This is a genomic window from Pseudomonas marginalis, from assembly GCF_008692035.1.
Taxonomy (GTDB): Bacteria; Pseudomonadota; Gammaproteobacteria; order Pseudomonadales; family Pseudomonadaceae; genus Aquipseudomonas; species Aquipseudomonas marginalis.
On the sequence record NZ_VTFG01000001.1, the window covers coordinates 1,206,075 to 1,321,417 of the forward strand.

General features: G+C 63.0%; 100 protein-coding genes and 1 pseudogene (2 of these 101 cut by a window edge). 42 read left to right on the plus strand and 59 right to left on the minus strand.

Annotation, left to right across the window (positions count from 1 at the left end; genetic code table 11):
• The 4 genes from FX984_RS05175 to FX984_RS05190 form a co-directional block, all read left to right on the plus strand.
• Positions 1–44: the end of a 3-hydroxybutyrate dehydrogenase gene (locus tag FX984_RS05175; RefSeq protein WP_092356753.1), read on the plus strand. It extends 730 nt beyond the left edge of the window; only the last 44 of its 774 coding nucleotides appear in the window; its start codon lies beyond the left edge, outside the window; it ends in the stop codon at positions 42–44.
• A 61-nt stretch (positions 45–105) separates the two neighbouring features.
• Positions 106–2,064 (plus strand): acetoacetate--CoA ligase, encoded by a 1,959-nt coding sequence (locus FX984_RS05180; RefSeq protein WP_146477999.1) that lies wholly within the window; start codon positions 106–108, stop codon positions 2,062–2,064.
• A 134-nt stretch (positions 2,065–2,198) separates the two neighbouring features.
• The gene (locus FX984_RS05185; RefSeq protein WP_027608626.1) at positions 2,199–4,706 is read left to right on the plus strand and encodes a PAS domain-containing hybrid sensor histidine kinase/response regulator; all 2,508 of its coding nucleotides are present in this window, start codon (positions 2,199–2,201) and stop codon (positions 4,704–4,706) included.
• A gap of 31 nt (positions 4,707–4,737) precedes the next feature.
• On the plus strand, positions 4,738–5,013 hold the full coding sequence (locus FX984_RS05190) for a peptidylprolyl isomerase (RefSeq protein WP_010564624.1): 276 nt from the start codon (positions 4,738–4,740) through the stop codon (positions 5,011–5,013).
• A gap of 81 nt (positions 5,014–5,094) precedes the next feature.
• On the opposite strand, the gene FX984_RS05195 is transcribed toward FX984_RS05190, so the two are convergent.
• The 8 genes from FX984_RS05195 to FX984_RS05230 form a co-directional block, all read right to left on the minus strand.
• A complete protein-coding gene (locus tag FX984_RS05195) occupies positions 5,095–6,006 on the minus strand; it encodes a sugar kinase (RefSeq protein WP_108572844.1) in 912 nt (303 codons plus the stop codon).
• 10 nt (positions 6,007–6,016) lie between these two features.
• Positions 6,017–7,225 (minus strand): amino acid deaminase, encoded by a 1,209-nt coding sequence (locus tag FX984_RS05200; RefSeq protein WP_027608628.1) that lies wholly within the window; start codon positions 7,223–7,225, stop codon positions 6,017–6,019.
• Positions 7,226–7,234: 9 nt separating this feature from the next.
• Positions 7,235–7,999 (minus strand): IclR family transcriptional regulator, encoded by a 765-nt coding sequence (locus FX984_RS05205; protein WP_027608629.1) that lies wholly within the window; start codon positions 7,997–7,999, stop codon positions 7,235–7,237.
• Between the two features lie 169 nt (positions 8,000–8,168).
• Positions 8,169–8,558, minus strand: coding sequence for a RidA family protein (locus tag FX984_RS05210; protein WP_012723821.1), 390 nt, complete (start codon positions 8,556–8,558; stop codon positions 8,169–8,171).
• Between the two features lie 16 nt (positions 8,559–8,574).
• Positions 8,575–9,357 (minus strand): amino acid ABC transporter ATP-binding protein, encoded by a 783-nt coding sequence (locus FX984_RS05215; RefSeq protein ID WP_027608630.1) that lies wholly within the window; start codon positions 9,355–9,357, stop codon positions 8,575–8,577.
• Positions 9,354–10,016 (minus strand): amino acid ABC transporter permease, encoded by a 663-nt coding sequence (locus tag FX984_RS05220; RefSeq protein ID WP_146477998.1) that lies wholly within the window; start codon positions 10,014–10,016, stop codon positions 9,354–9,356. The genes FX984_RS05215 and FX984_RS05220 overlap by 4 nt, the downstream gene beginning before the upstream one ends.
• Positions 10,017–10,027: 11 nt before the next feature.
• The gene (locus tag FX984_RS05225; RefSeq protein WP_027608632.1) at positions 10,028–10,690 is read right to left on the minus strand and encodes an amino acid ABC transporter permease; all 663 of its coding nucleotides are present in this window, start codon (positions 10,688–10,690) and stop codon (positions 10,028–10,030) included.
• 52 nt (positions 10,691–10,742) lie between these two features.
• Complete coding sequence (locus tag FX984_RS05230; protein ID WP_027608633.1) at positions 10,743–11,591, minus strand: transporter substrate-binding protein; 849 nt, start codon at positions 11,589–11,591, stop codon at positions 10,743–10,745.
• A gap of 332 nt (positions 11,592–11,923) precedes the next feature.
• Here FX984_RS05230 and FX984_RS05235 point away from each other — a divergent pair, with 332 nt between their 5' ends.
• Both FX984_RS05235 and FX984_RS32935 read left to right on the plus strand, forming a co-directional pair.
• The gene (locus FX984_RS05235) at positions 11,924–12,172 is read left to right on the plus strand and encodes a hypothetical protein (protein ID WP_098479288.1); all 249 of its coding nucleotides are present in this window, start codon (positions 11,924–11,926) and stop codon (positions 12,170–12,172) included.
• Positions 12,173–12,247: 75 nt separating this feature from the next.
• A pseudogene (locus FX984_RS32935) lies at positions 12,248–12,538 on the plus strand (thioredoxin family protein); the annotation flags it as partial.
• 19 nt (positions 12,539–12,557) lie between these two features.
• Here the strand turns inward: FX984_RS32935 and FX984_RS05245 are convergent.
• From FX984_RS05245 to rpiB, 3 genes are all read right to left on the minus strand, one after another.
• Positions 12,558–14,126 carry a TerC family protein gene (locus tag FX984_RS05245; RefSeq protein ID WP_146477997.1) on the minus strand — a complete coding sequence of 523 codons (1,569 nt, stop codon included), beginning with the start codon at positions 14,124–14,126 and terminating at the stop codon, positions 12,558–12,560.
• Between the two features lie 554 nt (positions 14,127–14,680).
• The gene (locus FX984_RS05250) at positions 14,681–15,661 is read right to left on the minus strand and encodes a sugar-binding transcriptional regulator (RefSeq protein ID WP_027608636.1); all 981 of its coding nucleotides are present in this window, start codon (positions 15,659–15,661) and stop codon (positions 14,681–14,683) included.
• A 63-nt stretch (positions 15,662–15,724) separates the two neighbouring features.
• The gene (gene rpiB / locus FX984_RS05255; RefSeq protein ID WP_016969738.1) at positions 15,725–16,186 is read right to left on the minus strand and encodes a ribose 5-phosphate isomerase B; all 462 of its coding nucleotides are present in this window, start codon (positions 16,184–16,186) and stop codon (positions 15,725–15,727) included.
• 283 nt (positions 16,187–16,469) lie between these two features.
• Here rpiB and FX984_RS05260 point away from each other — a divergent pair, with 283 nt between their 5' ends.
• The 7 genes from FX984_RS05260 to dhaL all read left to right on the plus strand — a co-directional run bounded on the left by FX984_RS05260 (position 16,470) and on the right by dhaL (position 23,704).
• Complete coding sequence (locus tag FX984_RS05260) at positions 16,470–17,957, plus strand: sugar ABC transporter ATP-binding protein (RefSeq protein WP_065941970.1); 1,488 nt, start codon at positions 16,470–16,472, stop codon at positions 17,955–17,957.
• Positions 17,954–18,931, plus strand: a complete 978-nt coding sequence (locus FX984_RS05265; RefSeq protein WP_027608638.1) for an ABC transporter permease — start codon at positions 17,954–17,956, stop codon at positions 18,929–18,931. Before FX984_RS05260 ends, FX984_RS05265 begins: the two co-directional genes overlap by 4 nt.
• 36 nt (positions 18,932–18,967) lie before the next feature.
• Positions 18,968–19,975 carry a substrate-binding domain-containing protein gene (locus FX984_RS05270; protein ID WP_074847011.1) on the plus strand — a complete coding sequence of 336 codons (1,008 nt, stop codon included), beginning with the start codon at positions 18,968–18,970 and terminating at the stop codon, positions 19,973–19,975.
• 89 nt (positions 19,976–20,064) lie between these two features.
• The gene (locus FX984_RS05275) at positions 20,065–20,820 is read left to right on the plus strand and encodes an SDR family oxidoreductase (RefSeq protein WP_027608640.1); all 756 of its coding nucleotides are present in this window, start codon (positions 20,065–20,067) and stop codon (positions 20,818–20,820) included.
• A gap of 27 nt (positions 20,821–20,847) precedes the next feature.
• Entirely contained in the window at positions 20,848–21,963 is a 1,116-nt protein-coding gene (locus tag FX984_RS05280; RefSeq protein WP_027608641.1) for an MDR/zinc-dependent alcohol dehydrogenase-like family protein, read from the plus strand.
• An 88-nt stretch (positions 21,964–22,051) separates the two neighbouring features.
• A complete protein-coding gene (locus tag FX984_RS05285; protein WP_098479287.1) occupies positions 22,052–23,053 on the plus strand; it encodes a dihydroxyacetone kinase subunit DhaK in 1,002 nt (333 codons plus the stop codon).
• 3 nt (positions 23,054–23,056) lie between these two features.
• The gene (gene dhaL / locus FX984_RS05290; RefSeq protein ID WP_065927173.1) at positions 23,057–23,704 is read left to right on the plus strand and encodes a dihydroxyacetone kinase subunit DhaL; all 648 of its coding nucleotides are present in this window, start codon (positions 23,057–23,059) and stop codon (positions 23,702–23,704) included.
• Here dhaL and FX984_RS05295 read toward each other — a convergent pair.
• Positions 23,661–24,557: a LysR substrate-binding domain-containing protein gene (locus tag FX984_RS05295; RefSeq protein WP_027608644.1), complete on the minus strand. Its 897-nt coding sequence runs from the start codon at positions 24,555–24,557 to the stop codon at positions 23,661–23,663. The two genes, dhaL and FX984_RS05295, sit on opposite strands and share 44 nt — an antisense overlap.
• A gap of 150 nt (positions 24,558–24,707) precedes the next feature.
• On the opposite strand from FX984_RS05295, the gene FX984_RS05300 reads away from it, so the two are divergent.
• Complete coding sequence (locus FX984_RS05300; protein WP_098479283.1) at positions 24,708–26,216, plus strand: MFS transporter; 1,509 nt, start codon at positions 24,708–24,710, stop codon at positions 26,214–26,216.
• 483 nt (positions 26,217–26,699) lie between these two features.
• On the opposite strand, the gene sohB is transcribed toward FX984_RS05300, so the two are convergent.
• Complete coding sequence (gene sohB, locus FX984_RS05305; protein WP_027608646.1) at positions 26,700–27,725, minus strand: protease SohB; 1,026 nt, start codon at positions 27,723–27,725, stop codon at positions 26,700–26,702.
• Between the two features lie 195 nt (positions 27,726–27,920).
• Between sohB and FX984_RS05310 the strand changes: the two genes are divergently transcribed.
• The gene (locus FX984_RS05310; protein WP_092356735.1) at positions 27,921–28,631 is read left to right on the plus strand and encodes a histidine phosphatase family protein; all 711 of its coding nucleotides are present in this window, start codon (positions 27,921–27,923) and stop codon (positions 28,629–28,631) included.
• A 56-nt stretch (positions 28,632–28,687) separates the two neighbouring features.
• Complete coding sequence (locus FX984_RS05315; RefSeq protein WP_005788868.1) at positions 28,688–29,002, plus strand: SCP2 sterol-binding domain-containing protein; 315 nt, start codon at positions 28,688–28,690, stop codon at positions 29,000–29,002.
• Between the two features lie 67 nt (positions 29,003–29,069).
• On the opposite strand, the gene FX984_RS05320 is transcribed toward FX984_RS05315, so the two are convergent.
• Positions 29,070–31,745, minus strand: a complete 2,676-nt coding sequence (locus FX984_RS05320; RefSeq protein WP_146477996.1) for an MGH1-like glycoside hydrolase domain-containing protein — start codon at positions 31,743–31,745, stop codon at positions 29,070–29,072.
• Positions 31,746–31,814: 69 nt separating this feature from the next.
• Entirely contained in the window at positions 31,815–33,224 is a 1,410-nt protein-coding gene (locus FX984_RS05325; protein WP_146477995.1) for an OprD family outer membrane porin, read from the minus strand.
• 288 nt (positions 33,225–33,512) lie between these two features.
• Between FX984_RS05325 and hglS the strand changes: the two genes are divergently transcribed.
• Positions 33,513–34,889: a 2-oxoadipate dioxygenase/decarboxylase HglS gene (gene hglS, locus FX984_RS05330; protein ID WP_146477994.1), complete on the plus strand. Its 1,377-nt coding sequence runs from the start codon at positions 33,513–33,515 to the stop codon at positions 34,887–34,889.
• A gap of 158 nt (positions 34,890–35,047) precedes the next feature.
• Here hglS and FX984_RS05335 read toward each other — a convergent pair whose 3' ends face one another.
• A complete protein-coding gene (locus FX984_RS05335; protein ID WP_027608652.1) occupies positions 35,048–35,272 on the minus strand; it encodes a DUF465 domain-containing protein in 225 nt (74 codons plus the stop codon).
• A gap of 175 nt (positions 35,273–35,447) precedes the next feature.
• Between FX984_RS05335 and tkt the strand changes: the two genes are divergently transcribed.
• Complete coding sequence (gene tkt / locus FX984_RS05340) at positions 35,448–37,505, plus strand: transketolase (RefSeq protein WP_092356723.1); 2,058 nt, start codon at positions 35,448–35,450, stop codon at positions 37,503–37,505.
• 119 nt (positions 37,506–37,624) lie between these two features.
• On the opposite strand, the gene uvrA is transcribed toward tkt, so the two are convergent.
• The 7 genes from uvrA to FX984_RS05375 all read right to left on the minus strand — a co-directional run bounded on the left by uvrA (position 37,625) and on the right by FX984_RS05375 (position 48,686).
• Positions 37,625–40,144 carry an excinuclease ABC subunit UvrA gene (gene uvrA, locus FX984_RS05345; RefSeq protein ID WP_146477993.1) on the minus strand — a complete coding sequence of 840 codons (2,520 nt, stop codon included), beginning with the start codon at positions 40,142–40,144 and terminating at the stop codon, positions 37,625–37,627.
• Positions 40,141–41,853: an ATP-binding protein gene (locus tag FX984_RS05350; RefSeq protein WP_027608655.1), complete on the minus strand. Its 1,713-nt coding sequence runs from the start codon at positions 41,851–41,853 to the stop codon at positions 40,141–40,143. The genes uvrA and FX984_RS05350 overlap by 4 nt, the downstream gene beginning before the upstream one ends.
• Positions 41,854–41,962: 109 nt before the next feature.
• On the minus strand, positions 41,963–45,055 hold the full coding sequence (locus FX984_RS05355) for an error-prone DNA polymerase (protein WP_222435072.1): 3,093 nt from the start codon (positions 45,053–45,055) through the stop codon (positions 41,963–41,965).
• Positions 45,031–46,446: a Y-family DNA polymerase gene (locus FX984_RS05360; protein WP_098479277.1), complete on the minus strand. Its 1,416-nt coding sequence runs from the start codon at positions 46,444–46,446 to the stop codon at positions 45,031–45,033. The genes FX984_RS05355 and FX984_RS05360 overlap by 25 nt, the downstream gene beginning before the upstream one ends.
• A gap of 7 nt (positions 46,447–46,453) precedes the next feature.
• Entirely contained in the window at positions 46,454–47,068 is a 615-nt protein-coding gene (gene imuA / locus FX984_RS05365) for a translesion DNA synthesis-associated protein ImuA (RefSeq protein ID WP_027608658.1), read from the minus strand.
• Positions 47,068–47,685, minus strand: a complete 618-nt coding sequence (gene lexA, locus FX984_RS05370) for a transcriptional repressor LexA (protein ID WP_098479276.1) — start codon at positions 47,683–47,685, stop codon at positions 47,068–47,070. Before lexA ends, imuA begins: the two co-directional genes overlap by 1 nt.
• Before the next feature lie 92 nt (positions 47,686–47,777).
• Complete coding sequence (locus tag FX984_RS05375; protein ID WP_027608660.1) at positions 47,778–48,686, minus strand: LysR family transcriptional regulator; 909 nt, start codon at positions 48,684–48,686, stop codon at positions 47,778–47,780.
• 204 nt (positions 48,687–48,890) lie between these two features.
• Between FX984_RS05375 and FX984_RS05380 the strand changes: the two genes are divergently transcribed.
• Both FX984_RS05380 and FX984_RS05385 read left to right on the plus strand, forming a co-directional pair.
• The gene (locus tag FX984_RS05380) at positions 48,891–49,289 is read left to right on the plus strand and encodes a helix-turn-helix domain-containing protein (protein ID WP_027608661.1); all 399 of its coding nucleotides are present in this window, start codon (positions 48,891–48,893) and stop codon (positions 49,287–49,289) included.
• A gap of 58 nt (positions 49,290–49,347) precedes the next feature.
• A complete protein-coding gene (locus FX984_RS05385; RefSeq protein ID WP_146477991.1) occupies positions 49,348–52,110 on the plus strand; it encodes an ATP-binding protein in 2,763 nt (920 codons plus the stop codon).
• On the opposite strand, the gene FX984_RS05390 is transcribed toward FX984_RS05385, so the two are convergent.
• A complete protein-coding gene (locus FX984_RS05390; protein ID WP_146477990.1) occupies positions 52,057–53,580 on the minus strand; it encodes an ATP-binding protein in 1,524 nt (507 codons plus the stop codon). The genes FX984_RS05385 and FX984_RS05390 overlap by 54 nt on opposite strands.
• A 95-nt stretch (positions 53,581–53,675) precedes the next feature.
• Entirely contained in the window at positions 53,676–54,626 is a 951-nt protein-coding gene (locus FX984_RS05395; RefSeq protein WP_027608664.1) for a GlxA family transcriptional regulator, read from the minus strand.
• A gap of 181 nt (positions 54,627–54,807) precedes the next feature.
• Here FX984_RS05395 and FX984_RS05400 point away from each other — a divergent pair, with 181 nt between their 5' ends.
• On the plus strand, positions 54,808–55,530 hold the full coding sequence (locus tag FX984_RS05400) for a pirin family protein (protein ID WP_027608665.1): 723 nt from the start codon (positions 54,808–54,810) through the stop codon (positions 55,528–55,530).
• 145 nt (positions 55,531–55,675) lie between these two features.
• Positions 55,676–56,140 (plus strand): phage infection protein, encoded by a 465-nt coding sequence (locus FX984_RS05405; protein WP_081744503.1) that lies wholly within the window; start codon positions 55,676–55,678, stop codon positions 56,138–56,140.
• Between the two features lie 62 nt (positions 56,141–56,202).
• On the opposite strand, the gene FX984_RS05410 is transcribed toward FX984_RS05405, so the two are convergent.
• Positions 56,203–57,207, minus strand: coding sequence for a quinone oxidoreductase family protein (locus FX984_RS05410; RefSeq protein ID WP_027608666.1), 1,005 nt, complete (start codon positions 57,205–57,207; stop codon positions 56,203–56,205).
• Positions 57,208–57,308: 101 nt separating this feature from the next.
• Here FX984_RS05410 and FX984_RS05415 point away from each other — a divergent pair, with 101 nt between their 5' ends.
• From FX984_RS05415 to FX984_RS05435, 5 genes are all read left to right on the plus strand, one after another.
• Complete coding sequence (locus FX984_RS05415) at positions 57,309–58,172, plus strand: LysR family transcriptional regulator (RefSeq protein ID WP_027608667.1); 864 nt, start codon at positions 57,309–57,311, stop codon at positions 58,170–58,172.
• A 320-nt stretch (positions 58,173–58,492) separates the two neighbouring features.
• Positions 58,493–59,221 (plus strand): winged helix-turn-helix domain-containing protein, encoded by a 729-nt coding sequence (locus tag FX984_RS05420; protein WP_027608668.1) that lies wholly within the window; start codon positions 58,493–58,495, stop codon positions 59,219–59,221.
• Complete coding sequence (locus FX984_RS05425; protein ID WP_146477989.1) at positions 59,214–59,918, plus strand: YuxH family protein; 705 nt, start codon at positions 59,214–59,216, stop codon at positions 59,916–59,918. The genes FX984_RS05420 and FX984_RS05425 overlap by 8 nt, the downstream gene beginning before the upstream one ends.
• A gap of 31 nt (positions 59,919–59,949) precedes the next feature.
• Positions 59,950–60,597, plus strand: coding sequence for a winged helix-turn-helix domain-containing protein (locus FX984_RS05430; protein ID WP_065925171.1), 648 nt, complete (start codon positions 59,950–59,952; stop codon positions 60,595–60,597).
• A gap of 242 nt (positions 60,598–60,839) precedes the next feature.
• Positions 60,840–62,231: an undecaprenyl-phosphate glucose phosphotransferase gene (locus tag FX984_RS05435; protein WP_027608671.1), complete on the plus strand. Its 1,392-nt coding sequence runs from the start codon at positions 60,840–60,842 to the stop codon at positions 62,229–62,231.
• Positions 62,232–62,438: 207 nt separating this feature from the next.
• Here FX984_RS05435 and FX984_RS05440 read toward each other — a convergent pair whose 3' ends face one another.
• The 18 genes from FX984_RS05440 to FX984_RS05525 form a co-directional block, all read right to left on the minus strand.
• Complete coding sequence (locus FX984_RS05440) at positions 62,439–64,514, minus strand: YjbH domain-containing protein (RefSeq protein ID WP_098479268.1); 2,076 nt, start codon at positions 64,512–64,514, stop codon at positions 62,439–62,441.
• Positions 64,511–65,278 (minus strand): capsule biosynthesis GfcC family protein, encoded by a 768-nt coding sequence (locus FX984_RS05445; protein WP_146477987.1) that lies wholly within the window; start codon positions 65,276–65,278, stop codon positions 64,511–64,513. Before FX984_RS05445 ends, FX984_RS05440 begins: the two co-directional genes overlap by 4 nt.
• Positions 65,275–65,928 carry a YjbF family lipoprotein gene (locus FX984_RS05450; protein ID WP_223841601.1) on the minus strand — a complete coding sequence of 218 codons (654 nt, stop codon included), beginning with the start codon at positions 65,926–65,928 and terminating at the stop codon, positions 65,275–65,277. Before FX984_RS05450 ends, FX984_RS05445 begins: the two co-directional genes overlap by 4 nt.
• Before the next feature lie 12 nt (positions 65,929–65,940).
• On the minus strand, positions 65,941–67,053 hold the full coding sequence (locus FX984_RS05455; protein ID WP_027608675.1) for a polysaccharide biosynthesis/export family protein: 1,113 nt from the start codon (positions 67,051–67,053) through the stop codon (positions 65,941–65,943).
• A gap of 87 nt (positions 67,054–67,140) precedes the next feature.
• Positions 67,141–67,380 carry a hypothetical protein gene (locus FX984_RS05460; RefSeq protein WP_027608676.1) on the minus strand — a complete coding sequence of 80 codons (240 nt, stop codon included), beginning with the start codon at positions 67,378–67,380 and terminating at the stop codon, positions 67,141–67,143.
• 178 nt (positions 67,381–67,558) lie between these two features.
• Positions 67,559–68,968, minus strand: coding sequence for a mannose-1-phosphate guanylyltransferase/mannose-6-phosphate isomerase (locus tag FX984_RS05465; RefSeq protein WP_146477985.1), 1,410 nt, complete (start codon positions 68,966–68,968; stop codon positions 67,559–67,561).
• A gap of 23 nt (positions 68,969–68,991) precedes the next feature.
• Complete coding sequence (locus FX984_RS05470; protein ID WP_027608678.1) at positions 68,992–69,450, minus strand: GDP-mannose mannosyl hydrolase; 459 nt, start codon at positions 69,448–69,450, stop codon at positions 68,992–68,994.
• 5 nt (positions 69,451–69,455) lie between these two features.
• Positions 69,456–70,664, minus strand: coding sequence for a glycosyltransferase WbuB (locus tag FX984_RS05475; protein ID WP_027608679.1), 1,209 nt, complete (start codon positions 70,662–70,664; stop codon positions 69,456–69,458).
• Positions 70,664–71,641: a GDP-L-fucose synthase gene (fcl, locus tag FX984_RS05480; protein WP_065925164.1), complete on the minus strand. Its 978-nt coding sequence runs from the start codon at positions 71,639–71,641 to the stop codon at positions 70,664–70,666. Before fcl ends, FX984_RS05475 begins: the two co-directional genes overlap by 1 nt.
• A 2-nt stretch (positions 71,642–71,643) precedes the next feature.
• Positions 71,644–72,765: a GDP-mannose 4,6-dehydratase gene (gmd, locus tag FX984_RS05485; protein WP_027608681.1), complete on the minus strand. Its 1,122-nt coding sequence runs from the start codon at positions 72,763–72,765 to the stop codon at positions 71,644–71,646.
• Positions 72,766–72,834: 69 nt separating this feature from the next.
• Positions 72,835–73,770: a glycosyltransferase family 2 protein gene (locus tag FX984_RS05490; RefSeq protein WP_027608682.1), complete on the minus strand. Its 936-nt coding sequence runs from the start codon at positions 73,768–73,770 to the stop codon at positions 72,835–72,837.
• Position 73,771: 1 nt separating this feature from the next.
• Positions 73,772–74,731: a nitroreductase family protein gene (locus tag FX984_RS05495; RefSeq protein WP_159440249.1), complete on the minus strand. Its 960-nt coding sequence runs from the start codon at positions 74,729–74,731 to the stop codon at positions 73,772–73,774.
• 14 nt (positions 74,732–74,745) lie between these two features.
• Positions 74,746–75,297: an LbetaH domain-containing protein gene (locus tag FX984_RS05500; RefSeq protein ID WP_027608684.1), complete on the minus strand. Its 552-nt coding sequence runs from the start codon at positions 75,295–75,297 to the stop codon at positions 74,746–74,748.
• Complete coding sequence (locus tag FX984_RS05505; protein WP_146477983.1) at positions 75,294–76,457, minus strand: polysaccharide pyruvyl transferase family protein; 1,164 nt, start codon at positions 76,455–76,457, stop codon at positions 75,294–75,296. Before FX984_RS05505 ends, FX984_RS05500 begins: the two co-directional genes overlap by 4 nt.
• Positions 76,454–77,629, minus strand: a complete 1,176-nt coding sequence (locus FX984_RS05510) for an O-antigen ligase family protein (protein ID WP_092356699.1) — start codon at positions 77,627–77,629, stop codon at positions 76,454–76,456. The genes FX984_RS05505 and FX984_RS05510 overlap by 4 nt, the downstream gene beginning before the upstream one ends.
• Positions 77,626–78,939, minus strand: a complete 1,314-nt coding sequence (locus FX984_RS05515; RefSeq protein WP_027608687.1) for a lipopolysaccharide biosynthesis protein — start codon at positions 78,937–78,939, stop codon at positions 77,626–77,628. The genes FX984_RS05510 and FX984_RS05515 overlap by 4 nt, the downstream gene beginning before the upstream one ends.
• A 5-nt stretch (positions 78,940–78,944) precedes the next feature.
• Positions 78,945–81,164, minus strand: a complete 2,220-nt coding sequence (locus tag FX984_RS05520; RefSeq protein ID WP_108572799.1) for a polysaccharide biosynthesis tyrosine autokinase — start codon at positions 81,162–81,164, stop codon at positions 78,945–78,947.
• Positions 81,165–81,205: 41 nt separating this feature from the next.
• Entirely contained in the window at positions 81,206–81,646 is a 441-nt protein-coding gene (locus FX984_RS05525; protein WP_027608688.1) for a low molecular weight protein-tyrosine-phosphatase, read from the minus strand.
• 230 nt (positions 81,647–81,876) lie between these two features.
• Here FX984_RS05525 and FX984_RS32665 point away from each other — a divergent pair, with 230 nt between their 5' ends.
• Together FX984_RS32665 and FX984_RS05535 are read left to right on the plus strand one after the other, a co-directional pair.
• The gene (locus FX984_RS32665) at positions 81,877–82,185 is read left to right on the plus strand and encodes a phosphomannomutase (RefSeq protein WP_223841602.1); all 309 of its coding nucleotides are present in this window, start codon (positions 81,877–81,879) and stop codon (positions 82,183–82,185) included.
• Positions 82,182–82,514: a hypothetical protein gene (locus tag FX984_RS05535; protein ID WP_027608690.1), complete on the plus strand. Its 333-nt coding sequence runs from the start codon at positions 82,182–82,184 to the stop codon at positions 82,512–82,514. Before FX984_RS32665 ends, FX984_RS05535 begins: the two co-directional genes overlap by 4 nt.
• Here the strand turns inward: FX984_RS05535 and FX984_RS05540 are convergent.
• Complete coding sequence (locus FX984_RS05540) at positions 82,466–83,086, minus strand: phosphatase PAP2 family protein (protein ID WP_430713019.1); 621 nt, start codon at positions 83,084–83,086, stop codon at positions 82,466–82,468. The genes FX984_RS05535 and FX984_RS05540 overlap by 49 nt on opposite strands.
• Positions 83,087–83,344: 258 nt before the next feature.
• Between FX984_RS05540 and FX984_RS05545 the strand changes: the two genes are divergently transcribed.
• A complete protein-coding gene (locus FX984_RS05545; RefSeq protein WP_098479260.1) occupies positions 83,345–84,427 on the plus strand; it encodes an LLM class flavin-dependent oxidoreductase in 1,083 nt (360 codons plus the stop codon).
• Positions 84,428–84,500: 73 nt separating this feature from the next.
• Here FX984_RS05545 and FX984_RS05550 read toward each other — a convergent pair whose 3' ends face one another.
• Together FX984_RS05550 and FX984_RS05560 are read right to left on the minus strand one after the other, a co-directional pair.
• Entirely contained in the window at positions 84,501–85,295 is a 795-nt protein-coding gene (locus FX984_RS05550) for a class II aldolase/adducin family protein (RefSeq protein WP_027608693.1), read from the minus strand.
• Positions 85,296–86,030: 735 nt separating this feature from the next.
• Positions 86,031–86,936, minus strand: coding sequence for a LysR family transcriptional regulator (locus FX984_RS05560; RefSeq protein WP_027608694.1), 906 nt, complete (start codon positions 86,934–86,936; stop codon positions 86,031–86,033).
• 216 nt (positions 86,937–87,152) lie between these two features.
• Here FX984_RS05560 and FX984_RS05565 point away from each other — a divergent pair, with 216 nt between their 5' ends.
• Together FX984_RS05565 and FX984_RS05570 are read left to right on the plus strand one after the other, a co-directional pair.
• A complete protein-coding gene (locus FX984_RS05565; protein ID WP_027608695.1) occupies positions 87,153–87,764 on the plus strand; it encodes a cysteine dioxygenase family protein in 612 nt (203 codons plus the stop codon).
• Positions 87,761–89,344 carry a rhodanese-related sulfurtransferase gene (locus tag FX984_RS05570; protein ID WP_098479259.1) on the plus strand — a complete coding sequence of 528 codons (1,584 nt, stop codon included), beginning with the start codon at positions 87,761–87,763 and terminating at the stop codon, positions 89,342–89,344. The genes FX984_RS05565 and FX984_RS05570 overlap by 4 nt, the downstream gene beginning before the upstream one ends.
• A 68-nt stretch (positions 89,345–89,412) precedes the next feature.
• Here the strand turns inward: FX984_RS05570 and FX984_RS32390 are convergent, their stop codons facing one another.
• Positions 89,413–89,574: a hypothetical protein gene (locus FX984_RS32390; RefSeq protein WP_155954390.1), complete on the minus strand. Its 162-nt coding sequence runs from the start codon at positions 89,572–89,574 to the stop codon at positions 89,413–89,415.
• Positions 89,575–89,970: 396 nt separating this feature from the next.
• On the opposite strand from FX984_RS32390, the gene FX984_RS05575 reads away from it, so the two are divergent.
• The 6 genes from FX984_RS05575 to FX984_RS05615 all read left to right on the plus strand — a co-directional run bounded on the left by FX984_RS05575 (position 89,971) and on the right by FX984_RS05615 (position 98,359).
• Positions 89,971–90,945: an ABC transporter substrate-binding protein gene (locus FX984_RS05575; RefSeq protein WP_146477979.1), complete on the plus strand. Its 975-nt coding sequence runs from the start codon at positions 89,971–89,973 to the stop codon at positions 90,943–90,945.
• Positions 90,946–90,956: 11 nt separating this feature from the next.
• A complete protein-coding gene (locus FX984_RS05580) occupies positions 90,957–92,321 on the plus strand; it encodes an LLM class flavin-dependent oxidoreductase (RefSeq protein ID WP_146477977.1) in 1,365 nt (454 codons plus the stop codon).
• On the plus strand, positions 92,318–93,001 hold the full coding sequence (locus FX984_RS05585; RefSeq protein ID WP_092356671.1) for a peroxiredoxin-like family protein: 684 nt from the start codon (positions 92,318–92,320) through the stop codon (positions 92,999–93,001). The genes FX984_RS05580 and FX984_RS05585 overlap by 4 nt, the downstream gene beginning before the upstream one ends.
• 39 nt (positions 93,002–93,040) lie before the next feature.
• Positions 93,041–94,210 (plus strand): acyl-CoA dehydrogenase family protein, encoded by a 1,170-nt coding sequence (locus FX984_RS05590; protein WP_092356668.1) that lies wholly within the window; start codon positions 93,041–93,043, stop codon positions 94,208–94,210.
• Entirely contained in the window at positions 94,207–95,151 is a 945-nt protein-coding gene (locus FX984_RS05595; protein WP_027608701.1) for a D-isomer specific 2-hydroxyacid dehydrogenase family protein, read from the plus strand. The genes FX984_RS05590 and FX984_RS05595 overlap by 4 nt, the downstream gene beginning before the upstream one ends.
• Before the next feature lie 1,087 nt (positions 95,152–96,238).
• Positions 96,239–98,359 (plus strand): TonB-dependent receptor, encoded by a 2,121-nt coding sequence (locus FX984_RS05615; RefSeq protein ID WP_115488257.1) that lies wholly within the window; start codon positions 96,239–96,241, stop codon positions 98,357–98,359.
• Between the two features lie 5 nt (positions 98,360–98,364).
• Here FX984_RS05615 and FX984_RS05620 read toward each other — a convergent pair whose 3' ends face one another.
• From FX984_RS05620 to FX984_RS05640, 5 genes are read right to left on the minus strand one after another with little or no spacing between them, the layout of a single operon-like run.
• Positions 98,365–99,135, minus strand: a complete 771-nt coding sequence (locus FX984_RS05620; protein ID WP_027607141.1) for an energy transducer TonB — start codon at positions 99,133–99,135, stop codon at positions 98,365–98,367.
• A complete protein-coding gene (gene tolR / locus FX984_RS05625; protein ID WP_027607142.1) occupies positions 99,132–99,578 on the minus strand; it encodes a protein TolR in 447 nt (148 codons plus the stop codon). Before tolR ends, FX984_RS05620 begins: the two co-directional genes overlap by 4 nt.
• 14 nt (positions 99,579–99,592) lie before the next feature.
• Positions 99,593–100,285, minus strand: a complete 693-nt coding sequence (gene tolQ / locus FX984_RS05630) for a protein TolQ (RefSeq protein ID WP_092357273.1) — start codon at positions 100,283–100,285, stop codon at positions 99,593–99,595.
• A gap of 47 nt (positions 100,286–100,332) precedes the next feature.
• Positions 100,333–102,198 (minus strand): phytase, encoded by a 1,866-nt coding sequence (locus tag FX984_RS05635; protein ID WP_146478362.1) that lies wholly within the window; start codon positions 102,196–102,198, stop codon positions 100,333–100,335.
• 46 nt (positions 102,199–102,244) lie between these two features.
• Positions 102,245–104,758: a TonB-dependent receptor gene (locus FX984_RS05640; protein WP_146478363.1), complete on the minus strand. Its 2,514-nt coding sequence runs from the start codon at positions 104,756–104,758 to the stop codon at positions 102,245–102,247.
• Between the two features lie 451 nt (positions 104,759–105,209).
• On the opposite strand from FX984_RS05640, the gene FX984_RS05645 reads away from it, so the two are divergent.
• On the plus strand, positions 105,210–106,124 hold the full coding sequence (locus FX984_RS05645; protein ID WP_065941920.1) for a GGDEF domain-containing protein: 915 nt from the start codon (positions 105,210–105,212) through the stop codon (positions 106,122–106,124).
• Position 106,125: 1 nt separating this feature from the next.
• On the plus strand, positions 106,126–107,163 hold the full coding sequence (locus FX984_RS05650) for an AraC family transcriptional regulator (RefSeq protein WP_027607147.1): 1,038 nt from the start codon (positions 106,126–106,128) through the stop codon (positions 107,161–107,163).
• On the opposite strand, the gene FX984_RS05655 is transcribed toward FX984_RS05650, so the two are convergent.
• From FX984_RS05655 to FX984_RS05675, 5 genes are all read right to left on the minus strand, one after another.
• Positions 107,150–108,031, minus strand: coding sequence for a LysR family transcriptional regulator (locus FX984_RS05655; protein WP_146478364.1), 882 nt, complete (start codon positions 108,029–108,031; stop codon positions 107,150–107,152). The two genes, FX984_RS05650 and FX984_RS05655, sit on opposite strands and share 14 nt — an antisense overlap.
• A 216-nt stretch (positions 108,032–108,247) precedes the next feature.
• On the minus strand, positions 108,248–108,865 hold the full coding sequence (ycaC, locus tag FX984_RS05660) for an isochorismate family cysteine hydrolase YcaC (protein ID WP_027607149.1): 618 nt from the start codon (positions 108,863–108,865) through the stop codon (positions 108,248–108,250).
• 27 nt (positions 108,866–108,892) lie between these two features.
• Complete coding sequence (locus FX984_RS05665; protein ID WP_027607150.1) at positions 108,893–110,731, minus strand: amidohydrolase; 1,839 nt, start codon at positions 110,729–110,731, stop codon at positions 108,893–108,895.
• Positions 110,728–111,318 (minus strand): antibiotic biosynthesis monooxygenase, encoded by a 591-nt coding sequence (locus FX984_RS05670; RefSeq protein WP_146478365.1) that lies wholly within the window; start codon positions 111,316–111,318, stop codon positions 110,728–110,730. Before FX984_RS05670 ends, FX984_RS05665 begins: the two co-directional genes overlap by 4 nt.
• 106 nt (positions 111,319–111,424) lie before the next feature.
• Positions 111,425–112,012, minus strand: a complete 588-nt coding sequence (locus tag FX984_RS05675; protein WP_027607152.1) for an NUDIX domain-containing protein — start codon at positions 112,010–112,012, stop codon at positions 111,425–111,427.
• Positions 112,013–112,176: 164 nt separating this feature from the next.
• Between FX984_RS05675 and FX984_RS05680 the strand changes: the two genes are divergently transcribed.
• Entirely contained in the window at positions 112,177–113,103 is a 927-nt protein-coding gene (locus tag FX984_RS05680; protein WP_027607153.1) for an alpha/beta hydrolase, read from the plus strand.
• A gap of 195 nt (positions 113,104–113,298) precedes the next feature.
• On the opposite strand, the gene FX984_RS05685 is transcribed toward FX984_RS05680, so the two are convergent.
• The gene (locus FX984_RS05685) at positions 113,299–114,456 is read right to left on the minus strand and encodes an alpha-hydroxy acid oxidase (RefSeq protein ID WP_146478366.1); all 1,158 of its coding nucleotides are present in this window, start codon (positions 114,454–114,456) and stop codon (positions 113,299–113,301) included.
• 121 nt (positions 114,457–114,577) lie between these two features.
• Here FX984_RS05685 and FX984_RS05690 point away from each other — a divergent pair, with 121 nt between their 5' ends.
• Positions 114,578–115,343, plus strand: partial view of a DeoR/GlpR family DNA-binding transcription regulator gene (locus FX984_RS05690; RefSeq protein ID WP_146478367.1) — the 5' portion only. Its footprint extends 20 nt past the window's final position; the window shows 766 of its 786 coding nt (coding positions 1–766); its start codon is at positions 114,578–114,580; its stop codon lies off the right edge, out of view.

Below are 115,343 nucleotides of genomic sequence, written 5' to 3' on the forward strand. Positions count from 1 at the left end.
GGGGGGCGGCGTGGAACATTGATGGCGGCTGGCTGGCCCAATAAGGCCAGACACATTAGAACTCTATAGTTTGGAAAACCTGCATAAGAACAAGAGACCGTGCTGATGTCCGAAATCCTCTGGCAACCTTCCCCCGAACGCATCCGCACCACGCGGATGGACCAGTTCCGACGCTTTATCAATGATCGCCACGGCGTGCAGCTCAGCGACTACCCGGCCCTGCACCAGTGGAGCATCGACCGGCGCCCGGATTTCTGGCAGGCGATCGTGGCATTCTTCGAGGTGCAGTTTCGCAGCCCGCCCAGCGCAGTGCTGATCGAAGACGTCGAGATGCCCAGCGCCCAGTGGTTTCCCGGCGCGACCCTGAATTTTGCCGAACACCTGTTGCGCCGCCGCGACGATCACCCGGCGGTGGTCGCGATCAGCGAAGACGGCCAGCGTGAACAACTGACCTACGCCGAACTGGCCGCCCACGTCGCCGGCCTGCAGGACAGCCTGCGGGCGGCCGGTGTCGGCCGCGGTGACCGGGTCGCCGCCTGCATGCCCAACACCTGGCAAACCCTGGTCGGCATGCTGGCCACCACCAGCCTCGGCGCGATCTGGTCATGCTCCTCGCCAGACTTCGGCACCCAAGGCGTCATCGACCGCTTCGGCCAGATCGAGCCCAAGGTGCTGATCACCTGCGCCGGCTACCGTTATGCCGGCAAAACCATCGATCAGAGCGCCAAGCTCAATGAAATCCTCGAACGCCTGCCGTCCCTGGAACAATTGATCATCGTCCCGTATGCACGGCCCCAGGCCTGCGTCGAGGACTATCAGACCCAGGCCCGCGTCGCCCTGTGGAACGACTTCTACCAACCCGGCGGCGAGCCTGTGTTCGTCGCAGTGCCGTTCGACCATCCGCTGTACATCCTCTACTCCAGCGGCACCACCGGCGTGCCCAAATGCATCATCCATGGCACCGGCGGCGTGCTGCTCACCCACCTCAAGGAACACGGCCTGCACGCGGATATCTCCCGCGAGGATTGCCTGTTCTACTACACCACCTGCGGCTGGATGATGTGGAACTGGCTGGTCTCGGTGCTGGCGATCGGGGCCACGGCGGTGCTGTATGACGGCTCGCCGTTTCACCCCGGCCCGGAACGCTTGATCGACCTGATCGACGCGGAAAAGATCAGCGTGTTCGGCACCAGCCCCAAGTTCCTCGCCACCCTGGAAAAGGCCGGGCTGCAACCGCGCCTGAGCCACGACCTGGGCAGCCTCAAGGGCCTGATTTCGACCGGCTCGCCCTTGTCGCCCCAGAGCTACGACTACGTGTACCGCGAGATCAAGGCCGAGTTGTGCCTGTCCTCGATGTCCGGCGGCACCGATATCGTCTCCTGCTTTGTGATCGGCAATCCGGTGTTGCCGGTGCGGCGCGGAGAAATGCAGTGCAAGAGCCTGGCCATGGCCATCGAGGTGTGGGACGACCAGGGCCAACCGTTGGTCGGGGAAAAAGGCGAGCTGGTGTGCACCCGGCACTTCCCGGCGATGCCCATCGGCTTGTGGAACGACCCGCACCAGAAGAAGCTGCGCGCCTCGTATTTCAGCCAGTTTCCCGGCGTGTGGGCCCAGGGCGACTACGCCGAGCAACGCCCCAACGGCAGCCTGCTGATTCACGGCCGCTCCGACGCAGTGCTCAACCCCGGCGGCGTGCGCATCGGCACCGCGGAGATTTATCGCCAGGTGGAAAAAGTCCCGCAGGTGCTGGAAAGCCTGGCCATCGGCCAACGCTGGCAGGACGATGTGCGGGTGGTGCTGTTTGTGCGCCTGGATGACGGCATCGAACTGGATGAGGCCCTGGCGCAGCAGATCCGCCAGGTGATCCGCGCCAACACCACGCCGCGCCATGTGCCGGCGAAGATCCTCGCCGTCAGCGATATCCCCCGCACCATCAGCGGCAAGATCGTCGAACTGGCGGTGCGCAACGTGGTGCACGGCGAGCCGGTGAAGAATACCGACGCACTGGCCAACCCGCAGGCCCTGGAGCAATTTCGCGACCGCCCCGAACTGGCGGAAAGATGAAAGGTTTCAGCCCTGCCGCACTCATTTGAAGACAAACCCTCAATGCATGCTATTTTTCGAGGGTAGTCACCCATCGGTGTCCCACGGGATAATGGGTGTTGTCATTTTTCAAAGCGTTACGCTCAGGGCTTTTTATGAAGGGAACAACCACCGGCAGCGAAGCCGCTGCATTGATTGCGCGGCTGGACTGGGCGCACAGCCCCCTCGGTGAGGCCAATGATTGGCCGCAAAGCCTGCGCACAGCCGTGGACATCGTCATCCACTCTCCGATGCCGATGCTCCTGCTGTGGGGCAGCGAACTCACCCAACTCTACAACGACGGCTTCGCCCTGCTGGCGGGCAATAAACACCCGGACGCCATGGGCCAGCCGGCGCACCAGACCTGGCCGGAACTCGAAAGCTTCACTGCGCCGATCTACGACGCCGTGCTGACCGGCCAGGTGCGCACCTTCAGCGAGCAGCGTTTTGTCCTGCAACGCAACAATCGCGACACCGAAATCTGGCTGGACCTGACCTACAGCCCGATCCGCGATGAAAGCGCCAATGTGGCCGGCATCCTGGTCACGGCCATCGAAACCAACGAACGGCGCAAGGCCCAGCACAACACCGAACAACGCCTGCAACTGGCCCTGGCCGCCACCGATGCGGTGGGCACCTGGGACTGGGACATTGGCGAAGACCGCTTTATCGCCGACGCGCACTTCGCCTACCTGCACGGGGTTGATCCAAGCGACGCCAGCCGGTTGCCGATCAGCGACTACCTGCAAGGCGTACATCCCGAAGACCGCGGCATGGTGGCGCGCAGCATCAAGCATTGCATCACCTACGGCACTGAATACGCCGAGGAATATCGCCTGCAACAGGCCGACGGCCAGGTGCGCTGGGTGTTCGCCCGGGGGCGTTGCTACAAGGATCATCAAGGCCGCCCCGCGCGCTTCCTCGGCGCGGCACTGGACCTCACCGAGCGCAAAAATACCGAGCAGGCCCTGCGCCAGAGCCAGACCGAACTGCAGTTGATCATCAACGCCATGCCGGTGCTGATCGGCTACGTCGACCACGAGCAGCGTTTTCGCCTGAACAACAGTGCCTACCTCGACTGGTACGGCCTGACGCCCCAGGAGCTGTACGGCAAGACCATCCGCGAAGTGCTCGGCGACGATGTGTACGCCGGGCGCGAGGACAAGATCGCCGCTGCGCTCAGGGGCAAGGCCTGCAGTTTCATGACCGTCACCCCCCATCGCGATGGCCGCCCGCGCCATGCGTTGATGAAATACCTGCCACGCTTCAGCAATGACGGCTCGGTGAACGGTTTCTACATCTTTGTCATCGATGAAACCGAACGCAAACTCACCGAAGAAGCCCTGCGCCACCTCAACGAGAACCTCGAGGAGCGCGTGGCCCAGCGCACCCAGGCGCTGGCCGAAGCCAACGAACGCCTGCAAAACGAGATGTTCGAGCGCGAGCGCGCCGAAGATGCCCTGCGCCATGCGCAGAAGATGGAAGCGGTGGGCCAGCTCACCGGCGGTATCGCCCACGACTTCAATAATATGCTCACCGGCATCATCGGCAGCCTGGACCTGATGCAGCGCTACATCGCCGCCGGGCGCAGCGACGAGATCGGCCGCTTTACCGACGCCGCCGTGTCCTCGGCCCATCGCGCGGCCGCCCTCACCCACCGTCTGCTGGCGTTTTCACGGCGCCAGTCGCTGGACCTTCGCCCGCTGGATCCGAACCAGTTGGTAGCGTCCCTGGAGGAGCTGTTCCAGCGCACCAAGGGCGCGCATATCACGCTCAAGGTGCAACTGGGCCGCGACATCTGGCCGGTCAACACCGACGCCAGCCAACTGGAAAACGCCCTGCTCAACCTGGTAATCAACGCACGCGACGCCATGCCCGATGGCGGCGAACTGCTGATCGAAACCGCCAACAGCTACCTGGACGGCACCGATATCACCACCCTCGAACCAGTCAGGGCCGGCGACTACGTGATGCTCGGCGTGTGTGACAACGGCAGCGGCATGGCACCGAAGATTCTCGCCAAGGCGTTCGACCCGTTCTTCACCACCAAGCCCATCGGCCAGGGCACCGGCCTGGGGCTGTCGATGATCTATGGGTTTGCCCAGCAGTCCGGTGGCCACGTGACCATCCAGAGCGAACCGGGCCAGGGCACCTGCGTGCGCCTGTATCTGCCGCGCCTGCACGGCACCTCCCTGGAAAGCAGCCAGCCCGCCCATCCGGGCGAAGTCCCGCTGGCCCTTGCCGGCGAAGCGGTGGTGGTGGTCGAGGATGACCCGGCGGTGCGCATGCTGGTGGTCAATGTGCTCGACGAGCTGGGTTATACCGCGCACCAGGCGGCGGATGCCCGTGCGGCGCTGCCGTTGCTGGAGTCGGACTTGCGCGTGGACCTGCTGGTGACAGACGTCGGCCTGCCCGGCATGAACGGCCGCCAACTGGCGGAGATCGCCCGCCAGCATCGGCCGGGGCTCAAGGTGCTGTTCATGACCGGCTACGCGGAGAAAGCCGCCGAACGCCAGGGCTTCCTGGAGGACGGCATGGACATGGTCGCCAAGCCGTTTTCCATCGACCTGCTGGCGACCAAAATCCGCAGCATGATCAGCGTCGATGATTCAGTTCAGGCATAATCGCGCGCCGTCGCACACCTGGTAGAGACCGATGAAAGCCCAAGCCCGCCATATCCTGGTGAAAACCAGCGAAGAAGCCGAACAGCTCAAGCAGCGCATTGCCAAGGGCGAAGCCTTTGATGTGCTGGCCAAGAAGTACTCCACGTGCCCGTCCGGCAAGCGCGGCGGCGACTTGGGTGAAGTGCGGCCGGGGCAGATGGTCGGGGTGATCGATGCGGTGATCTTCAAGAAACCGGTGAAGGTGGTGCACGGGCCGATCAAGAGCAAGTTCGGGTATCACCTGGTGCAGGTGTTTTACCGGGATTGAGGCTTTGGCTTAAGACCGCTATCGGGGGCAAGCCCCCTCCCACAGGGGTTTGCTCCCGATCCGCCGCAGGCGGCCATTCATCTACTCCCTGGGGATCAGCGCCCCCGGCACCTGGATAACCCGGCTCGCCAATCGATGCCCGGCCAAAGCAGCCTCCTGGGGCGAACCGCCCTTGAGCCGACTGGCCAGGTACGCCGCACTGAACGAATCCCCCGCCGCCGTAGTGTCCACCACCTTCTCCACCTTCAGCGCCGGCACGGCAAGGCGCTCACCGTCGCAACGGATCAAACACGCATCCGCACCGCGCTTGAGCACCACTTCCGCAATCGCCGGGTACGCCGCGAATACCTGTTCGCTGTCGGCATAACCAAACAACGCGCGTTCGTCATCCTCGGTCAGCAAGGCGATATCCACCTCGGCCAGTACGCTGCGATAAGCCTCGCGGGCAACGTCCACCGTGGCCCAGAGCCGTGGCCGGTAGTTGTTGTCAAACACCACTGCGCCGCCACGTCGGCGGGTTTCGATCAGCACTTCGAGCAGGCGCTGGCGCCCGACTTCACCCAGCACCGCCAGGGTAATGCCGCTGAAATACACCACGTTGTAGTCCGGCAATGCCGCCAGGATCGGCGCAGCCGCCGGCGTGGTAAAGCAGTCGCGCACGGCCGCTTCGTTGCGCCAGTAGAGGAATTTGCGCTCGCCGTTGGCATCGGTCTGGATGCAGTACAAGCCGGGCAAACGCCCGGGCAGGCGCTGGACCCGCTCCAGGCCCAAGCCTTCTTCGGCCCAGTGCGCACACATGGCGTCGCTGAAGCTGTCATCGCCCAAGGCGGTGACATAGTCCACCGTGCCGATATCCCCCAGCTCACGGCGCAGGTACACCGCCGCGTTCAGGGTGTCGCCGCCGAAGCTCTGTTGCAGGCTGCCGTCGGCGCGGTGTTGCAATTCGATCATGCATTCGCCGATCAGGGCGATGCGGGGGTGGGTGGTGGTCATGGCTTTACACTCAGAAACGGGTTTCCAGGGACTCGATCACCCGCAACTGCTCATCCACCAGGCAGCCGACCTGCCACTTGTCGAAGGTCAGGCAAGGGTGCGAGGTGCCGAAGGAAATGATGTCGCCGATGCGCAGCTCGACACCTGCCGCAACGGTCATGAAGGCGTGCTGGTCCATCACGGCGGTGACGGTGCAGGCGCTCACATCATCGCCTTCCGCCGGCAGGATCCCGGCGCGATAGCGTTTAAGCGGCACCGGTAAACCGGCGTCGTAGGCCACGTCGCGCTTGCCCAGGGCGATCACCGCAAAGCCCGGCTCAGGCAACGATTGCACATGGGCCCAGACTTCCAGGGCCGGGCGCAGGCCTTCCTGGAGGTCGCCGCGACGGTCGAGCACGCAGCATTGCGCCTCTTTGTAGATGCCATGGTCGTGGGCCACGTAGCTGCCGGGGCGCAATACGCTGAGGAAACGGCCGGCGGCGTTTTGGGTTTCGAAGGACTCGGCGATCAGGTCGTACCAGGCCGACCCAGACGCCGTGATAATGGGCTTGGGCAGGTCGAAGGCCCCATTGTTTTGCAGGTCCACGGCCAGGCGCACCAGGCTCGCGGCGAAGTCGCGGATGCCATTGATGGCGTGCTCGCCGTGGATCACCCCTTCGTAGCCTTCGATACCGGTGAGGGCCAGGGCCGGCTGGGCCTTGATCGCCTTGGCCAGGTCGCGCACTTCCTGCTCGCTGCGGCAACCGCAACGGCCGCCGACCACGCCGTATTCGATCATCACGTTCAGGCGCAGGCCACGGGCGGCGAAGAACAGGCCCAGGTCGGCGACGTTGTCCGGGTGGTCGACCATGCAGTGGAAGTCAAAATCCTTGTCGGCCAGCAGGTCGGCGATCAACGCCATGTTCGGTGCGCCCACCAACTGGTTGGCCATCAGCACCCGGCGCACGCCACCGGCATAGGCGGCGCGGGTCTGCACCGCGTTGGCCAGGGTAATGCCCCAGGCGCCCGCGGCAAGCTGGCGCTGGAACAATGCCGGCATCATGCTGGTCTTGCCGTGGGGCGCCAGTTCCGCGCCGCTGTTGCTGACGAAATCCTGCATCCAGCGAATGTTGTGTTCCAGGGCGTCGCGGTGCAGCACCAGGGCGGGCAGGCTGACGTCACGGACCAGGTGGGCACCGACGGCGGCGGCGCCCTTTTCAACGGCATTGATGGCTGACATGGAAAACTCCTATTCGTTGATGCGACGGGCCAGGTTGTTGGCGCTGTCGATCAACACCCGGCGATAGTCGTTGTAGTTTTTGCTCGCATCGGCCCGAGGGGCGACGATGCACAGCGTCGCAATGCTGACGCCCTGCGCGTCCCGGACCGGGGCGGCAAAGCAGTGGGTAAAGGTGTCGGCCACACTGTCGAAGGAAAAGAACCCATCGAGGGTGGCCTGGCGGATTTGCGCGAGGAAGGTCTCCAGCGGCAGGCGCTGGCCGTCCGGCAGGATAAAGTCGTCGTGGTCGATCAGTTCGATGATCTGCTGGTCGCTCAAGTGCCCCAGCAACAGGCGCCCGGAGGCGGTCCATGGGATCGGCGCGTCTTCACCGATGTCCGAGGAAATGCGGAAATGCCGCTCGCCTTCGCGCATCAGCGCCACCGTGTATTTGCGCCCGTTGAGCAGGCACATCTGCGCGGTTTCGTGGGTTTGGCTGACGATCTCCTGCAAGGCGTGGTCGGCCTCGCGGGTCAGGTCGAAATGACGCAAGTGGGCCTGGCCGAGGAAATACAACTGACGGCCGAGGTAGACGTGACCGTCCTTGCCCACGGTTTCGAGGATGCGCCGCTCCAACAAGGAGGCGACCAATTCGTAGACCGTGGATTTGGGGCTGCCGATGCCACTGGCAATATCATTCGGGCGCAGGGGCTGGCCGATTTCCTTGAGAAAATCGAGGATATCGAATGCACGGTCCAGGCCTTTGGCGCGGCGTTTGATGGTGTCTTCGGTCATGGCGATATCGGTCCGGTCGAAGTTGTTGGGTACGACACAATTCTCCTGTGGGAGGGGGCTTGCCCCCGATGAGGGAGTGTCAGCACATGCATTTGTGACTGACTCACCGCCATCGGGGGCAAGCCCCCTCCCACATTGGATTTGCAGTGGGCTTAAGGGTGAGGGCAATTTAGCCCTTTTTCTTGTAGGCCACGCAATCAATCTCGACCTTGCAGTCCACCATCATGTTGGCCTGCACACAGGCGCGCGCCGGCGCGTGTTCCGGGGTGAAGTATTCGCCGAAGACCTTGTTGAAACTCCAGAAGTCCCGCGGGTCTTCCAGCCACACGCCGACCCGCACCACGTCTTTCAACTCGTAGCCGGCTTCTTCGAGGATCGCCACCACGTTGCGCAGGGTCTGCCGGGTTTGCTCGATGATCCCGCCGGTGATGATTTCGCCGTCCACCGCAGGCACTTGGCCCGAGACGTACAGCCAACCGTCCGCTTCCACCGCGCGGGCGAAGGGACGCGGCTGGCCACCGCCGGCCGTACTGCCGGCTCCGTAACGAGTGATGCTCATAAAACGATGCTCCTGATTAAAAACGAATGTTCTTGAGAAATTCCGCCAGGCGCGGCGATTGCGGCCGCTCGAAGATGTCCTTCGACGAGCCCTGCTCTTCAATCCGGCCCTGGTTCATGAAGACGATCTTGTCCGAGACTTCATAGGCAAAGCGCATTTCGTGGGTGACCAGCAACATGGTCATGCCCTCTTCCGCCAGGCCCTTGATCACACTGAGCACCTCGCCCACCAGTTCCGGGTCGAGGGCCGACGTGACTTCGTCGAAGAGCATCAGGCTCGGGTTCATGGCAATGGCACGGGCTATCGCCACACGCTGTTGCTGGCCGCCGGACAGCTGGCCGGGGAAGTGATCGCGGCGCTGCAAAAGTCCTACACGGTCCAACCATTTTTCCGCGAGTGCCACCGCCTCGTCCTTAGGCATTTTCTTAACTTTCAACAGGCCGAGGGTGACGTTCTGCAATGCGCTCAGATGGGGAAACAGGTTGAACTGCTGGAACGCCATGCCGGTCATCGCCCGGTGCTGGGCGATCACGCGTTCGGGGTGACGCACGCGCTTGCCGCCGATGTCGCTGTAGCCGATGGACTCGCCATCCAGGGTGATCTGCCCGCCCTGGAATTCTTCCAGCAGGTTGACGCAACGCAGCAAGGTGGTCTTGCCCGAGCCGCTGGAGCCGATCAACGTCACCACGTTGCCGCGCGCCATGGACAGGTCGACGCCCTTGAGCACTTCGACCTCGCCGTATTGTTTACGCAGGCCGCGGATGTCCAGCAGCGGCTCGGTTGTTTGAGGTTGGTTCATGGCAAGGCCACCCGCTTTTCAATGTAGCGCCCGAATAACTCGATGGCGTAGTTGATGACAAAGAACAGAAACCCGGCGAACAGGTAGAACTCCAGGGTCATGAAGGTACGCGCGATCACTTGTTGGGTACTCAGCAGCAATTCGGCCACGCCGATCACCAAGAGCAAGGTCGAGGCCTTGACGATTTCCGTCGAGGAATTGACCCAGGTCGGCAGGATCTGCCGCAGCGCCTGGGGCAGCAGCACGTAGGCCAGGGACTGCTGGAACGTCAGGCCAATCGCCTTGCCCGCTTCCAGTTGCCCACGGGGAATGGCTTGCAGTGCACCGCGCACGATTTCCGAGACGTGGGAGCCGCAGAACAGCGTGAGCCCGACGGCGCCGGCCTGGAACGCGGTGATTTTCCAGCCAAGCGCCGGCAGCATGTAGAAACACGCCAACACCAGCACAAACACCGGCGTGCCACGGATCAGGTCGACATACAGGCGAAACGGTGCGCGCATCCAGAATTTGCCGTAGGTCAGGATCAACCCGGCGACGATACCGATCAGCGTGCCAAAGATAATCGCCAGCACCGACACCGCGACACTGGCCTGAAACCCCGCCCAGAGCGTATCCCGGGCGATCCACAACTCATGCAGCCAGCTGGGGGACTCGTACATGGACACCCTCCTTAACGACGGATCGCCAGACGCTGCTCCAGGTAACGGAGCAGCATGGCAATGAGGTAACAGGCCGCCACGTAGAGCGCGGTCGTGACCAGCCAGGTTTCAATCACCCGGTAGCTTTCGACGTTGATCTTGCGGGCGTAATAGGTCAGCTCGGGCACTGCGATGGCGGCGGCCAGCGAGGTGTCCTTGAACAGCGAGATAAAGTTGTTCGACAGCGCGGGCAGTACGTTGCGCAGCATCACCGGTACGGTGATATACGCACGGATCCGCCATTCGCCGAGGCCGATGGCCAGTCCGGCTTCGCGCAAGCCCTTGGGAATATTCAACAGCCCGGCGCGGAACACTTCGGTCAGGTAGGCACCGGCGTACAGCGACAGGGTGATGATGAACGACGGGATCTTGTCCAGGCGGATACCCAGGCTGGGCAACGCAAAGTAGATCAACAGGATCAGCACCAGGATCGGCGTATTGCGGATCACCGTCACATACACCGAGGCCAGGATTCGCAACGCACGGTGTCTGGACAGCATGGCAAACGCCATCAACAGGCCGATCACGCAACCGATGGCGATCGACAGCAATGCCAGTTGCAGGCCCAGGCCGAGCCCCGCCAGCAAGGTGTCGAAATCGCGCCACACGGCGGCAAAGTTCAACTGATAGTTCATGGTCAGCAGTACCTGATGGGGGCGCCGTTGGCGGCGCCCCGGTTTTCACGAATCACTTGAACTCGACGGGAAAGCCGATGGCAGGTTCCGGCAGGTCCACACCGAACCACTGCTTGAACGACGCCTTGTAGGTGGGGAATTCCACACCGGTCATGGCCTCATGCAGCGCGGTGTTGACGAAGTTCAGCCAGTCCTGGTCGCCACGCTTGACCGCGCACGCGTAGGTTTGCGGGCTCCAGGCGTAGGCCGGGCTGCGGTAGCGGCCGGGGTTCTGCACCATCAGGTACTTGACCGAGGACTGGTCGGTGGCGGCGGCATCGGCGCGACCGGAGTTCACCGCCTGGTACATCAGGTCGACGCTGTCGTACTGGTCGACCTTGGCCTTGGGCAGCGCCTGGTGCACCAGCTCTTCGGCATACACGTTCTGCAGCACCGCCACGGTGACGCCATCGCCCGCTGCCTGCAGGTCTTCGATTTCCTTGTACTTGCTGTTGTTCGGCAGCAGCAGGCCCACGCCTTCGCGGTAGTACGGCAGCGTGAACGCCACTTGCTGGGCACGGCTGGCGGTGACGGTGATGAACTGGCAGCTCATGTCGACCTTGTCGGTCAGCAGGTTGGGAATGCGTGCGTCGGACGACTGCACCACAAACTCGACCTTGCTCGGGTCGTTGAACAAGCCCTTGGCCACAATGCGGCCGATGTCGATATCAAACCCCTGCAACTTGCCATCCGCTCCCTGGAAGTGCCACGGCGCATTGGTACTGCCTGTACCCACGATCAGGTGCCCACGCTTGAGCACATCATCGAGCTTGCTGTCCGCCGCCTGCACGATGCCTGCGAGGGAAGCCGATGCGGCGAAGAGAAAAACACACGCTTTGAACACGGAAGGTCGGTGATGCATGACAAGCACTCCAGGAGTTGTGTATTCCGCTATACCGGAACTTAGTATGTAACAACGGAATAGACAGCAGAAAGTGTGCCACACGCCCTCAAAGAAAAACATGCCTGCAATAAAGGCTTGTTAAATCAGATAGATAAATATTTTGGGGAGACAAGGCGCTACGCCAGCATCTGCAATCTCTTTGCTACCCAGGGCCCCATATGGCGGTGACAGGTCCCGGCGGACGCACTGCAACAGCGTTACCGCGCACCGTTGCAGTGCGCGTGCAGCGTGGAAAAATCCCCACGCTGGACTAGCCTTGGCACATCCCTGCCGACAAGGACCCTGCCCTGATGAAGTTATGTCTTACCCTGGTGGTGCTCACCTTGCTGGCAGCCGGCAACGCGTCGGCCAGCAACGACCGCCGCGACTGCAAGGAAGAACTGCGCAGGCTCAAGGAAGCCTTCGACACCAACTACACCAGCCAGAACCACCACGACTACCGCCGGGCCAAGGCCTCCCGGGACAATGAGGAATACCGCAAGTGCGCAAACCAGGCGCGCAAGGCCCGGGAACGCGTGGAGCGTGAGGCAGACCTGTGAAGGTTGACAGTAGACGGTAACGGTCCCCGGGCTTAGCGTTGGCAAAAACCCTGCAAGGCCCAAAGGGAGATCATCATGGGGATTGCCACTGCGACCATTGCCACTACCGACGACTACCGGCGCGTGCTGAGCAGTTCGCGCCCGGTATTCATGCTGTTCATCTCAGCTCACTGCCCGGCCTGCGGGGTAGCCGGGCCGCTGTTTGAGCAGATTGCCGCCCAGTACCGATCAGTAGTGAGCCTGGTGCTCGATTGCGCGAAAACGCCGAGGCACCCGCAGGTTACAGGCACCCCGACGCTGCTGATCTTCCAGAACGGCACCTTGATGGAAACATTCAAGGGTTTCGGACCCGAGGAGCAGCAAGCGCAGTTTGTGGAGGACACCTTCAAGCGTTATGCACGCCGCAAGGCTGCAATAACACCTGCGTCACCCGCCGCTCCTCTACCGCCGCCACCGTCAGGCGCCAGCCCTCATGCTCCAGGCTATCACCCACCACCGGCAGGCGGTCGAGCAGGCTCATCACCAGGCCGGCCAGGGTCTGGTAATCCTCGGTCGCGACGGCCTTGAAGCCGGTACGCTGACGAATCTGGGTGAGATTCAGGGCGCCATTGGCACGGAAGCCCGCGCCCTCCTCGACAATATCCGGCCCTTCGATCTCACTGGCATCCGGCAACTCACCGGCAATGGATTCAAGAATGTCGGTCATGCTCAATACGCCCATGAAGTCACCGAATTCGTTGATCACGAAGGCGATATGGGTGGATTCCTGGCGCATCTGTTCCAGGGCGTTGAGGATCGAAAAGCTCTCCAGCAGGTTGATCGCCCGGCGTGCGAGGTGCTCCAGGTTCGGCTCGTTGCCGGCCAGGTATTCCTTGAGCAACTCCTTCTTGTGCACAAAGCCCAGCGGCTCATCCACCGCGCCATTGCTGATCAACGGCAGGCGCGAATAGGACGAATGCATCAGCTTCAGTCGAATCGTGTCGGGGTCGTCCGCCAGGTCGATAAAGTCGACGTTGGCTCGCGGCGTCATCAAGCTGCGAATCGGCCGCTCGGCCAGCTGCAGCACACCGCTGATCATTACCCGCTCGCGTCGGTCGAACAGCGGCCCCTGGGCGGCATCCGTCTCGCCCAGCAGGTCAGCCACCTCTTCCCCCACCTCCTCCACCGCCAGGCTGCGACCGCCGAGCAAGCGCATCACCGCATGGGCCGTGCGCTCACGCACCGGCAACACGCCTTGGGCCGACTTCTTGCGACGCGCGCGGGCAATCTGGTTGAACACCTCGATCAGGATCGAGAAACCAATCGCCGCGTACAGGTAGCCCTTGGGAATATGGAAACCCAGGCCTTCGGCGGTCAGGGCGAAACCGATCATCATCAGGAAGCCCAGGCACAGCATGATCACCGTCGGGTGGGCGTTGACGAAGCGTGTGAGCGGCTTGCTCGCGACGATCATCAGGCCGATGGAAATGATCACCGCGATCATCATCACCGCCAACTCATCCACCATGCCCACGGCCGTGATCACCGCATCCAGGGAGAACACCGCGTCGAGCACCACGATCTGCGCCACAATCGGCCAGAACATGGCGTATGCCACGTTGCCGGTGCGCTGGGCCACATGGCCTTCCAGGCGTTCATGCAATTCCATGGTGGCCTTGAACAACAGGAACACACCGCCGAACAGCATGATCAGGTCACGACCGGAGAAGCTCTTGTCGAACACCTCGAACAGCGGCTGGGTCAGGGTCACCAACCAGGAAATACTCGCCAGCAGGCCCAGGCGCATCAGCAACGCCAGGGACAAACCGATCAAGCGCGCACGGTCGCGCTGCTCCGGCGGCAGTTTGTCCGCCAGGATCGCAATAAACACCAGGTTGTCGATGCCCAGCACCAGTTCCAGCACAATCAAGGTCAACAGGCCGAGCCAGGCCGTTGGATCCGCTAACCATTCCATTTATATCAGTCTCTCTACAGGTTTCAGAATGCCGGGCACGACAAGGCGCGGTCGGTGGACCGGGACACGGCTGGCAGTCGGGATACGGGGTGTTTCAGCGGGAACAGCGGCGGCGGATGTCTTGGGGAAAGACGACTGGGAGGCTCCGAGAGGATGTTCATGCAGGTCCTGAAATAACAAAAGGACTTGAATCCTACAGGCGAAATACAAATTTCCTGCAACGCAAAACTATTACAAAACCTGTCTTCGAGCCCCACACAAAATCATGTGGGAAGGGGCTTGCCCCCGATGAGCATGAGTATCTACACAACTTTTAAGATATTGCCAAATCTCTGTGGTGAGCGGGCTTGCCCCGCGCTGGGCTGCGAAGCAGCCCCAAAACCAGCCTCTACAGAGTGCCTGATACACCGCGTTCTTCTTTACTGGGGCTGCTTCGCAGCCCAGCGCGGGCGGTGCGACGATTCGACAAGCCCGCTCACCACAACAGCCCTGTCTGCCGGGCGTCCGGCGTTGAGCCAACGTTGTGTAGATACCCATGCCCCGATGAGGGCGTGTCAGGTTTTACGGGTTGCATCGTCCAGCGCCAGGATGGTGTGGGCATTCGTCACCGTCGTCGCCAGGGTATTGATCACCCCCGACCGCAACGCCCCCAATGTTGCCGCCGCCTTGGTGTTCTCACTGGCAATCGCCACCACGTCCGGGATGCGGAACAACTCCTGCACCGTCAACCCGATCACTCGCCCCTGGATCGCGTTGACTGCCGGCTGGCCGTGGATGTCGATGAAGTCATAGCCCATCATGTCGCCCACGGTGCCGGACAAGCGTGCCTGGGCGATTTCCTGGGGCGAGAACCAGCCCATACGGACCATATTGCTGTTCTCGCTCATGTCGCCGATGCCGATCAGCGCCATGTCAGCCCGCCGCGCACGGTCGAGGGTGGAGCGCACCGTGTCATTGTTGATCAACACCCCGCGCAACTCCGGGTTGGCCACCAGGGCCGGGGCGTACAGGCTTTCACTCTCGCCGCCAAAGCGCAGGGCCAGGCGCCGGCAGATGTGATCGGGGTTCATGTATTCGCCGGCCTTGAGCGAACCGCCTATGGCGCAGACAAATGTGCAGTTGCGCGTCACCGGCAGGAACACGTTATCGGCCACGGCGCCGACGTTGCGGCCCATGCCCACGGCGACGATCATGCCGTCGCTCAAGGTCTTGTTCAGGTAGTTGGCCACCAGGCTGGCGACGGCCGAGCGTTGGGTATCGGGGTCGCTGTGGTCCACCGCGATCAACGCGCGATCCAGCTTGAAGCGCGCCACCAAGGCCTGTTCCAGCTCGTTGTTCATCGCCGGATGCTGCAAGACGCGCACCTCGACAATGCCCTCATCCCGCGCGCGCTTGAGCAATCGGCTGACTTTTGCCCGGGACAGGTCGAAGCGCTTGGCGATGGCTTCCTGAGTGACGTTCTCGAGGTAATAGAGCATCGCCACTTCGGTCATCTGATCAATATCGCTGGCCATGCGCTGGGTACTGTCACTCATGGGGACGGGCTTCCGTTTCGGCGTCAAAGGCGCATTCTCCCGACTCTTGCCCTGCTACGTCCACTATTGATGCCCATCGCGCTCGATCGCATTGATGCGCTCGACCTTGGCCCCGGAACGGGCCGCCTCGAACTCCGACTCCAGGAACGACTTGACGATGCTTTTCGCCAGTTCGGCGCCGATCACCCGCGCGCCGATAGAGAGGATCTGCGCATCGTTGCTCTTGCGCGCCCGCTCTGCCGAGTACGTGTCATGGGCCTGGGCCGCACGAATCCCGAGCACCTTGTTGGCCGAGATCGCCATGCCGATCCCCGTGCCGCACACCAGCACGCCCAGGCGCTGCTGCCCGGCGTTGATGGCGGTGGCCACGGCCAGGGCGATGTCCGGGTACAACACCGGCGCGGTGGAATGGGTGCCGAAGTCGGTCACCGGATAGCCCAGCGCCTCGATATGGCGCTTTAACAGCTCCTTGAGCTCAAAACCCGCTTCATCGCATCCGATAGCCACCGGGAAAGGTGTGTTCATGATGTCTGGCTCCGCTGCCGTGAGGGTGCTTACGACTGATCAATTGATCACTCAATGAAATTTCTCTCATTCATTTCGCAGGCGTTACCCCTCTTCTGTCAAGCGGGATTTAACTGACCTGTCAGTCAAAGCGCTCTAAAAAAGGGTAATTGGCGAAAAAGATCAGAATCGCAGCATTTACATGAAAGAGATTGACTGATCAGAATTTCATTTGATACACATATGATCACAGCGAAACATGACTGTGCGACCTAATAAGAATTCACAGCACGAGGACACGCCGATGGCCACGCCATTACTGCTCCAGGCTGAACACGTCGCCAAGGCTTACGCCGGGATCCCTGCCCTGCGTGACGGGCGCCTCTCTCTGCGGGCCGGCAGCGTCCACGCCCTGTGCGGCGGCAATGGCGCAGGCAAGTCGACTTTCCTGAGCATCCTGATGGGCATCACCCCGCGCGATGCCGGCAGCATTCTGCTCAACGGCACCGCCGTACAGTTCAATCGCCCCAGCGAAGCCCTCGCGGCGGGGATCGCGATGATCACCCAGGAACTGGAACCGATCCCCTACATGACCGTCGCCGAAAACATCTGGCTGGGCCGCGAACCGCGCCGCGCCGGCTGCATCGTCGACAACAAGGCCTTGAACCGCCGCACCCGCGAGCTGCTGGAAAGCCTGGAATTCGAGGTGGACGCCAGCAGCCCCATGCACCGACTGAGCGTGGCGCAGATCCAGCTGGTGGAAATCGCCAAGGCGTTCAGCCATGACTGCCAGGTGATGATCATGGACGAGCCAACGTCGGCCATTGGCGAGCGCGAAGCCGAAACCCTGTTCAAGGCGATTCGCCGCCTCACCGCGCGGGGCGCCGGCATCGTCTATGTATCGCACCGCTTGAGCGAACTGGCGCAGATCGCTGATGACTACAGCATCTTCCGCGACGGCGCCTTTGTGGAAAGCGGACGCATGGCCGATATCGACCGCGACCACCTGGTGCGCGGCATCGTTGGCCAGGAACTGACCCGCATCGACCACAAGGTCGGCCGCGAATGCGCCGCCGACACCTGCCTGCAAGTCGACAACCTCAGCCGCGCCGGCGAGTTCCACGACATCAGCCTGCAACTGCGCCAGGGTGAAATCCTCGGCATCTACGGCCTGATGGGCTCGGGGCGCAGTGAATTCCTCAACTGCATCTATGGCCTGACCGTGGCGGACTCCGGCAGCGTCACCCTGCAAGGCAAGCCCATGCCCGTCGGCCTGCCCAAGGCGACCATCAATGCCGGCATGTCGCTGGTCACCGAAGACCGCAAGGACAGCGGCCTGGTGCTGACCGGCAGCATTCTTTCCAACATTGCGCTGTCGGCCTACAAGCGCCTGTCGAGCTGGTCGCTGATCAACGCACGCAAGGAAACCCAACTGGCCCAGGACATGGTCAAGCGCCTGCAGATCAAAACCACCTCACTGGAACTGCCGGTGGCGTCCATGAGCGGCGGCAACCAACAGAAAGTGGTGCTTGCCAAATGCCTGTCGACCGAACCGGTGTGCCTGCTGTGCGATGAGCCGACCCGGGGTATCGATGAGGGCGCCAAGCAGGAGATCTACCACCTGCTGGATCAATTCGTGCGCGCCGGTGGCGCCGCCATCGTGGTGTCGTCGGAAGCCCCGGAACTGTTGCACCTGAGTGACCGCATCGCCGTCTTCAAGGGCGGCCGCCTGGTGACCATCAGCACCGACACCGCCCTTTCCCAGGAAGCCCTGTTGAGTCTTGCCTCATGAATGCCAAAACCATTGCCGCCCCTATCACCACCGCACCGCGCAACCGCCTGCGCCTGTCCCTCGACCGCTTTGGCCTGCCACTGGTGTTTATCCTGCTGTGCGTGGTGATGGCGTTTTCCAGCGAGTACTTCATGACCTGGCGCAACTGGATGGACATCCTGCGCCAGACCTCCATCAACGGCATCCTCGCGGTGGGCATGACCTACGTGATCCTGACCAAGGGCATCGACCTCTCCGTCGGCTCGATCCTGGCCTTTGCCGGATTGTGCAGCGCCATGGTCGCGACCCAGGGCTACGGGCTGCTGGCGGCGGTGAGCGCGGGGATGTTTGCCGGGGCGATGCTCGGCGTGGTCAACGGCTTTATGGTCGCCAACCTGTCGATCCCACCGTTCGTGGCCACCCTCGGCATGCTCAGCATTGCCCGTGGCATGACCTTCATCCTCAACGACGGCAGCCCGATCACCGACCTGCCCGACGCCTACCTGGCCCTGGGCATAGGCAAGATCGGCCCGATTGGCGTGCCGATCATCATCTTCGCGGTGGTCGCGCTGATCTTCTGGATGGTGCTGCGCTACACCACCTACGGCCGCTACGTGTACGCGGTGGGCGGCAATGAAAAAAGCGCGCGCACCTCCGGGATCGGCGTGCGCAAGGTGATGTTTTCGGTGTACGTGGTGTCCGGCCTGCTCGCCGGGTTGGCCGGCGTGGTGTTGTCGGCACGTACCACCTCCGCCCTGCCCCAGGCCGGGGTGTCCTATGAGCTGGACGCGATTGCCGCCGTGGTGATCGGCGGCACCAGCCTGTCGGGCGGCACCGGCAGCATTGTCGGCACGCTGTTCGGCGCGTTGTTGATCGGCGTGATCAACAACGGCCTGAACCTGCTCGGCGTGTCCTCCTATTACCAGCAGGTCGCCAAGGGCCTGATCATCGTGTTTGCAGTACTGATCGACGTGTGGCGCAAGAAAAAACGCTAGAGAACGACCACTACAACAATAACCGGAGTTCCCCCCATGAAACTTGGTACCACCCTGGCCGCCGCGGCGGCTCTCTCCCTGCTCGCCGGCAGTATCGCAATGGCCGCCGATGGCAAGACCTACAAGGTCGGCGCGGCCGTCTACGGCCTCAAGGGCCAGTTCATGCAGAACTGGGTCCGCGAGCTCAAGGAGCACCCGGCGGTCAAGGACGGCACCGTGCAGTTGACCGTGTTCGACGGCAACTACGACGCCCTGACCCAGAACAACCAGATCGAAAACATGGTGACCCAGCGCTACGACGCGATCCTGTTCGTGCCGATCGACACCAAGGCCGGCGTCGGCACGGTCAAGCAAGCCATGAGCAACGACGTGGTGGTTATCGCCTCCAACACCAAGGTCGCCGACGCCTCGGTGCCCTACGTCGGTAACGATGATGTGGAAGGCGGCCGCCTGCAGGCCCAGGCCATGGTCGACAAGCTCAACGGCAAGGGCAACGTGGTGATCATCCAGGGCCCGATTGGCCAGTCGGCGCAGATCGACCGCGAGAAAGGCGAGCTGGAAGTGCTGGGCAAGCACCCTGGCATCAAGATCATCGAGAAGAAGACCGCCAACTGGGACCGCGCCCAGGCCCTGGCGCTGACCGAAGACTGGTTGAACGCCCACCCCAAAGGCATCAACGGCGTGATCGCGCAGAACGACGACATGGCCCTCGGCGCCGTACAGGCCCTCAAATCCCACGGCCTGACCTCCAAGGATGTGCCCGTCACGTCCATCGACGGCATGCCGGACGCGATCCAGGCGGCGAAGAAAGACGAAGTCACCACCTTCCTCCAGGACGCCCAGGCCCAGTCCCAGGGCGCACTGGACGTGGCGTTACGCGCACTGGCCGGCAAGGACTACAAACCGCAGTCGGTGATCTGGGAGCGCTATGCCAAGGACCTGAAATGGGGCGATGGCACGGCCAAGACCTACATCCTGCCGTGGGTGCCCGTGACTAACGCCAACGCCGATGCACTGTACAAACAAGTCAGTGGCGGTAAGTAGTTATTGGCTTGAAATACAGGCAAGTGTGGGAGGGGGCAAGCCCCCTCCCACATGAGATCTTCACTGTTTTCGAAAATGGAGTCATGTAAATGTCTGGATTCTGGAACCAAGCCTTCGACCTCAACGGCCGTTGCGCGGTGATCACCGGCGGCGCCGCCGGTATCGGCCTGGCCTGCGCCAGCCTGCTGGTGGAGCGTGGCGCCCGCGTAGCGTTGCTCGACCGCGACCCGGCGGTGGTTGAAGTGGCAGCAAGCCTGGGTGCCGGGCATCTGGGCATTGCCGTCGACCTCAGCCGGATCAACCAGGTGCAACACACCATCGACCAGGTCTTCGCACACTTCCAACGCCTGGACTACCTGATCAACAGCGCCGGCGTGGCCCTGCTGGACAAGGCCGTCGATGTCAGCGAAAGCGCCTGGGACACCACCCTCGACATCAACCTCAAGGCCAGCTTTTTCGTGGCCCAGGCCTGCGCGCGGCACATGCTCGCCCAGGGCAGCGGGCGCATCGTCAACCTCGCGTCCCAGGCCGCGGTGATCGGCCTCGACCGCCACGTCGCCTACTGCGCCAGCAAGGCGGCCATCGTCGGCATGACCAAGGTGCTGGCCATGGAATGGGCGCCGCACATCAACGTCAACGCCATCTCCCCCACCATCGTCGAGACCGCGCTGGGCAAGAAGGCCTGGGCCGGTGAAGTCGGCGAACGGGCCAAATTGCAGATCCCGGCGGGCCGCTTTGCCCAGCCGGAGGAAATCGCCGGGCTGGCGTTGTACCTGCTCAGCGATGCCGCGCAGATGATCACCGGCGCCAACCTGGTGATCGACGGCGGCTACAGCATTCAGTAATTCATTTATCTGTCGTGAGGTTTTGTCATGTCCACTGTCACCGAACGCACACCCGAACAACTCTCGCCGGTCATCCCGAAAACCATGCAGGCCGTGGTCTGCCATGGCCCGGAAGACTATCGCCTGGAAACCGTCGACGTGCCCACGCCCGGCCCCGATGAGATCCTCACCAAGGTCGAGTTGTGCGGCATATGCATGGGCGACATCAAGACCTATCGCGGCGCGCCGTCGTTCTGGGGCGATGCCGAGCAACCACGCTACGTCAAGCCGCCAATGATCCCCGGCCATGAGTTCGTGTGTCGCGTGGTGGCCCTGGGCCCAGGCGCGGAAAAGCGCGGCGTGAAGGTCGGTGACCGGGTGATCTCGGAGCAGATCGTGCCGTGCTGGGGCTGTCGCTTCTGCAACCACGGCCAGTACTGGATGTGCCAGAAACACGACCTCTATGGTTTCCAGAACAATGTGCAGGGTGCCATGGCCCAGTACATGATCTTCACCAAGGAAGGCATCATTCACAAAGTGCCGGAATCCATCGCCCCCGACGAAGCGATCCTGATCGAACCCCTGGCCTGCTCACTGCATGCGGCGGAACGCGCCAACGTCGACCATGACGACGTCGTGGTGGTGGCCGGCGCCGGCACCCTGGGCCTGGGCATCATCGGCGCCGTGCGCCTGCGCAACCCGAAAAAACTCATCGTGCTCGACATGAAACCCGAACGCGCCGCCCTCGCCCTGCGCATGGGCGCCGACGAAGTGTGGAACCCGGCCGAAGTGGACGTACTGGCCAACATCCGCGCGATCACCGACGGCTATGGCTGCGACATCTATATCGAGGCCACCGGGCACCACAAGGCGGTGAACCAGGGCCTGGCGATGCTGCGCAAGCTGGGGCGCTTCGTGGAGTTCAGCGTGTTCAACGACGAGGCCACGGTGGACTGGTCGATCATCGGCGACCGCAAGGAGCTGGACATCCTCGGTTCGCACCTGGGGCCGTACATGTACCCGCGGGCCATCGACTTTATCGGCAACCGCAAGATCGATATGCGCGATGTAGTCACCCACAAGTTCGCCCTGGCGGATTTCAAGGAAGCGTTTGCGGTGATGGAACGTGGCGACAAGTCGCTCAAGGTTGTACTAGAGCCCTAAGCACCCGACAGGTCCAAATGTGGGAGGCGGCAAGCCCTCCCCCCCACGGTTGGATAGCGGTGAACCCATAAAAACAGGAACCCGCGTTATGAATCGAGTCATCAACGATCCGGACCACGTGGTCGAGGACATGCTGCGCGGCATCCTGGTCGCGCACCCCGAACTGCGCCAGTACGAAAGCAACCCACGGGTGATCGTCAAGGCCAGGCCTTCCGGGCCAGGGCGTGTCGGCATTGTCACGGGGGGCGGCTCCGGCCATGAGCCGGCCTTTCTCGGCTATGTCGGCCCCGGCCTGGTCGACGCGGTGGCCGTCGGTGAGATTTTCTCCTCGCCCACCGCCAAGAGCTTTTTCGACGCCTTCCGCGCCGCCGACCATGGCGCCGGCGTGGCCTGCCTGTACGGCAACTATGCCGGTGACAATATGAACGTGAAGCTGGCGATGAAAATGGCCGCCAGCAAAGACATGCGCATCCGCACCGTGGTCGCCAACGACGACGTGGCCTCCGCGCCCAAGGCCGAGATCGCCAAGCGTCGCGGCGTGGCCGGGGAAATCTTCATGTGGAAGATCGGCGGTGCCGCTGCCGCCCAGCACTACGACCTCGACGGCGTGATTCGCGTCGCGCAGAAAACCGTCGACCACTGCCGCTCGATTGGCATCGGCCTCACGCCCTGCACCATTGCCGCCGTGGGCAAGCCCAACTTCCAGATCCCCGACGGCCAGATGGAACTGGGCATCGGCCATCACGGCGAACCGGGCATTGAGGTCATCCCCATTGAGTCCGCCGCCGCCATGGCCGAGCGCATGCTCGCGCCGATCCTCGCCGACCGCGACTTCAGCCAGGATGACAGCGTAGTGGTGCTGGTCTCCGGTCTTGGCGCCACGCCGGTGATGGAGCTGTATATTTTCTACGCCGAGGTGGAACGCCAACTCAACGCCAAGGGCCTGAAGATTCACCGCTGCTACGTCGGCAACTACTTCACCTCCCTGGAAATGATGGGCGTGACCCTGACCCTGCTCGGCCTCGACGCGGAGCTGAAAACCCTGATCGACCAACCCTGCCGCTCCATCGGCATGACCCAGGCGGACTGAACCATGAGCCAGCATTTTTCCAGCCACCACGGCAGCGCCATCGTCACCGACCTGGTCAGCGTGATCGTGGCCAACCGTGAATACCTCAGCGAAGTCGACGGCGCGATTGGCGACGGCGACCATGGCATCAACATGGCCAAGGGCTTCGCCCATTGCGGGCGCACGATCGAAGGTCGCCAACTGACCCTCGCCGAAGCCCTGGATGAGCTGACCCTGAGCCTGATGGAAGGCATCGGCGGCTCCATGGGGCCGTTGTATGGCAGCCTGTTTATCGGCATGGCCGACGAAGTGCGCGGCCGTGACGACATCGACGCAGCCACCTTCGCCCACCTGTTGCGCGGCGGCCTGACCTCGTTGCAGGACATCACCGAAGCGGGCGTGGGCGACAAGTGCCTGATGGACACATTGATCCCGGCGGTGGAAGCCTTCGAGCGCGCGCACGCCTCGGGGGCGTCTTTCAGTGATGCACTGGAGGCGATGAAAACCGCTGCCTCCCAGGGGCGCGACTCCACCAAGGACCTGGTGGCGAAGATCGGCCGCGCCAGTCGCCTGGGCGAGCGCTCACTGGGCGTGCTGGATGCAGGGGCGGTGTCGTGCTGCCTGATCCTTACGCGCCTGGCGGATTCGGTGCAGCCGCGCCTGAGTGCTTGACCTGCTGGATATACCGCGCCACCGCCGGCGCTTTCTCGAAGCGCCGGTGAATCAGCGACAGCCACGAGGATGCGTCGCAGCCCTGAATGCTGCGGTACACCACGCCCGGCAACTGCACATGCCCGACCATTGATGCGGGCACCACCGCCACGCCCTGCCCCATCGACACCAGCGCCACCACCGCGACCAGCCCGCCCGGCTGTGGCCCCAGGCGCGGGGCATAACCGCCTTGCGCGGCGACATGCAGGGTGCCGCTGATTTGCTCCGGCAGGATAAATGTCTCGTTTTGCAGGTGTTCGCAGCCAATGGCCGCGAGCCCCAGCAGCCAGGAATCCTGGGGCAGCGCCAGGACAAAACCTTCGCCGTCCAGACGCACCGCCTCTACTCCCTCGGGCAAGGTCATCGGCGAGCGGATGTAGCCGATGTCATAGCGCCCGTCCGCCACCGCACTCGGCAGCGTGGCCATGGCGCATTCGCGCACCGTCACGCTGACGTCGGGAAATGCCTGGCCGAACGCACGCATCTGCCGCTGCAACAGCCCGGCGTACAGCGCCGAAGCCACGTAACCCAATTCGATATGGCCGATCTCGCCACGCCCGGCACGCTGGGCATGGTGCTGGGCGAATTCAAACTGGCGCACGGTGGCTTCGGCCTCGACCAGCAAGGCGGCGCCGGCTTCGGTGAGGCTGACTTCGCGTTGCCGGCGGATAAACAAGCGCGTGCCCAGGCTGGTTTCCATGTCCTGGATCTGCCGGCTCAGGGTCGGTGGCGCAATGCCCAATTGCTCGGCGGCACGGGTGAAGTTGCGCTGCCGGGCCACGGCGAGGAAGTAGCGAAAATGGCGGATATCCATAACAGGATTAGCTCAAAGGTAATGAAGTGCTCCACAGTGGCTAACAATACCAGCAGTGGCCAGGGATAAGCTCGAAGCACCTCAACACTGGAGCGCCCTTGCGATGCCCACCAACTGCATTTCCCCTATTGCCCGTAAGGTAATCAAGCCATGAGTCGGGTCAGCCCACGCCTGACGTTGCTCACCGCGTCCGGTGTCTGCTCGCTGATCGTGCTCGACACCAATATCGTCGCCGTGACCCTGCCGAGCATCGCTCGCGACCTGGGGGCGAACTTTGCCGATATCGAATGGGTCGTCAGTGCCTACATGCTGGCGTTTGCCGCCTTGCTGCTGCCGGCCGGGAGCCTGGCCGATCGGTTCGGACGCAAGAAATCCCTGGTCTGGGGCCTGAGTATTTTTATCCTCGCCTCCCTTGGCTGCGGGGCGGCGCCGAGTGCGTTGTGGCTGGACATCGCCCGCGCGGTCAAGGGCGTCGGTGCAGCGTTATTGCTCACGTCAGCCCTGGCCTCCATTGGCCACACCTTCCACGATGAAGTCGAGCGGGCCAAGGCCTGGGCGTTCTGGGGCGCCTGCATGGGCGTGGCGATGACGGCCGCGCCGACCCTGGGCGGCTTGATCACCGAGTACCTGGGCTGGCGCTGGATTTTCTACCTCAACCTGCCCGTGGGCCTGGCGCTGATGAGCCTGGTGCTGCACGCGATTCCGGAATCCCGCGATAGCCAATCCGCCCGCCTCGACCCGTGGGGCAGCCTGGCCTTCAGCGCGAGCCTGTTGTGCCTGATCTGGGGCCTGATCGAGGCCAACCGTATCGGCTGGGATAACCCGCTGACCTATGCACGCCTGATCGGCGGTGCGGTGTTGCTGGGTGTATTTGTAGGGGTCGAACGTGTGCAGCAGCGGCCCATGGTGGACCTGCAACTGTTTCGCCACCCGCGTTTTATCGGCGCCTTGCTCGGGATGTTTGCCTACGCCGGCTGCGCCCAAGTGATGATGACGCTGCTGCCGTTCTATCTGCAGAACGGCCTGGGTTTCTCCGCGATTGCCTCGGGCCTGGGCATGCTGCCGTTCGCCCTGACCATGCTGGTCTGCCCCCGGATCGGCGCGCGGCTGGCGGGGCGCTTCGCACCGGCAACGATGATGGCGGCCGGGTTGACCCTGGTGGGCTGCGGCAACCTGCTAAGTGCCTGGGCGGTGAATATCGGCGGCTACCTGCCCTTCGCCCTGGCGATTGCCGTCACCGGTGCCGGTGCCGGTTTGCTCAATGGTGATACGCAAAAAAACATCATGGCCTGCGTGCCACGGGACCGTGCGGGGATGGCCTCGGGCATGAGCACCACCATGCGGTTCAGCGCGATCATGTTGGCGATTGGCGTGTATGGCGCACTGCTGAGCAGCCACAGCGAGCACGTGTTGCGCGCACGTATCGACACGCAATGGCAGGCGCAGGCGGCGGGGATTGCTTCACGGGTGGTGGCCGGGGATATGCCGGCGGCAATGGGCTTGTTGCCGGAGCCGGCACGGGCGATGGTGCAACCGCTGGCGCGGCAGGCGTTTGTGGATGGGTTCAGCGGGGTGTTGTGGGTGGCAGGGTTATTGGGATTGCTCGGAGCACTGGTGGTGGGGAGGCTGATGCGCAAGCCGATACCCACACCGAACTAAATGTGGGAGGGACGGTGCGACGATTCGACTTGCCCCCGATGAGCATAGGTATCTACAAAAATTTGTAGCAGCCAACGCTAACCACGATGCGAAGCGAGCCGCTCTTGATCTTGATCTCAGGCGCCCCGTTAAACCACGCTGGCCGGAATTCGATAGTGATTTGGGGGGTAAACCGGCAGGGATGCCGGTTTAGCCGCCCCGCGCCATGGATGGCGCGTGGCGGCGGCCCCCCACATCACTGTCGGATTACGGGCACACCGAGCCTAGGCGAGGTGCCGAGTGGTGGGGCGAAGCGTTTTGCTTACTTTTGCGCTTTTCAAAAGTGAGCCGCCGTAAGGGCGGAACCAACAGCAGCCGTTACCGCAGCAACGGATATGTACTCGGTCTGATCCAACATCCTGGTCGGCTGTCAGGCCGCCATCGGGGGCAAGTCGAATCGTCGCACCGTCCCTCCCACAGGTATTACCTATACCCCAAAGGGGCTTACCAGAAGCGTTGCTGGGTCAGGCGGCTCCACCAGGTCAGCAGCACCCGGTCTACCGAGCCGCTGGCCGCCAGGCCCACCCGTTCCTGCAGGCTTTTACGCTCGGCATAGTGCAGGTGGAACACTTCGGCGGTCTTGGCCTTGGTGGCCAGGTATTCGTCGCTGGTTTGCAGTTCGTCGACCAGTTGCTTATCCAGCGCGGCCACACCCAGCCACACCTCTCCGGTCGCTACGTCATCAATCGCCAGCTGTGGGCGATAACGCGAGACGAAGTTCTTGAACAGCTGATGGGTGATGTCCAGGTCTTCCTGGAACTTCTCGCGGCCTTTCTCGGTGTTTTCGCCAAACACCGTGAGGGTGCGCTTGTACTCGCCGGCGGTCAGCACTTCAAAGTCGATGTCGTGCTTTTTCAGCAGGCGGTTGACGTTGGGTAACTGCGCCACCACGCCAATGGAGCCGAGGATGGCAAACGGTGCGCTGATGATCTTCTCGCCGATGCACGCCATCATGTAGCCGCCGCTGGCCGCGACCTTGTCGATGCACACGGTCAACGGCACGCCCGCCTGGCGGATACGCGCCAGTTGCGACGACGCCAGGCCGTAACTGTGGACCATGCCGCCGCCGCTTTCCAGGCGCAGCACCACTTCGTCCTTGGGCGTGGCCAGGCTCAGCAGCGCGGTGATTTCATGGCGCAGGCTCTCGGTGGCCGAGGCCTTGATGTCACCGTCGAAATCCAGCACGAACACCCGTGGCTTGGCCTCGGGTTTCTTCTTGCCGTTCTTCTTTTCGGCTTTGCTTTCGGACTTGCGCAGGGCCTTGAGCTGCTCCTTGTCGAGCAGGCTCGACTCCAGGCGCTCACGCAGGCCCTTATAGAAGTCATTGAGCTTGCTGACCTGCAGTTGGCCGGCGGCTTTGCGACGCCCTTTGCTGCGCAGTGCCGCGAAGCTGATCAAGACCACCAGAATAGCGACCACCAGGGTGACGGTCTTCGCCAGAAAGCTCGCGTATTCAGCCAAAAAATCCATGTGTCTCCTTAACAATGCACGGCGCCAGGCGCGGATTGCCCAAGCATACCGACGGGATCGCCGGGCGGCCAGTGCTCAAACCGCCAGCAGGAACGCGCTCCAACGAGCTTTTAAAACAAGCGTATGTTTTTTCATTGACAGCACCCTGGCATCCTCATAACCTCGCCAGACTTTCAACGTACCGGGAAAACGGACGTGGGCAGCATCTATTTGATTCGACATGGCCAGGCCTCCTTCGGTGCAGACGACTATGACGTGCTGTCGCCCGTCGGCGTGGAACAAGCGCAAGTGCTCGGCCGCCACCTGGCGGATATGGGCCTGGTGTTCGACCGCTGCATCGCCGGCGACCTGCGTCGCCAGCAACACACGGCCACTGCCGCCTTCGATCAATACAGCACCCTCGGCCTGCCGGTACCTGCATTGGAAACCGACAGCGCCTTCAACGAATTCGATGCCGACGCGATCATCCGCGCCCTGCTCCCCGACCTGCTCGGCAGCGAACCCGACGCCCTGGACATCCTGCGCAACGCCGCGCAAAACCGCAGCGAGTTCCAACGCATCTTCGCCCTGATCATCGAGCGCTGGCTGGCCGGCACCTATGACCCGCCGGGACTGGAAAGCTGGCTGGGCTTCGTGGAGCGCGTCCAGGGTGGCCTGCAACGCATTCTGGAAGCGGCGGACAACACGCAGAAGATCGCGGTGTTCACCTCCGGCGGCACCATCACCGCCCTGCTCCACCTGATTACCCGGATGCCTGCCGCCCAGGCCTTCGAACTGAACTGGCAAATTGTTAACACCTCGCTCAACCAGCTGAAATTCCGCGGTCGCGAGGTGGCACTGGCTTCCTTCAACAGTCACACCCACTTGCAACTGTTGAAGGCGCCGCAACTCATCACCTTCCGATGAAGTGCGGCCAACCGTGACCCCAAGGTCACTGGACTCACCATAAAAGGATCGAAACCATGACTGACGTAGCTAAAGCCGTAGAAGCAATGAAAGCCAAATTCAACCCAAGCGCTGCCGAAGGCTTGGACCTGGTGTTCGGTTTCCGTATCGACGACACCAAGAACTTTTCCCTGGTGGTCAAAGACAAGACCTGCGAACTGCAGGAAGGCGAAAACCCGGACGCCCAAGTGACCCTGGTCATGGACAGCGAGACCCTTGAGGGCATCGTCGACGGTTCCACAGACGGCATGCAGGCCTTCATGGGCGGCAAGCTGCGCACCGAAGGCGACATGATGCTGGCCATGAAGCTGAGCGAACTGTTCCCTTCCTGATTCACGGGCAACCCTGAATCCCTGTGGGAGGGGGCTTGCTCCCGATGGCGGTTTGTCAGTCGCGTCATCAGTTGACTGATCCACCGCTATCGGGGGCGAGCCCCCTCCCACATTTGGGCTGTAGCAGCAACGCCACCAACGCACTCCATCCGGTCTGGTGCGAAGCCCCCAACCCCCGCCCCGTCTCGCCATGGAAATATTCATGGAACAACACCAGGTCACGACTGGCCGGGTCCGCCTCCAACTGCGCATACCCCGCCATCGACGGTCGTGAACCGTTTTCATCCCGCAGAAACAGGCGGGTCAAGCGCTGGCTGAGGCTGTCGGCCACGTCCTCCAGGGATGCCAGATACCCGCTGCCCGTGGGGTATTCCACCGAGAAGTTGTCCGCGTAGTAGCGGTGAAATTCGCGCAGCGATTCGATCAGCATGTAGTTCACCGGCATCCACAAGGGCCCGCGCCAGTTGGAATTGCCGCCGTACAGGCGCGAGTCGGATTCACCCGGCTGGTAACGGGCGCACAGGGTGTCGCCATTCATCTTCAGCGCCAATGGCTGCTCGGCAAACGCCTTGGACAGGGAACGCACGCCAAAGGCCGAGAGGAATTCGTCGTCATCGAGCATGCGCCGCAGCAAATCCTTGGTGCGCTCGCCACGCAACAGCGCCAGCAACAGGCGATTGCCCTGCCCCGGTTCGTTCCAGCGCGACACCAGTTTGGCCAGGTCCGGCCGGTGGTGCATGAACCCCAACAGCCGTTCACGCAACCCTTCCAGCCCCTCGTGTTCGCGCTGCTCCAGCACCAGCACGGCAAACAACGGCATCAGGCCGACAATGGAGCGCAGGCGCACCGGCTCGTTCTGGCCGTCGGGACGGTGCAGTACGTCGTAGAAGAACAGGTCCTGCTCGTCCCACAGGCCTTCGGCGCTGTCATCGACGCGGTTGATGGCGCCGGCGATGTACAGGAAGTGCTCGAAAAACTTCACCGCGATATCGACATACACGACATTGCGCTTGGCCAACTCCAGGCCGATACGCATCAAGTCCAGCGCATACGCCGCCACCCAGGCGGTGCCGTCGGCCTGATCGAGCTGATACCCCGGCGGCAACGCGGCCGAGCGGTCGAACAAGGCGATATTGTCCAGCCCCAGGAAGCCGCCCTGGAACAGGTTGCGACCCTCGGCGTCCTTGCGGTTGACCCACCAGGAAAAATTCAGCAGCAGCTTGTGGAAGATCCGCTCGAGGAAATCCAGGTCGCCCACACCGGTCAGCGCCTTGTCCTGCTGATACACGCGCCAGCTGGCCCAGGCATGCACCGGCGGGTTGGCGTCGTCGAAACGCCATTCATAGGCCGGCAGTTGGCCGTTGGGGTGCATGAAGCGGTCCTTCACCAGCAACAACAACTGTTGCTTGGCATACCCCGGATCGATCAGGGCAAACGCCACCGCCTGGAAGCCCTGGTCCCAGGAGGCGTACCACGGGTATTCCCAAGTGTCAGGCATGGACAGGATGTCGAAGTTGGACAGGTGCCGCCAATGGGTATTGCGGATATGCAGGCGCTCGGGCGGTGGCGCGGGCTGGGCGGGGTCGCCGTCGAGCCACTGGTTCACATCGAAATAGTAGAGCTGCTTGGACCACAGCAAGCCGGCCAGGGCCTGGCGCTGCACATTGCGCGCATCGTCATCGGCGATGCCTTGCTGCAAGGCGGCGTAGAAGTCATCGGCCTCCTGGCGCCGCTGTTCAAACAGTTTGCGCGCGTTGACCTCGGGCGCGTCCACGGGTGCAAGGCGCAGGTAAAGGCTTTGGCTTTGCAGGCCCGCCAGCTCAAGGATAAAGCGTGCGGCCACCTTGGTACCGGTGTCGCGGCGAATCGCAGCGTCCAGCCCTTCAACCACATAATCGTTGATCCCGTCCTTGAACGGCCCCGGCGCCGGTTGCCCGCCCAGTCGCGGGAAGTTGCTCTCGTTTTCACAGAACAGCCATTCCACGCCCGCCTGCCCCCAGGCGCTGAGACGCAGATCGGGCAGTGCATGATGACGGGCCAGCACGTGTTCGCCGTCCAGCCTCAACTGTGGCTTGGGCGCATCCGAGGTCCAGCTCCAGTCATTGCGCGCCCACAGCTGCGGCAGCACCTGCAGGCGCGTCGGCTGTTGCGAGCGGTTGTGCACGGTGACGCGCATGAAAATATCGTCAGGCTGGTGCTTGGCGTATTCGACGCTGACGTCGCAGTAGCGGTTGTCTTCGAACACACCGGTATCGAGGATCTCGTACTCGGCATCGGCCAGACCACGCCGGGCGTTCTCCGCAATCAGGTCGGCGTAGGGAAAGGCGGCATGGGGGTATTTGTAGAGCATGCGCATATAGGCATGACTGGGCACACCGTCGACGAAAAAGTACAACTCCTTGACGTCTTCACCGTGGTTGCCCTCGGCGTTATTCAGGCCGAACAGGCGCTCCTTGAGGATCGCGTCGCGCTCGTTCCACAGGGCCAGGCCCAGGCACCAGTGTTGCGCCTTGTCGCTGAACCCGGCCAGGCCATCCTCGCCCCAGCGGTAGGCGCGGCTGCGTGCATGTTCATGGGGGAAGTAAGCCCAGGCATCGCCGTCGGCGCTGTAGTCTTCGCGCACCGTGCCCCATTGGCGTTCGCTCAGGTAGGGGCCCCACTCGCGCCAACGCTCGGCATCCGGCGTCGCCAGGCGTTGGCCTTCGATCGTGTCCAGTATTCGGGTGTCGGGTGTGGCCGTCATCGGGTCCTCCATCGCCTACCAGGTGAGGAGCAGTGTAGAGCCCAATGACGCCCGGGTGCACATGAAGACTTAGAAGATGGCGTAGGTGTAGTTGAAGATCAGGCGGGTCTGGTCCTGGTCGGCGGTGCCGGTGTTTTTGCCGTGATAGGTGCCGGTACGCAAGGTGGTACCGAAGCCTTTCAGAGGACCGGCCTGCACCACGTAGTCCAGGCGGAAGTCGGTTTCGTTTTCTTTCTGGTCAGGGCCACCGGCGACCTTCGACTTGATATCCGTACCGTCCAGGTAGGCCACGGACGCTTTCAGGCCCGGCACGTAGGCCTTGAAATCATACGCGTACTGCCCGAAGTTGACCTGCTCGCCCGCCCGGGAGAACTGGCCCACCACTGCGTCGGTGAACAGGTAGAAGTCGCTGCCGCCGGCGCCTTGGGCGTGGGGATCGGCAAGGCTGCCCTGGTTGACCCACACAAAACCACCATCGTCACCCACGCCAATGTGGCCGAGCATCAGGCTGCTGCCGCCCAGTTGGTAGGTGAACGCGGCACTGTAGGTTTTGTTGTCCACTTCGTTGGCGTGCTTGGCGTAGCCGCCGTTGTTGTTGAACTGGTAGCCACTCTCGCCATTCTTGCCGTCGCTGCTGCTGTCGAAGTAACGCAGGTCGGTCTTGAACGACTGGTCGTTGCCCAGGGGCAGCACGTGGACCAGGCCGAGGTAGTTCTGTTTGTAGAAGTCCTGCAACTGGGCGTAGTAGTACTGCAACGTCAGGTTTTTTGCGATGGCGTTGTCGGACGAACCAAACGGCTTGTAGTCCACCCCACCGAACTTGAAGCTGTCGCTGTCGCGCGTACCGCCGGCCACGCTCAAGCCCGTGGAGTTGCTGGAGGCACGGCCTTCGGCGCGGTTCAGCTCGCCGCCGGTGAAGGTGACGTTGGGAATATCGTTGGAGGTGAGGATGCCGCCGTCAAAGGTTTGCGGCGCCACGCGGCTGTCGTTGGAGACCAGGATCGGCAACACCGGCGCCAGGCCACCACCGACATGCAACTCGGTCTGGGAAATGCGGAACTTCACGTTGCCGGCCGCGCGACCGAAGGAGTCGGCCGGCTCGGTGCCGTTGTTTTTGGTTGGGAAGAAGCTGTTGCCATTACCCGCCAGGCCCGGGCCCGCAGTGTGACCATCGCCACCGTCCAGGCGCAGGGCGCCGAAGGCCATCACGTCGAAACCCAGGCCAACGGTGCCTTGGGTGAAGCCGGATTTGTAGTCGAAACGCAGTGCGGTAGCAGCTTCGCGCAAGTCGTTATTGGTCCCCGAGCGGTTATCTGCGCTGTAGTACATGGTCCGCGAACTGACGGACGCATGGCTGTCTTCGAGAAAGCCGCTGTGGCCATTGCCCGTGCCCAGCGCGCCGAGCCCGAAGTCATCAGCGTAAGCCTGTTGTGCAAGAACGGCGGCGGTGATCGACAGCGCCAGTGTAGAAATTTTCATTAACTGCGGCCCCTGAATGTTTTTTTATCGTGTTTGGCGTGCAAACCCACTGTCGGCTCTGCAAACGTGACGATTCTTTCATGCCGGCCAGGGCGGACCTCGTGAAGCTTTCTTTAGAAAAGGGCCTGGAAAATGAAATTTCCCTGCCGCCGTTTTTTGTCATATTCACGTCATTTCATTCATTTGCAGAATGAAGTCCAGAGGATTCTTCGTTTGCACGCCCGCCCACAGCCCAACAAAATCCAGGTATCGGCCGCTCCCATCAGCATCGTGATCAGGAATTTTTCTATGCACAGCACCGCACATGTCAGCCCCGACGAGATCCGCAAGGGCTTTTCCAAGGCCATGTCCGACATGTACCGAGATGAAGTTCCGCTGTATGGCGCACTGATGGAGCTGGTCGCCGCCACCAACGCCCGCGTACTCGCCAGCGAACCGGACCTGGCGCAACAGCTGCAACGCACCGGTGAGATCCAGCGCCTGGACATGGAACGCCATGGCGCCATCCGTCTCGGCACCGCGGCGGAACTGGCGACCATCGGCCGCCTGTTCGCGGTGATGGGCATGCAGCCGGTGGGTTACTACGACCTGACCCCCGCCGGCGTGCCGGTGCATTCCACGGCGTTCCGCGCCGTGCACGAAAGCGCGCTGCAGACCAGCCCGTTTCGCGTGTTTACCTCATTGTTGCGCCTGGAGCTGATCGAAAACCCCGAGCTGCGCGGGTTTGCCGAAACCGCCCTGGCCAAGCGCTCGATCTTCACTCCCCGCGCCCTGGCGCTGATCGAACAAGCGGAGAAGGACGGTGGCCTCAACCCTGCGGATGCCGATGAGTTTGTGCGCCAGGCCCTGGAAACCTTCCGCTGGCACCACACCGCGACCGTGACCGCCGCGCAATACCAGCAACTCAGCGACCAGCACCGCCTGATCGCCGACGTGGTGGCCTTCAAGGGCCCGCACATCAACCACCTGACCCCGCGCACCCTGGACATCGACCAGGTCCAGGCCGCCATGCCCGGCAAGGGCATCACCCCCAAGGCCGTGATCGAAGGGCCGCCCCGCCGCCAGTGCCCGATCCTGCTGCGCCAGACCAGCTTCAAGGCCCTCGACGAACCCATCGCCTTCACCGATGCCCAGGGCAGCCACAGCGCGCGTTTCGGCGAAATCGAACAGCGTGGCGTGGCGCTGACGCCCAAGGGCCGCGCGCTGTACGACCAACTGCTGAATGCCGCGCGCGACGAACTGGGCGCCTTCCCCAACGAGGGCAATGCCGCGCGCTACATGCAGTTGATGGAGCAGCACTTCCAGGCCTTCCCGGATAACCACGGGCAGATGCGTGAGCAGGATCTGGCCTACTTCCGCTACTTCGCCACGGAGAAAGGCCTGGCGGCACGCGGCCAGGCCGATCAACCGCGCACACTGGAGGCACTGGTCGCCGCCGGCCATGTGGCTGTCGAACCCTTGGTGTATGAGGATTTCCTGCCAGTGAGTGCGGCGGGGATTTTCCAGTCGAACCTGGGGGATGGGGCGCAGAGTCACTACGCAGCCAATTCGAACCAGGCCGAATTCGAGAAGGCCCTGGGGCGCACGACTGTCGATGAATTGAAGGTGTATGGCGAGACGCAGCAGCGCTCCATAGATGAATGCACTCGGGCACTGCTGGTGTAGAAACGGAAAGTGCCCACCCGGCTCACCGGCGCAATCCTTGCGCCGCAACAGTCCCCAGAGCCGGGAGGGCGAGCGGGATCATAGGCAGGCGGCGCAGAGATGTCTTTCAGGCAATTCTGAAAAAATCTGCGCCCGCTATGGCAGGCGCAGTGTTGCGCTTAACCCAATCGCCCCACAATCTCGTCTTTGACCAACAGGCGTTTCTTCTTCAGCTTCTCCACCTCCTCATCGCTGGCCTTGGCCGATTCCGCCTTCAGCACCTCCCCATCGGCCGCATCGTATTGAGTGAACAGCGAGTCCAGGCGTTTGTCGTTCGCCCTGCGTTCGTGAACGGCTTCCTTGCTCAACCCCAAATCCTGATACAGGTCGTGTTTCACTGGCATGGCGTACCTCCGCAAGTTGATCAATGGCTTACCCCCTTGAAGCTAGCCCATTCCAGCCGGTCTTGTCATGTTCAGGGTCAATCCATCCCCGTTCGTCGCGGCGCGGGCAATGGGATCAAACCTTTGCCACACCCCGCCCTCCACTGTAAATCGCCACCCGAGGGAGAACGGTTTCATGACTCATGCTGCCACCGCTGTCGACACCCAATGCATCAACACCCTGCGCACCCTGGCCATGGACGCCGTGCAGAAGGCCAACTCCGGCCACCCCGGCACGCCCATGGGCCTGGCACCGGTGGGGTATACGCTGTGGAGCCGCTTCCTGCGTTACCATCCCGAGCATCCCGACTGGCCCAACCGTGACCGCTTTGTGTTGTCGGTGGGGCATGCGTCGATGCTGCTGTATTCGCTGCTGCACCTGGCCGGTGTGGTCGAGATCGATGCCCACGGCAAACGTTCGGGGCAACCGGCGATCAGCCTGGACGATATCAAGCAGTTCCGCCAGATGAGCTCCAAGACCCCCGGCCACCCCGAGTACCGCATGACCACCGGTGTGGAAACCACCACCGGGCCGCTGGGCCAGGGCTGCGCCAACAGCGTCGGCATGGCCATGGCCCAGCGCTGGCTGGGCAAGCGTTTCAACCGCGACGGCCAGGTGCTGTTCGACTACAACGTCTACACCCTGTGCGGCGACGGCGACATGATGGAGGGCATCAGCAGCGAAGCCGCGTCCATGGCCGGGCACCTGAAGCTGGATAACCTGTGCTGGATCTACGACAACAACACCATCAGCATTGAAGGCCACACCGAGCTGGCCTTCAGCGAAGACGTGATCAAGCGCTTCCAGGCCTATGGCTGGCACACCGTGCACGTCACCGATGCGAATGACTTGCAGGCCTTGAGCGAGGCGCTGAACACCTTCAAGGGCAACACCGGCGCGCCGACCCTGATCGTGGTCGACAGCGTGATCGGCTACGGTTCGCCACACAAACACAACACCGCCGCCGCCCATGGCGAGCCCTTGGGCGATGAAGAGATCCGCCTGACCAAGGCTGCGTATGGCTGGCCGCAGGATTCCAGCTTCCTGGTCCCCGACGAGGCCCGCACGGTGTTGCGTGACGCCCTGCTGGAGCGCAGCCAGCCGTTATATGACGCCTGGCAGCATAGCCTGGCGCAGCTGCAGCAGCACGAGCCGCAACTGGCCGAAGAGCTGCGCCGCATGCGTGCCGGCGAAATGCCGGAGCATTGGCAGGATGACCTGCCCGGTTTCGACCCCGACGCCAAGGGCGTGGCCAGCCGTGCCGCCGGTGGCGAAGTACTGAATGCCTTTGCCCGGCAGATCCCGTGGCTGCTCGGCGGCTCGGCGGACCTGTCGCCCTCGACCAAGACCAACCTCACCTTCGACGGTGCCGGGCGTTTCAGCGCCGACGACTACAGCGGGCGCAACCTGCACTTCGGCATCCGCGAACACGCCATGGGCGCGATTGCCAACGGCATGGCGTTGTCCTACCTGCGGCCGTACACCTCGACATTCCTGGTGTTCAGCGACTACATGAAGCCGCCGATCCGCCTGGCCGCGATCATGGAGCTGCCGGTGGTGTTCGTGTTTACCCATGACTCGATTGGCGTGGGCGAAGATGGGCCGACCCACCAGCCCATCGAACACCTGACCCAACTGCGCGCCACGCCGGGGTTGCTGACCCTGCGCCCCGGCGACGCGAATGAAACCCTGGAAGTGTGGAAGGTCGCGCTGGCGCAGACCCACCGGCCAAGTTGCGTGATACTGTCCCGCCAGCCACTGCCGACGCTGGATCGTACGAAATACGCGGCGGCATCGGGGGCGGCCAAGGGCGCCTATGTACTGGCGAGGGCGGATGATCCTCAGGTGATTCTGCTGGCGAGCGGCAGTGAAGTCAGCCTGGCGGTGGCTGCGTATGAGCAGTTGAAAAGCGCAGGGATTGCCGCGCAGGTGGTTTCAATGCCCAGCTGGGAACTGTTCGAAGACCAGGACCAGGCCTACCGCGACAGCGTGTTGCCGCCGGCAGTGAAGGCCCGGGTAGTGGTGGAACAGGCCGGGCCACTGGGCTGGGACCGCTATGTCGGCCAGACCGGCGCCAAGGTGGTGATGAACAGCTTCGGCGCGTCGGCGCCGTTGGCGAAGTTGCAGGAGCAGTTCGGGTTTACGGTTGAGAATGTGGTGAAGCAGGCCAGGGCACAGATCAACCTGACCTAACGCTGAGCAAAATGTGGGAGGGGGCTTGCCCCCGATGGCGGTGGCTCAGTCAAATTATTAGCGACTGACACTCCCTCATCGGGAGCAAGCCCCCTCCCACATTTGGACAACATCGCTAGTCAGAGCAGCTCTCGGGCCAGGAATGGCGCGGTGCGGCTGGTTTTGTTTTTGGCCACCTTCTGCGGCGTCCCACTGGCAACCACCTTGCCGCCCAGGTCCCCGGCTCCCGGTCCGATGTCGATCACCCAGTCACTCTGGGCCACCACGCGCATTTCATGTTCCACCACGACCACCGTATGCCCCCCATCCACCAGTTGATTGAGCTGACTGAGCAGGCGGTCGACATCCCGTGGATGCAGCCCGGTGGTGGGTTCGTCCAGCACATACAACGTCGCGCCACGGGCATTGCGTTGCAGCTCGGTGGCCAGTTTGATGCGTTGCGCTTCGCCGCCGGACAGTTCCGTCGCCGGCTGCCCAAGGCGCAGGTAACCCAGGCCGATATCCCGCAGCACGTGCAGTGAACGCAGTACCCCAGGTTGTTCGGCGAACACCTCCACCGCTTGTTCCACGGTCAGCCCCAGCACCTGGGCGATGCTCAGGCCTTGCCATTTGACGGCCAGGGTTTCAGGGTTGTAGCGCGCGCCGTGGCAGGTCGGGCACGGTGCGTAGACGCTGGGCATGAACAGCAATTCGACGCTGACAAAGCCCTCGCCTTCGCAGTTCGGGCAACGGCCCTTGGCGACGTTGAAGGAGAACTGCCCGGCGTCGTAATCGCGCTTCTTCGCCGCTGGCGTGGCGGCGAACAACTTGCGCACGTTGTCGAACAAACCGGTGTAGGTCGCCAGGTTGGAACGCGGGGTGCGGCCGATGGGTTTCTGGTCCACCTGCACCAGGCGACGGATGTGCTCCAGGCCGGCACTGATGCGCCCGCCGCTGATTTGCGGGGCGTCGTCTTCCAGGCTCGGCTCTTCGTCGTTTTCCACCCGGCTGCCGAGGCCGCTGCCCACCAGTTCCAGCAGCGCCTGGCTGACCAGGCTGGACTTGCCCGAGCCGGAAATACCGGTGACCGCCGTAAAGCAGCCCAACGGGACATCCACGCTCAGGTCCTTGAGGTTATTGCGCGTCACGCCTTCCAGGCTCAGCCAGCCGCTGGGTTCACGGCGCGCCGGGTTCCCAGGGCGCTTGTCGGCGAACAGATAGGCCCGGGTCTGCGACGCCTCAACGTCCGCCAGACCGGCCGGTGGCCCGCTGTACAGCACGTGCCCGCCATGCTCGCCGGCGGCCGGGCCCACATCGATCAACCAGTCGGCGCGGCGCATGGTTTCCAGATCATGTTCCACCACAAACAACGAATTGCCCGCCGCTTTCAAACGTTCGAGCGCGGAGAACAACGCTTCGCCATCCGCCGGGTGCAGGCCTGCCGAAGGTTCATCCAGCACATAGATCACCCCGAACAATTGCGAACCCAATTGCGTGGCCAAGCGCAGGCGCTGCAACTCCCCGGACGACAGGGTCGGCGTGCTGCGCTCCAGGGACAGATAGCCCAACCCCAATTCGATCAAGGTACTGACCCGCTCCAGCAGATCCTCGGCAATACGCTGGGCCGCCAGGCGTTTTTCCACCGACAGCTTCATCTTGTCCTGCCCCGCCGCCACCGGCCGCAACAACGCGGCCAATTGCGTCAATGACAGTTGCGACAACTCGCCAATGTCCACCCCGGCAAACTTCACCGACAGCGCCGCCCGGGTCAGCCGCTTGCCCTCGCACAACGGGCAGGCGCTGCCCTGCATGAACTGCGACACGCGCTTCTTCATCAGCGCGCTTTGGGTGTGGGTGAAGGTGTGCAAAATGTAGCGCCGCGCGCCGCTGAACGTGCCCTGGTAGCTTGGCTCCAGCTTGCGTTTCAGTGCATCGCGGGTTTGCGCCGGGGTGAAACCGGCATACACCGGTACGGTGGGGGTTTCTTCGGTGAACAGGATCCAGTCGCGCTGCTTTTTCGGCAGGTCGCGCCAGGGAACATCCACGTCATAGCCCAGGGTCACGAGAATGTCGCGCAGGTTCTGGCCCTGCCACGCCAGGGGCCAGGACGCCACCGCGCGCTGGCGGATGGTCAGGGACGGATCGGGCACCATCAGCGCCTCGGTCACTTCATACACACGGCCCAGGCCATGGCATTGCGGGCACGCGCCCTGGGGCAGGTTCGGCGAAAAGTCCTCGGCATACAGCATCGCCTGTCCCGGCGGGTAGCTGCCGGCACGCGAATACAGCATGCGGATCAGGCTCGACAGGGTGGTCACACTGCCCACTGAGGAACGCGCACTCGGCGTGCCGCGCTGCTGCTGCAACGCCACGGCGGGCGGCAGGCCTTCGATGCTGTCCACATCGGGCACGCCGACCTGATCGATCAGGCGCCGTGCATAGGGCGCCACCGATTCGAAATAGCGGCGCTGGGCCTCGGCATACACCGTGGAAAACGCCAGGGACGATTTGCCCGAACCGGAGACGCCGGTAAACACCACCAGGGCATCCCGGGGAATGTCCACGTCGACGTTCTTCAGGTTGTGTTCGCGGGCGCCGCGCACCTTTACGAATCCAAGGTGCTGGGCAGTGATCGGAGGCATGGTGCGTTGTGACGTCATGAACAACCTTGTCTGGCGGTGAGCACGCTGCGCAGCCGTTGCGTCAGGGCCTCGGGGCTGTAGGGTTTGCTCAGCAAGTGAATGTCAGCGCTGAGCAGGTGATTGCTGGAGAGGATGTCGCGGGTGTGCCCCGAGGTGAACAGCACCGCCACCGGCGGCGTCTGGACGCGGGCCCACTCGGCCAGGTCGGTGCTTTTGATACGGCCGGGCATCACCACATCGGTGAAGATCAGGTCGGGCCGCACGCCGTCCTGCAAGGCTTGCATCGCGCGGTCGCCGTCTTCGGCGGTCAACACCGTGTAGCCTGCCTGTTCGAGCAGGTCCACCACGGTCACCCGCACATCCTCGTTGTCCTCCACCACCAGGATGGTCTCCTGGCCCATGTCGTGGGACACGGGTTCTGGGTGAGTCTCCTGGACTTCTTCGCCCAGGCTGCGCGGAAAGTACATTTGCACCACGGTGCCCTTGCCCTCCTCGCTCCACACGTCCACATGCCCACCGCTCTGGCGGACAAAACCAAACACCATGCTCAAGCCAAGGCCGGTGCCGTGACCATCGCGCTTGGTGGTGAAAAACGGCTCGAACACCCGCGACAGGATCGCCGCCGGCATGCCCACGCCAATGTCGGTGACGGCCAGGCGCACATACTCGCCTGGCTTGATGCTTTTGCCACGGCAATCCTTGGGGTTGAGGATGATGTTTTCACCGGTGATGCGAATCACGCCTTCGCCTTTCATGGCGTCGCGGGCGTTGATCGCCAGGTTGAGCAGCGCATTTTCCAACTGGTTGCGATCGACGTTGATGCACCAGGAATCCTGGGGCAGCTGCACGTCGATATGGATGGTTTCACCCAACGCACGTTGCAGCAGTTCGCCCAGCCCGGCGTAGATGCGCTGCGGGTTGTACACGGCCGGTGACAACGGTTGGCGCCGGGCAAAGGCCAGCAGTTGCGAGGACAGTTTGGCGCCCCGCTCCACCGCGGCAATGGCCGCCGTGACCCGCCGCTGCACCTGGGCATTCTCCGGTTCATGGCGAGCCAGCAGGTGCAGGTTGCCGGCGATCACTTGCAACAGGTTATTGAAGTCATGGGCCACGCCACCGGTCAGGCCACCAATGGCTTCGAGCTTTTGCGACTGGCGCAGTTGGTCTTCGGCGGCGGAACGCGCCTGGACTTCGGCGGCCACCCGTTGCTCCAGGTTATGGGTCAGTTCCTGGCGCACGCGTTCGGAATGCACGTGGGCGGTGGTCTCCACCACAATCGCCAGCACGCCGGCCGGTTGCTGGTTATCTCCGGCGACAGGGCTGTAATAGAGGTCCAGCCACACCGTTTCCGGCTGGCCGTTGCGCAGCAGCACCAGGTCTTTGTTGTTGAACGACAAGGTGCCGCCGGCCAGGCAGGTGTCCACCACATGGCGGTTGAAGTCGGCGACTTCCGGCCAGCCCAGCTCCACCGGCGTGCCGAGCAAATAAGGATGGCGGCCACCGGCAAACACCGAATAGCTGTCGTTGTAGATCATGTACCCCGCCGGCCCCCAGAGCATCACCATGGGCACGGGGGATGCCAGCATCATCTGCACGGTACAGGCGAGGCTGGTGGACCAGCGATCAAGGGGTCCCAGGTCGGTGGTTGACCAGTCAAATGCGCGAATGCGCTGGGCCATTTCGCCGGCCCAACCTTCACAGCCGTGGGGGTCGGATAAGAATTGCATCGTTCGGCTCTGCGCAGAGAAAGGACGGTCGCAAAATTTGGAGCGTATCAAGGGGCGATGGTTTCATTTTCTATAAATTAGGGGCTAATCACCGCCAGCGCTACCCGCCTCAGTGAAAATCCCGGCTGCGCACCGTGATGCCGTCCAGCAGCGGCGTCAGGTCGGTCAGGCGCCCGGCGATCAGGTGCCGCACCTCGCCCACCGCCTCCCAACGCCCGTCCACCTTGAGCAACCGCGACCCCACCAGGGCCTGGCGCTGGTGTTCGGCCAGGTCGCGCCAGACCACCACGTTGAGGTTACCGAATTCATCTTCGAGGGTGACAAAGGTCACGCCACTGGCCGTGCCGGGGCGCTGGCGACCGGTGACCAGCCCGGCGACGCTGACAGTGCGCCCATGCTCCACCGCCTGCAGTTCATTCGAGCTGCGGCAACGCCGTTTACGCAGCTCGGCGCGCAGCAGCGCCAATGGGTGCGGGCCAAGGGTGGTGCCAAGCAGGGCGTAGTCGGCGTGCAGATCCTCACCCACCGTCGGTTTCGGCAGTTCCACCCGCGCCTCATCGGGGCTGGGCAGGCCGGCGAACAAGCCAAGCTGCTTATGCACCCCTGCCACGGCCCAGCGCGCCGTATGCCGGTTGCCGGCCAGGGCACGCAAGGCCCCGGCATCCGCCAACAATGCCTGGGTGCGCGCATCCAGCTCGGCGCGGGCGTCCAGATCGGCAATATCCCTGAACGCCCGGCGCTGACGTGCGGCTTCGATACGCCGCCCATCCTCTTCGCGAAACCCCGAGATCATGCGCAACCCCATGCGAATCGCCGGCTGCTGGCCATCGATGGGCTCCAGGCTGCAGTCCCAGTCGCTGGCCTGCACATCCACCGGGCGGATCTGCAAGCGATGGCGCCGCGCATCCTGCAGGATCTGGTCCGGGCTGTAGAACCCCATGGGCCAGCTGTTGATCAACGCACAGGCGAAGGCCGCCGGTTCATGGCACTTGAGCCAGCAACTGGCGTAGGTCAGCAAGGCAAAACTGGCGGCGTGGGACTCGGGGAAACCATAGCTGCCGAAGCCCTTGATCTGTTCGAAGATCTGCGCGGCAAAAGCCTCGGTGTAGCCGTTTTTCAACATGCCGGTGCGCAGGCGTGCTTGATGCGGCTCCAGGCCACCGTGGCGTTTCCAGGCGGCCATGGAACGGCGCAACTGGTCGGCCTCGCCGGGGCTGTAGTCGGCGGCGACCATGGCGATCTGCATCACCTGTTCCTGGAACAGCGGGATGCCCAGGGTGCGCTCCAACACGGTTTCCAACTCCGGCGACGGGTAAGTCGTGGGTTCTTCCTTGTTCCGTCGGCGCAGGTACGGATGCACCATGCCACCCTGGATCGGCCCGGGGCGCACAATGGCCACCTCGATCACCAGGTCGTAGAATGTTTGCGGCCGCAACCTGGGCAACATCGACATCTGCGCTCGCGACTCGATCTGGAACACGCCGATGGTGTCGGCCTTGCTGATCATCGCGTAGGTGGCCGGGTCTTCCTTGGGGATCGTCGCTAGCGACAGGTCACGGCCACGATGGCGGCGCAGCAGATCGAAACAGCGGCGGATCGCGCTGAGCATGCCCAGGGCGAGAATATCCACCTTGAGCAGGCCGACCGCATCGAGGTCATCCTTGTCCCACTGGATGATGGTGCGCTCGGCCATGGCGGCGTTTTCCACCGGCACCAGGGTATCCAGCGGGTATTCGGAAATCACGAAGCCCCCGGGGTGCTGGGACAGGTGCCGGGGAAAACCGATCAGTTGCTGGGTGAGCGTCAGCACACGGCGCAGGATCGGGCTGTCCGGGTCGAAGCCGCCTTCGCGCAGGCGTTCCAGGGGCGGCGCATCGTCACTCCAGCGCCCGCAGCATTCGGCCAGCGCGTTGATCTGGTCCGGCGGCAAGCCGAGGGCCTTGGCCACATCGCGCACTGCGCCGGCGGCGTGGTAACTGCTGACCACCGCCGTCAGCGCCGCGCGGGTACGGCCATAGCGCTGGAACACGTACTGCAGCACTTCTTCGCGACGTTCGTGCTCGAAGTCGACGTCGATGTCCGGCGGCTCGTTGCGCTCCTCTGACAGGAAGCGCTCGAACAACGTACTCGTCAGGCTCGGGTCGATCTCGGTGATGCCCAGGGCAAAACACACCGCCGAGTTGGCTGCCGAACCCCGGCCCTGGCACAGGATCGACCGGCTGCGGGCGAAGCGCACGATGTCGTGCACCGTGAGGAAGTAGCTTTCGTAACCCAGTTTGCTGATCAGTGTCAGCTCGTGATGGATCTGCTGCAACGTCTTGGCGTCGACCCCGTGGGGCCAGCGCCGGGCGATGCCTTCATCGGTGACGGCGCGCAACCAGGATTCGGCATCATGGCCCTCGGGCACCAGCTCGCGCGGGTAGTGATAGCGCAACTGGCCAAGATCGAAGTGGCAGCGCTGGGCGATGGCCAGGGTTTCGTCGAGCAGCGCCTGCGGGTACAGCGTGGCCAGGGCGTCGAGGCTGCGCAGATGCCGCTCGCCATTGGGGTGCAGGCGCGTGCCGGCGTCGGCCACCGGCACGTGATGACGGATCGCGGTCATGGTGTCTTGCAGGGCGCGGCGGCCACGGGCATGCATATGCACATCGCCGCAGGCCACCGCCGGAATCTGCAGGCTGGCGGCCAGGTGCAGGCGTTGCTCCAGATGCCGCGCATCGTCCTGGCCGCAGTGCAGGTGCACCGCCAGCCACAGGCGTTCGGCGAAGGTACGGCGCAGCCAGTGGATCGAGGCCTGGGTGTCGCTGTCTTCGGCGACCCACAGCGCCAGCAGGCCGGGCAACGGCTGCTCGAAGTCTTCCAGCAGCAGGCGGTAGCGACCTTTTTCAGCCCGGCGTCGGGCCACGGTGATCAAGCGGCACAGGTGCTGGTAGCCGCTGAGGTCCTGTACCAGCAGCACCAGTTTCGGGCCGTTTTCGATGCGCACTTCGCTGCCGATAATCAGCGGCAAGCCCACCGCCTTCGCCGCCTGCCAGGCCCGCACGATGCCCGATAAGGTGCATTCATCGGTGATCGCCAGGGCGCTGTAGCCCTGGCGCTTGGCCCGCTCGAACAACTCCAGGGCGCTGGAGGCACCGCGTTGGAAGCTGAAGTTGGACAGGCAGTGCAGCTCGGCATAACTCATGCGAACCAGCCCTGCAGCCACAGCCCATCGCTTTGCCCCACGCAGCGATAGGCCCAGCCTTGCTGGCCGGCGCGGGTCTGGATCAGGTAGTAGTCGCGGCGAATATCAGCACCGTCCCACCAGCCGGATTCGATGCGCTCCGGGCCCATGAGGATCTGCACGCCCTGCTCGGCCAGCAAGGTCGGTTCGTCAAGCAACCAGCCGGGACGCCGCACCTTGCCCAAGGTGGCGCACGGGCTTTTATCCGCCGCCATTTGCCAGGCGCATTCGGGGCGATGGTCGGCATGGAAGCGCAGGCCTTGCACCGCCTCATCCCCCAGGCGTGCACGCAGGCGTTCGCGCAATTGTTCCCACGGCAGGGTCTGTTGCGGGCGATCGTCGAACAGGTCCTGGCGTTGCGGCACGAACACCGGCAGGTCCTGGGCCACCAGGCGAAAACCACGCACCGGCGAGGTGACTTGCACGTGCTCCAGGCGCCCACGGGCCAGTTCGAACAGCATCGCCGGCTCACGCTCGGCGCTCAGCAGGCCGACCTTGATCACACTGTCCGGTGCATCGGCATGTTCCAGGTGCAGGTCGAAACGCTGCACGCCACTGTCACGGCCGCAGAGGAACGCCGAGAGGTCGCCGGTCAGACGGCGCAGGGGGAATAACAAGGCCTGGTGGGATTGCACATCGAAATTCAGCTCGATGCGCACATCGAACTGGTCCGGCGGCTGATAGAACGCCAGGGCCAACGGCCGTTGTCCGGTCAAGGCATCGAGGTGCTTGAGCAGGCTGGCGTCAAAGCGCCGCGCCAGGGTGTGCCGGGGCAACGCCTGCACTTGGGCCAGGGTACGCAGGCCCATGCGCGACAACGCGGTGGCCGCTTGCGGGTCGAGGCCGGCGCGGTCGATGGGCAGTGGCGCCAGGGCCTGGAGCAACGCATCCTCATCGGCCACGGCCAGGCCATCGTAGAGATTGGCCAGCACCCGCGCCGCCGCCGGGTTGGGGGCGGCGACGATACGGTGACGAAAGCCCAGCTCGCTCAGTTCCTGGCGCAGGCGTGCCTCGAACCGAGGCCAGGGCCCGAACAGGCCCAGGCTCGATTCGATCTCGAACAGCAAGGCACGCGGGTAATACACACTGACCTGGGAGCTGAAGCGGTAGGCCCAGGCGGCGAGGAACTGCTGCCAGCGCTCGATCTCCACGGGGTCGTATTCGGCACAGGCAAAGGTCTTGGCCAGGGCATGGGCGGCCGTCAGCGATTGCCCCGGGCGCAGGCCCAATGCGCGGGCGGCGTCATTGACAGTTTGCAGCACGCGCCGCTGCGGCGTGCCGGCCAGCAGCGCCAGGGGTTGGTCGGGCTCGGGGTGCAGGCGCTGCACCCCGTCCAGCGCCAATTGCGGGAAGACAATACACACCCAGCGCATGGCAACCTCAGTGCCCCGCCAGTGCAATCGGCGCCGGATGAGCCAAGCCACCCCGGCACTTGAGCACCCGCACCCGGGCAGGTTTGGCCTCGACGGCCAGGCGCAGGGCGGCGGGCGAAGGGTTGATCGCTTCACTCAAGGCGCGCCAGGCAAACGCCAGGGTCTGCCCGGTTTCCGCAGCCACCTGCAAGCGACGCAAGGCGCGGTCATCCGCCTTGTGCGGCCAGCACAGCACCGCGCCGCAACTGCCGGAGCGCAGGCATTGTTCCACCGCCCACAGCACATCCCGCGCCTCGGCCTGGACCACCGACAGCTGGCGCAAATCCACCCCGGCGTTCTGCCACGCGTGGGGGTACGGGGTGTAGGGCGGCGCCACCAGCACAATGCGCTCCCCCGCCGCCGATAACCGCGCCAGGGTCGGCAGCACCAGTTGCAGTTCGCCGATACCGTCCCTGGCCATCAGGATTTCGCTCAAGGCCGACTCCGGCCAGCCGCCCGTGGGCAGCACCGCATCCAGCGCCGCCAGCCCCGTAGGCTGCACGCTGGCCGGAGGCGCGACAGGCCGGCCTTTCCAGACGCGGCCGCCATTGAACAGCGTATCCAGTGCAACCACGGCGCCCATCAGCCTTGCCTCACCAGGCCGCAGAACACCCCTTCGATGGCCAGGTCCTGGTCGGGCCCGACCACAATGGGTTGATACGCAGGATTGCGCGGCAGCAGGCGAACACGCTCGCCACTGCGCTCGAAACGCTTGATGGTGACTTCACCGTCCAGGCGCGCCACCACAATCTGCCCGTTCACCGCTTCGGCACTGCGGCGCACGCCCACCAGATCGCCGTCGAGGATGCCGTCCTCGATCATCGAGTCGCCTTGCACCCGCAACAGATAATCCGGGGTTTTCGCGAAAGTGGCGGGGTCGAGTTGCAGGCGGCTGTGCACGTCGGCATCCGCGCCGATGGGCCGGCCGGCCGCCACTCGGCCGAGCACCGGGACATCCAGCCACTCCGGGCGCGGGGGCTGGTTGAGCAAACGAATGCCGCGCGCCTGGTTGGGGTTGACCTCGATGAAACCGGCTTCGGCCAGGGCCACGACGTGCTTGCGTGCGACGCTGCGGGAGGCAAAGCCGAACGCCTCGGCGATCTCGGCGAGGCTGGGGGGTTGGCCTTGCTGCGCGATACGGTCGCGGATGAAGGTCAGGATGGCGGTGCGGCGGGGGGTCAGGGTCGTCATGGAGTACATTTGTACTCCTCTGGGAAATTTCTTACAAGAGCCGGTAGTCGGGGTTGGGGGGTATGCAGATCAAACCGGGGGAGGCCCAGAAGCCGCCAAGCTCATCCCCCTCCCGCCATATGCTGCGCAATCCTGCCCCTCAACCACCGCTCCGCCGGGTCATTGTCATGCACACCACTCCACACCATCGACAACTCCGCCGCGTCGATCGCAAACGGCGGATCCTCTGCCCGCAGCGCCGTGCCCTCGGTCAACGCACACGCCGCATAGTCGGGCACCGTGGCAATAATCTGCGTACCAGCCAGCAGCGCCCGCAAGCCACTGAACTGCGGTACCGCCAGCACCACCCGCCGGGCACGGCCGATACGGGCCAGGTCCAGGTCGATATTGCCGCTCAAGTCCCCCGAGAACGACACCATCGCATGGGGCCGTGCGCAATAGTCGTCGAGGGTCAGCGGTTCGACGCCGTCATCCCCGCGCAGCACCTTGCAGGGAATGTCCCGCAGTTTCCTGCGCTTGGCATTCGCCGGCAGTTCAGTGGTGTAGCTCACGCCCACCGAGATCTCGCCACTGGCCAGCAATGCGGACATCAGCAGGTAATTGGCGCGGCGTACCACCACGATAATGCCCGGGGCTTCTTCGCGCAGTTGGCTGAGCAACGGCGGGAACAGGCCGAACTCGGCGTCGTCGGACAGGCCGATGCGGAACACCGCACAGCTGGTGGAAGGGTCGAAATCCTTGGCGCGGCTGACTGCGCCTGAAATGGTGTCCATGGCCGGTTGCAGCTCCTTGAGTATCGCCACGGCGCGTGGCGTGGGCTCCATGCCCCGGCCGTTGCGCAGCAACAACGGGTCGTCGAACAAATCTCGCAGCCGGCCCAATGCCGCACTCACCGCCGGTTGGCCCATGAAGAGCTTTTCGGCGACCCGGGTCAGGTTCTTCTCGAACATCAGCGCTTCGAAAATCACCAACAGGTTCATGTCGACGCGGCGCAGGTCATTGCGGTTCATGGCGGTATCCAAACGGTTAGCAGGCTCCCAGCTAAGCAGACAGGACACTGCCTGGATTGCATGCCTGTGCTGTCTTTTCCGCGACCGAACCTGGCGAAATTAACAACGATTAACTCGCCAGCCAGCCGGCGGGGCGCCAAAAATGAGCCGGTCTACACTGCATCCATTCACCGGGAACGCTCCCATCGACTGCGGATATCCGTCATGGCCCGACCTGCGTATTGTGCTCCTCGCTTATCCGCCACCGGCGGCCTGTGCCCCCGGCGCGAACGAATCGCCAAGCAATTGATCCTCGCCAACCTCGGTGAAAGCCTGGCGATTGCCGACCTGGCCCAGGCCTGCGCCCTGTCGCGCAGCCATTTTTCCCGCGCGTTCAAGTGCACCACCGGGCTGTCGCCCCAGGAATGGATACGCCAGCAACGCATCCAGCGGGCCAAGGAGTTGATCACCGGTTCCTCCTTGAGCCTCACGCAAATCAGCCTGGAGTGCGGCTTTTGCGACCAGGCGCATTTCTGCCATATGTTCACGCGCAGCGAGGGCGTCAACCCGATGACCTGGCGAAATCACCAACTGCGTCACAAGCCTCGGGAGATCGCTGCCTAGTGGTCGGCACGCACCTGGAATATGCTGGCCGCTTACTTTTCCCAGAGCATGGCCACCCATGAGTGACCCACGCGACCAGGCCGTGCATTTCGGTCCTTACCGTGTCCACCCGCGCCAGCGCCTGGTGCTGGAGGCTGGTCGCCCATTGCGCTTGGGACGGCGGGCCGTGGACATCCTGCTGATCCTGCTGGAGCAGGCCGGCACAGTGGTGAGCAAGCAGGAACTGATCGCCCGGGTCTGGCCCAAGAGCGTGGTGGAAGACGGCAACCTGCGGGTGCACATGGCGGCGCTGCGCAAGGCCCTGGGCGATGGCCAGGCCGGGCAGCGCTATATCGTTACGGTGGCCCAGCGCGGCTACAGTTTTGTGGCGCCACTGAGCATCGAGCCGATGAGCCTACCGACCGAAGGCGCCCCCCAACGCCCGAGCCACAACCTGCCGCTGCGACGCACGCGCATGCTTGGCCGCCAGGCCCTGATCGACAGCCTGGTACAGCAGCTGCCCGAGAAACGCTTTATCACCCTGACCGGCGCCGGCGGCATCGGCAAGACCACCGTTGCCTTGCGCGTGGCGGAATTGTTGATCGGACATTACCGCGACGGTATTCGCCTGCTGGACCTGGCGCCCCTCAGCGCGCCGTCGATGATCCTGCCCAATCTCGCCGCGCTCCTCGACCTCACCCACACCGAGCATGAACCGTTGCCCGTGTTTGCGCGCCGCCTGCAGGAGCACCAGTTGCTGCTGGTGATCGACAACTGCGAACACCTGCTGGACGACATCGCGCTGATCAGCGAGGCCCTGCTGCGCCACGCGCCCCAATTGCACATCCTCGCCACCAGCCGCGAGGCCTTGCGCGCCGAGGGCGAGTCGGTGCAGCGCCTGGAACCCCTGGCCTGCCCGCCCGCCACCGGTAACCGCGCCCAGGCCCTGGGTTATCCGGCCCTGCAACTGCTGATCGAGCGGGCCATGTCCCATCAGGACAGCTTCGAACTGAGCGAAGCCGAACTGCCCCTGGCCATTGATATCTGCCAACGCCTGGACGGCATCCCCCTGGCAATCGAGTTGGTGGCCGCGCAGATCGAGCGCTTCGGCTTGCCCGGCCTGCTGGTGCAGATGGAAGACAACTTCCGCCTGCTCACCCGTGGCCGACGCAGCGCCCTGCCCCGCCATCAAACCCTGCGTGCCACCCTGGACTGGAGCTTCGAATTGCTCACCGGCTGCGAGCAAATCTGCCTGCGTCGCCTGGCGGTGTTCCGAGGTGGTTTCAGCCTGGCCAGTGCGGCGGCGGTGATCGCCGGGCAACAGGTTGCACCGGCCGAGGTGCTGGGTTCGATCACCCAGCTGGTGGCGAAATCCCTGCTCACGGTGGAAGCCGGGGATGACGAGGTGGTCTACCGCCTGCTGGACATCACCCGCACCTATGCCCTGGAAAAACTCAGCGTTGCCAATGAACTCGACGCCACCCGTGAACACCACGCCAAGCGCTGCCTGGTGCTGATGAACCAGGCGCAGGACGATTGGGAACAGACCGCCACCCAAACCTGGATCGACCGCTATGCGCCGCTGCGCGAAGACATTCGTGCCGCCCTCGACTGGGGCCTGGGCGACCAGGGCGTGCACCTGCTGGGTATTCGTCTCACCGTCAGCGCCATGCCGTTGTGGCAGGAGCTGTCGCTGCTGCGCGAACACGGACTGTACGTGGGCAAGGCCCTGGCGCGGCTGGGGCAATCGAGCACGCCGAGCCCGCACTTGAACATGGCCTTGCAGTTGGCCTTCGGCAGTTTTTCCTACCACACCCAGGGCGGTACGCCGCAGACCATCGAAGCCTTTGCCCATGCACGGCGCCTGGCCGAAGCCGACAGCAACCTGGTTGGCCAACTGCGCGCGGTGTCGGGGCAAATGGCGGTCAGCCTGTGTGGCGGCAACTACCGCGAGGCCCTGGAACAAAGCCTGCATTTCGACCGGTTGGGGCCGCAGGCCGAACCGTTGCTGGCCCTCAGCGCCCAACGCCTGAGGGTGCTGGCGCAGCACTTCGCCGGCAATCAGGTACTGGCGCAGCAGAATGCCGAACAGGTGATCCAGCGCATGGCCCAGAGCGGCCATCTCAACCGGTTTACCCACGGCTTTGGCGTGCAGTACGACCAGAGCGTGGCCTCGTTGACCATCCTCGCGCGCATCCTGTGGCTGCGCGGTTTTCCCGAACGTGCGTGGCGCACCGCCAGCCAGGCGCTGGAGCTGGCGTTGCAGATCAACCACGGCACGTCGATTTGCTACACCCTGGCCCTGGCCGGGGTGGTCATCGCCCACTGCAACGGCGACACCCTCGCGGCCCGCGACCGCTTGGACCTCCTCCTGCAACAGGCGCAAAAGCATTCGGTGCAGTTGTTCCACACCTGGGCGCAATGCTACGAAGGCACGGCGCAGATCGCCGATATGCAGGGATTGGGGCTGGTCGCAGACATCCTGGTGACCTTCAACGCCCGTGCAGTGGATGAGGCCTTGTTCGAACGCGCCCGGAGCGGTGCGGCCGGCTGGTGCAGCCCGGAAATCCTGCGCGTGCGTGCCGAGGCCATGGCCGATCCCCACGGGGCTGAGGCGCTGCTGCTCGAAGCCCTGGAGTTGGCACACCAGCAAGGCGCGCTGGCCTGGGAGCTGCGCTGTGCGGACTCCTTGGCGCGGCGGTGGCAACAGCAGGGTCGTGTGCAGGCCGCCCGCGACCTGCTGGGTTCGGTCTACGCGCGATTCAGCGAAGGCTTCGCCACCCAGGACCTAGTCCGCGTACGCCGCCTGCTCGACGAGTTGCAGGACAAACGGCCGGCCTGAGAACGCTCCCAGGTAATGCCCATAGCCCTGCTGCAAACGCGCCACCTGCTGCGGGTTGCGCAGGAGTGCCAGGCCATAGCTGCGCGTGCTGTTGAGCAGACGATAGCGCGGATAACCCGGACCGGGTTCGAGGCTCAGCAGCGAGGTGCCGACCAGCCGCCCGAGCAGGTACGACAAATCGGCGTGTTCCAGCTCGGTGCCGGCCACCAGCTTACCCAGGGTGGGCAAGGTCACGGCCATCTTGAACAGGCTCAGTTGCAGGAACAGCCAGCGCTCCGGCAGGCTCAGGCGCTCGTAGGTCCAGTCCAGGGCGGCGGTCAGGGATTGGTGGCGCTCCACCGCTGTGCGGCGGCCCCGGGTCAGTACCTGCACTCCACTGTGCAACTGCGCCTGTAGACCGCGCACGCCCAGCGCATCCACTTGGGCCGCCGCCAGTTCAAGGGCCAGGGGAATACCGTCGAGGCGCCGGCAGATGTCCCGCAATGGCGCCAGGTCCTGTCGGCGCAACACAAAGCCCTGTTGGCCGGCACACGCCCGGGCGACGAACAGTTGCACGGCGGGGAACGCCATCGCCTGTTCAACACTGCCCAGCGCCGACGGCGCCGGCACGCCCAGCGGGGGCACGCGCAACACCCATTCGCCTGGGGCCTGCAACGCTTCGCGACTGCTGACCAGCACGCTGACCTGGGGCGCATTTTCGCGCAGCGCCCGTAAAAGATGTCGACAGGCACCGAGCAGCAGGTCGGCGCCGTCGAGTACCAGCAGCAATTGCCGGGAGACCAGCTGGCGGCACAACTGCGTGACACTGCCGCCGGGTTCCAGCTGCAGGATCGTGGCCAGGTGGCGCAGCATCATCAGCGGCGCCTCCACCGTGGCCAGGTCGACCCACCACACACCGTCGCGGTAGCGCGGCAACACGCGCTCGGCCAGGGCCAGGGCCAAGGTGCTCTTGCCCACGCCGGCGCACCCGGTGAGGGTCATCAGGCGCTGCCCGGACACCCGCCGCACCAGCACGCCCAGCAGTTCATCGCGACCGATCAGCGGGCTGAGCCGGGGGGCAAGGTTATGCCGGGGCAGCAGCGCGGCAGCCGCGACCCGCACGGGGGCGGCGAAGCAGTAACCGCGCTGGGGGTCGTTGATAATCAAGCGTTGCCCGTCAAGGGCACGGCGCAGTGCGGCGATGTGCACCCGCAGGTTGTTCTCTTCCACCACGCTGCACGGCCAGACCCGCTCGATCAGGGTGGCCTTGCTGATAAATTGCCCTGGCGACTCCAGCAGCACCGCCAGAATATCCAAAGCCCGCCCGCCCAACGGCACCGGCCAACCCGCCTTGCTCACCAGCCGCTGCTGCCGATGAAAGGCATAGTCACCGAAGCGCACCGTGCTATCCGCGTCAATCGCCTGAGGCATATTCATGTCTGCAATCGCGCTGAAACGCCCGATCTTGGGCTTCCGCGCATCCTTTTCCATGGGCTCGACCTTATCTTGCCAGCTACCTGTAACAGGGCAATGCTGGCACAGGGAGCGATACGGACAATCGGGTGCGCGAGACGGACATCCTGTCGTTAACTGAACTGCTGGCGATATTGGGTCGGGTTGAGGCCGAGTTTTTCACTGAATAGAAAGCGCATGTGCCGCACGCTGCCGAAGCCTGCGTGGAACGCCACGGTCTTGAGCGGCAGGTCGGTGGTTTCCAGCAGTTGCCGGGCGCGGTCGATGCGCGCGCCCTGCAGGAAGGCCATGGGCGTCATCTGCACGTCCTTGGCGAACAGCCGGGCAAAGTGGCGCGGGCTCATGCCGGCCAGTTCGGCCATGGACTCGATGGTGAAGGGCTGGTCCAGATGGGCGAGCACATGGTTCTGCACCCGGGTGATCGCGGTTTCCTGGGGCGCCACGGACGCGGTCATCGGGCTGAACTGGGCCTGGCCGCCCTGGCGCTTCATCACCACCAGCAGCACCTTGGCCACATCCACCGCCACTTGCTTGCCATGGTCCTGGGCGACGATCGACAGCGCCAGGTCGATACCGGCGGTGACCCCGCCCGAGGTAATCAACCGCCCGTCCTGCAGGTAGATGCGATCCGTCTCGACGATGGCCTTGGGGAAGGCCTTGATCAGGCGCTCGGTGTAGTGCCAGTGGGTGGTCACGCGGCGTTCGTCGAGCAGCCCGGCGTGGCCCAGCACAAAGGCGCCGGTGCAGATCGAGCCGAAGCGCCGCGCCCGTGGCGCCGCCGCCTTGAGCCAGGGCAGCAGCGCCGGATGGCATTCGTTATAGGCACCCGGGCCGCCGGGCACCAGCAGCAGGTCATAAGCCGCCTGGGCCTGGTCCAGCAGCAGGTCGGACTGGACCAGCACCCCATTGGAGGCGCGCAACGGACCGGGCTCGGTACCCAGGGTGAGGATCTGGTAATGCTCGGCCGCCGGCAGGTAGCGGTTGGCAATGGAAAACACTTCGAGCGGCCCGGCCATGTCAAGCAGGAGGAAGTCCGGGAACAGCGCCATGGCCACGGTTTTCATACGGGAAGCATCCATCGAGGGGAAGAAAGCGAAAGGCATTATGGCATGGCTTTTACTGTCAATCTCAGGGAGACAGTTATTCAAATTTCAGCTTCTTAATGAATTTTCAGGTTGCCAGTAACCTTCTTCTCAACGCAAGCGCCCTGCATCTCGCAGCCCGCGCTCACTTGAGGACAAGACCATGCTGACCCTTCGCAAAGCTTCCGAACGCGGCGCCGCCAATCACGGTTGGTTGAAGTCGTTCCACACCTTCTCGTTCGCCAACTATTGGAACCCCGATGAACAGGGTTTTTCCGACCTGCTGGTGATCAACGACGACCGCGTCGCGGCCGGCAAAGGCTTCGGCCAACACCCGCACCGCGACATGGAGATTTTCTCCTATGTGCTTGAAGGCGCCCTGGAACACAAGGACACCCTGGGCACCGGCTCGGTGATTCGCCCCGGCGATGTGCAACTGATGAGCGCCGGCAGCGGCGTGGCCCACAGCGAGTTCAACCACAGCCAGACCCGTGGCGTGCACTTCCTGCAAATCTGGATCGTACCCGCCGTGGCCGGCGCCGAGCCGCGCTATCAACAGGAGCACTTCAGCGCAGCGCAGAAACAAGGGCGCCTGCAACTGATCATCTCGCCGGACGGCAGCGACGGCTCCCTGACCGTGCGCCAGGACGCCCGGGTGTACGCCGGACTGTTCAACGGCGACGAAGCCGCGACCCTCGACCTGCCGCCGGATCGTCACGTGTACATCCATGTGGCTCGGGGCAGCGTGGACATCAACGGCCAGCGCTTGCAGGAAGGCGACGGTGCCCGAGTGCGCGATGAGCGGCAAATCCGCCTGAGCCAGGGCCAGGATGCCGAGGTGCTGGTGTTCGACCTGCGCCCCCAGGAACGGCCACAGATGCCGTGACCGGCTCGGCGTTGGCCCTTTGAAACGGGCCATCGCTGGCATCGATAGTCACCATCATCCCAATGAAGTTCTCTTAAAAAATGCAACGCGTAACATCAAACCCATACCAGGCAACACCCAACTAAAACACTCGGAGCACACCCTCATGAAACGCCAAATCTTGCTTAGCCTCGCTTTCTCGGTACTCGCTGCAAACGCATTTGCCCACCCTGTTGTTGCTGAAGGCGGCGCGGCTCGCCTGATCGAAAGCCGTGTTGCTGAAGGTGGCTCGGATCGCCTGCTGGAACGTCGTGTTGCCGAAGGTGGCTCGGATCGCTTGCTGGAACGTCGTGTTGCCGAAGGTGGTGCTGATCGCTTGCAGCAACGCGGTATTGTTGAAGGTGGCGCTGATCGCCTGCAAGGCAACCGCGTCGCCGAAGATGGCGCCGACCGCCTGCAAGGCAACCGCGTCGCCGAAGATGGTGCCGATCGCCTGCAAGGCAACCGCGTTGCCGAAGGTGGCGCTGATCGCTTGCAGGAACGTGGCCTGGCCGAAGGCGGTGCCGATCGTTTGCAGCAACGCGGTATTGTTGAAGGCGGTGCCGATCGCCTGCTGGACAACCACGCTTAATCCCGCACTGTTCGCGGGGCACCCCAAACCGGCCTGATCAGCCGGTTTTTTTTCGCCTTCGATTAATGCAGGTCGCGGTCCACCCACACCACAGCCTTGCCGATCTGTTGCCGCGCTTCGATGCGCTCATGTACCTGATGCAGCGTTTCCAGCGTGTAATGCCCTTCGATAGCCACCGTCAACGTACCTTCGAGCATCGCCGCAAATACCGCGTTGGCGCGCCGTTGTACGCTCGCGCCGTCAGCCATATGGTCGGCCAGCCGGGGGCGCGTCAAAAACAGCGAGCCCGCCTCCCCCAGTTCCATCGGGTCGAGGTCGGTCAACGAACCCGAGACATTGCCATAGTTCACGATCAGGCCGCGCGTGCGGCAGGCGCGGAAGCTGTCACGCAGGGTGCTTTTGCCGAGCGAATCGAAGACCACATCCACTCCCTGCCCGCACGTGGCCTCCAACACCCGCTCGGCAAATCGGCCGCCGTCATAGACCCAGGCCTGGTGGGCCCCGCGCTCGTGGGCAATGGCACAGCGTTCAGCGGTGCTGCCGGTGGCGAACACCGTAGCCCCTGAGCGCCTGGCCATCTGCACCAGCAACTGGCCGATGCTGCCGCACGCAGCGTGGACCAGGCAGGTACTGCCGGCCTGCAACCTGGCGACATCCTCGATCAAGTAGTGGGCGGTACAGCCTTGAAACATCGCCGCAGCCGCTTGATCGAAGGCGATGGCACCGGGAATCTGCGCCACCTTGGCCGCGGGCACCAGGGCGTACTCGGCGAAGGCGCCCCAGGCGATGCACCACGCCACCCGGTCGCCGACGGCCAAATGGCTGACGCCTGCGCCGACTTCCACCACCACGCCGGCGCCCTCCATACCCAAGGTGCAGGGCAGGCGCACCGGATAGGTCGACGACTGCGCATATTTGCCCTGCCGGGTATGGATATCCATGAAGTTGATCCCGGCGCACGCCACCTTGACCAGCACATGCCCGGCCAACACCTGGGGTTTGGGGACGTCATGGCGCAATTGGACGACTTCAGGGCCGCCGTAGGTTTGCAAGGTAATGGCTTTCATCGGGGACAACTCCGTGTGCACTGGGAAGCGGCCATGGTAAAAGGACGCTCTCAGTAGGAAAATTCCCCAAAGCTTCCCAACCTCCGTGCGGAAATAACCCGATGTTCGATTGGCAGGACCTGTATTACTTCACGGTATTGGCACGTAGCCAGTCGTTGTCGGCGGCCGCCCGCGAGTTGCAGGTGGAGCACGCCACCGTCGGGCGCCGCGTCGATGCGCTGGAAAAAGCCCTCGGCGTCAAACTGGTGGACCGCCTGCCGCGCAGCCGCCCGCTGACCGCGCAAGGCCTGGCATTGGCGGAGTTGGCGGCGGGCATGGACGACATGGCGACCCAGGTGATGCGCCTGTCGCGGGTCGCGTCGATCGAAATGGCCGGCACGGTGCGGGTCAGTTGCCCGCCGTCTATCGCCCACTATTGCATTGCGCCCCATATAGCGCGGCTGCGCGCCCAATACCCGCAGTTGAACCTGGTGCTGATGCCGTCGACCCAACTGGCCGCGCTGGACAAAGGTGAAGCGGATATTGCCCTGCGCACGGTGCGTCCCGATGAGGAAGCCCTGGTACGCAGGAAAGTCGGGGTGGTGCGCTTCGGGCTGTATGGCCCGCCGACGTTCCAGCAATTGCCGGCTGCGCAGTGGACTTTCATCGCCTACGACAGCAGCCGTGACCACCTGCCCCAGCAAGCCTGGATGCACCAACTGCGCGCCGGCCGTGAGATCGCGTTTGCCGCAAGCGACCTGGCCACCCAGCAAATGGCGGCCAGGGCCCAGGTCGGCGCGGTGGTGCTGCCGACCCTGGTGGGCGATCACGACCCGTTGCTGGTCAGGCTGCCCACTGCGGTCGAAGGCCCTTTGCGTGATATCTGGCTCACGGTGTACCCCGACATGCGCCGCTCGCCGTCCGTGAAGGTGGTCATGGAGTTTCTGGTGGCGTGCATCGAGGCCGAAGTGCAGTTGCGCCGTTGAGCCCATCCGAGGGGACGGCCGCCAACCTTCGGGGCGCTCTGCAGGCGTTTTTTTGCCTGAGAAGGTCAACGCTTAAACCTGCACCCGTCAAAAAAAATCGTTGGAACTAAAATACTTATCGAGCATTAAGAGTTTGCACTAGCATATGTGTAAGTCGGTACAACCTGCCGTGAAATATTCCCCTAATCCCCCCTGCGCTCGTAAAAACCAAGTGGTGAATGTTAAAATTTGTCACGTTTTAGCGGAATCAATTCGATTAGTATCTAAACGCTAGCAGCGATTGAACTGACGGCCTTGCATGCCGGAAAAGGGAGTAGGTGATGCATTTTTCCAACGTCCTCGCTATTGCACGGACTCAATCGAAATCAGAGGACTTTCGGGCGCTTTTAGTTCGCACTGTAGCGAATAATTTAAAAGTCGATACACGTTGCTACGGACAACTAATTGACACCCAGGAAAGCCACGTACATTACCGTGCCATCATTATAGAAATTGATACACCCTCCGCCAGCAATATGAGCCTGGACATAATAAAAAAAGCGCGAACTGAAAACCCCGACTGCACGATATTCGTCGTGATCACCTTTGCGTCGACCCTGAGCAAAACAAAATACTACCTGGCTGGCGCCGATTACTGCATCAAGGTAATCGAAACTTCACCCGAAAAAAAGTTGAACCTGTTTGATGCCTTTCTCAGTGAAAGCGCTCGACTCAATCAGTGCGACCTGATTCTCGACCAGGACCGCATGTGCCTGTATGGCGACGGGAAAAAGTTGGAAATATCCTTCGTCGAAATGAAAGTATTGGAAGCGCTTATTCAGAACCGACTGCTCAGTCATAATGAGATCGCCCGTGTCATGGGACTTAATACCAAGTACTACGACTCCCGCGCACTGGAAAAATCCATCAGCCGTTTGCGCAGTAAAATCAAGGCGCACTACGGTGAAAACATCATCCAAAATATTCGCGGTTATGGTTATAAACTCAGCCGGGGTCTTATTTGCGCCAGCCATTTCCAACCCACTAAGGAGGGGCCGAGCCGTGAATAGTGAAAAAACGCCCCCTGTACATACCCCGCACTTCAAGATCATCAGGCAAGCCATCGTTGATCGCGGTCATGCCTGGTGGGGGAGCGAAATCAGCGTAGCGGATGGCGTTGATCCCGCACAACTTGAAAGTGCCTGCACTGAGGCCTTGCGCCATATCCACCCACCGCGCAAAACGCTTAAGGCAGTCAGCCCGGCGACGAGTCATACGCTTCTGCGCATGGGTCAATCGGCCCTGATGAACGACGACATCCTCAAGGCGATCATTCAGGCCGCGCAGGCATTGGAATCCTACAAACAACCCTTCACCCTCAGTCTCGACAACCCACTGGACGCCCTGCCCGGTCCGGTAGAACGCCGGGCGATGGTGCGTCAGTTGTATAAGTTGAAAGACCATAGCGGTATCACGTTGGCCTACAACAACTACAGACTCGATACAAAGCCGGCAGACCTGCTGGTCGACCTCGAGCTCTACGACTATATAAAAATGCCCTTTCCGGATTCTGCCCTCAGGCTCAGCCTCAACACGCGTTCGGACCTGTACGACCGGCTTTACGATCACATGCTGGAACTGATCAGTGCCTGCAGGGTCTGCTTCATCGCCGATCAGGTCGAGTTTGCCGACAGCGCCATGCTGGCTAAAAACTTGCCGTTCGAATACTTTCAGGGCGGCTATTACTCCCCCGCTGACTGCCTTTAACAACTGCATCTTCCTGATATGGGTGGACCCTATGAGTTCTTTCAAGAAACACGCCTTCGCTCCAACACTTGCGTCTATCGCACTGCAGGACTTCACGCCCAACGCAGAGTTCTTCTATTACGATGTAAACGCCCCGGCAACCACAGACCCCGCCGATACAAATCCGGCGTTTTCCCAACCACAGATCACCCCGCATTTTAATACCTACATTATTACCCACACCCTTAACTTGCCCTCACAATCGTTTAACCCCAAGCGGCAAGAATCCAGAATGCCAACCGCCAAGGCCCCTGACAGCGCGCCGAATAACCATACGCGTACTCAAGAGATCAGCGCCGAACGAACGCCACTGTATCCACAGGATTTCTGGCTGCTCACCCAACATGATCGCGCACTGGTCAAGGGCGGCCTGCGCATTTCATTGACCACTATTGAATCGGCGCTGATTAAAAAGATGCTGCACCATGAAGAACGCGTGGTCAGCAAAGAAGAGTTGATCCGTAATATAGGTCGTGAACCCGATTTATATCGCGGATTGGAAATGTGCCTGAGTCGTTTGCAGGAAAAGTTCAAGCGGGTCAACGACGGTGAGCGCCTGTTTCGTGCGGTAAGAAACCGTGGTTATTGCCTGACGCAAAAAATCAAAAAGCCGCTCGAGCTTAGTCAGCCACGCCGTTAACAAAAACAAAAATAACCCAGACTTTTTAATTCACCCTGCCTATTAAAAACTCTTCTACCTGCCCTTTTATAACATCCACTTCGCCAGACCCTCCTGACCTTGTTATAAGTCGTCAGCCACTGCCCCCTGCCGTTCATTACTATCAATGGGCACGCGCCTGCGCGTGCCTGTCGTTTATAAAAGTTAACCGTTAACCCTTAACGCCTGCCACCACGTGCGCGGTCATCACCGGGAGCAGAACTATGCTTAATAACACTAGAATGCATCGCAACCTGACCCCCAGGGGTTTGACGTTCTGGGGGCAATGGACACTCGCATCGAGCTTAGTTGTTGCACTGTTATTTACGCTGGTTATCTTGAAGACTGGCCAACTGGAGTATTACTACCGCGTCCTGGCCGCCTTTACGATATTGGCCTCTCTCCCGGCGTATACCTTGTGCGATGTCTACAGCAAGAAAGATGATTATGCCGTGGGCCTTGGACGCTTGTTCATGGGCTGGCTGTTAACCATGGGTATATTGTTTGCCGTGGGCGTAGCCTGTAATGCCAGCGCACTGTTCCCTGTGGAAACCTTATTACTCTGGGCGGCGGTCAGTTACCCGTTATTGGCATTGTGTTACATACCGCTGCACAGCCTGTCCCGGTATTACCACCGCCAACTTCACGAACGCCAAAAATCATTGATCGTGGGCACTGGCAAGCTTGCGGTGGACCTGGCCAGGACCCTCTCACGGCAAAAACGCTCGCCCCTGGTGGGTCTGGTCGGCAGCCGTGCCGAGGCGACCGAGGATGCGCAAGCGCAGATCCTCGGCGAGCTGCCGCAACTGCCCCAATTGATCCGGCAACACGGCATCCGTCGGCTCTACATCACCCATTCATTGCAGGACGCCACCCACATTGAGGCGTTGTACCTCAACCTGCTGGAGATCAGCGTGGATGTGATCTGGGTGCCCGACCTCAATAACATGCTGCTGCTCAACCATTGCGTGGCCGAAGTGGATGGACTGCCGGCGATCTACCTCAACGAAAGCCCGCTGACCAGCCGCCCCACCGCGGCGCTGAGCAAGTCGCTGCTGGACAAGAGCCTGGCGGCTCTGGCAATCATCGTGCTGAGCCCGCTGCTGCTGCTGGTCGCCCTGCTGATCAAGCTGACGTCCCCCGGCCCGGTGATCTTCAAGCAGGACCGCCACGGCTGGAATGGCGAGGTGATCAAGGTGTGGAAATTCCGCTCCATGCGTGTGCATGACGACCATGAGGTACGCCAGGCCAGTCGCAACGATTCGCGCATTACGCCGGTCGGCCGGTTTATCCGGCGCACCTCCATCGACGAATTGCCGCAGCTGTTCAACGTGCTGCAAGGCCACATGGCACTGGTCGGCCCACGCCCCCATGCGATTGCACACAACGACTACTACTCGGGCAAAATCCGCGCCTACATGGCCCGCCATCGGATCAAACCCGGCATCACCGGCCTGGCCCAGGTCAATGGCTGCCGGGGCGAGACCGAGACCCTGGAAAAGATGCAACAGCGCGTCGACATCGACCTGCGCTACATCAACACCTGGTCGCTGTGGCTGGACATCAAGATTCTGCTGAAGACGCCGTTTACGCTGCTGTCCAAGGACATCTACTGATAGCCGACAATCAATACAGTTCAAATGTGGGAGGGGCTGCGCGGCAGCCCAAAAACCAGGCCCAGAGGAGTGCCTGATACACCGCATTCGTCTTCATCAGGGGCGCTTCGCACCCCAACGCGGGCGGTGCGACGCTTCGCCAAGCCCGCTCACCACAAAGGTCCCAGTTTGCTGCGCGACAGCGCTACGTCGAAGAGGTAGCGGGGTCTATTCAGTGATCTTGTCGATGTTCTTGTAGAACAGCTCACTGTCGCGCCCATCGGTCATCGAATGCAGTGAGTAGGCGCGGTTCAAGCGTGCGCCGCCATCGCGGGTCAGCGGTGCCCATACCAGGTTGGCGCGCCGCATCGTCGACAGGCTCATCAACTCATCGAACGGAATGGACAGGTACAGGCCTTTGTCGAAGCTGCCTTCGCCGTACTCTGCGCTGGATGCAGTGGTGCGGGTGATCCACGCGCCAATCCGCACACCATTGTTGAATTCCCGCGACAGGTCCAGGGTCGCGCCCCAGTCCCTGGCCAGGTAGCGCCCCACACTCAAGGCGCCCTGAATGTTGAAGGGCAGATCGGTATAGCCGGTGATATGCCCGGTGACGGTGCGGTAATCGCGCAAGCTGAAATCCTGCTCGAAACCGCGCTGGCGCACGTAGTTCAGGTCGGCTCCCAACGCCCAGCGCTGGCCCATGGGGCGGTACAGCACTTCACTGCCGACACCGGCGTACATCGACTCCAGCAAACCACCGTAGACCATGCCGTAGAGGTCCTGGTCCAACTGCTGCGCATGGTTGAGCTGGAAGGTCGGCAGGGTCACATCGGAGGTGGTCATGTACCGGCGCAGGTCGGTCCGCACCCGGGGCAAGCCACTGGGCGCATCGTAGGTAAACCCGTCGTAGTTGTTCAGCAGGTTGACGCTGAGCAGGCCGCTCCACCAGGTATTGCGGGTGAAACGATACTCGCCGTCGAGGTCGGCGGACACCTGGTAGAGCAAGCCATCCGGCCCGCCGACGTTCTGCTTGTAGCCCAGCCCCACACCATAGGTGAAGGGTTTGGGTGGCTGGGTGTACAGCACTGTCTGGCTGCGGTTGCTGGCGCGATTGACCTCGACCTGGCGATGCAGGTTCTGCAGGTCCTCGCGGTGGTTGACCACCTCGCGAAAGGTCTCGCGCGGCACGCTGGTTTCTTCGATCGGCATGGCGTAGCGCTCGCTCACCAGGGTGAACCAATCGATCTGGTCATTCACACTGTTATCCAGAATCCGACTGGCGCGGCCCACCGCCTTGGCGCTGTAGAAGTAGCGCTGCTGTTCGCCGTACACCAACAATTCCGGCCCGCGCTGGGTAATGCGCTGCACGTTGTAGCCGGCATTATCGTGCAGGCGCCGGGATACGGCGGCCCAATCCACCTGGTCCATCGGTGTGGTCGGGGCCCTGGCAGGCAGCTTGGGGGCCGGTGGGTCGTAGGTTTTTACCGGGGCTTTGCGGCTGACGAAATTGGTGTGCAGGGTGATGCCGAACATGGCGGTGTTGCCACGTTCCCAGGCGGCACTCACATCGATGGAGTCGGCCAGCTTGTAGACCAGGCCAAGGTTGATGGGCGAGTCCTGGCGCTGGTTGTTGTCGCGGGGTTCGTTCTGATAGTCGTTACCCTCGTACTCCAGCTTGAGGCTCAGCGGTGCCCAGGGCGTCTGATAGGCAATCCCGCCGAACAACGCGGGCCGGCCGCGAAAGTAGCCGTTGGAAAAACTGCCGGACCCTTCGGCGGTGGGCCGCTGGTTGAAACGATCATCCAAGGCGCCCAACGGGTTGCCGAAATCACCGCGACTGCCCAGGTACCCCCAGGCGATGCCGGCACTGAAATCCACGTCACCGTAGCGCTTGTTGGCCACCAGGTACTCGCTGGAAAACAACCCGGTGCCACCCAGGTCCATGAACCCCAGCGCCACCTCGGGCAGCCAGTGGTTTTCCTGATACAGGCGCACTTTGGCGTCGACGGCCTTGTCCTTATAGCTCTGGCCGCCGCTGAAGGACTCGGCGCCATAGGGGCGGTTGGTGATCGCGGTGTAGCGAAAGGTGCCCTCCAGCCAGTCCAGGGGTTGCGCCGAAAAACTGTAGCGGCTGTAGGGTTCGGTGCGGTTGGCATTCACGCTGAGTTCGCCGGCGGGCGCCATGCGGGCGGTGGGGGTTTGCAGCAGCCCGACGCCGCCGAAATCGCTTTGGGTGTAACGGGGATCGCCATGGGCGACGCCACAGGGCACCAGCAGCACGGCTGCAATACATAATTTCAAGGCGTGACCTCGGCCAGGGGTTGGGTGGCAAGAAACTCGGCCAGTTGCTGATTGAGCTCGGGGGTGAGCGGGTCCAGGTCGTCGCTGCGGATCGGTACCAGCAACGTGCTGCCCGGCGCGGGAGGCGTGCCCTCCTCGCGATTCCATGCCGCGATACCCAGGCGCTTGACATGGCCGTCGGGCTGGATCAGCCACAGGTAATCGCGGTCCGCTTCCGCCAGGGCCGGACAGGCGTGGAGGTAATCGAGGGGCCGCTGCATCGGCTGGAATGCCAACGTGCAGGCTGCGGCGACGGCCCCCACCACGCGCACGCTGTGCGGCCTCGGCGGATAGACCAGGCGGTCGCCCTCACTGACCAGCGGGTTCGGCGCAAAGCCGACTTCCACCGCCACCGGATCCAGCATCGCCCGTTGGCGGCCGGTCACCGGCAAGGCCTGCACCTGTTGATAGAGCCGAGCCGCCGCATGCGCGCGACCTTCGCGACCGGCCGCCAACGCCGCACGCTGCAGGGTTTGCAGGTCAAACAGCACACCGGCCTTGAGCCGTGCCTGCTGTGCCAGCAAGGGTTGGCGCAGCCAGGCCGCACCGAGCCAATAGCCCTGGGCATCCGGTTGCGACGCGGTGATCACATCCAGCAAGCGCGCCTCGGGCGCCAAGGGGATCGGCCCCGGATTGCGCACCTCGCCGCTGACGGTCATCGCCGCCAGGGTCACACTGGCGCCACTGCACAACAGCACCAGCGCGGCCAATTTTCGCAGCATCATGGGGCATCCTTGCGGGTCGGTTGCAGTTGGGTAATGGTGAGCGTCAGGTCGGGCGTCAGGTGCTGCTCGCTCTGCACGATAAAACCGTCGCCGGGGTCGACCCAGTAACGGTTACGCGCGTGAAAGCCGGCGGCCTCGATGTCTTCATCCACCCGCAGCAAGGCATAGGATTTGTCGAGAATCTCGACGCTCTCCAGCCCCTGGCGCGTCATGCGGCTGTTGACCGTAACGCCCAGGCGATAGCCGTCGACCACGTCGATCTGGCGCGTGCTGCGATAGCCGTCCGGGACACGATGCAACCCTTGCTGGAACGGTGACCGGCCTTGCCAGCGCGTGCCATCCAGGTCAGTGCCCAGGCCCACCGTGCGCACCACCAGACCGTCGCGCAGCAGCAGCACCTGTTTGCCGGATGCCACCCAGAACTGCAGGTCGTCACGCTGGCGGATCAGCGCCATTACCCCTGCGCCGGACACCGTGGTGACCTTGATCTGGGGGAACGGCACCGCATCCACCTGGGCCTGGCTCAACACCAGCGGCGGCGGCCCGCCGACGGCAGCCCTGAAGGTATCCAGCGAGGCCTGCATCAGCGGATTGCAGCCAGCCAACAGCCACGCCAACCCTGCGTACGTACCGATTTTCAAACTGTTCACGCAGGTACCACCCTATCGGCTGCTGGCTTCGCTCAGGTTGTTCTGGGTGGATGCACCAATGCCGATGATCGACGCGGACGGCACCAGTTGGCTGATAAAGCGGTTCCAGCGCGTGATATTCGCCGGGCCGACAAACACCACGTCCTGGGGCTGCACATCAAAACGCGTGGCCAGGGCCATGGCCGAGGGGGAGCCGGCTTGCAACTGGAACACCTTGGCCGGTTCCACATCGATGTTCTGCGCGCCGCGAATCACGTAGATGGCATCGGCGTTGGAGGTGTTCTGGTTGACCCCGCCCACTGAACCCAGCACGTCGGAGAGGTTCATGCTGCGGGTCTTGAAACTCAGCGCGCGGGGTTGCATCACCTCGCCCATCACGTAGATGCGCTTGCGGTCGTTGTAGGCCAGGTACAGCTGGTCGCCGTCCTTGAGGTAGATGTCATTCAGGCGCGACTGCTCAAGGTTGAGCGTGTCGAGGTCCAGGGTGTAGCGCTTGCCGCCACGGGTGAGGGTGAGGTTCGACAGGTCGGCGTTGATCGGGTCGATCCCGGCGGCGCCGAGGGCCTCGCTGACGTTCATGGCAATGGTGGTGAGGGGCACCGGCCCGGCCTTGAGCACCGCGCCGCTGATCACCACTTTCTGGCTGGCAAAGCGCAACACGCTGACATCCACCTGGGGGCTGTCGATGTACTGGCGCAGCTTGTCGGTGATCTCGCTGCGCAGCGCTTCAATGCTGCGACCCTTGGCAACCACCTCGCCGACGTAGGGATAAAACAGGTTGCCCTCGGGGCTGACCAGGCGACCGTTGGCATCGATCTGCTGCTGCGGGCCGGACGGCGCGGTAAGTTCAGGGTGATCCCACACCGTGATATACAGCGCGTCATTGGCGCCGATCAAATACGGCCCGGGTTTATAACTCAAGAGTTCTGCTGGAATGGAATAAGGCACATGACTTGCCGCGTCCATGGCCAATAACTTTGGGGTGATCGGAATTAAATCCACGCGACTGTTTTCAGGCCCGCCCTCTTCGGTCAGGGCGGCCGTGTCCATAGATTGACCCGGGGCAAACATGCAGCCTTGCAATAATGCAGCGGCCACGGCTGCAATAGAAAAAATACGCATCATAGTGCTAGAACACTCGCGATAGACGACAAGAAAAAAAGACCACTTGGGCGGGGATTCCAAGCGGTCTTAAAAGCGGAAGGTGTACGACTAGTTGCTGGTACCCGTAGTGCCGGTGGTGCCGGTAGTACCCGTGGTGGTGCCGCCATTGGAGCTGCCGCCGCTGTTGGAAACAGCGGCAACACCGGCAACCAGGGCAGTGCCGACCAACAACGTTTGCCCCACCGTAACGGTTCCGGCCACTGTGGTATCAAGCCCCAACGGCAACTCGTCGGCCATCGCCGAGGTACTCAAGACACTGAGTACCAGAATAGCCAGTGATTTTCTCATTTCAGACTCCTTATCATCAGTGAGCAGGCAAACCGATAGTGCCATTCAACTAAACAGCACACCAGACAGATAATATTCAGCCGACTTAGTTGAAAATAACGTTTTCCCGGCAAGCCCCGGCCTTCAATGCATTGCGCCCGGTAAAGTTATTAAAAACGTTATTAATTGTCGGAAAACCTCAGGCCCTGCCGTACTTGTCTTCGAAGCGCACAATATCGTCTTCGCCCAGATAAGAGCCCGACTGCACTTCGATCAACTCCAGCGGGATCACCCCCGGGTTTTCCAGGGCGTGCACCTGGCCGATGGGGATATAGGTCGACTGGTTTTCCGACACCAGGTAAGTCTGTTCGCCATTGGTCACCCGCGCCGTACCGCTGACCACGATCCAGTGCTCGGCGCGATGGTGGTGCATCTGCACCGACAACTTGGCCCCCGGTTTCACCGTGATGCGCTTGACCTGATAGCGCTGGCCGTTGTCCACCGAGTCGTACATGCCCCATGGCCGATACACCTCGCGGTGGTTGAGATGCTCATGGCGCCCGGCCTGCTTGAGCAGGTCGACGATGGCCTTGACCTGCTGCACCTGGTCCTTGTGGGCCACCAGCACCGCGTCCTTGGTCTCGACAATGATCAGGTCCTGCACCCCCACCGTGGCCACCAGCCGACTGTCGGCGTGGACGTAGGTGTCACGGGTGTCCAGGCTCAGCCCGTCGCCGCGTATCACATTGCCGCTGGCATCTTTTTCGCTGGCCTCCCACAACGCCGACCACGAGCCGATATCACTCCAGCCGGCCTGCAACGGCACCATCACCGCGTCATGGGTGGTTTCCATCACCGCGTAATCGATGGAATCGTCCGGGCACGCGGCAAAGGTCGCGGCATGCACGCGGGTGAAGGGTTGATCCTGGCTGCCGCCCTCCAGCGCCACGCGACAGGCCTCGAGGATCGCCGGCTGGAAGCGCTCCAGCTCCTCCAGGTACCGGCTGGCGCGGAACATGAACATGCCGCTGTTCCAGTAATACCCGCCGCTGGCCAGGTACGCCGCAGCGGTGGCGGCGTCCGGCTTCTCCACAAAGCGCTTGACCCGATAACCGCCCTCGCCCGCCGCCGCGCCTTGTTCGATATAGCCGTAGCCGGTATGGGCGCAGGTGGGCGTGATCCCGAAGGTCACCAGCTTGCCGTCGCGGGCCAGCGGCAGCGCTACTTCCAGGCTGGCATGAAACGCCGGGATGTCTTCGATCAAATGGTCCGCCGCCAGCACCAGCAGGATCGGGTCCTGGTGCTCGGCCAGCGCCTTGCACGCCGCCAGCGCGATGGCCGGCGCCGTGTTGCGCCCCACCGGTTCCAACAGGATGCTGGCCTGTTCCATGCCCAACTGGCGCAATTGCTCGGCCACCAGGAAGCGATGCTGCTCATTGCAGATCAACTGCGGCAGCGCGACGTTGGCGCCTTCCAGCCGCGTGATGGTCTGCTGCAGCATCGACAGGTGCGCGTCGGTCAGGCGCAGGAACTGCTTGGGGTTCAGCTGCCGCGAAAGCGGCCACAGGCGCGACCCCGAACCGCCTGCCATGATCACCGGTAACAACATGAGAGCGTCCTCGGGAGAGAGAGTCAGAAATAGGCGCGAGTGTGTTCATGCACCCGCGGGCTGATGCGCAGTTCGTCCTCGGACCACCAGCGGTAATGCTGGTGTTGCTCCGTGGGCGGTTGCAGGGTCTGGCCTTCGCCCAGGTCCAGGCAATAGCCGAGCACCACGTAATGGGTGTCCGGCCCGGCCCCGGCGTTGGCGAACACGCTGTCGTCGTAGAAGTGCTCGTACACCCCCATCAGCCGCGCCTCGGCGCGCTCGAACGGGTGTCCCAGTTCGTCGCGGGTGATGCGCCGGAAGGCGTTGTCGAGGTGTTCGTTTTTCTGGATACGCCCGCCGGGCACGAACCAGAAACCATAGGCCGGCCGATTGACGCGCAGGCCCAGCAGGACCTCGCCACGGGCGTTTCTCACCACCAGGTCGATCGCCACCAGCGGCGTCGATGCCACGACCGTATTGAAGGTCGGTAAATCAAGCCACATACCCATCAGACCTGTGCCATAAAGCGTTGCAGAATACGTTCCTTGTCGAGGAACTCCTTGGCGTAGTTCAGCGCCACCTCATTGCGCGCAGGCAATGCCAGTGCCCGCTCGATCCCGGTGTTCAGCGCGGCGACGGACTCCGGTTCAGCCAGCACCGCAATGCCCGGGTGTTCCTCGCAAAGGCGGCCGAGGGTGGTGCCGGGGTCGGCGGTGATGATGGCGTGGCCGCCCACCGCGAGGATATTGGTCAGCTTGGAAGGCAGCACCGCGTCCGCCACCCCGCGCTTCTGGATCACCAGGTGCACGTCGGCCGAGGCCAGCAGCACCGGCAGATCCTCGTAGGGCTGCAACGGCGCAAACAGCACGTTGCGCAGGCCATCGCGCTGTACACGCTCGAGCAAGCGGGCCTTGCCGGTGCCCTGGCCGACGATCAGGAACACCAGCTCCGGGCGATCGGCATAGGCCTGGGCAGCGTCGAGGATCAGTTCCAGGCCCTGCTTCTCGCCGATATTGCCGGAGTACAACAACACCCTTTGGCCCGGCGCCACACCCAGGCGCTGCAGCAGCCCGGGGCTGCGGGGCACCTGGCGAAAGCGGGCGGTCTCCGACCAATTGGGAAAGAACAGCAGGCGCTTGCCGTTCACGCCTTTGCCCCGGGCCTTGTCGAGCATGCCGCTGGAAATCGTCGAGACCCGGTCAAAGCGCCGCAACAGCCAGCGTTCAAGCCCAAACGCCAGGCGCCGCACAAGGGAGCCGCCACCGATGCCGAGGCCGAACATCGCGTCCACTTCGTAATCCTGGATATGCAGCACCGAGCGCGCGCCACTCAGCTTGGCCAACAACAGTGCCTGGGGCGCACAAAACAGCGTGGGCACCACCAGGATCACCAGGTCCGGTTTCCAGCGCCAGTGCCCCATGACCGCCAAAAACGAACTGGCGGAAAAGCTCATCAGGTGCAGCAGGCGCGTCAACGCCGTGGGCTGGCGTGGCACATACAGCGGGCAGCGAATCACCGTCACGCCGTCGTCCTGCTCGGTGCGAAAGCGCCACGGCGAATAGCCCTCGCCCACCTGCCACTGCGGGTAATACGGCGGCGCCGTCACCACTCGCACCTCATGGCCCTGGCCTGCCAGCCAGCGCGCCTGTTCACCGCTGTACTTGCCGATGCCGGTGAGCTCCGGGCTGTAGTTGATGCCGTACAGGAGGATCTTCATCAGTGGCCCCGAGGCTGTTCGAGGGCCGCGAGGTAAGCGTTGTAGGCGTCGCGCAGGCCCTCTTCCAGCGGCACATAGGCTTCCCAGCCGAGGGCATTGATCCGGCTCACATCCAGCAGCTTGCGCGGTGCTCCGTCGGGCTTGCTCGCGTCAAAGCGCAACTGCCCCTTGAAGCCGGTGACCCGCACCAGCGCCTGGGCCAGTTCGGCGATGGTGCAATCCACCCCGGTACCGACGTTCAAATGCGAACGCATCGGCTGGGTCTGCTCGCGGTAGCGTTCCTGGCTGAGCTCCATCACATGCACGCTGGCCGCCGCCATGTCATCCACATGCAGGAACTCGCGCCGTGGCTTGCCACTGCCCCAGATCACCACTTCCTCATCGCCGCGCTGGGTCGCCTCATGGAAGCGCCGCAGCAAGGCGGCGATCACATGGCTGTTCTGCGGGTGGTAGTTGTCGCCCGGCCCGTACAGGTTGGTGGGCATCACGCTGCGGTAATCGCGGCCATGCTGGCGGTTGTAGCTTTCGCACAGCTTGATCCCGGCGATCTTGGCCACCGCGTAGGGTTCGTTGGTGGGTTCCAGCGCGCCGTCGAGCAACACCGCTTCGATCATCGGTTGCGGGGCATGCACCGGGTAGATGCAGGACGAGCCCAGGAACAACAGCTTCTCCACGCCATGGCTGTGGGCGGCGTGGATCACGTTGGCCTGGATCATCAGGTTCTGGTAGATGAAATCGGCCGGGTACGTTGCGTTGGCGTGAATCCCGCCGACCTTGGCGGCCGCCAGGTACACCTGGTCCACACGGTGCCGGGCGAAGTACGCCTGCACCGCGGCCGGGTCGAGCAGGTCCAGTTCGTCACGACCGGCGGTGAGCAACTGTGTGTAGCCCAAGGCCCACAGGCGCCGCACGATGGCCGAGCCGACCATGCCGCGATGGCCGGCCACGAAGATCCGCGCATCAAAGTCACGTGCCATGCTCAGTTCTCCACGGCAATCGGTGCGTCATGCCCGTGCAGGCGCAACAAGGCGTGGCGCTGGGCGACCTTGAGGTCTTCGCGGACCATCTCCGCGCACATTTCCTGGGCGCTGATTTCCGGCACCCAGCCGAGCAGGCGCTTGGCCTTGGACGGGTCGCCCAACAGCGTCTCGACTTCCGCCGGGCGGAAGTAACGCGGGTCGACGCGCACAATCACATCGCCCACCAGGATGCCCGGCGCCAGGTCGCCGTCGATCCGCTCGACCACCGCCACCTCTTCCACGCCCTCGCCGACAAAGCGCAGATGCAGCCCCAGTTCCGCCGCCGACCAGCGAATAAAGTCGCGCACCGAATACTGCACACCGGTGGCGATGACAAAGTCCTCGGGGTGTTCCTGTTGCAGCATCATCCACTGCATGCGCACGTAGTCCTTGGCATGGCCCCAGTCGCGCAGTGCATCCATGTTGCCCATGTACAGGCACTGTTCCAGGCCCAGGGCGATGTTGCTCAGGGCGCGGGTGATCTTGCGCGTCACGAAGGTTTCACCGCGACGCGGCGACTCGTGGTTGAACAGGATGCCGTTGCACGCATACAGCCCATAGGCTTCGCGGAAGTTCACGGTGATCCAGTAGGCGTACAGCTTGGCCACCGCATAGGGCGAACGCGGGTAGAACGGCGTGGTTTCCTTCTGCGGGGTTTCCTGCACCAGCCCGTACAGCTCGGAGGTCGAGGCCTGGTAGAAACGGGTCTTCTTTTCCAGGCCCAGCAGGCGGATCGCCTCGAGGATGCGCAAGGTGCCGAGGGCATCCACATCGGCGGTGTATTCCGGCGAATCAAAGCTCACCGCCACATGGGATTGGGCGCCGAGGTTGTAGATTTCATCGGGCTGGATCTGCTGGATGATACGCGTCAGGTTCGACGAATCCGCCAGGTCGCCATAGTGCAGGATCAGGTTTTTACGCAGGGCCTGGGGGTCCTGGTAAATATGATCGATGCGCTGGGTATTGAACGACGAAGAACGGCGCTTGAGGCCGTGCACGGTATAGCCTTTTTCCAGCAGCAGCTCGGCCAGGTACGAGCCATCCTGACCGGTGATCCCGGTAATAAGCGCGACTTTATTCATGTCTGTCTCCCAATTGATAGGCGAGCGAAGGCCGACACCCAGACTTGGGTGTTTGTTGAAAACGCTCAGTTACTTCGGTGTGGGCAGGTTCAAGTTATGGCCGGTCAACTTTGAGAGTTCCCGGACAATGGCTTCCTTATCGTTTAAGTGCGCAATCGCGGTTTCCAGTTCGAGCACTTTGGCGCCCACCAGAAAGCGGTACCAATAGCCCTGGAGCAGGTGATAGACCAGGCCGCTGCGGCCATCGAGAAACCCCAGCTGGATGATGTAGCGCCACAGGAAATACGCGGTGGAACTGAGGGTGAACGGCACGCGGTTGTACACGCGGTTCTTGACCAGGCGCTTGGCCTTGGCCTGGAACGAACTCTGCCCGGCATGCAGTTCATCGCGTATCGCAAACAGCCCCAGCCGCGCGTTAAGCACTTCAATCGCTTCGCGGGTGGCGTACTGGTTGTGCTTGTGGGTGAAGAAGGTCAAGTCATGCAGGTTATGGTCGGCAAACCCGCCGTCGAGGGTGATGGTGCGGCCCTCGGCGACCGAGATGTGCTCGTCCATCCAACGGTCCTCCATGCGCCCCTGGCCGGTGCGCCACAGCCGCAGCATCTTCAACGGGTAGCGGCCGCCATGGCGCACCCAGCGCCCCATGAAGATATGTTTGCGCTTGAAGTTGATGCCGGTGATGTCCCGGGCCAGGGTCGGCAGCCGGGTATTGATCGCGGCGGCAAGGTCGGCCTCGATGATTTCGTCGGCGTCCAGGCGCATCGTCCAGTTGCCGGTAATCGGCAGGTGATCCAGCGCCCACTGGAACTGCTTGGCCTGGTTGACGAAGGCGTGCTGCACCACCAGCGCGCCATGGCGCCGGGCGATGTCGCAGGTGTCGTCGGTGGAAAACGAATCGACCACCAGCACTTCGTCGCTGAAGGCCCGTACCGACTCGATGGCCCGGGCGATATGCAGGCTTTCGTTGTAGGTGAGGATGATCACACTGACGGTTTCGCGCTTCATATCAGCCACCGTGCATCTGCAGGACTTCGGTGGTGAGCCGGCGCGGTGAACGCGCGGCCCGGAAGTGGCTTTCCAGGGGCAGCCCCACGGCGATCATCATGATCAACCGCTCGCTGGCCGGGATGGCGCCGATGCCACGGATCTTCTTTTCCACCGAATTGAGGATCGCCAGGTTCAGCGGGCACGCACCCAGGCCATTGGCGTGGCAGGCCAGCAGCAGGCCCATGGAAAACAACGCACCGTCGACGTAAAGCTGGTTGCGCTGCCCCGCGCCGCCCCAGGCGGTGACTTCGGACGTGACCACAAACAGGTTGTCCACCGACTGCGCAAACCCGCGCGAGCCGCCTTGCAGCTCCAGCAGCTGCGCGATCACCGCACGGTCCTGATACACATGCACCCGCGACGACTGCCGGTTGCATTGCGAGGGTGACGACTGCGCCAATTCCACCAGGGACGTCAGCAGGCCACTGTCGATCTTGCCGGCCTGGAACATGCGGCAACTGGAGCGCGATTGCAGGAACGCCTTGGCATCCAGCCCGCCATTGCCCAGCCACGGCGCTGCACGCTTGATACCGCCGCTGCCGGCGGTGCCGTCGCGCTTGAGGTGCTCCACATAGGCATCCAGGTAAAACACGAAGTCATCGCTGATGCCGAGGGTGCGGTGCAGCTCGAGGTAACCCTGGAACGCGCCGAGGGCCATCTCCACCGGCAGCGCCGAATACGTGCGGTCGTATTCGTTGAGCATATGGATGATGCCGTTGATCTTGTCCTTGCCGAACAGCGGCTTGGGTTCCTTGAGGGACAGGCCCTTTTCCACGGTGTGGGTTTCGATGAGGATTTTGTAGAACAGCTTCTTGTTGCGGCTTTCCAACGGCGAGTAACCGTTGTGGCGAATAAACGTGAGCATGTCGCGAAAGAACTCGCTGACGAAATACATCAACTTCCATGCCTTATCCATCATGGGTTTCACCTGTTTCATAGTGCGATGTCTCTCGTTTTGAGGGGGCGGCACGGCGCACCGACGCAAATCATCCAGGCCGGCTGGCTGGCCGTGACCACCGAGCGCGCGCCGACCACGCAGCCCTCCTCCAGCACGCAACCGGGGTGGATAAAGGCCTCGGCGGCGACCCACACGTGGTCCTTGATCACGATCTCGCGAGTCACCAAGGGCCGCAACAGGCTGCGGGTGTCGTGGCTGCCGGTGCACAGGAAGCTGCGCTGGCTGATGGTGACTTTGGAGCCCAGGGTGATTTTGGCCATGGCGTACACATCGACCCCATCGCCGATGGCGGTGTAGTCGCCGATCTCCAGGTTCCACGGTGCCCAGATGCTGCACGTGGGCGCGATGCGGCAGCCCACGCCGACCTTGGCGCCAAAGCAGCGCAGCAACCAACGCCGCCAGTTGTGCAGCATCCAGCGCGGCGTGGGACGAAACAGCAGCTGGTAGACGATGCCCCACAACAGCCGGCGCGCCTTGTTGCTGCGCGGCAGGGTGTCGACGTACTTGAGTTGCGCGAAGTCGCTCATGACCGCAGCGCCGCCAGTTGTTCCAACAGGTAGCGCTCGCCCACCTGTTGCAGGGCCTGGCGCCGGGCCCGCACCGCCACCCAGTCGATGGGCGCCGCGATCAAGGCGTGCACCTGGTCGGCATCGTCTGCCGGCAGGAAGCGTTGCGACAGCTCCAGCTTCTCCAGCAGGTTGCGCACACGGGCGTTCAGCGAGGCCTTGTTGCCCGGCAACCCCACGGCGATAAACGGCTTCTCGAAAATGATCGCGAACACCGTGGCGTGGAAGGAGTTGGTCACCACGTAGGCGCTCTCCTTGAGCAACTTGAGCCAATCCTGCGGGCCCACCTGCACGGTCTCGCCGATCTGCCGCCAGCGCCGATGCGCGTTGTACGGCGAGACAATCGGCCCGGCCACCTGCCGCGACAGCGCCTGGGCCACTTCGCGCACGCCCACGCCGGTGCGCAGCGCATAGCAGAACACGTGGCCGGTGCGGGTCTGGGTGGACGTGGCGAGCAGCGCCGAATAGTCGCGGTGCAGCAGCGTCGGGTCCGGCACGCACTGGGCAGCCAGCCCCGAGACCTGCTGCACGATGCTCACCCCGCTCTCCTCGCGCACACTGATCGCCGACAGTTGCTTGAGCAGACCCTCGGCTTCGGCATGGTACTGCGGCTCCAGGTATTCCTTGCCGAAACTCGCGGCGTAGGAGATGCGCCGGATCGCCTTGTCGCAGTCGAAGGCCAGGAAGTACGCCGGGTCGAGGCCGGTCTGGCCCGAGGGGTTCCAGATCTGGTCGCTGCCGGCCACCAGCAACTGCTGGCCGGCCACCGCCTGGTGGAGCTGGTGGGCGTGGGCGTAACGCGGCGCCTGGATATTCAGGAAGCGCGTCTTGAACGCCTCGAACTGGCGCGACTGGGCATTCGGCCCCAGCACCCGGGTTTTCAACGCCAGGGCCTTGAGGTACAGGGCCTTGAGGTTGGCCTTGAGCTGGCGCGGGTTGAACAGCTGGCGGATCTCGCTGCCATCCTCCACGTAGGCCGGGTGGTAGTTGATCAGGCTTACCTGCAAGCCCTGTTGCTGCAACCAGCGCTGCAAGGCATAGGCTTGCAGCACCGCGCCGAAGTTTTCGCTGAAGTGGTACGTCAGTATCCCGGCCCTGATGGGGCTAGCAGGTGCGTTCATGATCCAGCCTGTTTCAGTAAGTAATTGGGGTAAACCGCCTGGCGGGCAGGCGCAGCCTTGTTGAGCAGGCCGATGAACATCGACCACACCAGCAGGTAGCTGCCATCGAAGGTGGTGAAGAACTGGTAGCTGGTCTTGAACGAGAAAATCAGCAGGATCGCCACCACGGCCAGGGATACCGGGCTGCGCGGCAAACCGCTGAACAGCAGGCAAAACAGCGCCACGCCGAGCACCCCCAGCTTGGCGGTCACGCCCCAGTAGCCGTTCTCGATATCGAACTTGGAGTTCTCGAACCAGCGCTCGTCATTGGTGGGCACGCCGGGGGTCAATTGCTTGGCCAGGCCATTGCCCAGGAACACCGTGGCCGGGTTGTCGAGAAACGATTCCTTGGCATGGGCGATCTCGAACGCACGGGTCACGTCCTCGCCCTTCTCCTCGAACAGGTAAGTGGCAAAGCGCGACACCGCCAAGGGGCTGGCATAGAACGTCAGCGTGCCCAGCGCGCCGATGGCCACCACCAGCACCGCCAACGACTTGAGCTTGCGCTGGGTAATCGCCGACAACAGGATCATCACCGCCATCGCCGCGAGGATGGTCTTGGACCCGGCCGCCAGCAGCGTGACCGCGAGAATCAGCATCAGGCCGATCCTGCGCTGGCAACAGGCATAGAAAAACAGCAGCACCGCCGAGCTGGTGGGGAACAACATGATCCGCCCGACTTCGTCGCTGGACTTGGACGCGGCGTTGGTCAGGTCGATGCCCACGCCATACAGGCTGACCTGGAGCAACTGGCCAAGGGCGAAGATGTAGATGATGCGTTCGAGGATGCGCCGGTAGTTGACACTATGGGCCCGGGCGATTGTTTCCACATGGGCCAGCACATGGCGGTACCCGGCCAGCAGCAGCACAAAATAGAAAAACGGAATGCCGGAACGCAGGAACTGGTACAGCGAGATGTTCGCCCCGCTGCTCACCAATACCTGCAACACACTGGACGCAACCACCAGCGCCAGCAATGGCAGCGCGCGGGTAAAGCCACGCGCCGCGTACACCACGAACGGCAGCAACAGCAGCAACGCCACCGGTTGCGAGAGGTTGTTGCTCAGCGCCAGGGGCAAGGCGAAGAACGTCAGCGGCAGGTAGAGGGTCAGGCGCGCCTGGGACAGCATCATGGGCCGACCTCCCCCACGCGAATCACCCGCAGGTACACCAACACCACCAGTTCCGGCAGCGACAGCAACAGCGACGCGCCCAGCAGCGGATCGATGCGCTCCTTGCATGCCAGCCACAGCAGCAAGGCTGCCACGCTGCTCAGCGCATAGATCACTGAGGTGAGGGTGTGGCGATTGGTGGAAATCAGCATCGCCGCGAGGATGAACCAGGCCACATTCAAAATCGTATGGGAGCCGATCAGCGCCAAGGACAGGCGATCGACCTGCACCAGGCCATGGCTCCACAGCAGGATGACCTGCGGCCCGGCCCAGATCCCCGCGGCATACACCAGCAGGCACAGGCCCAGTACCAGGGAGCTGGCGCGCTGGGTAAAGCGTCGTGCCTGTTCGAACTCGCCGCGCCCGGCCAGCCGTGAGATCTCCGGGGTCAGGGCGTTGCTGCAGGTGATGCCCAACTGGATGATCAGGCGCATCAGGGTGCGCGCCATGGTGTAACCCACCACCACCGCCGGGCCGGCGATCTGGTTGAGCACTTGCAGGCCGCCTTGCAGGGTGATCGCCTGCGCCAGCGGGATCGCCGCGCTGCCCAGCGCCGGTTTCCAGATACCACGGAACTCGGCCCAGGACGCCGACCCCAGCCCCAGCAGCGGCCAGGGTGAAATCCGCCGCACAAACAGGGTCACCAGCACCAGGAACAGCACCTGGCTGAAAAACATGCCCTGGGCCAATTGCAGTTCGGAGCCACCCAGCAGCAGCACGACGATGGACAGCACAATGTCCAGGGTCCTGCGGTTGGCCATGATGAAGACGCCGCCGACGGTTCTGTCGATGGTGCGAAACCAGGCGTCGATCGGCCCACCCAGCAAGCGCGTGCACAGGTAGCCGGACATGAACAGCACCACCAGGCCGGCCTGCTCGGCGGTCAAGGTCTTGAGCCCGAGCAGTGACACCCAGTCGAGCCACTGGCCCAAGGTCAGGGCGAATACCAGCACCAGCGCGACCACCGCCAGGGTAAAGGCCAGCGCGGTCTGCACACTGCGCCGCGCCCCCGGCACATCGCCCTGGCTCGCACGCAGCGTGGCGCTGGTGGCCGACGCCTGGGCCACACCCAGGTCCAGCAGGCTGAGCATCGACGGAATACCGGTGAGCACCAGCCAATCGGCATAGCGTCCGGTGCCCCAGGCGTGCAGGAAGAACGGCACCAGCACCAGTTGCGCCGCCAGCGTCACCAGTTGGGTGTAGCCGTAGCTCAGCACGTTGAGGCGAAACCGTCGCGACAACGAGCGCGGCATTTCAAGCACTTTGCTCATGGTCGTCAGGCCTTGTCGGACTGATAGGCGTAGCTGTAGTAGCCGTAGTCGCCATAGCCGTAGCTGGCGGACCGGCGTTTTTCCACACCATTGAAGATCGCACCCTTGAGCTCGATGCCGTTCTGATGGAAGCGGCGCAGGGTCAACTCGATCTCCTTCGCCGAGTTCACGCCAAAACGGGTGACCATCAGGCTGGTGCCGGCCTGGCGCCCGACAATCGCGGCATCGGTCACCGCCAGCAAGGGCGGCGTGTCGATGATCACCAGGTCATAGCGCTCGCTGACTTCGGCCAGCAACGCGGCGAAGTTGGGGTGCATCAGCAGTTCCGATGGGTTGGGCGGGATCTGCCCACGGCCGATGAAATCGAAGCGCTCCACGGCGGTCGGGTGAATCGCTTCCTGCAGATCACAGCGCTTGGCGAGCAGGTCGGACAACCCCGCCTCCACCGCCTTGCCGAGCATCTTGTGCAAGTAGCCCTTGCGCATGTCGGCATCGATCAACAGCACGCGCTGGCCCGACTGCGCGACAATCGCCGCCAGGTTGGCCGAGACAAACGTCTTGCCCACCTCGGGGCTCGGGCCGGTGATCATCAGGCGGTTGTTCCTGGCCTCGAGCATGGCGAAGTGCAGGCTGGTGCGCAGGCTGCGCATGGCTTCCATCACCAGGTCATGGGGGTGATTGACCGCCAGCAGCGACGGTGCGCCGGAGCGGCCCTTGGCGGCGTTGGTTTCCTCGGCCTTTTGCAACAGGCTGAAGGGGATCGAGGCGTACACCGGCAGGCCGAGTTTCTCGATCTCATCCGGGCTTTCCAGGCCACGGTTGAGCAGGCTGCGCACCAGCACGATGCCCACCGAGAGCATGCCGCCGAGCAGCATCGCCAGCAGCACCACGATGACCTTGCGCGGCGCCACAGGCTTGGCCAGGTTGACGTCGGCACTGTCGATCAAACGCACGTTGCCCACGGTGCCGGCGCGCATTACGTCGAGCTCCTGGGAGCGGTTGAGCAACTGGGTGTAGATCTCGGTGCCCACTTGCACGTCGCGGGTCAGGCTGAGCAATTCCTGCTGGGTCGTGGGCAAGCCTTCGACGCGCTTGGTCATCTGCGCCTGCTTGGCATTGAGTTCCGCCAGCTTGGCGATCAAGGCGCGATAAGCCGGGTGCTGGGGGGTGAACTTGCGGTCCATCTCGGCCTGTTGCAGCTTGAGTTCGGAGATGCCGGTGTCCAGGGCCACCACCTGGTCGAGCACGGCCTTGGCCTCGAGGCTGATGTCGATGGATTTGCTGCGGGTCTGGAAGCGGTTCAAGGCGTTCTCGGCCTTCTCCAGGTCGCGACGCACCTGGGGCAACTGGTCATTGAGGAACGACAGGCTCTGCGCAGCCTCGGCCGAGGTGCGGTCGACGTTCTGCTTCACATACAGGTTGGAGATTTCATTCAGCGTCCGCACCGCCAGGGCCGGGCGCGTACTCTCCAGGGACAGGCTGATGATGCCCGACTCCTTGCCGCGTTCGATCACGGTGAGCAGGTCCTGGTAGTCGGCCACCGTGTCCAGGCGCGGCTTGCGCACGATCTTGAAATGCGCGCCCGGATTGGCCCGCAGCTCCTTGACCAGCACCTCGACGCCGTCGGCGGCAAACGGCACGCCGACGCTTCCTGCGGCGATCTCGACGCCGTCCTCATCAAATAACGTGTAGGCCTGGGCCTCGCCGGCCACCAGTACCAGGGTGGTCCCGAGCAACGCCGTCGGCAGGTTCAAGCGGCTCAGCGCCAGGGCCTCGCCCCCTGCCGACCAGCGGCTGAAACCGAACAGCGGCGGCGCAATATCGCCCTTGTGTTCAGGCGCATAACGCCGCGCGAGGAAGCCACCGATCAACGGAAAATGCTGCGGCGTGACAGTGATGTCCAACGCCAGGGTATCGACGGTCTTGCCAATGATGGTGCGCGACTTGATCAGCTCGATCTCGGTCACCGCCGGCGATTCCTTGCCCAGCAGGCTACTGACGTCGGAGAAACCGAGCATGTCGTTCTTCTTCGGCTCCACCTGGATCAACGCATTCGCCTGGAACACCGGCGCCGCCAGAATCGCGTAGGCGGCACCGATCAGCATGCAGGTGCCGGTGATCCCGGCGATCAGCCATTTGTGATCGATCAGGTTGCCGAGCATGCCGAGCACATCGATCTCGTCACGGTGAGGGCTTTCAGGGGAAGCGTTCTGGGGTGAATACATAAATCGCGTCTTCGTCCTTGCAATCGTTTAAAGAGGGGGCGTCAGCGCGCCAGGCGCTGGGCCCAGGCCTGTGCGGCCTGTTCGATCAAGGCATAGGCCTGCACAAAGGCGGGCTTGCCCTGGCGATAGGGGTCGGTGATCTCGCGATCGTGCTGCCACTTGCCCAACAGGAAGACCTTGCCCCGCGCCTCGGGGGCGAGGTCGAGCACGCCGTCGATGTGCCGTTGCTCCATCACCAGGATCAGGTCGGCCTCACTCACGGCTTCAACGCTGAGTTGCCGCGCCTTGTGTGCCCGGGGAACATGTCCATGCTCCTGCAGCACTTGCCCGGCCGTCGGTTCCAGCGGATGGTCACGCAACGCCGCCAAGCCCGCCGAACTCACCGTGATTCCGGAGGACGTCAGTGCGGCCCCCAGCAAGTGTTCCGCCGTGGGGCTGCGGCAGATGTTGCCGATGCACACAATCAATATCTTTTTGAACAAGGCAACCTCCCACGCACCGCACACTTATTCTTCGGCAAAAGGGACGACCTTATTTAATGAGTTGCAACTAACGACCGAGTAATTATGACCACAGCCTACAAACCGAGACCATCTATCGCGCAAGACAAAAAATAACAATCCCGGCATTAACCGACTAAAACTAACATTCCGGTATTTTTGTACCGTCCCATAATAAAGTGCGATTTTAATGCACCAGACAGGGGACGGCCATGAACACGTCAAAGTTATTGGTAGAGCGTATTGGCCTATTTCCTTCTTCGGGAAATATTCAAGTGGAAGTGCATGATTCATCCCATGTCGTCGAACGCCTGCAGGTGTTGTATGCCGATAACTCACTGGACAGCGACGCGTCCGGTGCCGGGTTTTCCATGGTGTTCGCCGATTGGCGCTTCAAGTTGCAGGTCAGTGACCCGTTGTCGGTGTGCCTGTGCGTGGAAAGTCGCGGCGACAGCCAGTTCATGCAGGTCAAGACGGCCGAACTGCTGGCCAATATCTGCGGCACCGAGGAGCGGCCATGAGCCTGTGGGCGGGCTTGAGACGCGGCTATGCGTTGCGCAGGCTGACGGGGATGTTCGAGGGGTTTGCCGAACCGGTGCAGGGCGCGCAGTACCAGCGCAACACCCGGGTCATCGGCCATTGGCTGGACCTGTTGCGCGGCAGCTCCCCGCAGCAGATCACCCATGCACTGTTCCAGCAGATGAAACGCGCGCAGCGCCGTGGCAATGCGCGGCGCTTCAACGCGCAGACGACCTTGCTGGCGCTGATGGTGGAAAGCAACCTGGCGCTGGACCTGGCGACCTACTCGGCCTTCCGGTGCGCGGTTTCCAGGCGCCAGGCAGGCTCCTGATGGGCCTGGTCGGCACCTGAGAGGGTCACTGCGACGCGGTTGAGCAGCCACTCCGCGTTGTACTTGGGCACCAGCCCACAGACCAGCAAAAACACCAGCCCGCCGCCGATGAACACGGGGGATACCTTGATGGGCGCGGCATCAATACGCCACAGGAACACACTGGCCGCTGTCGCACCCAGTGCGGCACCGGCCAGGGCTTCATTCAGCGGATGTATATAAGGCGCGACACAATAAGCACTGAACCCGATACTTATCACTAACCCCGCCAGCGCCGCCGGCCAACGCCAGGCCTGGTTGAACTGGCGGGCCAACAAACTCGTTGCCACCGTGACCATCAAACAGGTGTTCATGGCATGGCCACTTATTACAGCAATATCCAAGTGCTGGAAGGATAAGCCCCAACCTTTAAACAGCAACTTGCTGGCCGCCACGATCGAATAAGTAATACCCAGCGTTATTATCCAGGCCCGCAATGCCCACGGCGTGGAATACCTTAACCAGACAGCAATCACCAGTGCGGCCGGAATCATGACGGTAATGCCGCCATATTGCGCAAGTTCTGCCCGCATCACTGCTTAACCTTCGACGTGCCATTTTCGGCGCTCATCAGACCTCAGGCCCGGCAAAAACACAACGTTATCTAGGGTCAGCAACGCGCTCAAAATGCAATTTACTGATGACAACAAATAAATATGATTCTATATTTTAATAATTAGGTTAGAACCAAACGGCATTTTACAGCGGCTGTCGCGGCCCCTACCGTGGACGAGCATGACCGACCCCCTGCCCGGCGGAGGTACTCACTCCCTACTCGACAAGGACAGACCATGAGCATTGAATTCATCGGCTATATCGGCGGTCACCACGCTTCCGAGATCCACCCGCGCAGCGGCCCTACCCTGCAACCGGACTACGTGGAAACCGTGGCCCGCGCCCACGAAGAAGCCGGTTTCGACCGCGCGCTGGTGGCGTTCCATTCCAACAGCCCGGACAGCACGCTGATCGCCGCCCATGCCGCCAGCGTGACGAAAAAACTGCAGTTCCTGATCGCCCACCGTCCGGGCTTCGCCCAACCCACCCTGGCCGCCCGCCAGTTCGCCACCCTCGATGTGTTCAATGGCGGGCGCACCGCCGTGCATATCATCACCGGCGGCGACGACCGCGAACTGCGCGCCGATGGCAGCCATATCGGCAAGGACGAACGCTACGCGCGCACCGATGAATACCTGAGCGTGGTCCGCCAGGAATGGACCAGCGATCAGCCCTTCGACTTTGCCGGCACCTACTACCAGGTCGAAGGCGCCCACTCCGCGGTGAAGTCGCCGCAGCAGCCGCATATCCCGTTGTACTTTGGCGGATCGTCCAAGGCCGCGATTGAAGTGGCGGGCAAGCATGCCGATGTGTACGCGCTGTGGGGCGAAACCTATGAGCAGGTACGCGAGATCGTGACCCAGGTGCGCGCCGAAGCGGCCAGGCATGGGCGCACGATTCGCTTCAGCCTGTCGCTGCGGCCGATCCTCGCCGCGACCGAAGAACAGGCGTGGGCCCGTGCCGACAGCATCCTGCAACAGGCCACCGAGCTGGCCGAAAAGAATGGCTTTGTGCGGCGTGAACCGCCGAATGAAGGCTCGCGCCGGTTGCTGGCGGCGGCGGCGCAGGGCTCGCGGCTGGACAAGCGTTTGTGGACGGGGATTGCCGGGTTGCTGGGGGCGCAGGGGAATTCCACCTCGTTGGTGGGGACCGCCGAACAGGTGGCAGAGGCATTGGTCGATTATTACGACCTCGGCATCACCACCTTCCTGATCCGTGGGTTTGATCCGCTCAATGATGCGATCGACTATGGCAAGCGGTTGATCCCCCTCACCCGGCAGTTGATTGCTGAACGCGAGCAGGCCAAACAGGTCGCGTGAGCAAGAACACCACAAAACCCATGTGGGAGGGGGCAACCCCTCTCCTACATTTTGATTTTCACCTGGTTCGAAATCAGTTCTTGTAGTCGGTATCAGTCCGCTCCAACTGCCGAATCAGCGCATTCCAATGCCGCGCCACCCCCGGTCCTTCGCCACTGGCAAACACCTTGGCCTGTTGTTCGACTTTCGCCACCACTTCGGCCGGCGGGAAGATCAACTCCGCATTCCCCGCCGCCTGCGCCGCCACCTGGATATTGCACGCGCGCTCCAACTGTTGCAGCTGCGCAAACGCATGTTCAACACTGACGCCGGCGGTCAACAAGCCATGGTTGCGCAGGATCATCACGCTTTTGTCGCCCAGGTCCGCCACCAGCCGCTCGCGTTCGTCCAGGTCGAGGGCCACGCCTTCATACCCGTGGTACGCCACGCGCCCGGAAAAACCAATGGAGTGCTGGGAGATTGGCAGCAGGCCGTCCTTCTGCGCCGACACCGCAATGCCGTCGCGGGTGTGGGTGTGCAGCACCGCCTGCAGGTCATGGCGTGCGCCGTGGATCGCGCTGTGGATCACATAACCGGCGTAGTTGATGCCCAGGCCGGTAGGGTCATCGACGATAGTGCCGTCGAGGTCGACCTTGACCAGGTTGGACGCGCTGATTTCATCGAACAACAACCCGAAGGCGTTGATCAGGAAATGCTCCTCCGGCCCCGGTACGCGGGCGGAGAAATGGGTATAGATGTGGTCGGTCCACTTGTACAAGGCAGCCAGGCGATAAGCGGCGGCCAGTTTGACGCGCACCTCCCACTCTTGCGGGGTAACGCGCTGGCGAACATTGCTGGTGAGATTGGTGATCGAGGTGACGCTGCTCATGGCAAAACTTCCTGGATGGCCTTAAGGACTTCCAGGCAAGCCTAGGGGATGGCCAAAAATAATAAAAAGCACATTTTAATCTAAGCTAATTATTATTTTTTTTCATATAACCCTTACCAATAATTCAGGGCAAATGTGGTAGATCCCACGACCTCTTCGACGCAGCGCTGTCGCGCAGCAAACTGTGGCGAGCGGGCTTGCCACAAGAATGCGGTCGCCTGAAATTGTTCAGGCAAGACTCAAGACTTCAGGGTGAAATTCTAACCCTCTAAAATCATTCAGTTATTTTAAGTTTGATAAGAGGGGCTTGCCCCCGATGGCCATGAGTATCTCCCGCAACGCTAACACCGATGCGAAGCGAGCCGCCCTTGATCTTGCTTTTGATCTTGATCTTGATCTTGATCTCAGGCGCCCCGTTAACCACGCTGGCCGGAATCCGACAGTGATTTGGGGGGGTAAACCGGCAGGGATGCCGGTTTAGCCGCCCCGCGCCATGGATGGCGCGTGGCGGCGGCCCCCCAAATCACTGTCGGATTCCGGGCACACCGAGCCTAGGCGAGGTGCCGAGTGGTGGGGCAAGAGCCCTTTGCTTACTTTGGGGCTTTTCCAAAGTGAGCCGCCGTCAGGGCGGAACCCTAAGCCGCCGTTACCGCAGCAACGGATATGTACCCGGTCCAATCCAAAAAAATGGTCGGCCCAGAGGCCGTCATCGGGGGCAAGCCCCCTCCCACAGGGTTACGCGGCGTCGCGGACTTTATGCAGCGACGCCGCCACCCGCTTGCCAAACGCATCCACCGGCCCCTGCAGGTTGCCCAGGAAGTGCGGGTAGATCAGCCACAGGTCCATCACCGGCTTGAAATCCTTGAGCGGCATCACCGCCAGCTGCTCACGGTGCGCACTGCGTTCCAGCAACGGCCGTGGCACCAGGCCCAAGCCCAGGCCGTCGGCCACCAGGCCCAGTTGCAGTTCGGTGCCGAAGGTCTCCAGGTTGACCCGCAGGGCCAGGCCCTGATCGGACAAGGTGCGCTGCAAGCCGGCGCGGAAGCCGCAGCCGTCCGGGTTGAGGACCCAGCCATTCTGGTACACATCGGCCAGCTTGCAGGGTTTCTTCGGCAGTTGGGCCTTGGCGCAGACCACCACCAGTTCCATCTTGCCGATGGACTCGCCGACGATGTTGTCCGGGAAGATCTTGCCTGCCGGGAACAGCGCCGCCGCCGCATCCAGTTCGCCGCGTTCGATCTTGCCCACCAACTGGCTGCCCCAGCCGGTGGCGACCTGGGCACGCAAGTCAGGGTATTCGCTGCGCAGGTGCTTGAGCGCGTCCAACAGCACCACGTCGCCGATGGTCTGCGGCACACCCAGGCGCAGCAGGCCGGTGGGCGGTGCGTCGGTGGCCACCAGCTCGCGCAGGGCGTCCATCTCGCGCAGGATCAGCCGGCACTGCTCATAGACACGGGTGCCGATCAACGTCGGTTTGAGGGGTTTGGTGTTGCGGTCGAACAGCTCCACGCCCAGCGCCTGCTCGAAGTTCTGCACGCGGCGGGTAATGGCCGGCTGGGTCAATTGCAACGACTCGGCGGCATGGCTGATGGACTGGCAACGAATCACTTCGACAAAGGCATCGATATCGTCAATTTTCATTTGGGCCGCACATAGAGAACAGTCATTAAGATGTGTGTAAAGCATAGTTGCAGGAACGTGGCGTGAATAGCCCGCGCTGCAATCGATAACGTCTAACGCTATTCAGACCGCTTCTAAATTACCTTCAGCTATAAGCTAATCATTAAAAAATAGCATATTAACTATAAACATTATGCTTAGATAACCCCATCCCTGCGACCACACGATGGAAGTGCCATGACCCAGGCCCGACACCCCGAGAGACTCAGAGCCTTCATAGGCGCCCTGGCGGAATTGATCGACGGCAACCCACGGGAAGGCGACCTGTTGCACCGTGGCGGCAAGCTGCTGGCGCAACTGGTCAGCCATGACGATTGGCTCCCCGATGAATTTGCCCAACCCGACCCCGAGCGCTACCAGCAGTTCCTGCTGCATGCCGATTCGCGCCAGCGTTTCAGCATCGTCAGCTTTGTCTGGGGGCCGGGGCAAAGCACGCCGATCCACGACCATCGGGTGTGGGGGCTGATCGGCATGCTGCGCGGCGCAGAGTTCTCCCAAGGCTTCCAACGCGCACCCGACGGCAGCCTGGTCGCCGAAGGCCAGCCGATTCAACTGGTGCCGGGCCAGGTCGAAGCGGTGTCTCCCAAGGTCGGCGACATCCACCAGGTGAGCAATGCCCACAGCGACCAGGTGTCGATCAGCATTCATGTGTACGGCGCCAATATCGGCGCGGTGCGCCGTGCGGTGTACCAGCCCGACGGCAGCGAGAAACTGTTTATCTCCGGTTATTCCAATGCCTTCCTCCCGAATATCTGGGATTTGTCCAAAGAAAAGAGCCCTGCCCTATGACCACCGTATCGACCCGTAGCTTTGCCCGGATTCGCCAGGCCCTGTTGGACCGTGAAGAAGTCGCCCTGGTGGACGTGCGCGAAGAAGCGCCGTTTGCCGAATCCCACCCGCTGTTCGCGGCGAATATCCCGCTGTCCAAGCTGGAACTGGAGGTGTATTCGCGCATTCCACGCCGCGATACCCAGGTCACCGTCTACGACAACGGTGAAGGCCTGGCCGCCCGTGCCGCCGAACGCCTGGTTGCGCTGGGCTACACCCAGGTCAGCCTGCTGGAAGGTGGCCTGGACGGTTGGCGCCGGGCCGGTGGCGAGCTGTTTATCGATGTGAACGTGCCGAGCAAGGCCTTTGGCGAGCTGGTGGAAAGCGAGCGCCACACGCCGTCCCTCGCCGCTGAAGAAGTGCAGGCGCTGCTCGACAGCCAGGCCGATGTGGTGGTGCTCGACGCCCGCCGTTTCGACGAATACCAAACCATGAGCATCCCCACCGGCATCAGCGTGCCCGGTGCCGAGTTGGTGTTACGCGCGCGCGAACTGGCGCCCGACCCGGCCACCCGCATCATCGTCAACTGCGCCGGGCGTACCCGCAGCATTATCGGTACCCAGTCGCTGATCAATGCCGGCGTGGCCAACCCGGTGTCTGCGCTGCGCAACGGCACCATCGGCTGGACCCTCGCCGGGCAGAAACTCGCCCACGGCCAGTCGCGGCGCTTTGCCCCGACCTCGGAAGAACATCGCCAGATCGCCGCCGTCGATGCCCGCCGCGTCGCCGACAAGGCCCGCGTCGGTCGTGCCACCCTGGCCGACCTGCAAGCCTGGCAGCAGGACACCACCCGCACCACCTACCTGTTCGATGTGCGCACCCCGGAAGAATTCGAAGCCGGCCACCTGCCCGGCGCACGCTCCACACCCGGCGGCCAGCTGGTACAGGAAACCGACCATGTCGCCAGCGTGCGCGGGGCACGCCTGGTACTGGCGGACGACGATGGCGTGCGGGCGAATATGTCCGCGTCCTGGCTGGCCCAACTGGGCTGGGAGGTGCATGTGCTGGATGACCTGCAGGCAGCGCATTTCAGCGCGAAAGGCGCCTGGGTCGCCCCGGTGCCCGCGCCGCCCCAGGCCGAACTGATCAGCCCGCATACCCTCGCCGAATGGCTCGCCCATGGCGACACGGTGGTGCTGGACTTCACCGCCAGCGCCAACTACGTCAAACGCCATATCCCCGGCGCCTGGTGGGCGTTGCGTGCGCAACTGCCCGAGGCCCTGGCCAAGATACCCGCCGCCCAGCGTTATGTGCTGACCTGCGGCAGCAGCCAACTGGCGCGCCTGGCGGTGGCCGAAGTCGAAGCGATCACCGGCAAACAGGTGTTCCTGCTGCAAGACGGCACCGCCGCCTGGATCAACGCGCAACTGCCACTGGAAGAAGGCGAAACCCACCTGGCCTCGCCGCGCATCGACCGCTACCGCCGGCCGTACGAAGGCACCGACAACCCCAAGGAAGCCATGCAGGCTTATCTGGATTGGGAGTTCGGTCTGGTGGAGCAACTGGCCCGTGATGGGACCCATGGGTTTTACGTCATTTGACCCCAGGCACGCCTGCCCCCATTGCGGGAGCAGGCGCTACCCCAGGCTGATGGGGTGGGGGTACTGCGTTACTTTCTTTCTTCTGTGTCGGTGCAAGAAACCGTCCCCGAGCTACCGCTCAACTGAGACTGCATGGCGTGGACACCCGCCTCCATTTGCGAGGCCACGCTGAACTGGGCGCCGAGCAACAGGCTGAACATGACGCATGTGGTTGCCAATAATTTGAACATGACGAATCCTCACTGGTTCGCTGAGAGGGTAAAAATACCCCCATCGTTTACTCACAGCTGACTTGGCTGCGTACTGTCATTTTCTGCCCGGCGCAACGCCTGGACACCTGTGAAGAATGACAGTGGCCTAGACAACTTCGCACTATGCAAACCTGCGCTGAGAGCGATTGGCACCGTCCCTTTGGAAACCCAGGCACCCCAGCCGCAATTACGCACTTTAAAAATACATAAAACGCATATTAGATAACAAATTATCTTAATATTTTTCATAATTAACATATAACCAAAAAGACTTTCACAGCAGGTTTTTATGGGCATAACGTGAACTCCTCACCGACCCCTTCTCCAGGCGGAGGTAGCCGAACCCTTTTTCGATCTGCCTGGAGCCTGCATCCCATGGTCTTTTTCACTCCGTTCAAACGCCTGCTCCTGGGCACCGCCCTGGCCCTTGGCCTGGCCACCGGCGCCCACGCCGCCGACCTGCAACCGCTGCGGGTGGCCAATCAGAAATCGACGATCAAGACGCTGCTGGAAGTCTCCGGCGAAACGAAAAACGTGCCCTATGAAATCCAGTGGTCGGAATTCCCGTCCGCCTCGCCCCTGGGCGAAGCCTTGAATGCCGGTGCCGTGGATATCGGTGCCCTGGGCGATGCGCCCTACGTGTTTGCCCTTGGCGCCGGCGCCTCGCTCAAGGTGGTCAGCATCATCCACGCCGAAGGGCGTAACACCACCGCCCTGCTGGTGCCCAAGGATTCGCCGATCAAGACGGTGGCCGACCTCAAGGGCAAGAAAATCGTCACCGGCCGCGGCTCCATCGGCCACTACCTGGCGATCAAGGCCCTGGCCACGGCCGGCCTGACCACTAAGGATGTGCAGTTCATTTTCCTGCTGCCCAGCGAGTCGCGCCTGGTGCTGGATAACGGCACCGTCGACGCCTGGTCGACCTGGGACCCCTACACCACCGTGGTCACCTCACAAAGCCAGGCGCGGATCCTGGCCAGCGGCAACACGCTGTTGAGCAACCACCTGTACCTCGCCGCCACCCGCCAGGCCATCGCCGACAAGCGCACGCAGCTGGACGACTTTGTCGCCCGCGTCGACCGCGCCTACGCCTGGGCCAATACCCACCCCGACGAGTACGCCGCCGCCCAGGCCAAAATCACCGGGCTGCCGCTGGCCGTGCATGTGGCCGTGGCCAAGGAAACCCGCCTGAGCCCGGTGCTGATTGACGACAGCGTGATCAGTGGCCTGCAGGCCACCGCCGACACCTACCAGCAAGAAGGCCTGCTGCCCCGGCACATCGACGTGTCCCAGGGCTTCGACACGAGCTTTAACGCCAAGCGCGCCCCCAACAACCAAGCATCACGCTGAAGGAGCAGAACATGAGCACGCCACATCCATTGAAACCCCGCCATTTGAAACTGGGCGCCATGGTCCACGGTGTCGGACACGGCTGGGGCGAATGGCGCCATCCCCAGGCGCAACCGAATGCCAGTACAAATTTCGGCTTCTACAAGCAGCAGACCGAACTCGCCGAAGCGGCCAAGTTCGACTTCGTGTTCATCGCCGACAGCCTGCACATCCACGCCAAGTCCAGCCCGCATTACCTCAACCGTTTCGAACCGCTGACCATCCTCTCGGCCCTGGCCGCGTTGACCACGCATATCGGCCTGGTGGCCACCGTGACCGTCAGCTACACCGAGCCCTACCAGGTGGCGCGCCAGTTCGCGTCCCTGGACCATATCAGCGGCGGGCGCGCCGGCTGGAACGTGGTGACCTCGTGGCTCAGCGGCACCGCCGACAACTTCGGTAAAGCCGAGCACCCACCCCACGCCGTGCGCTACCGCATCGCCAAGGAACACCTGAACACGGTCAAGGGCCTGTGGGATTCCTGGGAAGACGACGCCTTTGCCTACAACAAGCAAAGCGGTGAATTCTTTACCCCGGGCAAGCTGCATGCGCTGAACCACAAAGGCGAGTTTTTCTCGGTCAAAGGCCCGCTGAACATTGCACGCTCGCGCCAGGGCCAGCCGGTGATTTTCCAGGCGGGCACCTCCGAAGACGGGCGTAACTTTGCGGCGCAGAACGCTGACGCCATCTTCGTGCATGTGGAAAGCATCGAAGAAGGCCTGGCTTATACCCAGGACCTCAAACGCCGCGCCAAAGGCTTTGGCCGCGACGCCGACAGCCTGTCGATCCTGCCGGGCATCCGCCCGATTGTCGGCCGCAACGAGGCCGAAGTGGAAAGTCGCTACCAGCAGGCCGTGGAGCTGGTCACCGTGGAAGATGCCATCGTCGCCCTCGGTCGCCCGTTCAACGACCATGACTTCAGCCAGTACCCGCTGGACGCGCCCTTCCCGGAGCTCGGCGACCTGGGCGCCAACAGCCAGAAAGGCGGCTCCGACCGTATCAAGCAACTGGCCAGGGACGAAGGCCTGACCCTGCGCGAAGTGGCGCTGCGCTTCTCGCGGCCCAAGCGTGATTTTGTCGGCACCCCGGAGCAAGTCGCCGACGCGATCCAGACCTGGTTCGAGCGCGGGGCCAGCGATGGTTTCATCATCAACTCGGTGCTGCCGGACGGCTTGCAGTACTTCACCGAACTGGTGGTGCCGGTGCTGCAACAGCGTGGCCTGTTCCGTAGCGAATACACCGGCCACACCCTGCGCGACAACCTTGGCCTGGACGTGCCGGCCAACCGTTACAGCGTCACTGCCGAGGTCGAAACGCAACAGGAGGCGCTGGCATGAGCGAATCCCTCAACCGTCAGTTGGCGGCGCTGCACGCCGAACGTGTAGCCACCTGGGCACCGGCGGCGTTGCAGGTCAATATCGACCAGCGCCAGCGCCTGGTGGATGAAGCACGGGTAGACGACTACGTGCAGATCGGCGATGAGCTGGACCCCTTCACCCTGCTCACTGTGGAAGGCGGCGAACTGACCCGCGAACGATTGCTGGCCGACGGCCCGGCGGTGCTGATCTTCTTCCGCTTTGCCGGCTGCCCGGCGTGCAATATCGCCCTGCCCTATTACGAACGCCAACTCTACCCACGCCTGCGAGAACTAGGCGTGCCCCTGGTCGCGGTGAGCCCGCAAGTGCCTGAACGCCTGGTTGAGATCAAGAGCCGCCACGCCCTGCAATTGCGGGTGGCCAGCGACCCGGACAACCAACTCGGTCGCCGCTTGGGCATCCTCTACAGCTTCGACGAAGCCTCGCGCAATGCAGCCCTGGCCAAGGGCAATCACATCGGTGAAACCACCGGTACGGGAACCTGGGAGTTGCCGCAACCGACCGTGGTGGTGATTGCCCAGGACGGCACGGTGGCGTTCGTGGACGTCAGCCCGGACTGGCTGGTGCGTACCGAAGCCGAGCCGGTGGTGCAGGTGGTGGAGCGCTTGCTGGGCCAACAGCCTGTACGCATCGCCATCTAGGCCCAGCGCCCCTCCCACATTTTGACCGAGTACATTCTCATGACCCAACCGTCTCTACGCTCCGTGGAGGTCGCCAACTTCGAGGCCCTGCTCGAACGCCTCAGCACCGAGCTGGCCGGCACCGCGCACCTGTATGACGAGAGCGGCGCCTTCCCCCATGCCAACTTCCAGCGGCTGCACGACCATGGCCTGGTCGCCCTCACCGTGCCCAAGGCCCTCGGCGGCGGTGGTGCCAGCCTGCCCCAGGCGCGCAAGGCGATCAGTGCGATTGCCAAGGGCGAACCGTCCACCGCACTGATCCTGGTGATGCAATACCTGCAACACACGCGCCTGCAAGACAGCAAGACCTGGCCGCCCCACCTGCGTACCCGAGTGGCCGAGGACGCGGTGCGCGACGGTGCATTGATCAATGCCCTGCGCGTCGAACCCGACCTCGGCACCCCGGCCCGTGGCGGGCTGCCGGCGACGACTGCCGTGCGCACTGCCGAGGGCTGGCGCATCAGCGGGCGCAAGATCTACTCCACCGGCAGCCATGGCCTGAGCTGGTTCAGCGTATGGGCGCGCAGCGATGACGCCGACCCGCTGGTGGGCGCCTGGCTGGTGCCCAAGGACAGCCCCGGCGTAAGCATCATCGACACCTGGGACCACCTCGGCATGCGCGCCACCTGCAGCCATGAAGTGGTGCTCGACAATGTGCTGGTGCCACTGGACCACGCCGTCAGCGTCAGCCCCTGGAGCGCGCCGCAACCGGAACTGGATGCCGAGGGTTTCCTGTGGATGTCGGTGCTGCTGTCCTCGGTGTATGACGCCGTGGCCCAGGCTGCGCGGGACTGGCTGGTGAACTGGCTGGAAGAGCGCCAGCCATCCAATCTCGGCGCGGCGCTGTCGACACTGCCGCGTTTCCAGGAAACCGTCGGCCATATCGACACCCTGCTGTTCGCCAACCGCAGCCTGCTCGACGCCGCCGCCGACGGCCACACCCCGGCCGCCAACGCCGCGCAGTTGAAGTACCTGGTCACCCACAACGCTATTCGCGCGGTGGAGCTGGCCATCGAGGCCTCCGGCAACCCCGGTCTGTCACGTCATAGCCCGCTGCAACGCCACTACCGCGATGTGCTGTGCAGTCGTGTGCATACCCCGCAGAACGATGCGGTGCTGCAGGGCGTGGGTAAAGCCGTGTTCGCCCAACGCCAGAAGGAACGCACATGACCCAGGTGATTATCGCCAGCCAGTTGGACGAAGACTACAACGACGTGATCCGCGCGCGCCTCACTGCGATCCACCCCGGAGCCCAGGTGATCGGCGTGCCGGCAGGCGTGCCAAGCGACCTGCCGCCCCAGGCGAATATCCTGCTGCTGCGCCCGATCAACGTGCGCGGCTACACCGCACCGGACACCCCGCCACCGGGCTGGCCCTACGGCGCGCAATGGGTGCATTTGGTATCGTCCGGCATCGACTTCTACCCGCAATGGCTGTTCAACGGCCCGCCGGTGACCACCTCCCGAGGCAGCGCCGCTGACAACCTGGCCGAGTTCGCCCTGGCAGCGATCTTTGCCGCTTCCAAGCATTTGCCGGACATCTGGGTGAAGGACTCGCAATGGAACTTCACCGCCCTGCGCCCCCTCAAGGGCACCACCCTGGGCATCCTTGGCTTTGGCGCGATTGGTGAAAGCCTGGCACAAAAAGCCCTGGGCCTGGGCATCAAGGTGGTCGCGCTGCGTCAGAGCCAGGCACCGCTCGGCGCCGGCGTGGACGCCGCCCAGGACATCCACGACCTGTTCGCCCGCGCCGACCACCTGGTGGTGGCCGCGCCACTGACCGACGCCACGCGGCATATCATCAACCGCGATGTGCTGGGCAGCGCCAGGCCGGGCCTGCACCTGATCAACATCGCACGTGGGGGCCTGCTCGATCAGGAGGCGTTGCTGGAGGCCCTGGATAACGGCCAGATCGGCCTGGCATCGCTCGACGTGACCGAGCCGGAGCCCTTGCCGGACGGGCACCCGCTGTACAGCCACCCACGGGTACGGTTGTCGCCGCACACGTCAGCGATTTCGACCAATAGCCGCAACGAGATTGCCGATACGTTCTTGGCGAATCTGGAGCGCTACGTTTCAGGGGTTGAACTGGCGAATCTGGCTAACGCCTGACGCTGTTCAAAAATGTCGGAGGGGCGGTGCGACGATTCGACTTGCTCCCGATGGCGGCCTTCGGGCCGACCATGTCGTTGGAGTTGAGCGAGTACATATCCGTTGCTGCGGTAACGGCGGCTTAGGGTTCCGCCCTTACGGCGGGTCACTTTGGAAAAGCCCCAAAGTAACCAAAGGGCTCTTGCCCCAACACTCGGCACCTCGCCTAGGCTCGGTGTGCCCGAACGAAGGCTTGAATCCGTGGGCCGCCGTCATGGGCCATCCTTGGCCCAGGACGGCTAACCCGGCGTCCTGCCGGGTTACCCACGGATTCAAGCCTGCGTTCGGCCAGCGTGTTTGACGGGGCGCCTAGGATCAAAAGCAGAGCAAAAGCAGAGCAAAAGCAGGCTGAGGTCTGCCTGCTGGATGGAGATCCAAATGTGGGAGGGGGCTTGCCCCCGATGAGGGTGGGTCAGTGATACTTGGGTTGACTGACTCACCGCTATCGGGGGCAAGCCCCCTCCCACATTTACCGAGTACACCAGACCCAACTCCGGTCGGCTCTAAGGCCGCCGCGCTTCGGCTTTTGATCTCAAATCGCCCCGTCAAACACGCTGGCCGAACGCAGGCTTTGGAGCGTGGGTAACCCGGCAGGACGCCGGGTTAGCCGCGCTGGGCCAAGGATGGCCCATCGCGGCGGCCCACGCTCCAAAGCCTTCGTTCGGGCACACCGAGCCTAGGCGAGGTGCCGAGTGTTGGGGCGAGGACCTTTTGCTTACTTTTGGGTCCCTCCAAAAGTGAGCCGCTGTAAGAGCGGAACCATAGGCAGCCGTTACCGCAGCAACGGATATGTACTCGGTCAAAGCCAACGACATGGTCGGCCCGAAGGCCGCCACGGGGGCAAGCCCCACATCTGGCTATGCGGCCAGGCGAGAAATATCATCAGATATACGCATCATAAATAAAAATTAACTGCATATCTTTAATAATGAGCATATAACAAAACAGACTTTTACGAACGTCTTTCCTATCCATATTGTTATGTCCAGCACCGACCCCTGACCAGGTGGAGGCCTTGCCTGAACCACCACTTTCTCAGGGACCTACCATGAGCCACATCGCCGCGCCCAATCGCCTCACCCTTGCTGTCTCCCTCGCCCTGTTCGGCGCGTACGCCCACGCCGATGACGCCGCGCTGCCGGTGGTCAATGTCACGGCCGAGCACCGCAGTGAAGACTTGCAGAAAACCCCGCTGGCGATTTCCGCCTTCGACGAGAAGAGCCTCGACGACAAGCAGATCCGCAGCGTGCGCGATCTGTCGGGCCAGGTGCCGAACCTGACACTCAGCCGCCAGTCGATCTCCTACAGCGCCCAGACCTATGGCATTCGCGGCATCGGTGAAACCGACCCGATCCAGGAAGCCGCCGTGGCGGTGTACGCCGACGACTTGTACATCCCACGGGCGATTTCCTCGATGCTCGACTTCAATGACGTCGAGCGCGTCGAAGTGCTGCGCGGCCCCCAGGGCACCCTGTACGGGCGCAACAGCAGCGCCGGGGCGATCCGCGTGATCACCCGCGACCCCAACCAGGAAACCCGTGGTTTCGTCGAGCTCGGTGCCGGCAACTACAATGCGCAGAACGGCCGTTTCCTGATCAGCGGCCCGCTGGTGGACAACGCGTTGTTCGGCAGCTTTTCGGCGCTCCGCCTGAGCCGCGACGGCACGGTGTCCAACCCGACCCGGGGCAAGGATGTGAACAACGTCGATATCCAGTCCTATCGCGGCAAGCTGCGCTACAAGCCCGAGGATTCACCCTGGGATGTGCAGTTGACCCTGGCCGGCACCTTTGACCGTGGCGACACCACCAGCTACTCGCCGTTCGACGCCAACGGCCGTTTCGACAAGTTCAAGAGCTACAGCAGCCTCGACCCGAAAAACCGCCTTGACCAGGGCAGTTCGGTGTTGCGCGCGATCTATGCGATCAACGATCACTTGAATGTCAAATCGGTCACTGCCTGGTCGTCCTTCAACCAGCCGGTGGACTACGACAACTCGGGGCAGGCCGCGCTGATCCAGAACAACCTGATCCTCTACAAGCAGAACTACGCCACCCAGGAATTCCAGCTCAACGGCGACTATGACGATTTCAGCTTCAGCACCGGCCTGTACCTGTACCGCGAACGCTTCGATGCCGACCGCGACAACCTCACCTACTCCATCGCACGCAACCGGGTGATCGGCCAGGGCCAGTACAGCACCACCAACACCGAAAGCTACGCGCTGTATGGCCAGGGCACCTACAAGATCACCCCGCAGCTGTCGCTGATCGCCGGCCTGCGCTTTACCCGCGAACACAAGAACTTCGAGTTCACCAATTACGCGATCAATACCGACCGGCAGATTACCGGCACCAACTTCGCGGCCGAGTCGAGCAAATCCTGGCAGTCCACCAGCCCGAAAATCGGCTTCGAATATGCCTGGACGCCGCACCTCAACCAGTACGCCTACGTCGCCAAGGGCTTCAAGGCCGGCGGATACGACAACCGTGCGCCGACCCGCGCCGCCGCCGAGCAGGCGTTTTCGCCGGAAGACGTGACCACCTGGGAAACCGGCTTCAAGGGCGACTTCTTCGACCAGCGCCTGCGGGCCAACGTCGCGCTGTTCTACAACGACTACAAAGACCTGCAGACCAACGCCTACGACCCGGCGCTGGGGGTGAGCCTGCGCACCAACGTCGGCCAGGCCCACACCTACGGTGTCGAGTTGGAAACCCTCACCGCCCTGAGCCGCGACCTGCAACTGAGCGCCAACCTCGGCTACCTGGAGAGCCAGTACGACGACTTCCAGAACGCCAGCGGTGCCGGGGTCGATGCCAATGGCAAGCAACTGGTGTTCTCGCCGCGCTGGAACGCCAGTGTCGGCCTGAACTACACCATTCCCGCAGGCCTGCCGGGCACCTGGCTGGCGGGCACGGATGCGCAGTTCCAGACCAAGTCCTACGCCAACGCGCTGAACGACGACATCCAGGAAGTGCCGCAGCAAACCTTCTGGAACGCCAACACTCGCTACATCAGCGGCGACGGCCACTGGACCACCACCCTGGCGGTGAAAAACCTGCTGGACCGCGCTTACCCGCAATCGGTGGGCTATGTGCCGTCCAGCGGCGCCCGTTATTACTCGGTCAACGATCCGCGCACGCTGTTGCTGTCGGTGCGCTATGACCTCTGAGTGCGTTACTTGATGCGGTAGTGGAAGGTATTGCGCACCGCCGGTACGGCCACGGCCTTGCCGTCAACGATCCTCGGCTGGTAGCGAAAGGTGTTCGCCGCCGCCAGTGAAGGCCGGATAAACAACGGGTGGCAGCCGTCCAGCACCTTGGGATTTTCCACGCGGCCTTGGGTGTTGACGCTGTACTCCAAGGTGCAGTCGCCCTCGATGTTCTTGTCCAGGGCGCGCTCGGGATAGTCCGGTGCCTCCTTGCTCAGGGGTTGGTATTGGCGGCTGTCGAAGGCCGGCGCCGGGGCTGGCCCGGGGGTGGCTGCCCGGGCTTTTTCAGCGGCCAGGCGTTGCTGATCGAGGCGTTGTTGTTCCAGCTCGCGGTTGCGTTGTTCGCTGGCCAGGCGTTCCTGCTGCTCGATTTTCTTGTCTTCGACGCGTTTACGCGCCAGGGCGGCTTTCTCGAGTTTCTGCGCCTGGACCTGCGGGTCGACCACGGGCTTTGCCGGCACCGGCACCGGTATCACCACCGGTTCCGGCGGTGCGGGGGCAGCCACCACCGGTTCAGGCTCGGGTGCTGGCGCCGGTGGCAGCATGACCAACTGCGTGTGCATCACCCGAGGGGCATCCACCACGGGCTTCTCCGTCGACCAGCCCAGCATCAACGCGGCCAGCACGCCGACGTGCAGGGCCACCGCCAGGCTGGCGGCGAGGCTGTTTCTCCAAAACCCGGAAGCATCCCGGGGCGCCATCGTCAGGGTGGGACTGTGCATGATCATCGCCGTCATTGCGGGGCCTCGGTCACCAGCCCCAGGTTACTGACTCCACCCTTCTGTAACACCGCCATGGCCGCGACCACACGGCCGTAACCGGCGTTGTCGTCGGCGCGGATATAGACCTGGGTGTCGCTGCGCGCCGCCACCACCTGCATGACCTTGGCGCCCATTTCATCCAGGCTCACGGCGCTGTCGGTCTGGTGCTGGGTATCGAGTTCGCCGCCGAGGTTCCAGTAGTAGCCGCCGTCGGCCTTTACCGACAGCGTGAGGATCTGCTGGCGGGTGTCGGTGGCCAACGCCTCGGCGGCGACTTTGGGCAGGTCGATCTTCACGCCCTGGGTCAGCATCGGCGCGGTGACCATGAAGATCACCAGCAGCACCAGCATCACGTCGATATACGGCACCACGTTCATCTCGGCCTTGGGCCCGTGCTTGCGTTGCGGCCTGACTAACATGGGAGTTGCTCCTTTCAGGCGGCGACGGCCAGGTTGATCGACGTACCGCGCAGGGTGCGGTGCAGGCGTACCTGCAGCTCATTGCCAAACGCGTAGTAACGGGTGAGCAGGGTCTGGCCGCGCGCCGCGAAGCGGTTATAGGCGATCACCGCCGGGATCGCCGCAAACAGGCCGATGGCCGTGGCGATCAAGGCTTCGGCAATGCCCGGCGCTACGGTGGACAACGTCGCCTGTTGCACCTGGGACAAGCCGATAAAGGAATTCATGATGCCCCACACCGTGCCGAACAGGCCGATGTACGGGCTGACCGAACCCACGGTCGCGAGAAATTGCAGGCCCTTTTCCAGTTCGATTTCCTGCTCGGTGATCGCCACCTGCAAGGCCCGCTCCACGCCTTCGAGCACCGCCGGGTCATGGCTGTGCAGGTGCTGGTATTCCTGGACCCCGGCGATAAAGATCGGCGCAATGCCGCCCTCGCCCGCCTGCTGGACCTCACGGGACAGTGCCTGCAGATCCGGCGCGGCGCGAAAGCGCTGCACAAACGTATTCAACTGCCGCTCCAGGCGGCGCAGCACACTGCCGCGCTGGATAATCAGGTACCAGCTGAGCAAGGACGCCAACAGCAAGGTGAGCATGACAGCCTTGACCAACAGGCTGGCGTCGCTGATCAAACCCCAGATCGTCATATGTTCCATCGTCGCGTGCATAGTGAATCTCCCATTCGATTAAAAAGTGATGACCGGTTGATGACGGTTCACGGCAATTTCAATGCGCGGGTGACCTCGGCCCAGGGCACGAACTTGAAGTTCTGGGTCTGCTCGGGCATGCGCTTGCGCCCGTCCTGCACCACCAGCATGCCTTGGCTCCATGGCCCGCCGAGGTTGATGGCGGTGACTTCCAGGCCATCGGTTTCCGACGCACCGTCGATACCGGCGGCGGCGTTCAAGCCGACGCGGAAGCCGCCGTGCACGGCAAACGGCGGTTCGGCATCCACCACCAGGTAGCTGTCATTGCCTTGGCTGGAGATCACCAGGTAGTCATGTTTATCGCTTTGGTACAGCGCCAGGCCCTCGACATCCGCATGCAATTGCGCGCCGACCTTGATCACGCTGGTCAACGTCGCCGGTTGATCGGCGCGCGCATCCACCGCCCACACGCCGACGTCTTCCTCACCGATAAACAGGCGCTGGCGCTGGTCGTCGGCGACACAGCCTTCGGGTTGGCTGTCGACCTTGAACTGGCGCACCAGCTCGCCGTGTACACGGCCGTCCGGCGCACTGAGGCGGTATTGCAGGAAGGTGCCGTCCTTGCCGTTGGCAATCGCGTAGATCTCGCCGCTGGCGGGCTGGAACAGGCAGATGCCATAGATTTCCTTTAGCGGCGTGGGCACTTCACCGGCCTCACGCAGCTCGCCGCTCTGGCGGTCGATGCTGAACAGGCTCAGGCTGTTGTGATCGCGATTGCTCGCCACGGCCAGGTCCACCGTTTGCGCGCCAAGCTTGAAGTTGGGGCGTACATCGACGTTATTCAGGCGGCCCACCGCCAGTTCCTGCAACAGCTTGCCGTCGAGGTCGTAGGCGAGCAGGCCCTGTTTCTTGTTGGTGCCAAGCACACGGCTGTTGGCCGGGGTTTGCGGGTGAATCCAGATCGCCGGGTCATCCGCCGCGTCGCCCTGGCGGCCGACCGGGTCGCTCTGGCGCAAGGCCGCGACTTCCGGCAGCACTGCAGCCGCCGCCACAGGTGTGGCCTGCCAGTCGAGCCTGGCCTGGTAGAGCGTGCCGCTGTCATCATCGCGCACCAGCAACTGGCGGCCATTGAGCGCCAATTGCTCCGGCTCTTTCAGGCCCGGCAGGCCCAGGCTCGATTGCTCCACCCAGCGCTCGCCGGTGTGCTGGAACAGGTGTAACCGGGCGGTCTTCGGGTCCAGCGCAACCAGGCCACCGGGTACCAGCGCCATGGCCCCGGCTTCGCGCCTGGGAGTGTCGAACAGCGCCACCGGCGTGCGTTTCACCTCGGCTTCCGGGTGCGCCGGGTAGGCCCACCAGCCGACATTCTCTTCATTCACCAGCAACTGCTGGGTGGCATCGTCCACCTGGCAGAACTGCGCCGACGGTGGCAGCGGCAGACCCCGTACACGCTGCGGGTCGGTGAGCAGCGTCGAGCCGTTGCCCACCAGCCATTGCTCGCCCTTGCCCTCTTCGCCCACCAGGAACACAAACAGGTTGGCCGCTGCATCGCGGTACAGGCACAGGCCATTTACCGGGTAGTCGCGGGTCGGCAGGTACAGCGGTTTGCCCCAGCTTTTGCCGGCGCTGTCCAGGCTGATCAGCAACGCCTGCTGGCGCTCGTTGTCGAGGCTGGCGACCAGCACCTGGGCCCCTGCGGCGCGGGTGTCGAGGCTGCTGAAGTTACCCTTGAAACGCGCCAGCTCGGCGCCCTGGCTGTCGAGCAGTTGCAGGCCGTCGCGGGTGCTGGCGGCCAGGCGCTCGGTGGTGTTGGGCAGGAAGCCCACGGCTTCGGCCTTCAGGCTGGGTGCCCACGGGGTCAGCGCCAGGTCGGCGGCGAACGCATGGCCGCTGGTGACCAGGGCAATCAGCAGGTACAGCTTGGAAATTCTCATGGACAAGCAAATCCTTCAAAAACAATGGAGATCAAATGTGTTGAATTCAAAAATGGGTGAAGGTCAGGCCCACTTTGTAGGTGGGGCCGTACTCTTCGTATTGGCCGTTGTAGCTGCGGTGGCCGGTGTAGACGAAGTACGACTCATCGGTGAGGTTCTGGGCTTCGAAGCTGACTTGCAGGTTCTTGGTCAGCGAGTAACGCGCGCTGAAGTCGACGAAGGTCTGCGCGTCGACGTGCAGGTCGTGGGCCTTGTCGTTGATCGAGGCCAGTTCATACAGGTAGGCCGACTTGTAGTTGGCCGACAGGCGCAGGCTGAGCTTGTCGTCCTCCCAGCCGAGCATCAGGTTGCCGACGGTGTCCGACTGGTTGGGCAGGCTGATGTTGCGCTTGCGATTCGTGCCGCTGGCGGCGTCGAAGCCTTCGATATCGGCGCTGGAGCGGCTGAAGGTGCTGTTGGCGCCGATCAGCAAACCGTTCCACGGTGCGGGCAGCCAGTCGAACTTCTGTGAGTAGGCCAGTTCCAGGCCATAGAGCTTGGCGCTGTCGCCGTTGGCGTAGGTGTGAGCCTCGGAAAAATTGGTCCAGGCGCCGGTACCGGCAAGGTCGGTGTTGTAGACGAAATTCTTGATGTCCTTGTAGAACACGAATGCCGACACGGTCCCGGCGCGGCCCATGAAGTGCTCGATACCCAGGTCAAGGTTGCTCGATTCCAGGGGCTTGAGGTCCGGGTTGCCGAAGGTGGCTTCGTCATCGTCGATCACAAAACCCGGCGCCAGCTGGCCGAACGTCGGGCGCACCACCGACTTGGTCCAGGCCGCGCGCACCTGGGTGTTCTTGTCGATCTGGTAGCGCGCATGCAGGCCCGGCAACCAATGGTGATAGCGGCGCTGGATCTCGGTGGGCGTGAACACGCCATCGGTGGCGCCGGTGCCCTTGGCTTCGAACTCGGTGCCCTCGTAGCGCAGCCCGGCGATAAAGCGCCAGTCGTCGATGTCGAGGGTGTTCATCAGGTAGCCGGCGTTGATGTCCTCGCGGATGGTGAAGTCGTTGACCCGCGATTCGGTCTCGTCATAGAAATCCGCCGGGTTGAGGCTGCCGATCAGCTGCTTGATGGCGCTGGGGCTGATGCCGGGGCCGTAGTTGCCCAGGCGATAGTCGACGCTGCCCTTCTGGAACCGGGTGAGGTTGAGTTGGTCGGCGCTGAAACCGAGGGTGTCGAAGTCTTCGTAGACCCAGGCCTCCAGGTCGTTGTCCTTGTTGCGGCGGCTGACCTTGCCGCCGAACTTGACCTGGGACGCATAGCCGCTCAGGTCATAGTCGCGGGCCAGGTCCAGGCGCAGGTTTTTCTCGGTGTCCTGGGTGTTCTGTTTTTCCCAGTCGACCTTGTCGAGACTGAAGTTGCTGGCGTTGTAGAAGCCGCTGCCGATGATCGGGCGGGGTTTGTCCTTGTCGTAGAAACCGCTGTTGGCAAAGTCACCGCCGTCGAAGGTGGCGCCGGCGATATGCGCCGGGCTGTCTTCGCTGGACTGGCTGTAGCCGGCCTGGCCGCTTAAGGTCCACAGGCCGAGCATGCGTTCGCCGCCGAATACATAGGATTGGATTTCCTGGGTTTCCTCACGGTTTTTCAGCTTGCGCTTGCCCTCGGCATCACCCAGTTGGCCCGGGGCCTGGGGGTCGGCAAACTCGATGCTGGTGGAGTTGCGGGTTTCGGTGTCGGTGTAGCGGCTGTAGAGGGTGCGCAGGTAGTAGCTGCTGAGGTCGTCGGGCTTGTAGTCGAAGTTCAGGCCACCGCCGGCACGCTCGCGGCTGATGTCGTAGTCGCGCTGTTCGAACTCGTTGAGCCGGGCGCCGTCGGTGAAGTCCCAGGCGCCGCCGGTTTCGACGTTGTCCGAGCCGAAATCGCGCTTTTGCCAGCTCAGCGCCGCAGCGACGCCGAAGTTGTCGATGCCGTCGCCGAGGCTGAAACGGTTACTGGCGGCGCCGGAGAATTTCGGGCTGGTCTGGTGGGTATTCTTGTCGTAGCTGGCTTCGCTGCTGCCGGTGTAGAACAAACCTTTATGGTCGAAGGCCGAGAGGCTTTGCACATCGACGGTGCCGCCGAGGGAATTGGCGTCCATGTCCGGGGTTAGGGTCTTGATCACCGACAGCGACTGCACCAGTTCCGAGGGCAGCACATCGAGGGCCACGGCGCGGCGCGCGCTTTCCGGGGCGGGCACCAGGGTGCCGTTGATGGTGACGCTGTTGAGGTCCGGGCCCAGGCCGCGCACGCTGACAAAACGCCCTTCGCCCTGGTCGCGCTCCACACTGATGCCCGGCAGGCGCTGCGCCGCTTCGGCGACGTTCTGATCCGGCAACTGGGCCACGCCGTCGGCATGCACCACGCTCTTGATGCTGTCTGCGCTGCGTTGCTCCTTGAGCGCCTGGTCGATGGCGGCCGCCTGGCCGACCACCTCGACGTGCTCGGTGGCGCTCGCTTCGGCGGCGCTCAACCGTTCACTGGCCATCGCCAGGGCCAAGGCGGTAAGCGTAAAGCTGACGAGCCCGGTGCGCTTGTACATGCAATCCTCCCCAAGAATCCGTTGGCGCCAGGCAAGGGGCCCGGCAACTGGGAGGGCACGCTAGGGGTGGGGGATGACGGTTCTGTGACAGTAGGTCTGTGGCAGGCCCATAAACCGGGGGGTTTAGCCGATTTCCGGTTTGAAATGAGCTGAAATGACCTCAGTAGATCGAATGTGGGAGGGGGCTTGCTGTGGTGAAGGGGCTTGTCCCCCGACGGGTTCACTGAGGATACGGGGGGCCTGCTTCGCAGACCAGCGCGGGGCAAGCCCGCTCACCACAGCAAGCCTGCTCACCACAGCTAGCCTGCTCACCACAGCAAGCTCCTCCCACATTTTTTGATCGCCAGTGTGTTTGAGCTGAGCTGATTCGACCCTCCTCCACCGTCATCCAACGGTCACATCCATCTGCTGTGCTGGCGCCCACCACTCATTTGCCCAAGGACCTGCGGCCATGTTTTCCGTGCTCAAGCCCCACCGCTGGAAACTCTCGTTGCTGCTGATCGCGGCCAACCTCGGGCTGATCCTGCACCTGGCCTGCGGCGAGTTGAAAAGCGTCAGCGAATGGGTGTGGCTGGATATCTTCGGCGAAGGCGGTTCCGCCCTGCTCGCCCTGGTATGGCTGGGCCTGGTGCTCAAGAGCCGCCCCGCCGGGCGCGTCACCAATTACCTGGCGCTGGGCCTGTCGTGCATCTTTTTCTCCTGGTGGATCGACAGCCTCGACGAATTTATCCGCCTGCCCGACAGCATCACCTGGGACCATTGGCTCGAGTCCGGGCCGATGCCGGTGGGCATGATCCTGCTGACCATCGGCATCTACCACTGGCACCGCGAACAACTGGCGATCAGCGCACAGATGGAAAAGCGCGAGCGCTTGTTCCGTGAACATCGACTGTTCGACAAACTCACGCCGCTGGCCGGCGCCGACTACCTCAAGCGCCAGCTGGCCGACAGCCTGCAGGACAGCCGCGAGCAGCAACAACCGCTGTCGCTGCTGGCCCTGGACCTGGACAACTTCGCCGCCATCAACCAGGCCTACGGGCATGCCGAAGGCGACGCGGTGTTGCAGGCCCTCAGCCATTTGCTGCTGCTCAACCTGCGCCGCCAGGACCTGGTGTGCCGCCTGGCCGGCGACCGTTTTGTGGTGCTGCTGCCCAACACCGGCGAACGCCAGGCCAAGGAGCTGGCGCTGGAGTTGCAGCAAGCGGTGCGCGGCCTGGCCCACAAGACCCGGCAACAGGGCGAACGCCTGCAACTGGCGGCGACCACCGCCGTGGTCATGGCCCTTGAAGAACCGCCCCAGGATTTGCTCAAGCGCCTGAACCTGGCCTTGGCCAGGGCCAAGCAACCCCTTGCGAAAAGTGCCTGAGATGGCCGTCAAAACCAGCTGGTATGAAGCCGACAGCCGCTTCATTCCAGGGCATTACCAACCCGCCACGCTGATCGACCTGGCCTTGTCCCGCGACATCGACAGCCATCGCCTGCTGCGCGGCACCGGGCTGTTTCACGAGGACATCCTGGCCGGCACCGCGCACTTGAGCCCGCAGCAGTTTTTCGGCTTGATCGGCAACAGCCGCAAGTTACTGGACGCCGACGACAGCAGTTTCCTGTTTGGCCAGCGCCTGCTACCGGGCTATTACGGTGCCGCCAGCCACGCCCTTGGCCATGCGCAGAACCTGCACCAGGCCCTGGAGATCCTGATCCAGCAACAGGTGCTGCTCAGCCCGTTGGCCAGCCTGCAACTGGAGCTGGATGAGCACCACGCCTACCTGTACTGGCTGGACAGTTGCGGCGCCGGCGAGCACTGGCGTTTCCTGCTGGAAGCCAGCATGACCTCGCTGGTTGCCATGAGCCAATGGCTCAGCGGCGAGCGCCTGCCGTGGGCGTGCAGTTTCAGCCATGCCGAACCGCGCTACATCGAACAGTACTGGGTGCACCTGGGCGAGGACACGCGCTTCGAGCGCCCGCTGGACATGATGACGATCCCGCGCGAATACCTCACCCGCACCTGGCCGGGCGCCTCGGCCACGGCCGGCCAGGTGGCGCGCCGCCAAGCCCGCGAGCAGATCGAGCAGCTGGGCTTTGCCGGCAGCTTTCTCGACTGCCTCTACGAGTACCTGCGCGACCAGGTGCGCCAGCCGCCCAGCCTGGAACAGGCGGCCCAGGCCTTCGCCATGAGCCCGGCGACCCTCAAGCGCAAGCTGCACAAGCACGACACCGGTTTTCAACAGCAGGTGGACCGGGTGCGCAAGCAGGTGGCGTTGCACCTTTACCAGGTCAAGGGCTACAGCAATGATGAGGTGGCGGCGTACCTGAATTTCAACGATGCGGCGAACTTCCGGCGCTCATTCAAGCGCTGGACCGGCAGCACGCCGAACCTGATCCGCCAGCTGTTCAACAGCCGCTAGCCAGGCGTTCGCGCAGAAACTCCACCAGCGCCTGCACCGGCCGTGAGCTTTGCCGGTGCTGGGGATACACCGCCGACAGGGTCAGGGCTTCGGGGGCAAAATCATCGAGGAGCGTGACCAGCCGGCCGTCCTTCAACGCGTCGCCGACGATGAAGGTCGGCAGGTAGGTGACGCCCAGGCCGGCGACGGCGGTATCGCGCAGCAACTCGCCGTTATTCACGCGCATACGGCCGGTGACATTCAGTGCTTGCAGCTTGCCTTTGAAGCGCCATTGCACCTGGCGGCCATGGCCGTAGGGCAGGCAGTCGTGTTCGGCGAGGTCTTCGGGTTTAAGCGGCGTACCGCGCAGTGCCAGGTACTCGGGGCTGGCGCAATACACGCGCTCGATGCTGGCGATACGCCGAGCGATGAGGGTGGAATCTTCCAGGGTGCCGATGCGCAGCACCAGGTCGTAGCCCTCACCGATGAGGTCCACCGGGCGGTCGCTGAGGTCAACTTCCACCGACACCTGGGGATGGCGCTGCAGGAACAACGGCAACAGGCAACCCAGGTGCGCCATGGCGAACGACAACGGCGCACTCAGGCGAATGGTGCCGCGCGGTTCACTGTTCTGGCCGGCGATGCCCTGCTCCACTTGCTCGACGTCACCGAGCAGGCGCAAGGCGGACTCGTAGTAACTCTGGCCCAGGGGCGTGACATCCAGGCGGCGCGTGGAGCGGTTGAGCAGGCGCACGCCAAGGCGATCTTCCAGCTGGATCAGGCGGCGGCTGACGAATTGCTTGGACAGGCCCAATTGTTCGGCGGCGGCGGTGAAGCTGCCGGATTCCATGACCTGGCAGAACAGGCGCATGTCTTCGAAGGGGTTCATTGTCGCTTCTCGGTAGACGATGGGCTGTTTTATAACTGGATGGTCGCCACACCACAAATCAAATGTGGGAGGGGGCTTGCTGTGGTGAGCGGGCTTGTCCCGCGCTGGTCTGCGAAGCAGACCCACCGGATTCCTCAGTGAACCCATCGGGGGACAAGCCCCCTCACCACAGCAAGCCCCCTCCCACAGGGGATTACCGACAGGCTTGAAAACCGGTTACTTGGCCGTAAACGCCGAGTAGCTGTTCATCAGGTTGCGGTAGTTGGGGATGCGCGGCGACAGCAGGTTGGCCAGGCCTTCCATGTCGTTGCGCCAGTCCACTTGCAGCTCGCAGGCCACGGCGAACCAGTTGACCAGTTGGGCACCGGCGGCGGTCATACGGGCCCAGGCGGCTTGTTGCACAGTTTCGTTGAAGGTGCCGGAGGCGTCGGTGACCACGAACACCTCGAAGCCTTCGTCGAGGGCGCACAGGGTCGGGAACGCTACGCACACGTCCGTCACCACACCGGCAATGATGATCTGCTTGCGGCCGGTAGCCTTGACCGCCTTGACGAAATCTTCGTTGTCCCAGGCGTTGATCTGGCCAGGACGGGCGATGTACGGCGCGTCCGGGAACAGTGCCTTGAGTTCCGGCACCAGTGGGCCGTTGGGACCGCCTTCAAAACTGGTGGTGAGGATGGTCGGCAGGTTGAAGAACTTCGCCACATCGGCCAGGGCCAGTACGTTGTTCTTGAATTCGTTGGGGGAGAAATCCTGCACCAGGGAGATCAGGCCGGTCTGGTGATCCACCAACAGCACCACGGCGTCATCTTTGTTCAAGCGCTTGTAAGTCATGGGTTAACTCCTTTGTGGGTTTAGGTATCAGAACGCAAAGCACGAGCAGCCAAACGCCCCCCAGAAACCCTGGAAGTCGCTGACCGGCACGCTGGAAAGGCGCGCCTTTTCGTGGCTGTGGGAATGCACGCCGCACGGGCCGCTGCATTGGTGTACTTGAGCCTGCACAGGCGAACTCGGGCGCCAGTGCCCCGGCACCTTGACCACCGGCGACCAGTCCGGCAGCACCGGTACGCGTGGCGGTGCAAAGTCTTCGAAGTCGCCGGCGCCGTAGACCACCTTGCCGCCAACCACGGTGAGCACCGATTCGATCCACTTGATGGCTTCTTCATCGACGCTGAAAAAGTCCGCCGACAGCGCCGCCACGTCCGCCAGTTGGCCGACCTTGATCTGGCCTTTCTTGCCCTGCTCGGACGAGAACCAGGCGCTGCCATGGGTGAACAGTTCCAGCGCGGTCAGGCGCGGCAGGCCTTCGGCGTGCAGCTCCAGGCCACCGACGGTGCGGCCGCTGACCATCCAGTACAGCGAAGTCCACGGGTTGTAGCTCGACACCCGCGTGGCATCGGTGCCCGCCCCTACCGGCACGCCTTCGGCCAGCATGCGCTTGATCGGTGGCGTGGCTTCGGCGGCCTTGGCACCGTAGCGCTCGACAAAGTATTCGCCCTGGAACGCCATGCGGTCCTGGATCGCGATACCACCCCCGAGGGCGCGGACTCGCTCGATATTCTTCGGCGTGATGGTTTCGGCATGGTCGAAGAACCACGGCAAGCCATTGAACGGGATGTCGCGGTTGACCTTCTCGAACACGTCAAGCATGCGCGAGATGGACTCGTCATAGGTGGCATGCAGGCGGAACGGCCAGCGCTGCTCCACCAGGTGACGCACCACCGGTTCCAGCTCCTGCTCCATGGTCAGCGGCAGGTCGGGACGGGGTTCGAGGAAGTCTTCGAAGTCGGCGGCCGAGAACACCAGCATTTCACCGGCGCCGTTGTGGCGCAGGTAGTCATCGCCCTGATGCAGGGTGACGCTGCCGGTCCAGTTCTTGAAGTCGCTGAGTTCTTCCTTGGGCTTCTGGGTGAACAGGTTGTAGGCGATGCGTACCGTCAGTTGCTCATCCTTGGCCAGTTGCTCGATCACCGCGTAGTCATCGGGGTAGTTCTGGAAACCACCGCCGGCATCGATGGCGCTGGTCAGGCCGAGACGATTGAGTTCACGCATGAACTGGCGGGTGGAGTTGACCTGGTATTCCAGCGGCAGTTTCGGGCCTTTGGCCAGGGTCGAGTAGAGGATCATCGCGTTGGGTCGCGCCACCAGCATGCCGGTGGGGTTGCCGTGGCTGTCGCGCACGATCTCGCCGCCCGGCGGGTTCGGCGTGTCCTTGGTGTAGCCGGCCACGCGCAAGGCGGCGCGGTTGAGCAAGGCACGGTCATACAGGTGCAGCACGAACACCGGGGTGTCCGGTGCGGCCTGGTTGAGTTCTTCCAGGGTCGGCATGCGTTTTTCGGCGAACTGGAATTCGTTCCAGCCACCGACCACCCGCACCCATTGCGGCGTCGGGGTACGGTCGGCCTGCTCCTTGAGCATGCGCAGGGCATCGGCCAGGGACGGCACGCCTTCCCAGCGCAGCTCGAGGTTGTAGTTCAGCCCGCCACGGATCAGGTGCAGGTGCGAGTCATTGAGACCGGGGATCACGGTGCGGCCCTTGAGGTCGATGACCTGGGTGCCGCTGCCACGCAGGGCCATGGCCTCGCCATCGGTGCCGACGGCAACGAAGCGCCCCTCGCGGATGGCAACGGCGGTTGCCCGCGGGTTTTCCCGGTCCACGGTGTGGAACTGGCCATTGAACAGAATCAGATCGGCGTTCATAGGGTTTCCTTTACAGAGGCTTCAAGCCAGGGAGCGAACAGGCGGGTGGCGGCCGGCATCAGCAGGTAGACCACCAGCAGGACGATGGTCACGGTGACCAGGAAGGTCGCGACCACGTAGTTGGAGAGAAACGGGTGCAGGCCGAGGATCGGGGCCCACACGATCGGCACCAGCAGGGTCAGCGGCAGGATCACGCACAGGGTCACCACCGCCTGTTTCCAGCGCGGCGGCTTGGCGGCGCTGTCGGCCAGGGGCGTGAACCAGAACTCGTTGAGCGCACCGATTTCGGTCTTGTCGCCGTCGGCCAGCATCGGCGCGGCTTCGGCGATCAGGGTGTTGCGCTCGGGGGAATTGAGCCAGGTTTCCAGGTCATCGGTAGAGCGGTAGCGCAATACGCAGGTGAACAGCGCCAGGCCGCTCTGTTTGCTGCGCACCACATCCACACCGAGGTGGCCGGGACGCTCGCCGGCGATGCGTACGGTGCGGCGCAGCCAGGCTTCGTAGTCGGCTTCGCGGCCTGGCTTGATCAGGTGTTTGACGACCAGGGTGACGACTTCGTCGGGCCCTGTCTGTGGTGCTGGGTCCATGGGATGCCCCTCTGCCTTGAAATGTCAGCGATGAGGGGAGTTTGCCGAGGACAGCGTCAGGAAAATTGCATGTACGTGCTGTTTAAGGGGGATGGCTGGAAAGGGCTCACCAGCCTTCTTTCAACATGCGCAACTCCAGGTGCTGCAACAGCATGATGGTCTTGCCGTCGGCGATCTCGCCGCTCTGCACCATGGCCAGTGCCTGCTCGAAACCCAGCTCCAGCACCTCGATGTCCTCGCCCTCCTCTTCCAGGCCGCCGCCATGGCCGACCCGGTCCCCCGGCTGGTACTCGCCGAGAAAAAAGTGAATCCGCTCGGTGACCGACCCCGGGCTCATGAACGCCGCATAGATCTTCTCTACATGGCCGACGCGGTAGCCGGTCTCTTCCTCGGCCTCCAGGCGAATGCGCTCTTCGGGGCTGGCGTTGTCCAGCAACCCCGCCGCCGCTTCAATCAGATAGCCGTGGTAGTCATTGACGAAGGTGGGCATGCGGAACTGGCGAATCAGCAACACGGTGCGTTGCTCGCGGTTGTACAACAGGATGGTCGCGCCATTGCCGCGGTCATACACCTCGCGGGTCTGGGCTTGCCAACTGCCGTCGCGGCGACGCAGGTCGAAGCTGTATTTTTTCAGCAGGTACCAGTTGTCCGAGAGGGTTTCTTCGGCGGTGATGCGAACGGGGCTGTTGTCCATGGTCAGGCCTTTGCTCAAAAGAGCACGAGCATGTCGCGCTGGCATCAATGGCGTCAAATGCTGTAACACTTTGCAAGCAATCCCCCTGCGCGGCCGTCGAATTTATACCTGCCTGTGCAGGCCATCTGGTAAAACCCCAGCTTCACCTTTGTCCTGGAATCTCCATGCCCTCTCGTTTTCTATCGCGCCTGAGCCTGCGCTGGTTTCCCCTGCTGTGCATGGCACTGTTGATCGTCGGCCTGCCCGTGGGCTGCGCGGTGCTGCAACACAAGGAGCGCGAACTGGTGTTTCGCATCGAACCCGGCACCGCCAGTTGGTACAGCGGCTTGCCCAAGGCGGTGCAGGAATTCGAGCTCAAGCCCGCCAGTTTCAAATCGGGGCAGAACATTCATGGCTGGTGGTACCCGGCAGCCAACAAGGACGCACCGGCGATCCTCTACCTGCATGGCGTACGCTGGAACCTCACCGGGCAGCTGTTTCGCATCGAGCAGTTGCACGCCCTGGGTTACTCGGTGCTGGCCATCGACTATCGCGGTTTTGGCCAGAGCCACGGCGAGCTGCCCTCGGAAACCACGGTCTACGAAGACGCGCGCATCGCCTGGGAACGCTTCCAGGTGCTGCAGCCGGACCCCGGCAAGCGCCTGATCTACGGGCACTCCCTCGGCGGCGCGGTAGCCATCGACCTGGCCGCCGAACTGGGCAAGCAAACGCCACTGCCGGTACGTGGGCTGGTGATCGAGTCCACCTTCACCTCCCTGGCCGATGTGGCCACGGCGGTGGCCAACACCTCGCTGCCGGTGCGTTGGTTGCTGTCGCAGAAGTTCGACTCCATCGACAAGATCGCCGATATCCATATGCCATTGCTGGTGGTGCATGGCCTGGATGATCGCTATGTGCCGCCCCGTTTCAGCGAGCAACTATTTGAAGCGGCCCGGCAACCCAAGCGCCTCTTGTTGGTGCCGGGTGCCAGCCACAACAACAGCATGAGCCTGGCCGGTCGCAGCTATCGCCAGGCACTCGACAACCTGATGCAAGCGAAGATGCCCGCCCAGGTTGTCACCCACACAACCGGCCGTGACAACGAGTCATAAATCCGTTTTTCGGCACTGGGTTCGCGCTTGGCTGTCAAGCGCAAACCCTGCCCATACTGGCCCTCGCCGGCAGTTGATCAAATATTAACCTTTGGTTAAATCGCCAACCCTGCCGGGCGTTCGCAAAGTTATCCACAGAGATACCCACGGTTTTCGTGGACAACTCTTTTTATTTTTTTACGATTTTTTTGCTGATTAAACGGTTTCTGGAAATGTACCCGGCAGCAGAATCTCGCGATTCACATCGCGTATATCGTTATAGCCACACAGCGCCATCGACACGTCCAATTCACGGGCGATGATCTCGAGTGCCTTGGTCACCCCTGCTTCGCCCATCGCGCCCAGACCATACAAATGCGGGCGACCGATCATGGTGCCCTTGGCGCCGAGTGCCATCGCCTTGAGCACGTCCTGGCCGGAGCGAATGCCGCCATCGAGCCACACCTCAATGCGTTCGCCCACCGCTTCGACAATCGCCGGCAACTGGCTGATGCTCGACGGCGCACCATCCAACTGGCGGCCACCGTGGTTGCTCACCACCAGTGCATCGGCACCGGAATTGGCGGCCAGGCGCGCGTCTTCCACATCGAGGATGCCCTTGATGATCAGCTTGCCGCCCCAGCACTGCTTGATCCATTCCACATCGTCCCAGCTCAGGCGCGGGTCGAATTGCTGGGCGGTCCACGACGACAGCGACCGCATGTCCGCGACGCCCTTCACATGCCCGACGATATTGCCGAAGCCACGCCGTTGGGTGCCAAGCATGCCCATCACCCAGCGCGGCTTGGTGGCCATGTTGAGGAGGTTCGGCAAGGTCAGCCTGGGCGGTGCCGACAGGCCGTTGATCAAGTCCTTGTGGCGTTGCCCGAGGATCTGCAGGTCCAGGGTCAGCACCAGTGCATCCACGCCGGCCGCCTTGGCACGTTCGATCAATTGCTCGACAAAGCCACGGTCGCGCATCACATACAGCTGGAACCAGAACGGCTTCCCGACCTGTTCGGCGATGTCCTCCAGCGAACAGATACTCATGGTCGACAAGGTATAGCGCAGGCCAAACGCGGCGGCGGCGCGGGCGGTAAGAATCTCGCCATCGGCATGCTGCATGCCCGCCAGGCCGGTGGGGGCCAAGGCAACGGGCATGGCCATGTCCTGGCCGAGCATGGTGGCGCGGATCGAACGTTCATCGATATTGCGCGCCACGCGCTGGCGGAATTTGATCCGGGCAAAATCGCTTTCATTGGCGCGGTAGGTGCTTTCAGTCCAGGACCCGGAATCGGCGTAATCGTAGAACATCCGTGGCACCCGCTTTTGCGCCAGCTTGCGTAAATCTTCGATGGTTGTAATCAACGACATCTAGGTCACCTCTCCCTGAACTGAGCGCAGAGAGTAACCGCCCCACGGGTGGGCAACCAGCCATTGCGTTTATATCGACTGCAGATTAATCTCGCACAAACCCGCAAAAAAGCGCACAAACATGCACAACACCCATCACGCTATCGACCTGCCTTCCCTGCGCAAACAAAAGATCCTGTTACTGCTGGAACGCGACGGCAAAGTCACTGCCTCGGAGCTGGTGGACCACTTCGCCGTGTCCCAGGACACCATCCGCCGCGACCTCGGCGAACTCGCCGCCGCCGGCCTGTTGCAGCGCGTGCACGGTGGCGCCCTGCCCCGGCCCAAGGACACCGGCAAGGACTTCTTCACCCGCGTCGGCGAGACCAATGAAGCCAAGCGTCAACTTGCGCAACTCGCCGCCGGCCAGGTGCAAGACGGCCAGATCGTGCTGTTCGATTCCGGCTCCACCACCTTGCAGATCGCCCAGTCATTACCGCACTCGATCCGCCTCACGGTGGTCACGCCATCACCGATGATCGCCATCGCCCTGGCCGACCACCGCGATGTAAAAGTGATACTTGCCGGCGGCCAACTCAACCCGGCCACCTTGTCCACCAGCGGTCACGAGGCGGTGCGCCTGATCCAGGGCATCAAGGCCGACCTGCTGTTTACCGGGGTGTGCGCACTGCATCCGCAAGTGGGCATCAGCTCGCTGCATTTTGATGAAGTCGCGGTCAAGCAGGCCCTGCTCGACAGCGCCTCCCATGTGGTGGCGGTGACCATGGCCGACAAACTGGGTGCGGTGGAACCGTTTGTGGTGGCGCCGTGCAACCGTATTCACACGTTGATCACCGAGTGGCATGTGCCGAGTGTGGAGGCGTATGAGCAGTTAGGGTTGGAGGTGT

What these genes read in the sequence shown, in the direction of transcription:
- FX984_RS05180 (WP_146477999.1), top strand. Translation starts at nt 106, where the DNA reads ATGTCCGAAATCCTCTGGCAACCTTCCCCCGAACGCATCCGCACCACG.
- FX984_RS05185 (WP_027608626.1), top strand. Translation starts at nt 2,199, where the DNA reads ATGAAGGGAACAACCACCGGCAGCGAAGCCGCTGCATTGATTGCGCGG.
- FX984_RS05190 (WP_010564624.1), top strand. Translation starts at nt 4,738, where the DNA reads ATGAAAGCCCAAGCCCGCCATATCCTGGTGAAAACCAGCGAAGAAGCC.
- FX984_RS05195 (WP_108572844.1), bottom strand. Translation starts at nt 6,006, where the DNA reads ATGACCACCACCCACCCCCGCATCGCCCTGATCGGCGAATGCATGATC.
- FX984_RS05200 (WP_027608628.1), bottom strand. Translation starts at nt 7,225, where the DNA reads ATGTCAGCCATCAATGCCGTTGAAAAGGGCGCCGCCGCCGTCGGTGCC.
- FX984_RS05205 (WP_027608629.1), bottom strand. Translation starts at nt 7,999, where the DNA reads ATGACCGAAGACACCATCAAACGCCGCGCCAAAGGCCTGGACCGTGCA.
- FX984_RS05210 (WP_012723821.1), bottom strand. Translation starts at nt 8,558, where the DNA reads ATGAGCATCACTCGTTACGGAGCCGGCAGTACGGCCGGCGGTGGCCAG.
- FX984_RS05215 (WP_027608630.1), bottom strand. Translation starts at nt 9,357, where the DNA reads ATGAACCAACCTCAAACAACCGAGCCGCTGCTGGACATCCGCGGCCTG.
- FX984_RS05220 (WP_146477998.1), bottom strand. Translation starts at nt 10,016, where the DNA reads ATGTACGAGTCCCCCAGCTGGCTGCATGAGTTGTGGATCGCCCGGGAT.
- FX984_RS05225 (WP_027608632.1), bottom strand. Translation starts at nt 10,690, where the DNA reads ATGAACTATCAGTTGAACTTTGCCGCCGTGTGGCGCGATTTCGACACC.
- FX984_RS05230 (WP_027608633.1), bottom strand. Translation starts at nt 11,591, where the DNA reads ATGCATCACCGACCTTCCGTGTTCAAAGCGTGTGTTTTTCTCTTCGCC.
- FX984_RS05235 (WP_098479288.1), top strand. Translation starts at nt 11,924, where the DNA reads ATGAAGTTATGTCTTACCCTGGTGGTGCTCACCTTGCTGGCAGCCGGC.
- FX984_RS05245 (WP_146477997.1), bottom strand. Translation starts at nt 14,126, where the DNA reads ATGGAATGGTTAGCGGATCCAACGGCCTGGCTCGGCCTGTTGACCTTG.
- FX984_RS05250 (WP_027608636.1), bottom strand. Translation starts at nt 15,661, where the DNA reads ATGAGTGACAGTACCCAGCGCATGGCCAGCGATATTGATCAGATGACC.
- rpiB (WP_016969738.1), bottom strand. Translation starts at nt 16,186, where the DNA reads ATGAACACACCTTTCCCGGTGGCTATCGGATGCGATGAAGCGGGTTTT.
- FX984_RS05260 (WP_065941970.1), top strand. Translation starts at nt 16,470, where the DNA reads ATGGCCACGCCATTACTGCTCCAGGCTGAACACGTCGCCAAGGCTTAC.
- FX984_RS05265 (WP_027608638.1), top strand. Translation starts at nt 17,954, where the DNA reads ATGAATGCCAAAACCATTGCCGCCCCTATCACCACCGCACCGCGCAAC.
- FX984_RS05270 (WP_074847011.1), top strand. Translation starts at nt 18,968, where the DNA reads ATGAAACTTGGTACCACCCTGGCCGCCGCGGCGGCTCTCTCCCTGCTC.
- FX984_RS05275 (WP_027608640.1), top strand. Translation starts at nt 20,065, where the DNA reads ATGTCTGGATTCTGGAACCAAGCCTTCGACCTCAACGGCCGTTGCGCG.
- FX984_RS05280 (WP_027608641.1), top strand. Translation starts at nt 20,848, where the DNA reads ATGTCCACTGTCACCGAACGCACACCCGAACAACTCTCGCCGGTCATC.
- FX984_RS05285 (WP_098479287.1), top strand. Translation starts at nt 22,052, where the DNA reads ATGAATCGAGTCATCAACGATCCGGACCACGTGGTCGAGGACATGCTG.
- dhaL (WP_065927173.1), top strand. Translation starts at nt 23,057, where the DNA reads ATGAGCCAGCATTTTTCCAGCCACCACGGCAGCGCCATCGTCACCGAC.
- FX984_RS05295 (WP_027608644.1), bottom strand. Translation starts at nt 24,557, where the DNA reads ATGGATATCCGCCATTTTCGCTACTTCCTCGCCGTGGCCCGGCAGCGC.
- FX984_RS05300 (WP_098479283.1), top strand. Translation starts at nt 24,708, where the DNA reads ATGAGTCGGGTCAGCCCACGCCTGACGTTGCTCACCGCGTCCGGTGTC.
- sohB (WP_027608646.1), bottom strand. Translation starts at nt 27,725, where the DNA reads ATGGATTTTTTGGCTGAATACGCGAGCTTTCTGGCGAAGACCGTCACC.
- FX984_RS05315 (WP_005788868.1), top strand. Translation starts at nt 28,688, where the DNA reads ATGACTGACGTAGCTAAAGCCGTAGAAGCAATGAAAGCCAAATTCAAC.
- FX984_RS05320 (WP_146477996.1), bottom strand. Translation starts at nt 31,745, where the DNA reads ATGACGGCCACACCCGACACCCGAATACTGGACACGATCGAAGGCCAA.
- FX984_RS05325 (WP_146477995.1), bottom strand. Translation starts at nt 33,224, where the DNA reads ATGAAAATTTCTACACTGGCGCTGTCGATCACCGCCGCCGTTCTTGCA.
- hglS (WP_146477994.1), top strand. Translation starts at nt 33,513, where the DNA reads ATGCACAGCACCGCACATGTCAGCCCCGACGAGATCCGCAAGGGCTTT.
- FX984_RS05335 (WP_027608652.1), bottom strand. Translation starts at nt 35,272, where the DNA reads ATGCCAGTGAAACACGACCTGTATCAGGATTTGGGGTTGAGCAAGGAA.
- tkt (WP_092356723.1), top strand. Translation starts at nt 35,448, where the DNA reads ATGACTCATGCTGCCACCGCTGTCGACACCCAATGCATCAACACCCTG.
- uvrA (WP_146477993.1), bottom strand. Translation starts at nt 40,144, where the DNA reads ATGACGTCACAACGCACCATGCCTCCGATCACTGCCCAGCACCTTGGA.
- FX984_RS05350 (WP_027608655.1), bottom strand. Translation starts at nt 41,853, where the DNA reads ATGCAATTCTTATCCGACCCCCACGGCTGTGAAGGTTGGGCCGGCGAA.
- FX984_RS05360 (WP_098479277.1), bottom strand. Translation starts at nt 46,446, where the DNA reads ATGCGCTGGGTGTGTATTGTCTTCCCGCAATTGGCGCTGGACGGGGTG.
- imuA (WP_027608658.1), bottom strand. Translation starts at nt 47,068, where the DNA reads ATGGGCGCCGTGGTTGCACTGGATACGCTGTTCAATGGCGGCCGCGTC.
- lexA (WP_098479276.1), bottom strand. Translation starts at nt 47,685, where the DNA reads ATGTACTCCATGACGACCCTGACCCCCCGCCGCACCGCCATCCTGACC.
- FX984_RS05375 (WP_027608660.1), bottom strand. Translation starts at nt 48,686, where the DNA reads ATGAACCGCAATGACCTGCGCCGCGTCGACATGAACCTGTTGGTGATT.
- FX984_RS05380 (WP_027608661.1), top strand. Translation starts at nt 48,891, where the DNA reads ATGGCCCGACCTGCGTATTGTGCTCCTCGCTTATCCGCCACCGGCGGC.
- FX984_RS05385 (WP_146477991.1), top strand. Translation starts at nt 49,348, where the DNA reads ATGAGTGACCCACGCGACCAGGCCGTGCATTTCGGTCCTTACCGTGTC.
- FX984_RS05390 (WP_146477990.1), bottom strand. Translation starts at nt 53,580, where the DNA reads ATGGAAAAGGATGCGCGGAAGCCCAAGATCGGGCGTTTCAGCGCGATT.
- FX984_RS05395 (WP_027608664.1), bottom strand. Translation starts at nt 54,626, where the DNA reads ATGAAAACCGTGGCCATGGCGCTGTTCCCGGACTTCCTCCTGCTTGAC.
- FX984_RS05400 (WP_027608665.1), top strand. Translation starts at nt 54,808, where the DNA reads ATGCTGACCCTTCGCAAAGCTTCCGAACGCGGCGCCGCCAATCACGGT.
- FX984_RS05405 (WP_081744503.1), top strand. Translation starts at nt 55,676, where the DNA reads ATGAAACGCCAAATCTTGCTTAGCCTCGCTTTCTCGGTACTCGCTGCA.
- FX984_RS05410 (WP_027608666.1), bottom strand. Translation starts at nt 57,207, where the DNA reads ATGAAAGCCATTACCTTGCAAACCTACGGCGGCCCTGAAGTCGTCCAA.
- FX984_RS05415 (WP_027608667.1), top strand. Translation starts at nt 57,309, where the DNA reads ATGTTCGATTGGCAGGACCTGTATTACTTCACGGTATTGGCACGTAGC.
- FX984_RS05420 (WP_027608668.1), top strand. Translation starts at nt 58,493, where the DNA reads ATGCATTTTTCCAACGTCCTCGCTATTGCACGGACTCAATCGAAATCA.
- FX984_RS05430 (WP_065925171.1), top strand. Translation starts at nt 59,950, where the DNA reads ATGAGTTCTTTCAAGAAACACGCCTTCGCTCCAACACTTGCGTCTATC.
- FX984_RS05435 (WP_027608671.1), top strand. Translation starts at nt 60,840, where the DNA reads ATGCTTAATAACACTAGAATGCATCGCAACCTGACCCCCAGGGGTTTG.
- FX984_RS05445 (WP_146477987.1), bottom strand. Translation starts at nt 65,278, where the DNA reads ATGATGCTGCGAAAATTGGCCGCGCTGGTGCTGTTGTGCAGTGGCGCC.
- FX984_RS05455 (WP_027608675.1), bottom strand. Translation starts at nt 67,053, where the DNA reads ATGATGCGTATTTTTTCTATTGCAGCCGTGGCCGCTGCATTATTGCAA.
- FX984_RS05460 (WP_027608676.1), bottom strand. Translation starts at nt 67,380, where the DNA reads ATGAGAAAATCACTGGCTATTCTGGTACTCAGTGTCTTGAGTACCTCG.
- FX984_RS05465 (WP_146477985.1), bottom strand. Translation starts at nt 68,968, where the DNA reads ATGTTGTTACCGGTGATCATGGCAGGCGGTTCGGGGTCGCGCCTGTGG.
- FX984_RS05470 (WP_027608678.1), bottom strand. Translation starts at nt 69,450, where the DNA reads ATGTGGCTTGATTTACCGACCTTCAATACGGTCGTGGCATCGACGCCG.
- FX984_RS05475 (WP_027608679.1), bottom strand. Translation starts at nt 70,664, where the DNA reads ATGAAGATCCTCCTGTACGGCATCAACTACAGCCCGGAGCTCACCGGC.
- fcl (WP_065925164.1), bottom strand. Translation starts at nt 71,641, where the DNA reads ATGGCACGTGACTTTGATGCGCGGATCTTCGTGGCCGGCCATCGCGGC.
- gmd (WP_027608681.1), bottom strand. Translation starts at nt 72,765, where the DNA reads ATGAATAAAGTCGCGCTTATTACCGGGATCACCGGTCAGGATGGCTCG.
- FX984_RS05490 (WP_027608682.1), bottom strand. Translation starts at nt 73,770, where the DNA reads ATGAAGCGCGAAACCGTCAGTGTGATCATCCTCACCTACAACGAAAGC.
- FX984_RS05495 (WP_159440249.1), bottom strand. Translation starts at nt 74,731, where the DNA reads ATGATGGATAAGGCATGGAAGTTGATGTATTTCGTCAGCGAGTTCTTT.
- FX984_RS05500 (WP_027608684.1), bottom strand. Translation starts at nt 75,297, where the DNA reads ATGAGCGACTTCGCGCAACTCAAGTACGTCGACACCCTGCCGCGCAGC.
- FX984_RS05505 (WP_146477983.1), bottom strand. Translation starts at nt 76,457, where the DNA reads ATGAACGCACCTGCTAGCCCCATCAGGGCCGGGATACTGACGTACCAC.
- FX984_RS05510 (WP_092356699.1), bottom strand. Translation starts at nt 77,629, where the DNA reads ATGATGCTGTCCCAGGCGCGCCTGACCCTCTACCTGCCGCTGACGTTC.
- FX984_RS05515 (WP_027608687.1), bottom strand. Translation starts at nt 78,939, where the DNA reads ATGAGCAAAGTGCTTGAAATGCCGCGCTCGTTGTCGCGACGGTTTCGC.
- FX984_RS05520 (WP_108572799.1), bottom strand. Translation starts at nt 81,164, where the DNA reads ATGTATTCACCCCAGAACGCTTCCCCTGAAAGCCCTCACCGTGACGAG.
- FX984_RS32665 (WP_223841602.1), top strand. Translation starts at nt 81,877, where the DNA reads ATGAACACGTCAAAGTTATTGGTAGAGCGTATTGGCCTATTTCCTTCT.
- FX984_RS05535 (WP_027608690.1), top strand. Translation starts at nt 82,182, where the DNA reads ATGAGCCTGTGGGCGGGCTTGAGACGCGGCTATGCGTTGCGCAGGCTG.
- FX984_RS05540 (WP_430713019.1), bottom strand. Translation starts at nt 83,086, where the DNA reads ATGCGGGCAGAACTTGCGCAATATGGCGGCATTACCGTCATGATTCCG.
- FX984_RS05545 (WP_098479260.1), top strand. Translation starts at nt 83,345, where the DNA reads ATGAGCATTGAATTCATCGGCTATATCGGCGGTCACCACGCTTCCGAG.
- FX984_RS05550 (WP_027608693.1), bottom strand. Translation starts at nt 85,295, where the DNA reads ATGAGCAGCGTCACCTCGATCACCAATCTCACCAGCAATGTTCGCCAG.
- FX984_RS05560 (WP_027608694.1), bottom strand. Translation starts at nt 86,936, where the DNA reads ATGAAAATTGACGATATCGATGCCTTTGTCGAAGTGATTCGTTGCCAG.
- FX984_RS05565 (WP_027608695.1), top strand. Translation starts at nt 87,153, where the DNA reads ATGACCCAGGCCCGACACCCCGAGAGACTCAGAGCCTTCATAGGCGCC.
- FX984_RS05570 (WP_098479259.1), top strand. Translation starts at nt 87,761, where the DNA reads ATGACCACCGTATCGACCCGTAGCTTTGCCCGGATTCGCCAGGCCCTG.
- FX984_RS32390 (WP_155954390.1), bottom strand. Translation starts at nt 89,574, where the DNA reads ATGTTCAAATTATTGGCAACCACATGCGTCATGTTCAGCCTGTTGCTC.
- FX984_RS05575 (WP_146477979.1), top strand. Translation starts at nt 89,971, where the DNA reads ATGGTCTTTTTCACTCCGTTCAAACGCCTGCTCCTGGGCACCGCCCTG.
- FX984_RS05580 (WP_146477977.1), top strand. Translation starts at nt 90,957, where the DNA reads ATGAGCACGCCACATCCATTGAAACCCCGCCATTTGAAACTGGGCGCC.
- FX984_RS05585 (WP_092356671.1), top strand. Translation starts at nt 92,318, where the DNA reads ATGAGCGAATCCCTCAACCGTCAGTTGGCGGCGCTGCACGCCGAACGT.
- FX984_RS05590 (WP_092356668.1), top strand. Translation starts at nt 93,041, where the DNA reads ATGACCCAACCGTCTCTACGCTCCGTGGAGGTCGCCAACTTCGAGGCC.
- FX984_RS05595 (WP_027608701.1), top strand. Translation starts at nt 94,207, where the DNA reads ATGACCCAGGTGATTATCGCCAGCCAGTTGGACGAAGACTACAACGAC.
- FX984_RS05615 (WP_115488257.1), top strand. Translation starts at nt 96,239, where the DNA reads ATGAGCCACATCGCCGCGCCCAATCGCCTCACCCTTGCTGTCTCCCTC.
- FX984_RS05620 (WP_027607141.1), bottom strand. Translation starts at nt 99,135, where the DNA reads ATGACGGCGATGATCATGCACAGTCCCACCCTGACGATGGCGCCCCGG.
- tolR (WP_027607142.1), bottom strand. Translation starts at nt 99,578, where the DNA reads ATGTTAGTCAGGCCGCAACGCAAGCACGGGCCCAAGGCCGAGATGAAC.
- tolQ (WP_092357273.1), bottom strand. Translation starts at nt 100,285, where the DNA reads ATGCACGCGACGATGGAACATATGACGATCTGGGGTTTGATCAGCGAC.
- FX984_RS05635 (WP_146478362.1), bottom strand. Translation starts at nt 102,198, where the DNA reads ATGAGAATTTCCAAGCTGTACCTGCTGATTGCCCTGGTCACCAGCGGC.
- FX984_RS05640 (WP_146478363.1), bottom strand. Translation starts at nt 104,758, where the DNA reads ATGTACAAGCGCACCGGGCTCGTCAGCTTTACGCTTACCGCCTTGGCC.
- FX984_RS05645 (WP_065941920.1), top strand. Translation starts at nt 105,210, where the DNA reads ATGTTTTCCGTGCTCAAGCCCCACCGCTGGAAACTCTCGTTGCTGCTG.
- FX984_RS05650 (WP_027607147.1), top strand. Translation starts at nt 106,126, where the DNA reads ATGGCCGTCAAAACCAGCTGGTATGAAGCCGACAGCCGCTTCATTCCA.
- FX984_RS05655 (WP_146478364.1), bottom strand. Translation starts at nt 108,031, where the DNA reads ATGAACCCCTTCGAAGACATGCGCCTGTTCTGCCAGGTCATGGAATCC.
- ycaC (WP_027607149.1), bottom strand. Translation starts at nt 108,865, where the DNA reads ATGACTTACAAGCGCTTGAACAAAGATGACGCCGTGGTGCTGTTGGTG.
- FX984_RS05665 (WP_027607150.1), bottom strand. Translation starts at nt 110,731, where the DNA reads ATGAACGCCGATCTGATTCTGTTCAATGGCCAGTTCCACACCGTGGAC.
- FX984_RS05670 (WP_146478365.1), bottom strand. Translation starts at nt 111,318, where the DNA reads ATGGACCCAGCACCACAGACAGGGCCCGACGAAGTCGTCACCCTGGTC.
- FX984_RS05675 (WP_027607152.1), bottom strand. Translation starts at nt 112,012, where the DNA reads ATGGACAACAGCCCCGTTCGCATCACCGCCGAAGAAACCCTCTCGGAC.
- FX984_RS05680 (WP_027607153.1), top strand. Translation starts at nt 112,177, where the DNA reads ATGCCCTCTCGTTTTCTATCGCGCCTGAGCCTGCGCTGGTTTCCCCTG.
- FX984_RS05685 (WP_146478366.1), bottom strand. Translation starts at nt 114,456, where the DNA reads ATGTCGTTGATTACAACCATCGAAGATTTACGCAAGCTGGCGCAAAAG.